A 115,343-nucleotide genomic window follows, 5' to 3' on the forward strand; every position below is an offset into this window, starting at 1 on the left:
GTCCAGAATCCGTTCCCGGCGTTCACATTCTTCCATTTCTGGCGGTCGGCCCGGTCCACGCCTGCGGCTGTCGCAATCGTGCGACGCAGATGCTGGGGCTCCATGTCCATTCTTGCTCATTCGTAATATGCTCCGACCGCTTTTGTGCGGGTATCCTGCTTGACCGGCTTATGGAGACGATATAGTTTTCAATTCATTGAAAACCAAATGGTTTCGTTATTTGGCTTTCTTATGGCGGCCATGTGCGGGAAACGGCACACCCGTGATTCAGAAACATTTTATATATAACGGCCTACAAGCCGGTTGGTGACCATGATGCATTATTCCCGTGTCGTAGCCCCGGCGGCTTTGATACTTGCCCTGGCAGCATGTCAGCGGCATGCGGCTTCCCCCAAGCTTCCGCCACAGCCGGTCAAGGTTGTGACGCTCAGGGCAGAACCGGTGGAAATCCACACGATGTTGCCGGGACGTACCGAAGCTTTTGAAATCGCGCAGGTCCGTCCACAGGTCAGCGGTGTCATCCAGCAGCGCCTGTTTGTCGAGGGCACTGATGTGCAGGCCGGGCAACAGCTGTATCAGATTGATCCCCGTATCTATCAGGCGGCAGTAGACAGCGCGCAGGGCCAGCTGCTGCACGCACAGGGCAGCGAGGTCACCGCCCGCGCCAAGCTGAACCGCTACGGGCCATTGCTCAAGGCCCATGCCGTCAGCCAGCAGGAATATGATGACGCGCTGGCCGCCGAACGTGCGGCGCAGGGTGATGTCCTGACCGCCAGGGGGCAGCTGGAACGCGCCACGGTTGATCTGGGCTATACCCATATGAATGCGCCGATTACCGGACGTATTGGCCGTTCCATCCTGACCGTTGGTGCACTGGTAACCGCCAACCAGACGAACAACGTCGCGATCGTTACCCGGCTTGACCCGATTTATGTGGACGTGAACCTGCCTGCGACCGAACTGCTGCGCTTCAAGCGTGAACTGGCGCAGGGACGGCTGACACGTGCGGGTGACAATGCTGCTGCCATAACCATTTCGCTGGAGGATGGGACCACGTACGAACATTCCGGTCGCATGGAATTTTCGGAAGTGAATGTTGACGAATCCACAGCCACGGTTGTGGTGCGTGCCGTCATGCCCAATCCTGACCGCCTTCTGCTGCCGGGCATGTATGTCCATGCCCAGCTGGCCGAGGGAACGGACCCCACCGCCCTGTTGGTGCCGCAACAGGCGGTGCAGCGCAATTCCCATGGTGACGCGCAGGTATGGGTGGTTGATGCCAATAACAAGGTGAACCTGCGCGCCATCACCGTCAGCCAGGCCATCGGCACGAACTGGCTGGTCACGGACGGGCTGAAGGGGGGGGACCGCGTGGTGGTCGAGGGCCTGCAGAAGATCCATCCCGGCGATACCGTGGCCCCAGCGGATGTGTCCGCCCCGTCCAAGGCAGGATAAGCCCCCATGTCTCTGTCACGCTTTTTTATTGACCGGCCCGTTTTTGCGTGGGTGATCGGGCTGATCATCATGCTGGTGGGCGCGGTTTCGATCTTCCGCCTGCCCATCGCCCAGTATCCCAGCATCGCCCCGCCACAGATCGCGATTTCGGTCACCTATCCCGGTGCGTCCGCCGATACGGTGAACGATACGGTCGTGCGCCCCATCCTGCAGCAGATGTTCGGGCTGGATCACCTGGAATATATTTCCTCGCAGTCCTACGCATCAGGACAGATGGAAATTGACCTGACCTTTGCGCAGGGAACCAATCCCGACATTGCGCAGGTGCAGGTGCAGAACAAGCTGCAGCTTGCACAGCCCAAGCTGCCACAGGAAGTGACGGCGCAGGGGCTGAGCATCACGAAGGCCGTCAAGAACTTCATGATGGTCATCGCCTTTATCTCGACCGATAACAGCATGAGCGGCGCGGATATCGCCGATTACGTGGCGTCCAACATCTCCGATCCGCTCAGCCGGGTGACAGGTGTGGGTGACCATACGCTGTTCGGTGCGGAATATGCCATGCGCATCTGGCTCGACCCGTCCAAGCTGTACAAGTACGGCCTGACGGTGGGTGATGTGCAGGCCGCCATCCAGACGCAGAACATACAGGTCTCGTCCGGTGAGCTTGGTGGCGTGCCCGCGGTCAAGGGCGCACGTCTGGACGCTACCATCATCGGGCCGACGCGCCTGCGCTCGCCTGAGGAATTCGAAAAGATCCTGCTCAAGGTACAGCAGGACGGATCGCAGGTGCGCATCCGTGATGTCGCGCATGTGGAACTGGGACCGCAGACCTACAATACCCATTCCTTCTACAACAACATGCCCGCATCAGGCATGGCGCTGAAACTCGCACCCGGGGCCAATCAGCTCCAGACCGAAACGGCGGTCCGTGAGCAGGTCAAGGAACTGGAACAGTTCTTCCCGCCGGGGCTGAAGACCGTCTATCCGCTGGATACGGAACCCTTCATCATCCTGTCAATCAAGGACGTGATCATCACGCTGATCGAGGCGATCGCGCTGGTGTTCCTGGTGATGCTGGTGTTCCTGCAGAACTTCCGCGCCACCCTGATCCCGACCATCGCGGTGCCGGTAGTGCTGCTGGGCACATTCGGCATCCTTGCCGCCCTTGGGTTTTCCATCAATACGCTGACCATGCTGGCCATGGTGCTGGCTGTCGGCCTGCTGGTGGATGACGCCATCGTGGTGGTGGAAAACGTCGAGCGTGTCATGACGGAAAAGCAGCTTTCGCCCAAGGAAGCCGCCCGCCAGTCGATGGATGAGATTTCGGGCGCGCTGGTCGGCATCGTGCTGGTGCTGACGGCGGTGTTCCTGCCCATGGCGGCCTTCAGCGGGTCAACCGGGGTGATCTACCGGCAGTTCTCCATCACCATCGTCGCGGCCATGTGGCTGTCGGTGCTGGTGGCCATGGTCATGACGCCCGCCCTGTGCGCCACCATGCTCAAGCCCGGCAGTCATGAAAAGACCACCGGTTTCGCTGGGTGGTTCAACCGCCATTTCACGCGCCTGACCAATGGCTACCAGAAAGGTGTGACCCGCGTGCTGGGGCATGCCGGGCTGTCCATGCTGGTGTTCGCCGTGATTACGGTTGGCGTGGCCTGGTTATTCATGCGCCTGCCCGGCGGCTTCCTGCCCGATGAGGATCAGGGCCTGATCTTTGGTCAGGTCACCATGCCCGCCGGTTCCACGCTGGAGGAGACGGCAGCCGTCAACCGCAAGGTGGCCGACTATATCCTCAAGACCGAGGGCAAAAATGTTCAATCCGTCTATTCCATGAACGGGTTCAACTTCGCCGGGCAGGGGCAGAGTGCTGGCGCCTTCTTCATCCGGCTGAAGGACTGGGATGAACGTCCCGCTGCCAGCCAGACATCGGCCGCGATCGCCATGCGCATCATGATGCATTTCTGGATGGACCCGGTGGCGCAGATTTTCGCCATCAACCCACCCGCCGTGCTGGAACTGGGTAACGCCACTGGCTTCGATCTGGAACTGGAAGACCGTGGCCACCTTGGCCATGCCAAGATGCTGGAAGCGCGTAACATGGTACTGGGCATGGCGGCGAAGGATCATCGCCTGACGGCCGTGCGCCCCAATGGCATGGAAGACGCGCCGCAGTTCCACCTGAACATCGACCGTGAAAAGGCCAATGCGCTGGGTATCACCATCGCGGATATCAATACCACGATCGAGGGCGCGCTGGGGTCGATCTACGTCAACCAGTTCCTGCGCGATGACCGTGTAAAGCAGGTCTATATCCAGGGCGAGCCGGATGCCCGCATGATTCCCGACGATCTGAACAAATGGTATATCCGCAACGCAACGGGCGGCATGGTGCCGTTCAACGCCTTCGTTTCCGGTGAGTGGATCATGGGACCGCAGAAGGTGGAGGACTATAACGGCCTCAACGCCTTTGAAATCCTTGGCCAGCCGGCGGCCGGTTACAGTTCGGGTGATTCGATCGCCGCGATGAAGGAAATCCTGACCAGGCTGCCCAAGGGTGTCGGCTATGAATGGACGGGCCTGTCCTTTGAACAGATGGCGTCGGGGTCTTCTACCGGGCCGCTTTATGCGCTGGCCATGATCGTCATCCTGTTCTGCCTTGCCGCCCTGTATGAAAGCTGGGCCATCCCCTTTGCCGTGCTGCTGGTCATTCCGCTGGGTGTGCTCGGTGCGATTGTCGCGACCCTTGGGCGTGGGCTGGCCAACGACGTGTATTTCCAGGTCGGCCTGCTGACCACCGTGGGGCTGGCGGTCAAGAACGCCATCCTGATCGTGGAATTCGCCAAGGCATTTTTCGAAAATGGCGCAACGCTGGAGGAATCCGTGCTGGAAGCCGGGCGTGAGCGCCTGCGTCCCATCCTCATGACTTCCATCGCCTTCGTGGTGGGCGTGTTCCCGCTGGCGATCGCCACGGGGGCCGGGTCGGCGGCGCGTATTGCAATCGGTACGGCGGTGGTGGGTGGCATGGTGACGGCGACGTTGCTGGCCGTTTATTTCGTACCGCTGTTTTTTGTGGTCGTGCTGCGCCTGTTCCGTGTGCAGCGCATGTCCGAACGGGCAAAGGGAGAGTAATGCAGATGACCGTTCTCCCTACGATCCGGCGCGTGGCCACGGCAGGCATGGCGGCAATGCTGCTGGCGGGATGTACCATGATCCCGCATTACAAGCGCCCCACGCCACCCCTGGCCAAGGCATGGCCGACCTATGCCAATACCGGTGATCCGGTGCAGGAAAACCCGCTGGCGGCCAATCTGGGCTGGGCGGAATTCTTTACCGATCCCCGTCTCAGGGCATTGATTGCCATCGCCATCCGCGAAAACCGTGACCTGCGGCAGGCGGCAGCCGATATCCGCCGTGCGCAGGGACAGTATGATATCCAGCACGCCACCCTGTTTCCCGCCATCAGTGGCGGGGGCGAGGCAATGTACCAAGGACCGTCGGATGCCGCCGGTCTGAGCTTCGCGCCGGGCCTGGATACCGGCAACCCGCCCATGTTCAAATATTACCAGATGGGCATTGGCGTCTCATCCTACGAGATTGACCTGTTCGGGCGTATCCGCAGCATGTCGCGCGAGGCCGCGGAACATGCGCTCATGCAGCGCGAAAACGCCCGCGCGATGCTGATCAGCATCATATCGCAGGTGGCCACGGCCTATATCTCCTGGCTGGGCGATCAGGCGCAGCTGAAGCTGTCGGATGAAACCATGGCGTCCCAGCAGCAGACGCTGGATATGGTCAAGACCCGTTTCGCGCATGGTGAGACGGATGAAATGACTGTACGCCAGACCGAAACGCAGGTTGCGCAGAGCGGCGCCTTCCGTGATGAGTCGCGCAGGCATGTGGCGCAGGATGAAAACCTGCTGACCCTGCTGATTGGTGAACCCATTCCCGATAACCTGCCCCCTGCGCACCCGCTGGGGCAGCAGACCATCATGCAGGACCTGCCGCCCGGCCTGCCGGCGGATGTGCTGGAACATCGGCCCGACATCATGTCGGCTGAACATGACCTGCTGGCGGCGAATGCGGATATCGGCGCGGCCAAGGCGGCGTTCTACCCCCGTATTACGCTTACGGCGTCGGACGGGATCAGCAGCCTGCAGCCGCACAAGCTGTTTACATCGGCCGCGACGACATGGGGTGTGTCGCCCCAGTTGCAGGTTCCCCTGCTGAACTGGGGTCAGAACAGCGGCAACCTGAAGGCATCGCGCGCCATGCGGGCGTCCAAGGCGGCGGCATATGAAAAAACGGTGCAGTCCGCCTTCCGTGAAGTGGCGGATGCGTTGGCCGCGCGTGATACCTACCGTGATGAAACCGGGCAGATGGACCGTTATGTCTCCACTACGGGAGATGCCTACCAGCTGGCCATGCTGCGATACAGGGCGGGGACGGATTCCTACCTTACGTCGCTCGTCTCGCAGCGTAATTATCTGCAGGCGCAGCAGTGGCAGATATCCATCGCGGTATCGCGTTACCAGAACCTTGTGACACTGTACCGTGCGCTGGGTGGTGGCTGGACCGAACATACCCCTGTCCCACAGCCGGCCAAAGGGCAGAAGGCCACACACAAGGGATAGGACATAGTATTCAGGATATCTTCATTGCATTACGGCCCGGACATGTTGCATGCATGCCGGGCCGTAATGGTATTCAAGTAAAGTGTGGTAGATTATGGAGTATTATGATTGCATTTCTTGATAGATCCAAATTTATATAATAAATAAATTTAAAAATTAAACAAATAATAAAAATATATCTGTATTGGATTGATTACGAAAAAATGTAAATTTTGTTCTTCCAATATGAAAAATCATCTCATATCCTTAATTTATGGCTTGTGGTGCAATATGGTTTTGTTTCAGTGCACAAGAAGTACATGAAAGGTAGGGTCTGAAATTTGAATTTACATGGCAAATCCGATAATCAACTACCCGCTGCCGTGCGTCCCGATGGGAAGTTGCGCATGGTTATTTTCGATTGTGATGGCGTTCTGGTCGATGGGGAATACCTCTCCACCTGCATCATGGCGCAGGAAGCGCGGAAATACGGCTGGAATATTACGGACGAGCAGGCAAACAAACTGTTTACCGGCGGCGAACTGGCCAAGATCCGTGATCGCATCGCGCAGGAAAGTGGCAGGACATTACCCGATGACTGGGACATGCAGGTGCAGGACCGCATCGTCACCATGATGAAAACCGACGCCCAGACCGTTGATGGTGCGGAAGACATGCTGAAGGCCACACTTGGCCTGGGGCTGCCGGTGCGTATCGGGTCAAATTCATCCATGGCGGAAATGGACGCGAAATTTAGTAGTACGGGTCTGGACAGGATGCTGGATGAAGACCGCATCCATTCGGGACGTGACCTGAACATGCCCAAGCCCCGGCCCGACCTGTACTTGTATGCGGCTGAACAGGACAACATTCCGCCGGGTAACTGTATTGTGCTGGAAGATTCAGATGCCGGTGCCGAAGCCGCCCGCCGCGCGGGCATGGCCTGCGTACTGCTGCGTGACCTGTCGCGGCCTGCGCCGCAATGGCCGGGATTGATCCGTATCGGGCATCTGTCAGAATTCGTGCCGCTGCTCCAGCGCATCAGGGCGGAACAGAAGCAGGCGGTCGCATAAGAAACCGTTTGGGGAATAAATCACGGGTAAGACATAACAAAAATTGTCTGGATGTTCCTTTCCCAAAAACGGGGGCGTTTTTCCCGAAGCTTTTGAAAAGAGGCTTCACGCGAAACGTCTTTATATCTTGTGGCGTGCCTTGTTCTGAAGATGCGGCCTGTCTGTATTCAGTCCGTATAACGGCCGTTGCGGCCCTGCTTGATGCGGCTGCGATGCTGTTTGTTGTCCATCCGCTTCCTGCGCTGCGTGCGTGAGGGACGTGTGGGCACGCGGTATGCCTGCACCATGCTGGCCTGTGTAATCATGTCCTGCAGGCGGGCGACCGCATCTTCGCGGTTGCGGGTCTGGCTGCGGAAACGCCGGGCCGTCAGCACGATCACGCCATCGGCTGTCATCCGGCTGCCTGCAACCTCGATCAGCCGGTGCTTGACCCGGCCCGACAGGGTGGGCGAATTGCGGGCGTCAAAACGCAGCTGGGCCGCGGTTGCGACCTTGTTGACGTTCTGTCCGCCCGGGCCGGATGCCAGTATGTAGGTCACATGTAATTCATCATCGGGTATGATGGGGGATGACATGGCGGTTTACGGTCCTGTTGGGCGGAAGGTATATCGTAAGCTTATGGGCCGCCCTGCATGGGCAGCATTGCTGCGCTGGCCGTTTGCTATCACCATGCCTGCCGCATGATGACAAGAGCGGAGTAGCACAATCATGAATGATGAGGCGGTCACGGACCAGTTGCGCAAGGCCCTTGCGCAGGCAGCAGGCGACGCGGCGCAGGCCAAGGTGATGCCCGTGGTCAAGATGATTGCGGCCCAGCAGCTTGTGGTCATGGACCTTATGCAGATGCTGGTTGATGCCAAGGTGCTGCATGCGGATGAAATTGCAGCACACATGCGTCATCATATCGACCATACGGATGCAAAGGATATGGCGGCGCGGACCCTGTTTGAACAGGTGCGCGCCCGGTTTGCGTCCGGTATCAAACCCTCCTGATATCATAAGGAAGTGTGCAGATGGCTGATCATCCCCCCGCCCTGCGGGCCGAAATCGCGGCGCTGAAGACGGAACTGGCGCGTATGCGTGACGAACTGGCCATGGCGCGCAAGACGATACAGGACCTGAACCTGAAACTGCGGCGTGAACAGACACGTCCCCCCACCGCGCGCTGACACGGTGGCATGACAAGGTATTTTCCATCATGAACGAAGAACGCGATGCAGCCGGTCGGGCTGTGGTCTATCCTACCGTCAGTTGCGGGGCGGAAGCGGTGCAGGATTCCATCGTGGTCATGGACCTGTTCATGGCAACGTCACCCGAACACATGCCCAAGGGCAACAAACGTGTGGTGACCGTACTGCCCCCGGAACTGGCCCTTAACCTTGCCGAACAGCTACGCAGTGCCGCTGAACGTGTGCAGGCGGCGCGTGCGGATAAAAAGGCTGAATGACTGTTTGAGAAACAATAAAAGTTTTTGGGTGCCGCCTTTTTTAAAAAAGGTGGCGTTCTTTGAAGCTTTCTGAAAAAAGCTTCACCCCAAATTTCCTGATGGTAATGGTATGTTCCCAGCCGGACTTTTCAAACGGTTTCTGACCTGTTGCGCCGGAACTGGCGCATGCCGGCATAACGCAGGTTGAGGGCAACCTGCCCACCCTGAACGGTGGGAATGGTCATGGTGTTTTCCAGCGCGCTGCGCATGGCCTTCTGGGATGCCATGTGAACGATGCCCACGGGCGAATGGGGAAAGAACAGGTTGGCCAGTTGCCCGGTGGTTTCATCCATCAGCCATGGGCCAAGGTAGTTGTGACCGTTATCCAGAAAGGTGACGGGCTGGCCATCAATATAGACCGCCAGTGCCATGCATAGCTGGTCCTGTGTAAACGCCATGCCGCGCCGGGGCAGGATCAGCGCCTGCCACCGTCGCAGCACGGGCCAGATCGTGGCATTGCGATGCAGGCAGAACACGCCTGCGTTCAGCAGGGGTTTGGCGCCGATGCGCTTGCGGATATGGAACGGCAGCCGGGCGCGACTGGCATTCTTGTAAAGGAAGGAGCGGATCTGCATCCACCCCGGACAGATCCAGCGCACCCCCAGCAGGTTGGCGATCTTGGCGCCAATTTCCGGCACGATGGCCAGCGTGCCGCTCTCACCCGCAGCGAATACCTGTTCCAGTGCCCGTCCGTCCTGCACCCATGTATCGGCATCCAGCCACGCAATCAGGTCGAATTCCGGCAGCATCTGGTCCAGCCACAGCTTGCTTATGTTGATGGCGAGGCTGGGTCGGTTCCGAATGGTGCGTCTGGGGGCATAATCGGGGATATGGGGTGTGATGGTCCGTATGCCCTGTGCCTGTAGCTGTGCCACCTGTTCCGGCGTCATGCCGCAGTCGATGACCCCGATGGGCGTATCGGCATGATCGCGTATGGAGGCGACCAGTTCACCCACCAGATGGAAATAGGTGTGATCGCAGCCGGTGACGATAATCCGGCGGCGGGTCGCAGGTGGTGTGGCGCAGGGGGGATGCGGTCTCATGCCCGGCATCATAGGGACAAGCGGGAGTGGCGGAAATATCCCTTCGTCATAGGGGATTCCGATACCCGTTTTAAAATATCTGGCTAATCAATGAAAAGTTTCTGGTGGAGCTTTTTCAAAAAGCTTAGGAGAATGCCGCTTTTTTGGAAAAAGGCGGCCCCCGGAAACTTTTATTACTTTTTTTATACTTTCCCGTCAGGCATCAGGTGATAACGCGCGCTGAGTTCGGGATGACGGAAAGCCATGATGGCACGCAGGCTTTCATGGGCGGCCCATGCATCGTTCGTGGTGCGCGAATTGCCATGCATGCGGTAACGGCACAGAATTTCGGGCACGTAAGCGGCCTCGAAGCCATGGTCGATGAATTTCAGCCAGAAATCATAATCTTCCCAGCCCTGGTCAATATGGCTGTAGCCATCCACATCCGCCCATGCCTGTCGGCGGATCAGGGCCATTACATCAACGTAGTTTTCCCGCGCCATCTGGGCGGGATCCCATATGTCGGCTGATCCGATGCGCTGTTCCTTGCCAAAATATTCCAGCTGGCTGTATGTGGCGTCAAACCCGCCATCGCGCGCGGCTTCATGCAGCCGGGCTATGGCGCGGGGGTATATGGTGTTATCCGCGTCCATCACGAACACAAACGCGCCGACGGCATGCTTGAAGGCAGTATTGCGGGCCTCGGATGGTCCCTGGTTACGCGGATGCACGATCAGGGTGCAGCGCCAGAAACGGTCGCGGTTTTCTTCCATCCATGCCGTAATCAGGGCCACGGACGCGTCGCTGTCCGAATGGTCGTCCACCACAACCAGATCAAGGGCCGTATGGGTCTGGGCCGCAATGGAATCGAGGGCTTCGGGAACATACCGGCCATAATTGAAATTGGTAAGGCATATGCTGACAAGGTCCGCCGGTTTCTTGCGACGGCTGCGGAATGTGAACGCGGTCTGGCCAGTGGCCATCCATGGGGCGGTGATGCTCATGCCTCCGGTGTGCTCCATACATGCGAAATGAACCCGCGTATCCGCGCACAGCGCGCACGGTTCTGGGCGGGGGTATCGATGGCCTGCATGGCCGCAAGGCGCACCTCCTCGGCCTTTGCCTGACCATCAGGCGTGTTCAGCAGCCATTCGATCAGGTTGGGAATGTGGCGGCCGCTTTCTTCAAGGAAATGCACATTGGGGCGAAAGACCGGATGCGGCAGGCAGGGTTCGGATACCACCACGCTGCCATTGGCCATCGCGCCCTTGACGATGCGGTGCCATTCGAAAAAACCGTAATCGTCACGGTGGATGTTCAGCGCGATACGGGAATGCCCCGCTACATGCGATGCCAGGCGGGAAAGGGGATTATCCCGCGGGCTGCTATCTATGGGCGTGGTGAATTTGCGATAATAGAAGTAATTGCGAAACTGCGCGAAGAAACCGGCATTGCGGGCAAAGAATTTCTCCCGGTGCGCCGATAGGCCGCCAAAGAAACTGATATCGAGTTGCCGGTCGGCAAAGGGGGTGTTCCGGTCGGGCTGCCTGCGGCATGCAGGCGGCAGGATGCGCACCATGGCATGCTGCATGTCGCCTTTGTGCAGGTAGGTGCGTTCCGTGCCGATATTGGGGGTGAAATGGATGGCTGGCAGCCCGGCCTGCCGGAAGCTTTCCGCCATCTGGTGACAGATATCGATGACACCGGCCGCCATGAGCAGGAAGGGAATGCCGCGTTCAAACCACAGGGTCTGTGGCTGTTCGGTATTGAACATGATGGCGTCACGAATGATGGCGCCAGTGGCCCAGTCCTGACCCTGTCCCAGATGGAAGAATTCATGCGGCGCTACGAAAATGCACAGTTCGGGCCGGTCATCGGGATTGCCGGTTTCATCCAGCAGAACACAGTTCAGCCCGCTCTCACGCAATGTCGTGCACAGGTCCGATGCGATTTCGTGAATGAATACATTGCCGTGGGAATTGTAATAGACCCCGATACTGTCCGGCACCGTGCCATCAGCGACCATGTAGTCCGCATCATCCAGCCCCCTGGCCGCGCACAGCGCGCCCAGTGTGCGTGAAACATGCAGGGCGCCGAAAATGCGTCGCCCTTCCGGCACGCCATACAGCAGGGCATGTTCGGCCATGTCAGTGGTCGCGCGTTCAATGTCGCGGTTGATGTCGTGATAGAGATCGGGGGTGAAAAACGGCAGCTGTTCCAGCGTTCTTGCGCCGATGCTCAGGTCTTCCAGGTGGAAACGGGGCAACAGCCCATGATGGGCGATATGGCAGCCGCCATGTGTTTTGAGGAAATGGATGAAGGGATTGCGGTTGTTGGCATCCGCATCGGGATACTGGCGCAGATATGACGCGGGGCGGAAATTGCGGTTGGGCTGGCGTCCTTCCCGGAAACCGTATTTGACATAGTGGATCAGGGGATCGATTTTCGACCCGGCAACGTCCTGATGCACCAAAAGATAGAAATCAGCATCAAACAGGCCTGATTCCTCTATGGTTTCAAGATCCTGCTGCTCGGTTGGGGTCAATGTCAGGAGCAAGTCCGCGGACAATGTCTTTACCTTGGCTGGGGCGGAATGGAATAACTGGCGGCAGGGCCACCTGTCGGGCGCGCACAGTCATTCTGCTAGGGCAGATCAATTAATAATTGATTATCCAGCCCGCTTATTTTTTACCCGGATTGCCGGTGAAGCGTGGGTTACAGGGCGTATCCTGTACCAGCATTACATAAATCGCACCGTTGGGATGCCGCCATGCAGAGCATGTGGCATGGACCGCCATGGTGCCGTCAGGTAAAGGGCCTGACGGGCAGAATGCTAGATGACAATCAGGCCAAGCGAGATGGCCTTGAGCACGGTTGTGACGCGGTTGGTGCATTCCAGCTTGCGCTGCGCATTCTTGAGATGGAATTTTACGGTATTTTCATTCAGCTTCAGGATATCCGAGATATCCACCGTGGTCCTGCCATTCGCCACCCATGACAGACATTCGCATTCGCGCTGTGTCAGCAGGGGAAGTTCCGGTTCCGGTGCCGCCGTCAGGTAATGGTAATGCTGATAATACTGCATGGTCAGCATTGAAAGGGCCGCCTGAACGCGCCGCGATATCGCCTTGCGTGCAAGTTGTCCGAAATTGACCAGAAAGACCGAAGAATCCGGGCCATGGATCGGCATGACAAAGCCGTCCTGCAGGCCAAGGTCATGCATGTCGGTGACCAGTGCTTTTTCCTGCTTCTGTACCGGGTCGCATGCATGCCACCCGAACCCTGTATGACTGGTCATGGCACGACGCAGAACCGGGTCCACCTGCCCGTAATTGCGGCCCATGTAATGACTGGTCCACTGGACAGGATAGCTGGATGTCGTGGGGCGCAGGCCACCGGGCTGGAATTTTTTGATGATGCCCGCGACACAGTAGAAATCACCGATCTGGCTGACAGCTTTATGAAACTGGGCGGCCAGTTCGTCCACGGTGCGCGTGTTCAGCATCGCTTCCAGCGTATCCATGGCCTTGCTGTTGAAAAGGTCGCGATTCAAAAAACCGTATCCTGTATCAGTCTGGCTGGTTACGAAACTTTTCCCTGAACAGGCCTATCATATCTGCGGGTATGGCACCAATACCTGCGTGATATGCAACCATAAAACCGGAATGGTCCGATCGGGGGCGCAGGGTAGGTCCGCCATGATCCGGGTGACGGTCGTGTGGTCTATGCTGCTGGCGGCCCAACGGGCGCATCGCATACGTGCTGGCGGAACCGATGCAAGTGGCGGGGCGGTAATTCATGTCGTCACGGTCTTGGACGGGATGGCAGAATAAATTTGGGGACCGCATCGGGGATCATCACGGTATGGACGCGGTCGCTGCGCTTGAGTAGCCCGAAAAAGGCGACTTTTTCTGCGATATGTCCGGCAATAATTTCCCGAATCTTGCGGTAGGACAGGGTCGCTGTATTGCGATTGACGCCAGTAATCTCCGGAGTGCCGCGCGTGGACGTGCGCGCAACGCAGTAATCCGGCAGGTGCCAAGCGCGGCTGCGGCGACGTGCCTTCATAAGACATATCAAGCTTTTACTGGCTGACCCATGCTGGTCTGTTTATGATATTATCAATCATAATATATAAAATCATTGGTTAATATATCACTTTCCCATTTGCATACGGAGCAGGAGGTGGTGGAAACTGAAATGGGCAGGCAGGAACGGGAGGGCACGTGGCCACGCTGGAATGGGAGGGCAAGCACGCCGTTGCGACCTGTCTGGAACGGATGCGCGCGGATGTGCTGCGGGTTGATCCCCATCTGTCCTGCGGGGCGGCGGAGGGGGGTGATATGGTTATCCTGGGGGATAATCTTGCGGCACTTGGTGCGCTCATGCCCGATCATGCGGGGCAGGTGGACATGGTGCTGATCGACCCGCCCTATAACACCGGGCGACGCGACTGGCTGTATGATGACAGCGCCAGCACCCCCGCCGCCCTGCGCTGGCTGGAGACAGTCCTTGGACCGGAGAAGGCAGGCAGCCTGTCACGACAGGACCGCTGGCTGTGCCTCATGTATCCACGCCTGCTGCAACTGCGGCAGCTTATGGCGGAAAATGGCGTGATTGCCTGCTGCATTGATGACCGCGAATATCCCCGCCTGCGCCTGTTGATGGAGGAGGTATTCGGGCCCGGAAATTTTCTGGCGACGTTTGTATGGGTCAATACCGGCAATATCGACAACCACAGCCGGATCAAGACCAACCATGAATATGTCGTGGTGTTTGCACGCGACGCCAGGCGCTTCGTGCCCGGCCGCGTGCTGGCCCCGCAGGTGGGCGCGCGCAGCAAGCTGCGGCGGCCGGTCATCCGCAACACCATCATCAAGAATGGACCGCGCAACCCGGTGTCCGACCTTGTGCTGCCGGCGGGCTTTCCCGCCCGCGTTGATGATGGCGTTATACCCGTCCCGACCGATCCCGGCTTCTGGCCGCGGTTTGATGCGCCGGTTGTGGTCCGGGACGGCCGTCTGGCGCAGGGCGTGACCCTGCGCAGCGGGTGGAGTTCCCGCCGTCAGTGCGCGGCCTTCATCGCGGCGGGGTTTCGCGACATCATTGACCGGCAGGGCCTGAAAACGCGCTTTTACCTGACGCCCAGCGGTGCGGTCTTTATGGAAAAGGACCGGCAGGCGCAGCCCAGCCATATCCTGACGGTGCTGGAGGGCATGGGAACGGTGCAGCAGGCCGCGACCGAACTGGCGCAATGCGGCGTGCGCTTTGATTATCCCAAACCGCTTTCACTGGTGACCTACCTGTTGCGCGCGTTATGTCCGGATCCCGCAGCCGTGGTGCTGGATGCCTTTGGCGGTTCAGGCACCACAGCGCAGGCCGTCATGAACCTGAACGCGGAAGATGGCGGCACGCGTCGTTTTATCGTGATGGAAATGGATGAACAGATCGCCACGACCGTGACCCAGCCCCGCCTGGCGCATGTGCTGGCACGTCATGACCGACCGGGGACGGGATTCCGGTTCTGCCGAGTGGGAACGCCCTGAACGGTATCGCCAAGTAATGAATTGATAAAAATAAAAGTTTTTGGGTGCTGCCTTTTTCCAAAAAGACGACGTTTTCCGAAGCTTTAAAAAAAGCTTTCTCCCATAACGCCTCTGATTTTCAGAGCATTTTACTGGCAGGCTTCTGGAATGTTTTTCCGGTTGCTGACAGGTGCCGTCATTTGTACTGGTAGGCATCAAGGCGTTCGGTAAAGGTCCGCGTGAAATCATCCAGTGCGCAACTGCCATCCTGTTCGGGGTGGCAGGCCGGCAGGGGCAGGGTTTCAGGCCGTGCCGTCATGGGCTGTTCCGTACGCAGCGCATCCATTCCCTGATGAAATATCACGGCCCGCACACGGCGCTGGCCATCTGCCATGCGCCATGTCTCGAACCCCAGCGTGGTGTCGGGGCCAGTGGGGTCCGGCAGGTCGGCAAAGGACCAGTCCAGGTCAAAAATCGCCGCCAGCATGTCCAGCGTGCTGTCATGTCCCGCAAACAGGATAACCGGCGTGGTGGCTGCGATCATGCCGCCATCGGGTTCACGCACGGCCCGGCCCGCCACCAGATCCACGATCATGCCCGCCAGGACATGCCCGCGCGGAAAGGCCAGGGCGGGCAGGCGGCGCACCAGCCGGCTGGCATGATTGTGGGCAGGCTGCAGGGTATCAATGACATGGCGCATGTCCGGATATCCCCAGCCAATCGCCGCGCATGGCATGCCCTGCGTGTATTCCAGCAGCATGTTTTCCGCCACATCCGCCGATTGTGACAGGCCACCGGACAGGTGCGGGGCGCCCTTGTGCCATCCAGCCCTGTCCGGCCGGGTGAAACAGGGCATGCCCGAGGTGCATCCGGCAGGCTGGATTACGGCCTGCGCCATCGCCTGCGCGTGGCGCACATCGGCCGGGCGGTTTTCCCGGTCATGCGCCAGCGTGGTGGACAGGTCGGTCATGATGGTGTGTTGCAGCGCGGGACTGGCCTGCATGGGCAGGTCATTGAAAACCGGGTCATGCGTGCCGGGGGGCAGGCTGCCGGGTGTGACCGGGCAGCCAGGTATCAGGGCATGGGCCATGATATCCCCGGTCTGCAGCGTGCGCTCGTCCGTTGCATCGGACCAGACCGCCAGTTCCCCCGTCCTGCATCCCTGTGCGGGCAGGACGCCAGCCTGCCGGTAATGCAGTCCCAGCGCCGTTCCCAACAGCGCAAGGTCACGCTGTCCATGCCCGGTCAGTTCACCCGGGGGGACGGGCCATGCCTGCCATTGCCGGTGGGTATGGGCATCCAGTTCCGCAATGGGGTGGGTAGGACTGCGTATGCCGTGGCGCGCGACCAGCACCACGCGTTCCAGCACGGGTGCAGCGGGCGATGCAGGCGTCGCGGCCCGCGCGTCCGCCCCCTGCAGCCAGATGCAGGACAGGATGGCAAGATTGCGCAACAGACGGGACATGCGGGCACGATCCTGATCGGGGACAGGGAATATATCCCTGCATGACAGCAACATGCCGGTTCTGCTAGTATGTCAGCGCAGAAAAACGGCCCTGTCCGCAAGGGGCAGGAAACTGCCTGACGCATGATGCATTCCTGTCAGGGCGGGGCATACAGTCAGGGAGAACCGGTGGATGATGATCTATCATCCGGTGCAGGCACTGGAGCGCACGGGTCTATGGGCGTTCATGATGCGGCATTGGTGGATATGCATGGCCCTGCCGGTCCTTTTGTGCGTGCTGGCTGGCTTTGGCGGCTATCTGGGCTGGAGCAGCCACAACGATGCCAATTTTGCTAGGCATAATGTCCTGATGAAGCATTCACAGGAAGAAGCCGCCTACGCCCAGCAGCTTGCGCAATATGATGCGACGATCATACGCGACCGCCGTGTGTTCCTTGACATCACGCGTGCCGAGTTCGCCCAGATTGCCCCCCCGGCACAGATGGCCTGGCTTTTGCAGGAATACCGCAAATTCGATATCAGCCGCGTCAAGGTCTATGACGGGCATGAAACACGTCCTTTTGTCCCCGCGCCCTGTTCCGTGCCGCTATGCTTCGTTCCGATCTTTGTCGAGGAACTGCATGATGATCCCGTCAAACACACCAAATACGTACAGGTGGGTGCGCTGGAGGACATGTCGCGCACGTTGATTATGGATGCCGAGCAGTTCTGGCGCCTGCGCAAGCTGGTTATTCATGTCGATGCCATCCTGTTTGCCGCCAAACGGCAGGAAATAGCTGATTTTGAAAAGATAATGCAGTTGCGTGCGTCCCTGGACGTTTTGCGTGCGACGGCACAGACAGTCCATTAAGGGCTTCCGCAGACTTTAACATGCCCCGATTACTGGTTTTTCAGGAGTGAGAATGATCGTTTCCGTCACGCATGCACCATCGCAGTCTCCCTCTACGCCAGTGGTGCCTGTTATCCTGTCTGGCGGCAGTGGCAGCCGGTTGTGGCCCGTCTCACGCAGTTCCTTTCCCAAGCAGTTCTGGCCGCTGGTCTCGCAGCGCACGATGGTGCAGGAAACTGCGCTGCGCAGCCAGGGACCGGGATTTGCCCAGCCCATTATCGTCTGCAACAACGAACACCGCTTCGTCATGGCGGAACAGTTGAAGGAAGTCGGCATTACCGCGCCGCGCATCCTTCTGGAACCGGTTGGCCGTAATTCGGCCCCCGCCATTGCGGCGGCCGCCCTGCTGGCTGCTGAAACCGATCCCGACGCCGTGCTGTGGGTCATGGCGGCCGATGCCGCGATCCAGAAACCTGAAAATGTCGGGCCTGCGCTGGATATTGCGGTAAAGGTGGCGCGTGCGGGCCGGATCGTGACATTCGGCATGACGCCCACCAAGGCGGAAACGGGTTACGGCTATATTGAAAAGGGTGCGCCACTGGCCGGATATGATGGGGCCTACAGCGTTGCACGTTTTGTTGAAAAACCCGATGCCGCGAATGCCGCACGCATGCTGGAAACAGGTCAGTTCCTGTGGAATTCCGGCATGTTCGTGTTCACCGCCCGCACCATGCTGCAGGAAATGGAAAAATATGAACCTGCCATCCTGACCGCCATGCGGCAGGCCGTGCAGGAGCGCAGGTCGGATATTGATTTTGAACGGCTGGATGCGGCAGCCTTCGCCAGTTCGCCCGATATTTCCATTGATTACGCGGTGGCGGAACGCACCGACCTCATGACCGTGATCCCCGGTGATTTCGGCTGGTCCGATGTGGGAAGCTGGGATGCATTGTGGGAACTTGGTCCGAAAGACGACCATGGCAACGTGACCATTGGTGATGTTGCGGTGTTCAACACATCCAACAGCTATGTGCGCACCGATGGTGTCCTGACGGCCGTAACCGGGGTGGAAGACCTGTTGGTGGTGGTCAATGACGATGCAGTGCTGGTGACGCATCGTGACCATGCGCAGGATGTAAAGGCCATCGTGTCGCAACTGAAAAAAGATGGCCGCAAGGAAGCGACCACCCACAGCCGCTGTTACCGCCCGTGGGGTTTTTACGAGACCCTGATCGAAGGCAACCGTTTCCAGGTCAAGCGGATCGTGGTGGAACCGGGGGAAAAGCTGTCACTGCAGAAGCACTATCATCGTGCCGAACACTGGGTGGTGGTGGAAGGGACGGCACAGGTGACGCGGAATGAGGAAATGATCCTTGTACGTGAAAACGAAAGCGTCTACCTGCCGCTTGGTGCCGTGCACCGGCTGGAAAATCCCGGTCGCATTCCCCTGACCCTGATCGAGGTCCAGTCCGGACCCTATCTTGGTGAGGATGACATCGTCCGGCTGGAAGACGTCTACAGTCGTTCCTGACCTGTTTTTTCATTATTGACGTATCGGGGCATGGGGGCTGCGGCCATTCCATGCCCTTTTATTTTGGGGCAGACACAACTGGACAGGAAATTTCATGAATCTTTCATAAAACTGTCATGGACATATCATTGTTATTTGTTCCGGCAGTTTCTTAATGTCCCCACATGTCTGATGGATAGCCAGACACGTCTGTCTTCTTCATGTCGGAGAACATGAGTATTATGTACTTTCCTGCTCGAATGCTTACATGTGCCCTGCTGGCGACCGCATTGCCGGTCATGGCGCATGCTGCGGATATTACCGGTGCCGGCTCCAGTTTTGCCGCGCCCATTTACGGGGCATGGGGGGCTAACGGACGGAGCGCTGCTGGCGTCAACCTGAATTACCAGACTGTGGGGTCCAGCGCCGGACAGAACCAGATTCTGGCCGGCACGGTTGATTTTGGTGCATCCGATGTGCCCATGGATCGCCAGAAGCTGGAAAATGCCCACCTGTTCCAGTTCCCGACCGTCATGGGCGGCATCGTGCCGGTCATCAACCTGCCCGGCATTGCCGCCAACCAGATCCAGCTGGATGGCCCGACACTGGCCGCCATTTACCGTGGTGAGATCGAGCAGTGGAATGATCCCAGGATCGCGGCCCTCAATCCCGGTCTGAAGCTGCCTGATACCGCTGTTGCTACCGTGCATCGTGCGGACGGGTCGGGCACGACGGCAGTTTTCACCGGCTATCTGGCCCGTGTTTCCCCCGAATGGCGTGAAGGGCAGGGGGCGGGTGCTTCCATTTCGTGGCCCGGCGGGATCGGGGCGCGTGGCAATGATGGCGTGGCCGCGTCCGTGCGCAATACGGAAGGGGCGATCGGCTATGTCGAATATGCCTTTGCCGCCAATGCGCACATGACCACCGTGAAGCTGAAGAACCACAGCGGCGCCTATGTCGCCCCCGGCATGGACAGCTTCAGCCGTGCGGCGGAAGCCGCCGACTGGAAGGATGCATCGCATTTCGCCGTTGACCTGCTGGACACCAGCGGGGCGGGGGCGTGGCCGATTGTTTCCCCCACTTACGTGCTGGTGCCGGTGCCGACGGGCAAAACCGAACATGGCCCGGCAGTGCGTAAATTCTTTGGCTATGCGCTGAAGAACGGGGACGCTGCCGCCTACCGTCTGGATTATGTGCCGGTGCCTGCGAATGTAAAAACCGATATCCTGCAGCAGTGGGATGCGGCCAAATAATATAACTTTACAGTAATGACAGTGCGAAGCCGCCCGGATTCCGGGCGGCTTTTCTGTCTTATGGACTGTCATAAATCCTTCATAAAACTGTATCGGAAACATAACACACAGGAATGTGCGGACATTCTAAATGAACTCATCCTTCATTACGGAATAATTAATATGATCCGCCGGTCCGCTGTTTCGCTGTTGCTTGGTTCATCCGCCCTCTGGGGTGCATCCTCCTTCCATCAGGCCCATGCAGCATCCGCGTCGGATGCCCAGCAGATCCAGGCCCTGCAGCGTGAAATGCAGGAAATGCGCCGGGAAATGTCCGGTCAGATCAGTGTGCTGCGCCAGCGCCTGGTCCGGGCCGAAGCCCGCAACACCCCCGCAGCCAACGCGGCACAGGCCCGCCGGGTTGCAGCCAGCAAGGGTGAACCACTGCCCGAAAGCTACGCACGTGATATCCATATCGGTGGTGATAGCGGCATGGGAACCGGAATGGGCAGCCTGATAAAGCGGGCCGATCTGGGCACGCCCCCGTCTGACCGTGGCGTGTCTTCGTCATGGGAATCGTTCCGTGCCGCGACCGAAAAGGACGAAGCCCTGCATCTGGGTGGCATGATGGTGGGCTTCCCCGGTGGGCGCCCGACCATTTCGTCTGATGATGGCATGTATGCCATGTCCATCGGCCTGGCCTTCCATGAAGATATCGGTGGCTTCATGGGTATGTCCCCGCGCGCAGGGGAAAAGAAGGGCGATTATGAGGGGCTGACCGAAAATGCCCGCCGCCTGCGTATTCCCATCTCGTTCCGTTACAAGAACTGGATTGCGAACATCACCCCGGATTTCGGGTCGTCCAATGCCGATGGTTCGGCCACGCTGTATGAAGCGAACCTGAACTATGCCGGTTTCCACAACACCGTCATCACCGCGGGTTACTTCCAGCCGCGCGTGACGGAAGAAGATTCCGAAAGCTCGAACGAATTCGAGATGATGGAACGTCCCGCCATCACCGATATCGTGCGTAACATCGCCGCCGGTGACGCCCGCATGAGTGTCGGCGCCCTGCATTATGGCAAGCGCTGGTGGATCGCGGGTTACCTGACGGGGCAGAGCTATGGCAAGCGGGCCGGTTATGACAGCCAGACGGGTGGCACCTTCCGTGTCGCGGGCCGTCCCTATATGTCCAAGGACATAGACGTGCATGTCGGTGTGTCGGCGATCAGCGCCTTCAAGGTGGCGCAGACGAACGCATCGGACGACCGTTCGGCAACATTTGCCGAACAGCCGGAAGTTGACCTGACCACCACCAAGCTGCTGAGTGCGACCGTCGGCAACGTGGGCAGCATCTGGTCGGCCGGCCCGGAACTGGGCTTCCGCTGGAAGCGGCTGGTGCTGAAGGGCGAGTACTACAATATCGGGGTCACGCGCGGGAACAATTCCAGCGCCAGTGCCGCCGATCAGGGCACGGTCAACTTCACCGGCTACTATGGCGCCGCCAACTACACCATTTTCGGCAAGCCGCGTTCCTATAACATCAAGGAAGGTGCGTTCGCGGCACCCGGCGTGGACCATGCCTTTGATCCCGCGCATGGTTACTGGGGCGCGCTGGAAGTCTCCGCCCGTTACAGCGTGACCGACCTGAACAGCAACCTGAACTCGGCCAACGCCATCCGTGGTGGTCAGCAGACGGTCTGGTCGGCCGGGCTGAACTGGTATCCCAACCGTCATTTCCGCTTCATGCTTGACTTCAACCACTTCATTGTCAGCGATGACAACAAGGCAAGCAGTGGGGCCACCACCTCGCTTTATGACATCATGGGCCGTCACGGCAACTCCGTCGCCGGGCGTATCCAGGCAGCGTTCTAAGGTGCCTTCCCTCATTTCATGACGCGATGCCTGCCAGTGCCATGTGGATACTGGCAGGATGCTTTTTCATGACGACCGGATTACATAGAATAATAAGTAATTGAATAAAAAATCATAATAAAAAGCAATTGATGCGGGGATCTGATTGATGGACATTACCGTACCGGCAGGGCCTTCCTTTCTTGTCATGGGCGACATCGCCCGGAAGGGGCCCGTCATAAGGCCCTCCGATCTGGGGGAATGTCTGTTCGATCTTTTTCATGCGGACCCGGAACTGATGCTGGTCGCGGTTGTGGGGGAGGATGATGTGCCTGTCGGTCTGGTCGAGCGACAGGCTTTTTTTCTGAAAGTATCGGGCAAATTCGGGCATTCGCTTTTCAACCGCCGCCCCGTCGCCCTGCTGATGGATGCCAGCCCGGTCATGATTGACGCACGGGTATCCGCATCCGATTTTACGGCCCAGACATTGATGGGCCAGCCATCCGACCTGATCCGTGGCTATATTGTTACGGAAAACGGATGTTACCGGGGGACGGGATCGGCGCTGGACCTGATCAACGCATCCCATTCCCATGCGGTGGCGTCCGCCGCCAGCCTTGAAGAAGCGGCGGAAGACCTGCGCCGGGCAAATAAAAAGATATTACGCGACAAGCTGTTCATTGATACGATTGTGGAAAATATTCCTTCCGCCCTTGTCGTCCGGTCCGTGCGGCACGGTCATCCCGTTCTGGTCAACCGTGCGGCCGAGGAGATGATGGGATGCAGGCGTGACCTGCTGATTGAAAAGGATACCGCGCAGGCCTTTGGCGCGGAGGAAATCGGTTTCCTGCTGGTCAGCCGCCCGGACGCGGACCGGCAGGGCGTGCGTGAGCAGGTCCTGTGCAACCAGCGCGGCGAACCGCGCGCGATTTCCACCCGCCATGTCACCATTGCGGATGAACGCGGGGGGCCGCGGTGGGAACTGTGCGTGGCCGATGATGTCACGGAACGGCGCAATGCCCAGCACCAGGTCGAACAGCTTGCGCATTATGATCCGCTGACCGGCCTTGCCAACCGTGCGCTGTTCAGTTCCCGGCTGGATGCGCTGTGCGCGGGCGCGCGGGGTGCCACATTGCTGTGTATCGACCTTGATTACTTCAAGACGGTCAATGACGTGTATGGCCACGCGGCGGGGGATGCGCTGCTGCGGCTGGTGTCGGAACGGCTGCTGGCCTGCAGCCGGCCCGAAGACCTGGTGGCCCGGCTGGGCGGGGATGAATTTGCCATTATCTGGCCGCTTGTTCCCGAACCGGTGGAACTGACACGCCGGGCGCGTGAAATCGTCGAGACCGTAAGCAGACCCTATGTCATTGACGGTCATCATATCGTCATTGGGGCCAGCGTGGGTTCGGCGCTGTACCCGCAGGATGCGGATAACGCCGAAACCCTGCTGCAATATGCCGATATCGCCCTGTACCGCGCCAAGTCACAGGGACGTAATGGCTTCCAGTTCTTTGATGCGGCCCTGCGTGATGAAATCCGGACACGCGTGCGGCTGGGCAATGAACTGCGCGCCGCCATTGCCGGCAGCGAGATCAGCCTGCATTTCCAGCCCCTGTATTCAATGCCGGGCAACCGGATCAGCGCATGTGAGGCACTGGTGCGGTGGTACCACCCCACGCATGGCATGATCCCGCCGGACCAGTTTGTGGGACTGGCGGAAGAAAACGGCCTGATCCATGACCTGGGGGAATGGGTCCTGCGGGCGGCCTGCATGGAAGCGGCGGACTGGCCCGCGCAGGTCAAGATCGCGGTGAACGTGTCGCCCATCCAGTTACGTAACCCGCGTTTCCTTGGCATTGTCGAAAATGCGCTGGCGCATTCGGGCCTTGCGCCACACCGGCTGGAAATCGAGATTACGGAAAACATCTTTGTCCAGAACAGCGCCACCAACCGCGATATCCTGCAGCAACTGGGCCGGATCGGATGCAGTATCGTGCTGGATGATTTCGGTACGGGCTATTCCTCGCTGGGATACCTGCGTTCCTTCCAGTTCCAGAAAATCAAGATTGATCGTTCCTTTGTGCAGGAACTGCCCGAACGCAGCGCATCGGGCATCGTACGGGCGATTATCAGCCTGGCACAGAGCATGGATATCCCCATCACGGCGGAAGGGGTGGAAACGCAAGACCAATGGACGCACCTCAATGACCTCGGGTGCAATCAGGTCCAGGGCTTCCTGCTGGGCCGGCCGCAGCCTTCCGATATAATCCGCCAGTCCATCATTTCACATGCCTGAACGGTTTCGGTAGCCTGCCTGCGGAACGCAAGGAAGGTTCTGCCACAGCCTGTTGCCGGAAGCGTCAGACGATGCCGCCTTTTTGGGAAAAGGCGGCATCCCAAAACAATCATTACTTTATTATCAATTTGTTATCCTGAAATTCACAGGGTGGCCATGGGCATGTCCGTGATCATTCCAGCCCGCAGCAGCGTGGACAGCTTGCCCAGTGCTTCCCCCCTGTCCACCGACTTGCCATAGGGCATGTTGGGCCGCAGGCGTTCCTCCAGCCGCGCGACCGATCCGCGCCGGGGCCATGGGCGGCGCAGCAGTTCCTCCACCAGTTCAGGGTAGCGCCACGGGATGTCGATCCAGGCAGCCGTGCTGTCCAGTGTTTCCGGCTCGGTGCGCAGGATCTGTGGGAACAGGGCGATCATGGTGTGTTCGCGCAGTTCCATGGCGGCGGCGGGCATGGCGACCTGTGCCCGGCCACGCACATGCTGCAAAAGGCGGCGGATCAGCGTATTGCCGCCATGGCACAGGTGCCCGATCTGGGTCAGGCGGGGATTCATTTCTATGAAATGATAGGTGCCGGTTTTTGCGCAACGTACAAAATCCAGGCCAAAAAAACCCGACAGTTTCAATGTCGCGCAGGTCACCCGCGTCGCGCGTTCCATATCGGCGGATTGCGTGATCTCGATGACTGTCGCCGCCCCCGTGCGCCCCTGATAGGACACGACATTGACCCCAAGCGTGCCAAGCACTTCCCCCTCCCAGCAGGCCACCATGATATTGGCGGGCATGCCGGTTACATGCGCCTGTGCAATGACGGGCAGCGGGCGACGCGCTGTTGCTTCCATGAAGGAATAGATATCGCGGTCCGCCAGCAGCACACGCAGCGCACAGACCATCCGCACCGGTTGTGACAGGCGGTGGAAGCCACTTTCGGCTTCCTGTTGCGTATCAGCGATCACCACGCCGGACCCGCCCCAGCTACGGTCACGCTTGAACACCCATGGTCCGGGTGTGGTGGCGCACCACTGCCTGACATCGTGCATGGTGGCCATGTTGGCGGCGGCAGGTGTCGGGATGCCCTGTTCGCGCAGGACATCGATCAGCTTGAGCCGCGTCTGTGCATAACCAAAATATTCGTGCCGCCCCAGTGAGCGTTCGATCGTGTCGCGACACAGGCAGCCCATGGCGGTTGTGGGATCGGCCTCATTGTAAACCTGGTGTAGCGTCACGACCACCCGGTCATCTGCCGGGATGATCAGGTCGGGCCGTAGCTGCGCGATGGCGCCAGCCAGTGCCACGGTCGGCGCGACGTACGGATAGGTCCGTATGCTTTCGATCGCCTGCAGGCAGCGCAGGGGATGGCCGGCCGGGCAGATGGCATGGACCGTTACCCCACTTTCGATGAATTCCACCGCAGCGCGTGTAATGGCGGACCACCACACGGACGAGATGATGAGAACTGTAAAATCGTTTTTCATGATTCAGGACTTTCCAGCTCATGTCAGGACGCAAGCCTGGGGGCGTATGGGTGTCACGACGCGAATGCGGGCTGTGGAACAGGCTGTGACACGGATTGCCGTCCCAGCCGGGCGCTGAGGCGGCGCGCGGCAAAGCGCGCGCCCCAGGCAAAGCGTAGAAGGGGGCCAAAACTGCCCGCCGCCATGGGCCCGATGAAGTAAAGTCCCGGCACGCTTGATTCAAAGCTGTGCGACAGGGCGGGCATGTTGTCTTCGGTACGGATGGCGCGCGCCAGCACGCGGTCAAGGAACGGGATGCGTTCCATATCCACCTTGACCCCGGTCCCCAGGAAAACATGATCGACATCCACGACACGCGGGCAGCCTGCCTGTGTATCCCGGAATTCCAGCTGCACGACATTGTCGTGCATCCGTGCGGACTGCAGGTCGACGTTAAGCCAGATCGGTACCTTGTCGCGCACGACATCGCCCGTTACCCATGTTGCCGCCGGTCCCAGATGGCCGCGCGTAATGCGCAGGCGCAGGCGTGCGGGCAGCATGTGAAACACATCCGGCAGGTCACAGGCCATGCGGGAACGCCATCCCGTTCCCAGACCGGAAACGGGTTTCTTGATCCGGGTCCACAGCAGTTTCAGGCCACTGATTTTGCGGGGGGGATGATTGATCCAGATCTTTGGCCTGCGGGTGCAGATGAAGGTCTGCGCGCCCACGTTGTGCAGGAAACATGCCGTATCCACCGCCGATGAACCCGCCCCGATCACGGCGACCCGCTTGCCTGCAAAGCGTTCGAACGTGGTTTCGTCGAATGTATGGCTGACCCGGTCGGGCGGCAGGCCGCGCACGGCCGGGGGGGTATGGGCGAAATGCTGGATCCCCACCGCCATGACCACATTCCGCGCCATGACGGTTTCCCCATTATCCAGATGCACGACAAAGCCTTCCAGCGTGCGCGACAGGTGCGTGACCAGACAGGGTTGCAGTTGCGGTACATGGGTTTTCTGGAACGTTTCGCCGTATTCCGTGAAAACCGCGGTGGGAATGGGTTCGCCGGTGGGGGCGTAGGGATATCCCCGTTCCCTGCAGAACTGCGCAAGGGTAGACCGGCGACCGGGGTCGAACAGGTCCAGCGCGAACCCTTCCGCCTTCAGCCGCAGGCTGGCGGGAACATGTTCGCGCCAGAATCCCATCGGGCGTCCGAAAATACGAAAGTTTACCCCCCTGTCACGCAAATGGGCTGCAAGGGAAAGTCCATAGGGGCCAGCCCCTATAATGGCTACGTCGGTATTCATCAGAAATCCACCAGCCAGTAAGTCCGAGAGCGGAGCGTTATTTAGCGAGGAACAGGAAACGCAGGTTTTTACTTACGGTATGGAACGAAACACGCGCACGTTTCTTGTTTCAGGTCTGTCAGGACCCGAGGATGCTCAAAACGGACATTATGTTCCGCCATATCTTAACCATACATTTACCGTATCTCGGACAACAATCACAAAAAAAACAGTTCAGGCCTACAATGGTGGGGTTGGTACAAATCACACACTTTCAACGGTTTCTCATGCGTGAATCGGGTCGCGAAATATTTTCGTTTATAAATTATTGTAGCGATGGAACTTTTTTCTATTCGCATGATTGTCGAAAACGGGATGTATTTTGTCCTCTATGGATCGGATACTAATGAAATAGAAAGGAAATGTTTTGTTATTTTTTATAATGTCTTGATGATTTTTTATATTTTGTAATATTTATCTGTTATTTTATTTTACCTGAATTAATTAATATTTTCATTAATCATTTCATAATTTATGCAATTCATTGCATGCATATTGGTAAATTCTAGATGATTATCATATAGATCATTAATAAATAAGGACTGGTTTTGTTAGTTCTGCTTTTGAAGGCTGTGCTTCAATAATGCGTGGGGCAGGTCATGGACAGTGTCTCAAGACCACATCAGGCAGGACCATGAACCCGGCACAGGGACGTCATGCGGTCGGATGATCGGGTTCAGGGCAACCTGGCGGCAGGTCCCCCTGCCGGATGCAGCCTGACTGCTACACGGCATTGGCGCGTGTCGAGCCGTGGATTACCTCCGGGCAGGAGAAAACGTACGGCAACCCCGCCTTGATGGCAGCATGTCATGTTCAGCGTGGGTACGGGATGTGATGGGGGCTGGATGTGGTTTTGTTCTGCTGCCGTGTCGGTTGGGGACCGAACGATCTTTCGCATGGCGGCAGGATGCCGCGCGTGAAAACCGTTTTTCAGATTTCAGAAGGCGCCACATGACAATGTGGGATTTGTGGTGTCCGCGGCGGGATTCGAACCCACGGCCCCAGGATTCGTACCACTTCGGCTTTCACCGCCGCCATAGGGGTATGGCGTTCGTGGTCTGGACTGTCCCTTCACCATAAACCGCATGCGGTTGACAGGTGCTGCCCATCCAGTCTCTACACCTTGCCGGAAAACCGGCCTTGGCTCGGGATTGGCACGGCATTTGCCAGAGCGTTCCCCGAATTTGAGCAGATCCGCCACGTGGTTTCCCGTCGTGACGCCCAATTGCAAACCAGGAATCCTGTGCTCTATCCGGCTGAGCTACGCGGACACACTTGGGTTTTCTAAACGAGGCCCCGACGCGCGGCAAGGTGTTTCACGAAAGCGGAGGGAATATTTCGCCTTCAATGGCGTCTGCGCATCTGCTGCGCCTGTGCGCACAGCCGCGCAACATGACGCAGGCAGAGTACGACATCGGGGCTGCCGGTCTGCTTGCAGGCCAGTTCCAGCGCCTGTGTTTCCTCCGCCGCGTGCAGCAGGGCGCTGGCTGACCATATCATCATGGCCTGCCCGAAGCTGTCGGTGCGTTTGAAAAAGACCGGGGGCCGCAGTTGTCGCATGGCGTCCGCCCGGCTTGCCCCCTCATCCACCGCAAGGCGCGCCCGGCGCAGCCGGTGGATATGCGACAGCAGCACGCGCGTCAGGGCGATGGGGCTGCTGCCATCGGTGGTCAGCGCGCGTTCGGCTGCGGCATCTGCCCCCCTGCGGTCGCCCGCCATGGCGGCAAAGGCGGCATCTTCCAGTGATACGCCCGCCGCGTCCCCAACGCAGGCGCGGACATCCTCCAGCCCCAGCCTGCCGCCCTTACCCGCGAACAGGGCCAGTTTTTCCACTTCGCTGCGTGTCGCAGCGCGGTTGGGGCCTGCGCGTTCCACCATCCACCCCAGCGCATCAGGGTCGATGCCGACATCCTGCGCTGACAGCATCTGCCGGATGGCGGCTTCCAGTGTGCGTCCTTCTTCGGGATAACAGCCGATCACCCCGCACTGCCTGTCCTTTTCCGCAAAGGTTCGCAGTTTCGAGCGTGAGGCAAGCCCCGGTGCTTCCATGATGACCAGCGTATCGGATGGCTGGGCCAGACTGTGCTGCAATGCCGCCAGCACGCTGTCGCCCACGTCACGCAGCCAGACCACCCGCCGTCCCCCGGTCAGGGCGAGGGCGGTTGTTTCTTCCTCCAGCCGGTCATGGTCCTCACGGCCCAGGATGGCGACTCGGAATGGATCGTGCAGGTCGGGACAGACTGCTTTCGCCGCTGTCGTGGCCCGTTCACGGATCAGGCCCGCATCTTCCCCATGCAGGATGATGGCCCGCAGCGCACCGGGTGCCTGCAGGGTGGCATTGGTGCTGCGGGCATCAATCTTCACCGGACCTAGTTCCCACCGCCTATGCTGATGCCCGAACCGGGAACGGTATCGTTATCCGGTGCCGTGGCGCCGGACTGCGAACCGCCCTGACCGCTGCCCGAGGTGGAGGGCGGTATGTTGTCCATCGGCCCGCTTTCGGTGGACATGCTGCTGCCTTCGTTATTTTCCTCGTTCAGCTGGGAATCGGTCCGGCCTGTCGCCAGTGCGGGCAGGCCATCCGCGCCCGGCTGCTGGGACGGCATCTGGTTGTTGGGATTGACGATGCTGTTGGGATCGACATAGCGCGGCTGGTTCTGGTCCGCGATCGACCCGTCCACCGCCGGGGTGGCGTGGGTGCGGAACCATGTCGCAACCTGCTGTGTCACCTGATCGGCCATGTTCTTGGCCACACGGGTACGCACGGTTTCCAGGTTCAGCGTCAGGGCAAAATACTGTTCATATGTATTGTTGGTTCCATCCACGACCGAGGCATCACCCCCCGCCAGCAGGCGTGGACTGTCCCCCAGAAGGTAAAGCTGCCAGTGGGCGAAGGCGGTTGTCCGCGTGCGGCCGCTGGTATTGTCCGCATGGATATCCACGGCCTCGTTCATGAGATAGGTGCGGATCTGCAGCGCATAGCGGGTCGGTTTTTCCGGTGATGCCCCGCTCAGGTCCTGCTGCAGGAACTGCCGTAGCTGCTGGCCGTACCGTTCCTTGATGACGGGTACGTACACTTCCTTCAGTTCCGCCAGCACATCGGTCACGGTGGGTTTGCCATCCGCGCCGATATGCTTTCCCGTCGTCTTGTACATGGGCGAAAAACCGCACCCCGCCAGCAGCAGGGCGCCCAGAACGACAGCATGACGGACGGGATGCGCCATGGATTATTTCGCCACCACGAAGTTGACGATCCGGCCCGGCACATGGATGCGCTTGACGATCCGCGCACCGTCCAGCAGGCGCGCGACATTCGGTTCGGCTTCGGCCATGGCGATCACCTTATCCGCTGGCAGGTCGGGCGCCACGGCAATGGTGCCGCGCAGCTTGCCCATGATCTGCACCGCAATGGTCAGTTCATTGGCCTTCAGCAGGTCGGCGATGGCCACCGGCCAGTTGCGTTCCACCACCGGCTGGCCACCGGGTTCAAGCTGCGCCATCATCGTTTCCGCCTGATGGGGCACCATCGGTGCGCACAGCAGCGCCAGCGTGGTGGCGGCTTCGCGCCGGGCGAACGCCATGCCGTCCTCGCCTGCCGTCTTTTCCGCGTCAGCAAGGGCGGAGGTCAGTTCATGCAGGCGCGCGACCGCCACGTTGACACTGAAGGTTTCCAGCGCATCGGTTACCGCCGCGATGGTGCGGTGGGTGGCGCGGCGCAGGGCATCCGCATTGCGTGCCAGTGTCGCGGGGCACGCCGTGCCCGCCGGGACCTGTTCCGCCACGGTGCGAATGATACGGAACAGGCGCTGCAGGAAGCGGGCGGCGGCGGCAACGCCGGATTCCGTCCATTCCATGTCGCGTTCCGGCGGGCTGTCGGACAGCACGAACCACCGCGCCGTATCCGCGCCAAAGCGTTCGATGATGGCGACAGGGGCCACCGTGTTGCGCTTGGACTTGGACATCTTTTCCACGCGCCCGATGGTGACGGGCTGGCCATTGTCGCGGCGTACGGCGCTGTCGCCCCGGCGTTCGACCTCCTCGGGGTAAAGCCAGTTGCCCTGCGCGTCACGGTAGCTTTCATGGTTGACCATCCCCTGCGTGAACAGCCCGTTGAAAGGCTCGTCCACATGCAGGTGCCCGGTCTCATGCATCGCGCGGGTGAAGAAGCGGGCATAGAGCAGGTGAAGGATCGCATGTTCGATCCCGCCGATATACTGGTCCACCGGCAACCAGGCATCAGCCGCGGCGGGCACGGTGGGCGTGGGGGCGTGCGGCGCGGTGAAGCGGGCGAAATACCATGAACTGTCTACAAACGTGTCACAGGTATCGGTTTCGCGCTGGGCGGCCTTGCCACATTTGGGGCAGGCCACGTGCTTCCATGTCGGATGATGTTCCAGCGGGTTGCCGGGACGGTCAAAGGTCACGTCCTCGGGCAGCTTTACCGGAAGCTGGTCATCGGGCACGGGCTGCGCGCCGCAATCGGTGCAGTGGATGACGGGAATGGGGCAGCCCCAGTAACGCTGGCGCGAAATGCCCCAGTCACGCAGCCGCCAGTTGACCACGCCCTGACCGATTCCCATGCCTTCCAGCCGGGTAATCGCTTCCTTCTTCGCCGCCTCGGTATCAAGTCCGTCAAGGAAACCGGAATTGAACAGCGTGCCATGCCCGTCACACGCCTTGTCGGTCATGGTGAAGGTCGCGGCTTCCGTTCCCGCCGGCAGGATGACGGGGGTGACGGGCAGGTTGTACTTGCGCGCGAAATCAAGGTCGCGCTGGTCCCCGCATGGGCAGCCGAACACCGCACCCGTGCCGTAATCCATCAGCACGAAATTCGCGATCCATACCGGAAAGGACTTATCGGGCATGAACGGGTGATTGACCCGCAGGCCGGTATCGAAACCGCGCTTTTCTGCTGTTTCGATCGCTTCTTCTGATGTGCCCAGACGCTGGCATTCAGCAATGAATTCGCCTGCCGCCGCGTTTTTCGCCGCAACCTTGGCCGCCAGCGGATGGTCTGCGGCAATGGCCAGGAAGGACATGCCGAACAGCGTGTCGGGCCGGGTAGTGAAGACCTCGATCGAATCAAGGTCGGTGTCGAAACCGGCGGGGGGTTCATGCAGGCCGAAACGGACCTTTGCGCCCTCGGACCGGCCGATCCAGCGTTCCTGCATGGTGCGCACGCGTTCGGGCCAGCGCGGCAGGGTGGACAGGCCATCAAGCAGTTGCGGGGCGAATTTCGTGATTTTCAGGAACCACTGCGACAGCTTCTTCTGTTCGATCAGCGCGCCCGAACGCCAGCCGCGCCCGTCCACCACCTGCTCGTTCGCCAGCACGGTGTTGTCCACGGGATCCCAGTTGACCCAGCTTTCGCGCCGTTCAACCAGCCCGTCCCTTAGCATGTCGAGGAACAGCTTCTGCTGCTTGCCATAATATTCCGGCAGGCAGGTCGCGATTTCGCGGTCCCAGTTGAATGAAAAGCCCAGCCGCTTGAGCGTTGCGCGCATGGCGGCGATGTTGTCCATCGTCCACTGGCCCGGATGCACGCCACGTTCACGCGCCGCGTTTTCCGCCGGCAGGCCGAAGGCGTCCCAGCCCATCGGGTGCAGCACGCTGAAGCCGCGCGCGCGCTTGTACCGCGCCACCACGTCACCCAGCGTGTAGTTGCGCACATGCCCCATGTGCAACTGCCCCGACGGGTACGGGAACATTTCCAGCACGTAGTATTTGGGCCGGTCGGCGGGGGGGACGTCGGGGACATTGAAGATGCCTGATGAAGCCCAGCGTTCCTGCCACTGTGGTTCGGCCGTGTGGAAATCATAGGCGGGGGTGGCGCTGTCCGGTGGGGTGCTGGTTTCGGTCATCTTCTTCTGGTTCGGTATGCGGTGGGCGGGGCTATTCCCGCCGGAAAGGTACGGGCCATGCGCTGATGCGCCACCCGGTGGATCGGCAACGGGTCAGGCTGGGGTCAGTGCTGTCCGCTATCGGTGCGCAACTGGCGCGCGCGGGTCAGGATACGCGCGGTGATGTCGGATACGGTATTGGCCGCGACCGGGGTATCGACCCACTGGTTGTCCTGGAACACCTGACGGAACACCGATACGCGCACCGCGTCCGAACGCAGGCTGCGTGACAGGATGAAACAGGTGATCTTGAAGCGTTCATCCTTGGTCGCGGGCGGCGTGTACCAGTCCGTCAGGATCACGCCCGCCACCGCATCGGCGGATGCGAACGGCATGAAGGACAGCGTATCCAGCGCACCACGCCACAGGAAGGCGTTGACCCCGTTGCTTTCCAGCGGGGTTGAACCGCCATTGGCGCCCCGATCTTCCTTCAGCAGGCGATTCTGGGGTATGGCCAGCCCGCTTTTGTCGTGCTGTGGCGCGCTGCCGCAGCCAGCCAGAAGGCTTACGGCCAGCAGGGCTGGTACAGCCGCGCGGGGCAGCAGGTGGCGGCCCGTAGGGGCGGCAGGAGGGGCAAAACTGGGCGGACGAAGGGTCATGATGCCTCTATGGACGCCGGGGATGGCCCCCGCATGTGGTAATCCAGCCATGCGCCTGAACTGCCGGCCATGCCGGGCAGGGTGCGTTCTGGCCTGTCGCGTTGTCCGTTCTTCATATCCTGCCCCGCCTGTCCCGCCAAGTCGCACGGCCACTTTACCCGCCGTCGCGTGACAATCCGGGCCTACAGGCGCAAAAATGGGGGCACCTTTCAACAGCAACGGGACATGATGAGACATTCAGCCATATGCTACGTCACCGCCCTGTGCATGGGTGCCGCCTTCCTGCCGCTGTCGGTCATGCCATCCCATGCGGCCGGGGTAGCGGGCGGCGGCACGGGGGCGGCCCACGCGGCGGACATGGCCGCGCGCATGCAACCTGCCGAACAGCAGGCGGTCCTGCAGGCCCGTCCTGCCCCGGCGCCGGGCACGGGCACAAGTACGGGGGCTGCGGGCCTGCTGGCATGGCCGGGCGTGCCCCGGCTTGGCCTGCCGGTGCTGCGCATGCCTGATTTCGCGCGCGCCCCTGCCGATGGCAATGCCCGCCCGCTGCTGCCATGGCTGGCCTTGGCCGCGACATGGGACCCCGACCTGGCCCGCCGTGCGGGTAGCGCGCGGGCACGGGCCGAATGGCAGCAGGCGCGTGCGGTGCTGCGTGTGGGCGGCGTTGACCTGCTGCCATCGGGACGCCTGCAGGCAGGCGAGGACCAGGTCCTTGCCGGAAGCATGGCGGGCATGATCGGCGCGGGGCTACTGGCGGGGCACGTGCTGCCGGTCTTTGGTTCGGTGGTGCGGGAGGAACACGCCCGTGCCGATGGCACCGTGCCCGACCGCATGACGCCGGTGCCTGCGGCCCGGCTGGCGTCACAGGGACTGCTGGGTATCGCGATGGCGCTGGAAACGGCCCATGGGGGTGCCATACTGTGTGGTGGCCTGGCGCCATGCCAGACCGTAACCGGGCTTGGGGCCATGGTGCATGACGCCTGGCATTTTCCCGGCATGGTCATGGCGCTGCCCGGTGGTGCGGGCGCGATCAGGGATACGGATATCGCCCCCACGCTGGCCGCCGTGGCGGCAGGGGTGGACATGGAACAGGTGGCGCCGGGTGAGGACGGCCATGATGTCCTTGGCGTGGCCCTGCGGCAGGCCGTGCGCGACGGAAGCCTGAAACCGGCGCAGGTGCAGGCGATGGTCACGCATATCCTCGCCTCGTTCTACATGTCGGGCAGTCTTGACCATCCGCCCTCTTTCGCCAGCGTGCATGATGGTGCGCAGTCCGCATCCGCCGATACGCTGGTGGCGGATGTGGAGGCGCAGGGTGCGGTCCTGCTGCAGAATGAAAACAGGGTCATACCGTTTGATCCTGCCTGGGGGCCTGTCCTGATGCTGGTCCGTCCCGCATTGCGTCCGGCGGCTGAAAAACTGGCGGACGCAATGCGCCATGCGGGGCTGAATGTGACGCTGTCCGTCACGACGGAGGGCGCGGGCGCCCCCGGCACCCTGCCGCCCGCCACGGCACAGGCCGCCCGTACGCTGGTGCTGAGTAACAGCAATGACGACAACCAGATGATTTCCACGCTGGCGGAAATGGGTGGTCATGTTGCCGTCGTGCTGGTGGCCGATGATCCCGACCGGCAGATGCCATGGCTGGATACGGTGGACAGCGTGGTGCAGGCATGGGCATGGCGTGATGAATATGCCCAGCCTCTGGCGGCCCTTCTGTCGGGACAGCAGGATTTTTCCGGTCATCTGCCGGTCACGCTGACGGGGGGCTTCTATCCACCGGGCATGGCGGATGCGGACTACCGCGCATTCGCGCGCGCCCATGTGGTTCCGCTGTTCCCGTTTGGTTATGGCCTGTCAACGCATGGGCACGTGACGGTCAGTGACCTGCGTGTCGTGCGTGACGGGAACCATGTGACCGCGAATTTCTCTGTCACCAATCCCGATGATACGCCGGTGCGTGCGGTGCCGCAGCTTTATGTGGAAATGCCCGATGACCTGCCGGGTGCGGCGCGCCGCCTTGCCGGCTGGCGCAGCGTCATGGTGGCGCCGGGCCATACGGTACGGCTGAGCGTGCCGTTCAGCCTGCGGCTGGTGGGACAGTGGAACCCGGCGGGTGGCAACTGGAATGTGGCGGCGGGGGATTATACCCTGTCGCTCGGGCTGTCATCCGTCATGATGGTGCGGCATGCGGCGCTGCACCTGCCTGCGCTGCATGTGCCCGGCACGCTGGACGGCACGCCCGCGTCGGCTGTAACGGCTGAATAGGGAACAGGCCGCGATCAGTCCTGTCGGGATGGAAAGCCTGTTTGAAATTCAGAGAAGTTTTTGGTGAAGCTTTTTTCAGAAGGCTTCAAAGAACGCCACCTTTTTGAAAAAAGGCGGCACCCGAAAACTTTTGCCATTTTTTATCAATCTTACTGCCCCGGCCGGATCACGGTGCAGGGCAGGCCCTGGTTTTTCAGCGTGGCGCAGGCCTGCGTGGCCGTCGCCTGTGACAGCCCAGCAAGGCGCGCGCGATAGATCATGCCGCCTGCGGGCCTGTTGACGGGGATGACCATGCTGCGCGCGCCCTGCAGGGCGGCAAAATCCCCCTGTCGGGCCATGGTGGTGGCGAAGCGGGCCTGCCCTTCCGCGGTGAAGGCCCCGACCTGCACCATCCATGCGCCGTAACCGGCCCCGGCGCTGGCCGCCGGTGCGGCTGCCGTGCGGGCATCGGTATGACATGTGGGACTGGTGGGATCATACGCCAGGTTCGCGTCCTGCACGCAGGCGGTGCGGTGCTGTATGGGGGCGGGCGGGTTGAGGGTGGCGTACTGGACATAGGTATGGTCGGGCTGGACTTTGGTATTGACCGGGCCGAGTGCGGGCGGGTTGGCAGCTATGCGCTGGCCTGCGCCCCCATAAACCGCCAGCGGCCCGCTCAGCGCGACTTCGTTGCCAAGGTTGGGCGTGATGATGCGCAGGTAGCGCACTGTCTGGCTGGGCAGGGGCCGGCCGTTTTCAAGGTAGTCGTTCAGCCGCTGCGTGCCCGCGTTATAGGCCGCAAGGAAACCCGGCGCGCCATACAGCCCGTACAGGATACGAATATAGGCCGTGCCCGCAAGGATGTTGTCATGCGGGTTGTAAGGGTCTGAACCAAGGTGGTTGCGGTGCTGCATGTCAGCATAGGTTGGCGGCATGAGCTGCATGAGCCCGATCGCCCCGCTGGCCGAACGGGTCAGGTGACCGTCCATATATTCATGGCCGCCGGATTCCTTCTGGATCACGGCGCGGATCCATTCCTGCGGCACGGAAAAACGGGTGGAGGCATCAGCAATGTAGGGCTGCCACGGGTCCGTCGCGGGGCCGGGCGCGCGATAGGCGGCCTTGCCCTGGTAATAGCTGTTGTAATGGGACGTCTTGCCACTCTCTCCCCCTGAACTGGCGCAGGCGGCAAGGCCAAGGCCGGTCAGGGCCAGCAGGCCAAGGCGCGTCATGCCCCGGAGGGAGGAAAGGGTCATGGGCATGTTCAGATCAGGCACAGTTCCGCCAGTTCGTTGCGTAGGGCTTCGGGCAGCACGTCGCCCGTATGGCTGTTGGCCAGCAGGTCCGGCGGCGCGTCTTCGGGCCGCAGGTAGCGCCATCCCTGGAACGGGCGCATGGCGCGGGGCTGGACGGGAATGATGTCGGGCGCCATGACCACCAGCGCGCAGGGCGTGCCATCTTCGCGCGTGTCGGGCTGGATGGCGGTAATGCGCTGGCGGCACAGGATGCGGCCCGCGATCACGCGGTAGATCGATCCCCCATCGAGTATTTCCGCAGCCCGGCGCGGATACATGCGCGTGCGGAACCACGGCATGCCGGCAGCGCTGGTACCGTCCAGATCGTCAACCGGCGGGGTCTGGTGGGACTGGCGCGCGGCCAGATCCTCGATGGAATGGATGCCAACCGCCAGTTTGACCATGTGCAGCATAGGGTGCGTATCCTCCTCTTCAGTGTCCCTGAACCGGCAGGTCGGCCTGTGCCTGCCGTGCGAAGGTGTCGCGGAAGCGGTCGGCATCAATGCTGCGCACGATATGCATGGTGCGTATCGGGCTGTCATGCGGGGCAAGCGAGTCGGGCACGACAAAGGCATGGCCGTAATGTGGGCCACGGCTGGTGTCGATATCCATGCGGGCATCCACGGCGGATGTCACCAGCGTGGGGTCGGCCGCGATGGCGGTCGTCATTTCATCCCACATGGGCAGGGGATCGTAATATCTCCCGATATAGTCGGTCAGCGGCGTTTTCTTTGCCGTAAGCTGCGCCAGGTACTGTTTCGACAGCATGAGGTCGTTCGACACGCTGCCCACCACGGTAATCTTCTTCCATGGCGCGGTCAGGGTGATATGGGCGGCTTCGGGATCAAAGATCATGTTGAAATCAGAGGCAAAATCCGCATTGCCGGTAATGGACATCATGCTGGTGTCCAGCATGCCGCCCATGAACACAAGCTGCCTGGCCGTCTCGGCAAAGGTCGGGTCCTGACGGATCGCAAGCGCAAGATTGGTCAGCGGGCCCGCGGCGACAATCGTAACCTCATGCGGGTGGGCATGCACCTGCTCGATCAGGAACTGTGCCGCACTCTGCGCCACGGGGGCGAGGTGGGGCGCACCTTCCTTCATGGCCGGAATGGCGGGCTGGATATCGGGCGCCTTATCAATCGAACCCAGCGCGCCCCACGCGCCTTTCCATGGAATGGCGCCATACTGCTGTTCATGCAGTTTCATTTCCGCGCGCGTGTTCACCAGCGGATAGACCGCGCCATCGGCCACGGGCACGTCGGTGCAGCCCATGATTTCCAGCAGGCGGCGCAGATGGGCCGATTCGGCGTTTTCCCATCCATCCCCGGTCACGACCGTAAAGCCCAGCACGCGCACATGCGGGTTGGCCAGCAGGGGAATGATGGAAAGCTGGTCCGATCCGCCCGGCCCCAGGAAATCATTATCCTCGATCACCAGTTCCGGTTCCGTTGTCGCGGGGGCAGGGGCGGCAAAGGCGGTGGTGGTGACCAGCATTATGGCCGTGGCGCATGCGGCAAGCCGCGCAGTCAGCGAAAGGGCGGGTGAAAACACGCGGCGTACTCCATATGGCTTTATTGGCTTTGGGATGGCGGGAAGCCATCGTATTGCCAAAATTCCTAAAGCACCAGCGCGGCCAGCAGGCTTTCCAGCCGCAGCCGGCCCGCTTCCGTGGCCCGCAGGGTGTGGTGGATGGGATCCAGGACCAGATAGTCTTCCACGATTGCGGCCGCCATGATGTCGGCATCGGTTGCATCCTGCACCGCCATGCCGGTGCGGCGGGCAAAGCGGGTGGTGGAAATCCCCTCCGCCAGGCGCAGCCCCATCAGCAGCATTTCACGTGCACGGTCACGGTTGTCCAGCCGTTCTTCTGCATGGGCGCCGGTGCCGGTGCGTTCCACCCGTTCCGCCCACGGTTCGGGCGCGCGGTGGCGGCGCGTGGCACAGGTCACGCCGTTGCGGGTCAGCCGCCCATGCGCCCCCGGACCAATGCCCAGATAGTCGCCATACCGCCAGTAGGTCAGGTTATGGCGGCTTTCAGCGCCGGGGCGGGCGTAATTGGATATTTCATACCCCAGCAGTCCATGGCGGGCGGCCACCTCGGCGGTCAGTTCATACAGCCGTGCCGCGTCATCCCCATCGGGCAGGCGAAAGCGGCCCTGCCGGTACAGGCTTTCGAATTTCGTGCCCGGCTCGATCGTCAGTTGGTACAGCGACAGGTGATCCGACACCAGCGACAGCGCGGCCTCCAGTTCGGCACGCCATGCGGCTGCATCCTGCCCCGGGCGGGCATAGATCAGGTCGAATGATATCCGGTCGAACAGGCTGCGCGCCGTCTCCAGCGCCGCAATGGCCTGTGGCGCGTCATGTTCGCGGCCCAGAAAGCGCAGGGCCTCGGCATCAAGGCTCTGGATACCCACGGAAATGCGGTTGACGCCCGCATCACGGAAGGCGCGCAGCCGACCGGTTTCCACGCTAGTGGGATTGGCTTCCAGCGTGATTTCCACATTATCCGTCAGGCCGAACAGGTCACGGGCACCGTCAATCAGCCCGGCCACCGTATCCGGCGCCATGAGGGACGGCGTACCGCCACCAAAGAAAATGGAGCCTATGGCCGGGCGTTCGCCCCGGCCGTCGCCCATGCGCGCGGCCTCATGCGCCAGTTCGCGCAGCAAGGCCGCGCCAAAGCGGGTGCGGGGGATTTCATCGCGCACATGACTGTTGAAATCGCAGTACGGGCATTTGGACAGGCAGAACGGCCAGTGCACATACAGCGCCAGCGGTTCGGTCATGCCGGATGAGGGAGTGTGTGAAAACCCTGCCAAGGCAACCCCTTGCAAACTATCAGACGTTTTTGGTGAAGCTTTTTTCAGGAAGCTTCAAAAAGAATGCCGCCTTTTTTGGAAAAAGGCGGCACCCAAAAACTTTCATTCTGTTCAGGAACGTCAGATCGCCAGCCGTACGCCCAGTTCCACCACGCGGTCAGGCGGAATACGGAAAAATTCCGTGGCCGGCGTCGCGTTGCGCGCCATGAACAGGAACAGCGACATCCGCCACCGCGACAGCTTGGGCACGGATGAGCGGACAAGCAGTTCGCGGCTGGTGAAATAGGATGCCTGCAACGCATCGAAATCCAGCCCGCTGGCCTTCAGGTCCTCCAGCGCGCGGGGCAGGTTGGGCATTTCCATGAAGCCGTAGCGCAGGATGATGCGGTAGATGTCGGGGGCCAGTTCCTGCAGCGCCACGCGGTGGCCGTGGTCGGCTTCGGGCTGGTCCAGCGTCTGCACGGTCACGAACAGCACGTGGTCATGCAGCACCTTGTTGTGCTTGAGGTTATGCAGCAGGCAGGCGGGCACGAATTCCGGGTTGCCGGTCATGTAAACGGCTGTGCCCGGCACGCGGATGATGCGTGATTGCGGCAGGCGGGCCAGGAACGAGTTCATTGGCATGCTGTCCTGCTTCTGCCGGTTCATGATCAGCTGGCGGCCCTTTTTCCATGTCGTCATCATGAGCGTGAGCACGATGCCCAGCAGCACCGGCACCCAGCCACCCTGCGGGATCTTGAGCGCGTTGGACGCAAAGAACGTCGTATCCAGCAGGAAGAAACCGCCGAATGTCGCGATCGCGGCAGGCCGCGACCAGTGATACAGCCTGCGGAACACCACCATCGCCAGCACGCAGGTGCACATGAACGTGCCCGTCACCGCAATGCCGTAGGCCGAAGCCAGCGCGTCCGAACTGCGGAAGGCCAGCACCAGCAGCAGCGCGCCCACCATCAGGAAACGGTTGAATTCCGGCAGGTAGATCTGGCCTTCCTCCTCCGCATTGGTGTGGGTTACGCGCATGCGCGGCAGGTAGCCCAGCTGGATGATCTGGCGGCACAGCGAAAAACCGCCCGAAATGCCCGCCTGGCTGGCAATGACCGTGGCGAATGTGGACAGGATGATCATCGGCACCTGCAGCCAGTGGGGGCCAAGCAGGAAGAACGGGTTGGCCAGCGCCTTGGGGTCCGAAATGATCAGCGCGCCCTGGCCCAGGTAATTCAGCGCAAGGCACGGCAGCACGCAGAACAGCCACGCATAGCGGATGGGCTGGCGGCCGAAATGCCCCATGTCCGCATACAGCGCCTCCGCCCCCGTGACCGACAGCACGACCGAACCAAGGGCGATGAACGACAGCCACCCGTGATAGACAATGAACTGCACGGCATAGGTGGGCGATATCGCCAGCAGCACCGCAGGGTGATGCAGGATCTGCAATCCGCCCAGTATGCCCAGCAGGCTGAACCACACCAGCATGACCGGCCCGAACACGGTGCCCACCTTGCCCGTGCCATAGCACTGGACCGAAAACAGCCCGACCAGCACCAGCAGCGCTATGGGAATGACCAGGTCACGCGCGGCAGGGAAGCTGACTTCCAGCCCCTCCACCGCCGAAAGCACGGAAATGGCGGGGGTAATCATGCCATCGCCAAAGAACAGGCAGGCCCCGCCAATGCCGACCATGCCCAGTGCGATGCGCATCCGGTTGCTGGGTGCGACACGTTGGGCAAGGGACATGAGCGAGATGATCCCGCCCTCCCCATTATGGTCGGCGCGCATGATCAGGATGACGTATTTCACCGTCACGATCAGCAGCAGCGACCAGATGATCAGGCTCAGGACGCCCAGCACCTCCCACGGCTCGATCCTGTGGTGCTGCGACACGACCATGATGGTCGAACGCAGGGCGTAGATCGGGCTTGTGCCGATATCGCCAAACACCACGCCCAGCACGCCCAGCAGGGCGGCGAAGCCCACGGGGTTGGCCGCGTGTTCGTGCTGGTCCGCGCCGTATTCGGTAATCTTGGGCGTGGTCGTGGCCTTGTTGTCCACGGCAGTTGCGCGATGACCTGCGCCATCCGGCGTCGTCGGGGATCCGGGGGCAGAAGGCCCCGTGGGTTGCGTCATGTCGTGACGGCTCCGCGGCAATGAAGACAGAAAACCGGCGTCACATCGCGACCGGATAGTCTGGCATTACCGCCTTGCCCCATGCGCAGCAAGGGTCGTCTCCGCTCAGGTGCCATTCAGGCACGCTTAGGCATGGGCCGGACGGGCACCGAAAATCGCACTGCCCACCCGTACCAGCGTGGCGCCACAGGCAATCGCGCGTTCGAAATCGGCCGACATGCCCATGGATATCACCGGCAGCCCGTGCCGTGCCGCCATGTCGGCCAGCAGCCGGAAATGCGGTGTCGGGTCCTGATCGTGCGGCGGGATGCACATGAGACCACGCACCCTGTCGCCAAAGCGCATCATGCTGGTGGTGATGAAGGTATCGGCTTCTTCCAGCTTCACGCCCGATTTCTGGGTCTCGTCGCCCGTGTTTACCTGCACCAGCAGGTCGGGCAGGCGGCCTGCCTTCTCCCCCGCGCGTGCAATCGCGTCCGACAGGGAAGGGCGGTCAAGGCTTTCGATCATGTCCGCGATCCTGACGGCCTCCAGCGCCTTGTTGGTCTGCAGGCCACCGATGATGTGCAGCCGCAGGTCGGGCCAGCGTTCGCGCAGGTCAGGGAATTTCGCGGCCGCTTCCTGCACGCGGTTTTCACCGAATATCCGCTGTCCCGCCTCCAGCGCCGCGATGACGCTGGCCTGTGGATGGAACTTGGAAACGGCCACGAGTTCGATGGCGGAAGGGTCGCGGCCCGCCGCCCGCGCGCTGGCGGCGATGCGGGCATGGATGCCCGTCAGGGCATCCGCTATGGATGTGGATGTTGACATGGCTCTAGGCTTGGCCTGAATACCTCCCCGGTCAAGCCCCCGCATGTCGCAGCTTTCAGGTCAGGATTACATGAAGCCTTCCCCGTCCCCGTCACCCCGCCCCACTGGTCGCCGTCCCGGCAAAGGCCGCCCCGACCGGCGCGGTGGCATGGCCGCCCCTGACCCGACGCGCGACATCGCCTTTGATATCGTCGAAGGGGTGATCGTCCATCGCCGCATGCTCGACACATCCCTCGACCACTCGGCCGCCGCCCGCACGGCGGAACCGCGTGACCGTGCGGCAGGCCACAGGCTGGCCGCCACGGTGCTGCGGCACATGGGCACCGCGAACGAAGTGCTGTCCCCGTTCCTCAAGCGCGAGCCGCCCGAGTCCGTGCGCGTGGTGCTGCTGATCGGGGTGGCGCAGCTTCTGTTCCTTGATACACCGGCGCATGCCGCCGTGGCCACGTCCGTCGCCCTTGCGCGCAGGCGCGGGCTGGTGCCGTTCGCGGGGCTGGTCAACGCGGTGCTGCGGCGCGTGGCCGCGGGTGGGGTGCAGGCACTGGACGGGCTGGACCAGGCGCGGCTGGATGTGCCGCCGTGGCTGTGGCAGTCATGGGGAAAGCTTGCGCGTCCCATTGCCCGCGCGCTGGGTCATGAGCCACCGCTGGACCTGACCATTCGCCCCGGCGCAGAAGCCCCGCCGGGGGGCGAGATGATGCCGGGTGGCAGCGTGCGCTTCGCCGCAGGCACGGTAAAGGTCGTGGACCTGCCCGGCTTTGCCGAAGGGGCGTTCTGGGTGCAGGACATGGCGGCCAGCCTGCCCGCGCGGCTGCTGGATGTGAAAGCGGGCGAACGCGTGGCCGATCTGTGCGCGGCGCCAGGTGGCAAGACCGCCCAACTGGCCTTTACGGGGGCGGAGGTGTTCGCCATCGAACGCGAAGGCCGCCGGATCGAGCGCCTGCGCGCGAATCTGGCCCGCCTAGGACTGTCGGGCGTGCATGTCATCCATGAAGACGCGGCGAAGTGGCGGCCCGATACCCCGCTGGACGCGATCCTGCTGGATGCGCCGTGTTCGGCCACCGGCACCATCCGTCGCCATCCTGATGCCATGTGGATCAAGCGCCCGCGCGACATCGCCACCATGACCGAAGGGCAGGACCGGCTGCTGGCCGCCAGCCGTGACATGCTGCGTCCGGGCGGGCGCGTGGTCTATGCCGTCTGTTCCCTCCAGCCTGAGGAAGGCGAGCAGCGCGCGCTGGCAGCGGCCGCGATGGGACTGGTCCCCGATCCCTTCACACCGGAGGAACTGGCCTTCCTGCCGCAGGCCCGCACGCCGGAGGGCTGGCTGCGCACCCATCCCGGCATGCTGGCGGACCTTGGCGGCATGGACGGCTTTTTCGCCGCGCGGTTCCGGCGGCCCTGACATGGGCGCGGGGTGAGGAAAGATTCGCGTTAGTCATTGATTGATGTTAAAAAACAGGCATGGCTGCTCTCGAAACTCCCCTTATCGCGCCCAGCGTCCTGTCAGCTGATTTCTCCCGCATGGCGGACGAAGTCGCCGCTGTCGAACGTGCCGGGGCGGACTGGCTGCATCTGGATGTCATGGACGGGCATTTCGTGCCCAACCTGTCCATGGGGCCGCAACTGATCAAGGCGCTTCGCCCGAAATCAAAGCTGCCGTTTGACGTGCATCTGATGATAGCCCCCGTCGATCCGTATATCGAAGCCTTCGCCAAGGCCGGGGCCGACCATATCCACCTGCATGTGGAGGCCGGTCCCCATACCCATCGCTCGCTGCAGCATGTGCGCGACCATGGTGTGAAACCAGGCATCGCCATCTGCCCCGCCACCCCGCCCGAAGCGGTGGGCGAGGTGCTGGATCTGGTGGACATGATCCTGGTCATGACGGTCAATCCCGGTTTTGGTGGCCAGAAATTCCTGACCAGCCAGCTGCGCAAGATCGAAACCCTGCGCCGGATGGCGGATGCGACGGGACGTGACATCCGCATCGGTGTTGATGGCGGCATCAATACACAGACTGCGCCGCTGGCGGTTGCCGCGGGCGCCGACATGCTGGTCGCCGGCACGGCCGTGTACGGTCAGGATGATTACGCAGCCGCCATCAGGAACCTACGGACCGGGATGCATAACCCGGCGTGAGGGTATGGTCCCTTATGTATCGGAGGGATAAGGCCCCATGGCGCTGAAGCGTCTGGCGCGGGGCGCGCGCCTTTCCTTTGCACGGCTGCCCCTGCTGGGGGGGGGCAGGCGCCTGCCTGTCGCACCCGTCCATAACGTGCGTGACCTGTGGCCGGGTGATCCGGTGGCGGGTGCGCAGCTGGCCCGTGGCAGCCTGACATGGGCGGGCTATACCCATCCCATCGGGCCGGGACAGTGGGATTCACCCGATTTTGAACCCGCGTTCCGTGAAGGACTGCTCAGTTTCCGCTGGTTGCGTGACCTGCGCGCGGTGGGCACCGATGCCGCCCGGCTGAAGGCGCGCGCGCTGGTTGACGACTGGCTGCACCATCCGTCGCAGGATCCGCTGGCGCTGGAATGCGGCGTGATTGGCGCGCGGGTTGCTGCATGGCTGGGGCATTATGATTTCTTTGCCGCGTCGGCCAGCGATTCCTTCCGCCAGCGCCTCATGGCCCGCATCCTGGTGGAAGGGCGCACCATTGCCGCCCTCATGCCACCCGAACGGCATGGCTGGCAGTCATTGACCGCGTTGAAGGGGCTGCTGGCCGTCGCAGTGGCCATGCCGGAATATACCGGCTTCCTGACCCGGTACCGCCGCTATATCGATAATGAGGTGGAAAGCCAGATCCTGCCCGATGGCTGGCATATCGAACGTAGCCCGGAAGTGCAGTTGCGCGCCGTGCGGGAACTGGCGGAAATGCGGGCCATGATGCAGGCGGTGCAGCATGCGCTGCCGCATGCGGTCGCCATCGCGCTGGACAAGATGTGTCCCGTGCTGCGGGCCATGCGACATGGGGATGGCGGGCTTGCCCTGTTCAACGGCAGCCATGAACGCAGCGCAACCTTGATCGAGATGGTGCTGTCACAGGCCACGCGCACCCGCGTCGTGGCCCATTCCATGCCGGATGGCGGTTTCATACGCATGCCGGCCATACGGTCGCTGCTGCTGGTGGATGTCGGGATACCGGCGCCGGCCGAATATGACCGTAACGCGCATGCGGGGACGCTTTCATTCGAATTTTCCTGTGCGCGCCAGCGTCTGATCGTCAATTGCGGCGGCGGCGTGCTGCCCGCGTGGAAAGAGGCCCTGCGCCAGACCGCCGCCCATTCCGTCGTGGTGGTGGAGGACATGTCGTCATCCGAATTCGGGCCGGACGGCACGGTGCGGCGCAGGCCGGCCCATGTGGGCGTGGACCATGCCGTGGCCGAAGGGGCGCACTGGCTGAACCTGTCGCATGATGGCTATCATCCCTCGGCGGGGATTACGTATTACCGCAGGCTGTATCTGGGTGGTGACGGCGAGATCCTGCGCGGGGAGGAAATGCTGGAAGGCGAACGTGAAGTGCCCTTCGTCCTGCGCCTGCACCTGCATCCATCGGTCAACGCGGTTGATGCGCAGGACGGCTCCATCCTGCTCGAGGCAGGTGAGCAGCACTGGCGTTTCCGTGCGGCGGGGGGTGAGGTCGCCATCGAGGACAGCGTCTATTCCGGCGGCCAGGTCCCGCAACCGACCCTGCAACTGGTCGTGCGCGTTGACCCTGCAGGCCGCCAGCAGGACGCGGAAGGCAGTAATGGCACGGCCCTGCTGACACAGGCCGATGGGCCGATGGGCAAGGTGCGGCAGGTGGTGCGCTGGGCGTTCAGGCGTGAAAAGCTGCTGCTGCTGACATGAAGATCCTTGAAATCACCAATGTTGATTTTTCGCTACGCCAGTTCCTGTTTCCCCTCATGCTGGCATTACGCGACGATGGGCATGATGTGGTCGGGGTGTGTGCCGACGGTCCTCTGCTGGCGGACGTCCGGACACAGGGCCTGCGGGTCGAGACCGTGCCCATGTCACGCACCCTGTCCCCCCTTGCGCAGTGGCGGGCGTGGCGTGGGCTGGTGCGCCTGATCCGGGCGGAAAAGCCCGATATGGTCCATGCCCATATGCCCATAAGTGGCCTGCTGGCACGTTTCGCGGCATGGCGTTGTGGCGTGCCCTGCATTGCCTATACCTGCCACGGTTTCCTGTTCAACCAGCCGGGATCGCGGGTGCGGCGCGCCATCGCCCTTGTGCTGGAATGGCTGGCCGGAAGGGTGACCGACATTTACCTGACGGTATCGGCAGGGGAGGCCCGCGATGCCCGCAGGCTGCATATCCATCCCCACGCCACGGCCATTGGCAACGGGCGCGATCCGGCCATTTTTCATCCCATGCCCGAACAGCGCGCGGCCCTGCGTGCGCGGATGGGCGTGGGGGCGGGGCAGGTTGTCATCCTTGCCGTCTCCCGTCTGGTGCGCGGCAAGGGTTATCCCGAACTGCTGGCGGCCATGCGTACCCTGCCTGATAACGCGGTGTTGTGGGTGGTGGGCGAACGCCTGCCCAGCGACCGTGGCGTGGACCTTGGCGCGTGTTTCGCTGCGGCCCGCGCGGCACTTGGTGCGCGTCTGGTCATGTTTGGATACCGTGCGGATGTGGCGCCGATCATGGCGGCCGCGGATATCTTTGTCCTGCCCAGCCATTTCGAGGGCCTGCCGATGAGCGTGATCGAAGCCATGCTGTGCGGCCTGCCCGTAGTTGCAAGTGACATATCCGGCCCGTGCGAGCAGGTCGTGGCGGGCGAGACCGGCCTGCTGGTGCCCCCGGGCAATGTCGGGCGGCTTGCTACGGCGCTGGACCATCTGGTGCGTGATGGCACGCTACGCCAGCGCATGGGCGAAGCTGGACGGATGCGTGCGCTGGCCTGTTACATGCAGGCGGACATCATGGCGCGCACCGTGGCCCTGCTGACGGCGCGACATCCTGCCGCCCACGAAATGCACCGCCAATCATAAAGAAGTTTTTGGTAAAGCTTTTTTCAAAAAGCTTCAGGAAGATGCCGCCTTTTTGAAAAAAGACGGCACCCAGGAACTGTTATTGTTTTTTTATCAACAGATGTCCTGACATCTCCCTTAACGTCCCGGGGCCTGCTGCTGCTGGCTGTCGCCGCCGCCCATGATCTGGATCAGCGCCTGTGTCTGGGCCGCATGGGACTTGAGCAGGCTGACATTGTCCGGGTTCAGCGCGGGCATGGACCGGCTGTCCTGTGCCGGGTGCTGCATCACGGCGGCGGTCATGCCAAAGGTGGTGATGCCCATGACGAATTCACGCGCTGTCATGCCAGCCTGTTTCAGGATCGGCTGAAGCTGGGGCATGGCTTCCGTGCGCTTGATGGTGTCTTCAAGCGACATGTTCGGTGTCTCGGGCGGCGAGATGCGCGAATTGCGGATCTGTTCCATCACCGGCGTCATGCGCGTGAAGAAATCCTTGGGCAGCTTGTACCGCGCCACGGTTTCCATGTCATGCTGGATGGCGGCCTGCTGTGCGGCGCTGGGGGCCTGCTGCGTCATCTGCTGCGTGGGCTGCTGGGCCATGGCGGCGGAAAGGGGGGCCAGGGCAAGGACGCATGTGGTGGCCAAAAGCGCCTTGCGCACGAAGGAAGATATCATGGCTGGTTGCTCCATTCGCCCTGTCTCATCAGGGGTTCGCGGGTGCCATCATGGTTGATGGCGTCCACATCGATCTTGCTGGACCCGATCATCCAGTCAATATGGATAAAGCTGGTATTGGCCCCCTGCTGCGCCAGATGGGCTTCGGTCAGGTTGTCGGTATCCAGCATGCACTTGGCATAGGACTGGCCAAGGGCGATGTGGCTGGCCGCGTTTTCATCAAACAGTGTGTTGCGGAACAGGATGCCGCTTTCGGAAATGGGGGATGACGCGGGCACCAGCGCTACTTCACCCAGCCTGCGCGCGCCGTCATCGGTATCCAGTATGCGTTCAAGCACGTCCTGCCCGGTGCGGGCATGGGCTTCGACAATGCGGCCGTCCTCGAACCGCACGGCAATATCGTCAATCAGCGTGCCCTGGTGGAACAGCGGCTTCGTCGCGCGTACCGTCCCGCTGACCTTGCGGGCGTGGGGGGTGGTGAACACTTCCTCGGTCGGGATGTTGGGGTTGCAGGTAATGCCGTTGCCTGCGGCTTCCGCGCCCCCGGCCCATGCATGCCCGTCAGCCAGTCCCACGGTCAGGTCCGTGTCCGGCCCGCTGAAATGCAGGGCCGCGAAACGCCGGTCGTTCAGCCACGCCGTGCGTTTGTGCAGATGGGCGTTATGGGCTTTCCATTCGGCCACCGGATCATCCACCATGACGCGGGATGCCTTGAAAATCGCATCCCACAACCGGCAGACCGCCGCATCCACCGACAGGTCGGGAAAGACCTGCTGCGCCCATGCGGGGGTGGCGAAGGCCACGATGTTCCAGTTGATGGCGAAACGGGTGATCAGTTCCATGGCCGGACGCCCCGCGCGTGATGCGGCGCGGCCCACGCGGGAGACGCGTTCGGCCTTTTCATTGGCCAGCAGCACAGGATTGGCCCCGGTGATCGCCATGCGCGCGGCCCCCTTGCGGTAGGCATTGGCCATGCCATCGTGCAGCCAGTCGGCAGCGGTATCCAGGGTATCGTCAGCGGCGTAGCGGAAGCGGGCAAGGGTCGTCACGTCATCGGCATAGAATGGTGTGACCAGTGACGCCCCGGCTTTATAGGCATGTTCCGTGATGCGGCGGACCAGTGGCACGGCATCCAGCGGGGCCGTGATCAGCAACTGCTGGCCGTGCGCGATATTGACGCCAACCCGGACGGCGACTTCAGCCAGACGGTCCAGAAGATGTTCATGCTGGGGGGAAAGAACCATGCGTCATCATATCCTGATTAATGTTGGCCGTTGTGCCGCTACACACATGCGCGAAGCGCAGGCACGATAGACGACACACCCCATTCACGTAAAATGGTAACTGCGCAGCAGGGGGAAAGGCATGGAAACAATGAAACAGGCATCACCGGGTTCCCGTCCGCTATGCGCGGTATCCGCCGCGCGTGCGGAACCCCAGCGTGTCATGTGCGATGGCCGTGCACTGGTGGTGTGGATGGTGGAGGACGACCGCCCCGCCGTGCTGGATGACCGCTGCCCCCACGGCAATGCCCGGCTTTCCGCCGGTTACGTGCTGTATGGCCGCATTGTCTGCCCGCTGCATATGTGGACATTCGGCCCCGATGGGCACGCACAGGCCCCCGGTGGGCGAATGGAAGCGGCGGGGCCGATGCCGCAGTCCCATGAATGCTGGATCAGCGGCGATCAGGTCTGGGCGCGGATTGCGCCATAGGGGCTGCCGCATCCCGTCTGATCCATTCCTGTATGACCGACAGGATATAGGCCTGCTGCTGCGCATCCAGCGCCTGCCCTGCGGGCATGGCGTGCCATTTGGCAACACAGCCACGGCAGCACGTACCCGTTGCATGCTGGGCGATGAAGACCGGGTGGCCGCGCCATGGGGTCTGGCGGCCGTCCTTGTCAGGATGGGCAGGGGCGAGTCGGGTGGCGATGAAATCCGCCGCGTGCGCCATGACTTCCGGCAGGCCCCGCGTGACCAGATAGTCCCGTTCCTTCGCCCCAAGGTGGAAACGCGCGCGAAAGCGTGAATAGGCCAGCCGTTCCCACAGTTCCCGTGGCACGGCGGGCAGGGACTGCAGGTCTGGCGTGGCCGGGCGGGGATTTTCCTGCAGGGCGGCAGGGGAGGGTGGCGTAGCAGGCGCAAACAGGTCGGGCTGTTGTGCCTGCGCCCTGTCCCGGCCTGCCCGCCTGCGTGTCATGGCCGTGTCCTTCAGGCCGGCTGGACCAGGATATGGCGCTTGCGGCCCGATGACAGCTTGAGCGACCCGTCAATCAGGTCACTGTCGGACACGACCTGCGCCTCGTCCTTTATCACCACGTCATTCACCCGCGCGCCACCACCACGGATCAGGCGACGGGCTTCCCCGTTGCTTGCGGCAAAACCGGCTTCCACAAACAGGCGGAAGGCGGGTACGCCTTCGGTCAGCAGGGTGGCGGGCAGGTGGACGGTGGGCAGGGCGGCAGCCGTTACGGCCCCTTCCTCAAACGTGCGGCGTGCGGCCTCCGCGGCTTCTTCTGCTGCGGCACGGCCGTGGCACAGGGCCGTGGCCTCGGTGGCGAGGACTTTCTTCGCTTCGTTGATTTCCGCGCCGCCCAGGGCGGCCAGACGGTCGCATTCCGCGATCGGCAGTTCGGTAAACAGCTTGAGGAAACGGCCAACATCCGCATCCTCCACATTGCGCCAGAACTGCCAGTAATCGAATACCGGCAGGCGGGCCGCCGACAGCCAGACCGCACCCTGCGCCGTCTTGCCCATCTTTGCGCCGGAACTTGTGGTCAGCAGTGGCGTTGTCAGGCCGAACACCTGCGCACCATTCATGCGGCGCACCAGGTCAATGCCCGATACGATGTTGCCCCACTGGTCCGATCCCCCCATCTGAAGGGTCACGCCATGACGGCTGTTGAGTTCCCGGAAATCGTAGGACTGCAGGATGGAGTAATTGAACTCCAGGAACGTCAGGCCCTGCTCACGCTCCAGCCGCGACCGGACCGAGTCGAAGGACAGCATGCGGTTGACGGAAAAATGGATGCCCACATCACGCAGCAGGTCGATGTAGGACAGCCGGTCCAGCCAGTCAGCATTATTGGTCAGCAGCGGATCGGACGGTCCCGTGCCCAGCGGCAGGAACTGCCGCAGGCAGCCTTCCACCCCGCGCAGGTTGGTGGCGATGGTTTCCGCCGTCATGAGCTTGCGCGCTTCTTCGCGGAAGGACGGGTCGCCGATCTTCGCCGTGCCGCCGCCCATCAGGGCCACGGCGCGGTGGCCGTGGCGGTGCATCAGGCGCAGCATCATGATCTGGATCAGGCTGCCCACATGCAGGCTGTCCGCCGTGGGGTCGAAACCGATATAGCCCCCTACCGGACCGGCCTGCATGGCCGCGTCAAGTGCGTCCATGTCGGTGCACTGGAAAATGAAGCCGCGTGCTTCGGCTTCCCGGAGGAATTCACTCTTGGGCATGATCTGTTCCGCGCTGTGATGGGCATCGCTGGCCGGGCCGCCCCGGCGCGGACCAGCCTCTAGCATGTTCACGGCCCATCATGGAACAGCCCGGCCCGACCGGGGTGGATTAAGGCTGTCAGTCGGCCGCCAGCGCCAGCGCCTTGCGGTTCATGACCGTGCTGACGTGGTCTTCCAGTGCTTCGGCCACCTGATCGGCATGGTTGGCGAAGACGTGGTCGGCACCCTTGAAGATGCGGTAATCCACGGTCACACCCTTCTGGGTGTTCAGCTTGTCCACCAGCTTGCGCACGGCGGGTTCGGGCACGAGTTCATCGTTTTCCCCCGCGATCATCAGCCCGCCACACGGACACGGCGCAAGGAAGCCGAAATCATAGTGGTTGGCAGGCGGCGCCACGCTGATCCAGCCCGTGATTTCGGGGCGGCGCATGAGCAGCTGCATGCCGACGAACGCACCGAACGAATAGCCCGCGATCCACAGGCCGCTGGCGTTCGGGTTGACCATCTGCATCCAGTCCAGGGCGGCGGCGGCGTCCGAAATTTCGCCAATGCCACCGTCATAGCGCCCCTGCGAGCGGCCAACCCCACGCGAATTGTAGCGCATGACCGAGAAGCCCATTTTCTCGAACGCGCGGTACATCGCATAGGTGATGCGGTTATTCATGGTCCCGCCATGCAGCGGGTGGGGATGAAGTACCAGCGCAAGCGGCGCGTTGGGCGCGCTTGAATGGTGATATCGACCTTCCAGGCGGCCATCAGGGCCGGCAAACATGACCTCAGGCATAGGTATCCCGCATTTGCATTTTCCCGCGCATTCCAGGCATTGCAGCGGGAAAGGTTGCTGTTACAGCCCGCCCGACCGGCGATGCCCCGTCAGGTCGGCAGGCAGAGAAAATGCTGTCCTTCAATGTCATCCGTGCCGGAAGCAGGAATACGCCGTGTATTCATCCGGTGATGGTGGCACGAAAAACAGAATTGATCCGGTCTGGTGCGCCAGGCCGAAAGTATACCCACCCGCCTGATAATGGGCCTGCTGCCTACCGGATATAAAGTGCGTCTTTGGCAGGCGTGCCCTGCGCGGGGGGCAGATATGGTAATACGTCGTGTCCACCCGGCATGGGGAAAAGGCTTTTTCCCCGTCGGGCCGGGTGTGTCGTGTTGGTTCGCTCTCCTTGCCATGGCCCGGATGGCGGGCGGGCGACATTGAGGCAGCGGTATGGGAAAGGTGCGCGCACCCGCCATAACACGTTGCAATAAATATTATGTTGCGCTGCCTTATAGCGGTGTGGATTCACAAAATGCCAGATAAATCGTAATCCACCTCGCAAAACGACTTGGCGTAACCATATGGCTGGACAGCATGAACACCCGACGCGACAGTTTTACCTACCTTGACGCCAACGCGTCCGAACCGCTCCGGCCACAGGCCTTGGCGGCCATGGTGTCGGCGGCGGAAGTGGTGGGTAATCCGTCATCCGTCCACCGTGCGGGACGGGCCGCGCGTGCCGTGCTGGAAACCGCGCGGGAGGGTCTGGCCGCCCTGTTCGGGGTCACTGCTGAAAACTGTGTCCTGACGTCGGGCGGGACGGAGGCGAACGTGCTGGCCATCACCGGTCAGGCACAGGGCAGGCGTGTGCTGGCGGGCGCGACCGAACACGACGCCGTACGCGGTGCCATACGGGCGGAAGTGGTGCCGGTGCGGCCCGATGGCGTGCTGGACCATGGGGCGCTGGAACGCATGCTGGCGGCCGATGGCGCGGCTCCGGCCCTGGTCTGTGTCATGCTGGCCAATAACGAAACCGGCGTTATCAATCCCGTGCGCGATATCGCAGCGCTATGCCACGCCCATGGCGCGCTGGTGCATGTGGATGCGGTGCAGGCGGCGGGTCGTATTCCCTTCACCATCGGGGAACTGGGCGCGGACAGCATCGCGATTTCGGGCCATAAATTCGGCGGGCCGAAGGGGGCGGGGGCACTGCTGCTGGCGGGCGCGCGGTTCCATGCCATCCCCCCGCTTCTGGCCGGGGGCGGGCAGGAGCAGGGACGGCGTGGTGGCACGCCCGCCCTGCCAGCCATTGCCGGAATGGCCGCTGCCGCCACGGTGGCGGTGGCGGAAATGGCGCAACAGACCGACAGGCTTGGCGCATGGCGTGACCGGATCGAGGCGGCGGCGGTGGCCGCGGGCGCGCGGGTCTGCGGTGGCACGGCGCCGCGTCTGGCCAATACGACCAGTCTTGTGCTGTCGGGACGGCGGGCGCAGACGCAGTTGATCGCGCTGGACATGGCGGGATATTGCGTCTCGGCCGGGTCGGCATGTTCATCTGGCAAGGTCACGCGCTCACACGTGCTGGACGCCATGGGGCTTGGGGATGACGCGGGCTGCGCCATCCGGGTATCCCTGCCGTGGTCGGTGACACAGGCGCAGGTGGATGGCTTCATCGCGGCCCATACCGCCATGGCCGCCCGGTTGCCCGCGTTGCAGGCGGGTGCGGCATGAGTGTGCCGTCTGAGCTGATCTACCTCGACTATCAGGCCACCACGCCGTGTGATCCGCGTGTGGTGGCGGAAATGATGCCGTGGTTTACCGAAAGTTTCGCCAATCCCCACAGCCTTGACCATGCGGCGGGACGTGCGGCCCATGACGCGGTGGAACAGGCCCGCGCCGAAGTGGCCGCGATACTGGGCGCGGACGTGCGCGAAATCGTGCTGACATCCGGTGCGACGGAGGCCAACAACATCGCCATCAAGGGCGCGGTCCGTCACCTGCTGGACCGGGGAGATCCGCGCCGGCGGGTCATCACGGTTGCGACCGAACATAAATGCGTGCTGGAATCGGTGCGCGACCTTGCGCGCGAAGGGTGCGAGCCGGTGATCCTGCCGGTCCGGCCCGATGGCACGCTGGACCCTGATGTGCTGGGCGAAGCACTGCGGGTGCCGACCCTGCTGGTCAGCATCATGGCCGCCAATAACGAAACCGGGGTGGTGCAGGATATCGCGGCCCTTGCGCCACTTGTCCGCGGGGCGGGCGCACTGCTGCACAGCGATCTGGCGCAGGCGGTGGGCAAGGTGGATGTGGACGTGCGGGCGTGGGATCTCGATCTGGCGTCCGTGTCGGGGCACAAGCTGTATGGGCCGAAAGGGGTGGGGGCGCTGTTCGTGCGCCGCAGGCCGCGCGTGCGGCTGACACCGCTGTTTTCCGGCGGCGGGCAGGAACGTGGCCTGCGCTCGGGCACGCTGCCAGCGCCGCTGGTGATCGGATTCGGGGCGGCCTGCCGCATCGCGCGTGCCGAAGCGCCAGCGGAACGCGTGCGGGTCGCGGGTCTGCGGGACCGGCTGCTGGCCGCGTTAAGGGCGGGATGTGACGGCGTGCATGTCCATGGGGCCATGGCGGGACGGCTGGCGGGCAACCTCAACCTGCGCTTTGACGGCGTGCGCGCGCTGGACCTTATGGCGGCAGCGCCACAGTTGTGCCTGTCCACCGGATCGGCCTGTTCCTCGGCCGAAGTGACGCCGTCTTACGTGCTGACGGCCATGGGGCTGGATGGGGATCAGGCCGCCGGAGGCTTGCGTCTGGCCGTCGGACGCTATACCTCACCCGCCGATGTGGATCGCGCGGCGGCGATCCTGTGCCTGGCCGTGGCACGGTGCCGCGCGCAAGGCAGTGTTTCGGCCCCATGACGGGCAAACAGCACAGGCAGGATGACAAAGATGGCGCATATAACATTCATCGAGCGTGACGGCAGCCGCCGCGAAGTTGCGGCCCCGCTGGGCCTGTCCGTTCTGGAAATCGCTCACAAGAACGGGATCGACCTTGAGGGTGCGTGCGAAGGCTCGCTGGCCTGCGCCACCTGTCATGTGGTGGTGGACCCCGAATGGGCGCCCAAGCTGACGCCGCCGACCGAGGATGAGGAAGACATGCTCGACCTGGCCTTCGGTCTGGAGAAAACATCCCGTCTGGGCTGCCAGATCGTGATGACCGAGGCACTGGACGGTCTGGTGGTGCGCCTGCCGCGCACGTCCTGACCGGCGACCTGCTACACACCGCGCGTCACGGGACGCGCGCAACATGATGTTTGACGTGCGATGCCCGGGGGCGGATAGTCCTGCGGGCATTGCCTGTCATTGGGAAGTGGAACCAAGCCATGCGCATTCTTGTGGCCATGTCCGGCGGGGTGGACAGTTCCGTCGTTGCTGCCCGTCTGGTGGACGAGGGGCACGAGGTGATCGGCGCGACCCTCCAGCTGTATGATTCGCGCGAAAGCACGAAAAAGGGTGCATGCTGCGCGGGTCGTGACATTCATGACGCCCGCCGCGTGGCCGACCGGCTGGGCATTCCTCATTACGTCATTGATGCCGAACGCCGTTTCCATGACAGCGTGATCGGCATGTTCGCCGATGCGTATGCGGCGGGCGAAACCCCGGTACCCTGTGTTGCGTGCAATCAGGGTGTGAAGTTTACCGACCTGCTGGGCATGGCGCGTGACCTTGGGGTGGACGCCATGGCCACCGGTCATTACGTCCGCCGCGTGGATGGGCCGGATGGCGTGGAAATGCATCGTCCCGTTGACGCCGGGCGTGACCAGTCATGGTTCCTGTTCGCCACAACCCGCGACCAGCTTGATTTTCTGCGCTTTCCGCTGGGTGACATGCCTGACAAGGCCGCCGTGCGGGCACAGGCCGAACGCTTTGGCCTGGCGGTCGCGGCCAAGCCCGACAGCCAGGACCTGTGTTTCGTAACCGATGGTTCATATGCGGGTCTGGTGGAAAAGCTGCGCCCCGATGTAACCGGGGCTGGCGAAATCGTGGACCAGTCCGGCCATGTGGTGGGCCAGCACGAAGGCGTGACCCGTTACACCGTGGGGCAGAGCAAGCGGCTGGGCAACGCCGCCATGCGCGATGGCGCGCGCCAGATGGTGGTGGGAATCGAACCCGCCAGCAAACGTGTGGTGATCGGCCCGCGCGCCCACGCCGTGGCCCGCACGCTGGTGCTGCGTGACATGAACTGGCTCGTGCCCCCGCCGGGGCCTGAAGGCCTGCGGTGCGCGGTGCAGATCCGCGCGCGTGAAGCCGCCCGGCCTGCCACGGTATGGCAGGCGGATGGCAATGGTGCGCGGGTGGAACTGGATGAGGGCGCGGTCCCCGCACCGGGACAGGCCTGCGTGATGTATGATGGCACACGGGTGCTGGGCGGTGGCTTCATCCGTCGGGCGGAAGCTGTTCAGGCCGGAAGCGAAGGGAAGGCAGCGTCATGAGTGATGGTATTCTGGTCATTGGCACGCGGCGGTATTCATCATGGTCGCTGCGCGGGTGGCTGGCGGTACGTCTGGCCGGCCTGGATGTGCGCGAGCAGATGATCCCGCTGGCCGATAACGGGGAAACCCCGGCCATCCGCACCATCTCGCCCAATGGCAAGGTGCCCTATCTGGAACATAAGGGCGTTGCGGTGTGGGAAAGCATCGCGATTTGTGAATACTGCGCCGAACAGGCGCCGGGCCTGTGGCCAGATGATGTCCGCCAGCGTGCCTATGCCCGCAGCATCTCGGCTGAAATGCACGCAGGCTTCCGCGCCGTGCGGCAGGCCATGCCCATGAATATCGGCCGCGACAACCGCCCGCTGGCGGCAGGCACCACGCCGGATATCGATGCGGACATCGCCCGCATTGATGCTATCTGGACCGAGGCCCGGCTGGATTTTGGCAAGGATGGACCCTTTCTGTTTGGCGCGACGTTTGGCATGGCGGATGCCATGTTCGCGCCCATCGTCTCGCGCTTCCTGTCCTATGGCATCAGTCCCTCGCCGGAATCGCGCGCCTACATGACCGCCGTGCGTGCCCATCCGCTGATCGATGACTGGTACCAGAAGGCCGCGCAGGAACCCGCTGAATGGCGGCAGTCCCGTTTCGAGGACATTGCCTGAGAGGGGACCGCCCGTGACCATGCCATGGCGCGTGGCAGTGGTGCTGCCCGCGCGTGAGGGATTTTCCCCCGGCGCCGTGGGGGCGATCGGGTTGCAGGTCGCAGCCCTTGCCGGACCGCAGGATGTGATCGTGGGATCACCGCTGGACGGCCCATCCCTGCTGCCGGACCATGAATACCGTGCCGTGCAGCCCGGCCTGTGGCCACCGGGACGGCGCAGCGTGCGTTATGCCGCGGCCACTGCGCGCGTTGTGGCGGAGACGGGGGCCACCGTGGTGGAAGTCCATAACCGCCCCGATACCGCCCACTACATTGCCCGTCACCGTCCCGGCCAGCGCGTGCTGCTGGTGCTGCATAACGACCCGCAGGGCATGCGCGGGGCCGAAACGCCTGGCCAGCGCCGTGACCTGCTGCGGTTGATGGATGTGGCCTGCGTATCGGGCTGGGTGCGGCAACGCTTCCTTGATGGCCTGCCGGATTCCTGTGCGCGGCAGGTCGGGCTGTCACCCAATGGCGTGGCGTTGCCGGCAAGGATGCCCCCCATGGCCCAGCGCGCGCGCCGGGTGCTGTTTGCCGGGCGCGTGGTGGCGGACAAGGGGGCAGACCTGTTTGTTGCCGCCTGCGCGCTGCTGGCACAAACCCATCCCGACTGGGATTTTTGCATGATCGGCGCCGACCGTTTCCGCACCGATGCGCCGCTGACCCCGTTTGTGTCCGATCTGGCGCCCAAAGCCGCGGCGGCAGGCGTGGACATGACTGGCTACAGGCCACATGCAGCTGTTCTGGCGGCCATGGCGCAGGCGGCCGTCGTGGTCGTGCCCAGCCGGTGGCCCGAACCATTCGGCATGACGGCGCTGGAAGCCATGGCGGCGGGCGCTGCCCTGATTGCATCCCCGGTGGGCGGACTGCCCGAAGTGGTGGGCAATGGCGGCCTGCTGTGCGCGCCCGATCCCGCAACCGGGCTGGCCCGCGCCATGGCCGGGTTGATGGATGATCTGCCCGCGCGTGAGGGCCTGGCCGCACGCGGCCGGGCGCAGGCCGCGTATTTTGGCATCGAACACGCCCGTGCCTGTCGTGATGCGATGCGTGATGCAGCCCTGCACCGGGGCGGGGCCTGACCCTCTTTTCCGTTTTTCTGTGCTGCCGGGTATGGGACACGCCGCCCCATGGCCCTATATCTGGGCACACAAGGCTTACGCCACGCATGATGCAGGCAATTTGAAAAGACCGGAGGCCACATGTCCGATACCGTTCAGGCGTCGCCCGACGCCGCAGCCCAGAACACCCTTGTGCCGGTTACGGTGCTGACGGGTTTCCTTGGCGCGGGCAAGACGACACTGCTCAACCATATCCTGACGGCACAGCACGGCCGCAAATACGCCGTGGTGGTGAACGAGTTCGGTGAACTCGGCGTGGACAACGACCTCGTGGTGGATGCCGATGAGGAAGTGTTCGAGATGAACAACGGCTGCATCTGCTGCACCGTGCGCGGCGACCTGATCCGCATTCTCGGCAACCTCATGAAGCGCCGGGCGAAGTTTGACGGCATCATTGTCGAAACAACCGGCCTGGCCGACCCGGCCCCCGTCGCCCAGACCTTTTTCGTGGATGAGGACGTGCGCGGCAAGACCCGTCTGGATGCCGTGGTCACGGTGGTCGATGCCTACAACGTCATCCAGACGCTTGATGAAAGCCCGGAAGCGGTGAACCAGATCGCGTTTGCCGATGTCATCATCCTCAATAAGACCGACCTTGTGGATGAAGTGGCGCTGGCTACCATCGAATCGCGCATCCGCTCCATCAATGCCGTGGCCCGCATCCACCGTGCGCAGCGCGGTGACGTGCCGCTGTCCGATGTGCTGGACCAGGGCGGGTTCGACCTGCAGCGCGCGTTGGAACACGCGCCGCATTTCCTTGAGGACACCAGCCATTCCCACGAAGCGGACGTGACTTCCCTGTCCTATGAAGTGGAAGAGCCGCTGGATGCCGCCAAGTTCCAGGCATGGATTGGCGCGGTGCTGCAGGAACAGGGGGCCGATATCCTACGCGCCAAAGGCATCCTGAACTATGCTGGCGAGGACCAGCGTTTCGCCTTTCAGGCCGTGCACATGATGGCCGATGGCGGCTTCATCGGCCCGTGGAAGGAAGGTGAGCCGCGCGTTTCCCGCCTGGTCTTCATCGGCCGTAACCTCAACCGTCCGCAGCTTCGCCGCGGTTTTGAAAGCTGCCGTGCGAAATGAGCGATACCGTGAATGATACCATGCCCGCCACCGGCCTGCTTGAACGCCGTGGGGCCATGCGCCAGCTGGAAGGCCAGATCACCGGCTGCACCATCTCACGCGACAGCCAGCAGGTCGCTTTCGCCACGGGTGAGGGCGATATCATGGTGGCGGACCGGGCCGACTGGGGCCAGTCGGATGCATGGAACGTCATGACCGTGCATGATGGCGCGGTCCTTGCCATTGCACCCGATGCCGCTCCCACCGGATTCCTGACCGGTGGCGATGATAACGCCCTGCGCCGCGTGGCGGCCGATGGCAGCGTAAGCGACCTTGCAAAAGGCCGCCGCTGGATCGAACACATCACGACATGGACCAATGGCAAGGGCGGCGTGATCGCCTTTGCATCCGGCAAGCAGGTCGAACTGCGTGATGCTGACGGGCACACGACCCTGAAGGTGCTGGAACATCCGTCCACCGTCAGTGGCATCGTATTTGACGCCAAGGGCAAGCGCATCGCGGCCTCGCACTATAATGGCGCGTCAATGTGGTTTGTGCAGGCGAAGGTGGATACCGTTCGCCCGCTGGAATGGAAGGGCAGCCATATCGGCATTGCCATCCACCCTGCGGGTGAGGCACTGGTGACCTCCATGCAGGAATCGGAACTGCATGGCTGGCGTCTGTCGGACGGACACAACATGCGCATGAGCGGATATCCGTCCAAGGTGCAGTCCATGGCCTTTACCCGCAACGGCAAGTGGCTGGTGACCAGCGGGGCGGACACGATCGTGATGTGGCCGTTCTTTGGTGGTGGCCCGATGGGCAAGCCGCCGGCGGAGGCCGGTGGCCTGCCGGGTGTGATGTGTACCCGCGTGGCCTGCCACCCCGTCCACGATATTGTGGCTGCGGGGTTTGCCGATGGATCGGTGCTGATGGCCGATACCGGGGCACAGCGTATCCTGCCGGTATGTATCGGCGGGTCGGGTGCGGTGACGGCGCTGGAATTCAGCCCCGATGGCTGTTGCCTTGCCTTTGGTTCGGAAGATGGCCGCGCCTGCGTGGTCGACCTGAGCGCCAAATAAAGCCGGATAATAAGTAACAAAAGTTTCCGGGCGCCGCCTTTTTTCAAAAAGGCGGCGTCTCTTTGAAGTTTTTTGAAAAAAGCTTCACCAGAAAACCTTTTCATGAATTGCAGGGCGTTATGCGCGTACTTCATGTCATGGCGGCCCGTGGCAATGGTGGGGCCGAACTGTATTCCACCGATGTCATGCTCAGCCTGCAGGATGCGGGTCTTACGCAATGCGTGGTCATGCATCCTGCGGCCCCCCGCCGGGTGGAACTGCAGCGCGCGGGCATGGCGGTGGAAACAGGTCCGCTGCGCCTGCCGCTGCGTCCGCTCATCCGGTATGCGCTGCATGGCCTGATCGAACGCATGCGGCCCGATCTGATTCATTGCTGGCTACGCCGGGCGGCGGAACTGGTGCCCGCGCATACGGGTATTCCCGTCATTGGCTGGTTCGGCAATTACAAGGACCTGCGTCCGTTTGCGCATTGCGGCTGGTTCGTAGGGTGTACGCCGGATATGGCGCAGTCCATGCGTGAACGGGGCGCGCCAGCGGACCGGGTGGCCTATGTGCCGACCTTTCCTTCCGTCACGGCCCAGCCGCCGGTTTCCCGCCGGTCGCTGGATACACCCGATGATGTGCCGGTGCTGCTGGTGCTGTCGCGGCTGCATCCGGCCAAGGGACTGGAAACGCTGCTGGATGCGCTGCCGCTGCTGCCGCGCTGCCATGTGTGGCTGGCGGGGGATGGCGAACTGAAGGCCGCCCTTGCGGCCCGGGCGGCCCGGTTGGGGATTGCGGAGCGGGTGCATTTCCTTGGCTGGCGGTCTGACCGTGGTGCCTTGCTGGCGGCGGCCGACATATGCGTGCTGCCGTCGCGTTATGAACCTTTCGGCACTGTCATTCTGGATGCCTGGTCGGCGGATGTACCGCTGGTGGCGTGTGCGGCGGCCGGTCCGCGCGCGCATGTGCGCGATGGGGATAACGGCATGCTGGTGCCCATTGATGACGCGCCTGCACTGGCCACCGCCATACAGCGTGTGCTGGATGATCCGGTACTGGCCGCACGGATCGTGGCAGGCGGCAGGCGGGATTACGAAGCGCGTTTTACCCGTCAGGCCGTCACCGCGCAGTGGCTTGCGCTGTATGAACGCGTGCTGTCAGCGCGCGGCCGGTAGTGGCGCTGCGGGTGGGGGCCGGGGCGTCGCCACGGGCGGCCTGGGGGCCGAGGCCATGCCGTCAAGGAACGCTTCGGCCAGGGCCGCGTAAAGCGGCTGCGAACAGATCATGCGTGAAACGCCATAGGCAAGGAAGGACGTGGCCAGCAGCGCCAGCGTCACCTGCTGGTTGTCACACATTTCCATAACGATCACCGATGCGGTCAGCGGCGACTGCACCACGGCGGAAAAATAGGCCACCGTACCCAGTAGCACCACGGCCCCCGGCGTGGTGTGCGGCAGGAACTGCGCCACCCATCCGCCAAATCCCGCCCCGATGGCAAGCGATGGTGCAAACAGCCCCCCCGGAATGCCCGAACAGTAGGAAATGATGGTGGCGATGAACTTCAGGATGAAGAAGGACGCGGGATAATGCGTCTTGCCTTCAATGATTTCGTGCGCCTGTTCATAGCCGGTACCGTAGGTGATGCCGTCCGATGCAATGCCGATAATCGCCAGCAGCAGCCCGCAGGCGGCGGCAAACGCCACCGGCCTGCCACGCGCGAAACGGCCCACACTGCCGGGCAGGCCGCGCGTGGCCCGGATCAGGATGGCTGAAAACACGCCGCCACCGATCCCGCCAAGGATGCCGCAGGTCGGCACCGCGATCCAGCTTATGCCGATTGGCACCACCACGTCGGTATGGCCGAAATAGCTGTAGTTCCCCACCAGGGCGATGGCGGTCACACCCGACAGGATCACCCCCGTCAGCATGGTGCCGCTGGTGCGCTGTTCAAATGAGTGGCTGAGTTCCTCGATCGCGAACACGATACCGGCCAGCGGCGTATTGAACGCCGCCGATACGCCCGATGCCCCACCCGCCAGGATCAGCCCGCGCCGCATGCTGATGGTGGACAGGTTCAGCCACCGCCCGCAGGCATGCATGATGGCGGCGCCGATCTGCACGCTTGGCCCCTCACGCCCGATCGACCCGCCTGCCACCAGCCCCAGCGTGGTCAGCACGATCTTGCCCGCCGCCACCCGCAGCGACAGCAGGCGGTCGATGATGGCGAAGTTTTCAAGGTGCAGGGTGGCGATGGTCTGGGGAATGCCGCTGCCCTGCGCGCCACGGAACCATGTGCGCGTCAGCCACGTGGACAGCGCCAGCCCCCCCGGCGTAAGCGCCAGCATGATCCACGGGCTGATGCCGATGATATGGTTGCGCAGCGTGGCCGCCGCGTCCGCCGCCATGGCGAATCCCACCGCGACCACACCGACCACCACCGCCGCCGCCCAGCACGCCAGTTTGCGCCGCCACTGCTCGGTGGTGATGCGGGCGGAACGACGCAGGTGGCGCATGTGCTTCCTGCGGATTTCAGTAAGGTCGGTTCGCATTACCGGTCATCTACTTTCAGCAACGGCACTGACAGTTAAAACCGGGCGGGGACAGTCCGGTTGCGGTACAAGGGCAGCATTTATCGCAACCCGGACGGCCATTTGCGGCACGTCCGGCCTGCGGTTTTCCGGTCGGGCGCAGGCAACCGGGATCAGATCAGGGCAGGACCAGTACGCCGGTATGCTTGGCCTTGCGTTCGGGTTCGACGTGGATGTTGATCAGCGCGTCGCCCAGACCCGCGCGCAGACCGTTCTCGATCCGGTCGCAGATATGATGGGCGTCCTCTACGCTCATGGTGCCGGGCACCACAAGGTGAAATTCGATGAATGTCATGGCGCCCACGATACGGGCGCGGATATCATGGGCTTCCATCGCGCCGGTGGCGGTATGGGAAATGATGGAGCGGATTTCCGCCAGCGTCCCGGAATCGGGGGCTTCGTCCATAAGACCCGCGATGGAGGTGCGCATCATGTCCCAGCCCGTGCGCAGCACGTTGAGCGAGATCAGCGCGGCCAGCAGCGGGTCCAGCCACAGCCATCCCGTCAGCGGGATCAGGATGAAGCCGCCAATCAGCACGGCAGATGTCCAGACATCGGACAGCACATGGTGCCCGCTGGCCACAAGGGCGGGGGAATGGTGCGCCCGTCCCATGCGCATGAGGAACAGCCCCCACCCGAGATTGAGCAGCCCCGCCCCGCCATTGAGGGAAATGCCCAGCAGCGAATCCTCGGGCGGGTGCATGTGCATGAACCCGACCCATGCCTCATGCGCGATGGTGATGGCGGTAATGACCACCAGCACCCCTTCCGCCACGGCGGACAGGTACTCGGCCTTGTAATGTCCATAGGTATGGTTGTGGTCGGGCGGCAGGCTGGCCACCCGCAGCGCCCACAGCCCCGCCACGGCGGATACCACGTTGATGATTGTCTCGATCGCATCGGAATACAGTGCGATGCTGCCCGTTACCCGCCATGCGGCGTATTTCATGCCCAGCGCGATAATGCTGACCACAACGCTGCACCAGGCCGCGCGTATCTTGGTGTTGGTATTGGAAAACATGTCGGGCAGGGGACTCGTTGGGCCTATACGGTATGGGCGTCGGCAAGGACGCAGTGATCGGCGTCGTTCAGCGTTTCGATCTGGAATGTGGGGTGGACAATGCCAAAGCGTTCACGCAGTTCACGCGCTGCGCGGTTCAGCAGCCCGTCGGGGGCATGGCCATTTTCACTGGCGCTGCGTACCAGGTGGACCGTCAGCGCGGTTTCGGTGGTGCTGATCGGCCAGATATGCAGGTCATGCAGATCGCATACGCCGGGCAGGGTGCGCAAAAAGGCATCCACCTGTGCCGTGTTGATGCCACGCGGCACGCGATCCAGCGCCATGTCCAGCGAATCCCGCAAAAGCGACCATGTCGCCACGATAATGGACACCGACACGACAAGGCAGATGATGGGGTCGATTCGCAGCCACCCCGTCATCAGGATCAGCCCGCCACCGGCCACCACCGCCAGCGACATGAGCGCATCCGACGCCATGTGCAGGAACGCGCCATGCAGGTTCAGGTCCGTCTTGCCACCGCTTGCAAACAGCATGGCCGTCACCCCGTTGACCGCAATGCCGATGCCGGCGACCACCATGACCGCGACACCGGCTACCGGGTGCGGGTGGATCAGGCGCAGCACGGCTTCCCACATGATGCCGCCGGTCACGACCAGCAGGGCCACCGCGTTGCCCAGCGCCGCAAGGATGGACGACCGGCGCAGCCCGTACGTGAAATCGCGGCTGGGTGAACGCCGCGAGAGGATTTCCGCCAGCCACGCAGCGCCCAGCGCCAGAACGTCCGACAGATTGTGTCCCGCATCCGCCAGCAGCGACAGCGCATGGCTGCGCACGCCCCATGCCGCTTCCCCGATGACATAGACAAGGTTGAGCGCGATCCCGATGGCAAACGCCCGGCCATAGGATGCAGGCGTATGGACATGATGATGGCCAAACAGCCCGCCACCATGGTCATGCCCGCAGTCATGGTCCGCATGGTCATGTCCGCCATGGTCGTGAGCGCCGTGATCGTGCCCTGCATGACCGTCGGGGCTGTGGGTATCATGGTCATGATCGTGGTTGTGCCCATGGCTGTCATGGTCGCCATGGTTATGCTGGCACTCACCCATGGGGCAGCATCCATTCAGCAGTGGGATTGAAAGCGTGCCGCCTTCCTAGCAGAAGGTTGCCGCACGTCACCAGCACTTAGCGCATTTTGTGCATGGGGCCGCCGTGATATGGCATCGCCACGGCCCCACTGCCATGGAAACGCGACCCGATGATCCGACTGACCGAACTGCGCCTGCCCATCGATCATGATGACGCTGCCCTGACGCAGGCCGTGGCCGACCGGCTGGGCGTGCCTGTCACGGATATCAGTGACGTGACCATATTCCGCCGCGGGCATGACGCCCGCCGCAGGCACCGTATCATGCTGGTCTATACAGTGGACTGTGCCGTGCGGGACGAAGCCCGCGTCCTTGCGGCGCATGACGGCGCGCGCGACATCATGCCCGCCCCCGATACGTCCTATCATTTCGTGGTGGATGATGGTCCGGCCATGGCGCGGGCGGCCGGATTCGTGCGCCCGGTGGTGATCGGGGCGGGGCCATGCGGGCTGATGGCGGCCCTGGTGCTGGCGCAGATGGGGCTGCGCCCGCTGGTGCTGGAACGTGGCAAGGTGGTGCGCGAGCGCACCGTCGATACCTTCGCCCTGTGGCGCAAATCCATCCTGAACCCCGAAAGCAACGTGCAGTTTGGCGAAGGGGGTGCGGGAACGTTCTCGGACGGCAAGCTGTACAGCCAGGTCAGCGACCCCCGGCATTACGGGCGCAAGGTGCTGTCGGAATTCGTGCGTGCGGGCGCGCCGGAGGAAATCCTGTATCTCTCCCGCCCCCATATCGGCACCTTCCGCCTTGTCTCGATGGTGGAGCATATCCGTGCCGAAATCGAGGCGCTGGGCGGTGAATACCGTTTTGGCGCGCATGTGACCGATTTCGTGACACGCGACGATGGTGCGGGCGGGCAGCGCATTGCCGCCCTGCGGCTGGCGGATGGAGATGAAATCGTGGCAAACCATGTCGTGCTGGCCATTGGTCACAGTGCGCGTGATACATTTGAATCGCTGCACGCGGCAGGTGTGGACATGGTGGCCAAGCCGTTTTCGATCGGCGTGCGGATCGAACATCCGCAATCCATCATCAACACCGCCCGCTATGGCCAGCCGGAAACCGTGCCGCTGCTGGGGGCGGCGGATTACAAGCTGGTGCACCATGCGACCAACGGGCGCGGGGTCTATTCGTTCTGCATGTGTCCCGGTGGCACGGTGGTCGCGGCCACGTCGGAAGCAGGACAGGTGGTGACCAATGGCATGAGCCAGTATTCCCGCGCCGAACGCAACGCCAATGCGGGTATCGTGGTGGGTGTTACGCCGGAACGCGATTATCCCGGCGGCCCACTGGCCGGTATCGCGTTCCAGCGTGAGTGGGAACGCAGGGCGTTCGAAGCCGGTGGCGGCGCGTATTTCGCCCCGGCCCAGACGGTGGGGGATTTCCTTGATGGCAGGCCGTCCACCACGTTGGGCGATGTCGTGCCGTCCTATAAACCCGGCGTCACCCCCACCGACCTTGCACGCTGCCTGCCGGAATTCGCGGTGACCGCCATGCGGGAGGCGCTGCCTGCATTCGAGCGCAGGATACCGGGCTTTTCCATGCGTGACGCAATCATGACCGGGGTGGAGACGCGTACGTCCTCCCCCCTGCGCATCCCGCGTGGGGTCGATGGGCAGGGTGTCAACACGTGCGGCCTGTTTCCGGCGGGCGAAGGGGCGGGTTATGCCGGTGGCATCCTGTCGGCGGGGATTGACGGCATCCGCATTGCCGAGGCCGTGGCCCTGTCGCTGGCCGGTCGCCCGGTTGAAGTGGCCATGCAGCGCGGCATGACGCACGCGACCGACGCGCAGTAAATAAAAACGGATAAAGGTTTTTTTGGCGAAGCTTTTTGCAAAAAGCTTCAAGGAACACCGCCTTTTTGAAAAAAGGCGGCACCCAAAGACTTTTGTTTTTTTATCAGTGATCTATAAAAACGAGACCGGATCGATATCCACATCGATCCGTGACCCGCGTTCGGGTTTTACGCGCGACAGCCATTCGCGCACGATCGGCTGCACCGCGATATTGCGCCGCGCGCGCAGCAGCAGGCGGAAACGGTGCCGTCCGCGCAAAATGGCCAGTGGCGCCGGTGCCGGACCCAGTACCTGCACGCCATCCATCCGGGGCGCGTTCTGGCCCAGTGCGCGTGCGGTCAGGTCTGCCGCATCAGGCATTTCGGCACTGACGATCAGGGCAGCCAGCCGCCCGTAAGGGGGCCAGAAGCCAGGACGGCGCTGCTCGGCTTCCTGTTCCATGAAGCTTGCGAAATCGCCCGATACCAGCGCCTGCATGACCGGGTGGTCGGGCACGTAGCTTTGCAGCAGCACGCGGCCCGGTGCTTCGGCACGGCCCGCGCGGCCTGCGACCTGGTGCAATAGCTGCACCGTGCGCTCGGATGCGCGCAGGTCGCCTCCTCCCAGGCCCAGGTCGGCATCCACGATTCCCACCAGCGTCAGGTGCGGGAAATGCCAGCCCTTGGCCACGATCTGCGTGCCGATCACAAGGTCGATCTCGCGCCGTGCTATGCGCTCGACGGCAGCGGCGGTGGCGGCAGGGCCATTCAGCGTATCGCTGGCCATGACCAGTATCCGCGCATCGGGGAAGGTGGCGCGGGCTTCTTCGGTTATCCGCTCCACGCCGGGGCCGATGGGGGTCAGGCTGTCGGCATCGGCGCATTTGGGGCAGGTCTGGGGAATGGGTTCGTCATACCCGCAATGGTGGCAGGTCAGGATATGGCGCGCACGGTGTTCCACCAGCCACGCGGTGCAGTTGGGGCACTGCATGCGGTGGCCACAGGTGCGGCACAGCGTCAGCGGCGCGTAGCCCCGGCGGTTGAGGAACAGCATCGCCTGTTCCCCGCGCCCGATCGCATCATTGATCGCGCCGGTCAGGGTGGGTGACAGGAACAGCCCGCGTTCGGGCGGGGCCGCGCGCATGTCCAGCGTTTCCACATCCGGCATGCTGGCGTTGCCGTGGCGTGCCCCCAGCTTCAGGTGCCGGTACCGGCCCGCGCCCACATTGGCCAGACTTTCAAGGCTGGGCGTGGCGGAAACCAGAACCACGGGCGCCCCACTCATGCGCGCGCGGACCACCGCCATGTCGCGGGCGTGGTAGGTCACGCCGTCTTCCTGCTTGAAGGCGGTTTCGTGTTCCTCATCGACAATGATCAGGCCAAGCTGGTCAAATGGCAGGAACAGCGCCGACCGCGCGCCGACCACGACCCGTGTCGTGCCATCGGCCACTGCCCGCCATGTCACCCGGCGCAGGCGCGATCCAAGGTCGGAATGCCACAGGGCGGGTTCCGCGCCAAAGCGGCGGGCAAACCGCCCGGTCCACTGGGCCGACAGCGCGATTTCGGGCAGCAGCACCAGCGCCTGCCGCCCCGCTGCGATACAGGCGGCTATGGCTTCCATGTAAATCTCGGTCTTGCCGGATCCGGTTACCCCTTCCAGCAGGGTGATGGAAAAGCCGTTTTCCGCCACGCGGGCGCGCAATTCGGTGGCGACCGTCGCCTGATCGCCCTCCAGCACCGGGGGACAATGCGCGGGATCGGGATTGCTGAAGGGCGGCGGCGGGGCGATTTCAACCGCCTGCAATGCGCCCGCCTGTGCCAGGCCGCGTATCACGGCGGCCCCCACGCCGGCGCGGCGGGCCAGTTCCGTCGTGGTCAGGGGCGCGCCACTGGCTGCGATATCCAGCACTTTTTGCCGTGCTGGTGTCAGGCGCAGGTCCGTGGGCCGCGCCGGGGCCACGGTCCACCCGGTAGCGGGACGCGGCAGCGGGGCCAGCGCGTTGGCGCGCAACGCCATGGCCAGCACCATGCCCGGCGGAGAAAGGGTATAGGCCGCCACCCAGTCCACGAACTGCCGCAACTGCGCGGGCAGCGGTGGCAGGTCAAGACGGCTCGCTACGGGTTTCAGGCGGGATGTCGCCACTTCCTTTGGCGCAGGCGGGGTGAATTCGGGGGGCAGGTGCGATGTCACGTCCCAGACCACGCCCGTTTCGGTGCGGCGGCCCAGTGGCACGCTGACGATATCACCGGGCCGCACATTGGCCAGCCGTGGCGGCAGCAGGTAGTCCAGCGGCCCGGCAAAGGGCAGGGTCAGCATGACCCGCACCCGACCATCAGCAGGGGTAGGCAGCAGGTCCGGTTGTGAAGCATTGCGATGCGGCATGTGTTTTTCTACCGTCAGGCATCGCCCGTGTCTTGTCCATCATTTGCGCATGGCGCACACCATCATAAGGAACTGTCTGAAAAGCCTGCCTGTGAGACAGCCAGCAATCATAAAGAAGTTTTTGGTGAAGCTTTTTTCAAAAAGCTGCGCAGAACGTCGCCTTTTTGGAAAAAGGCGACACTCAAAAACTTTTATTATTTTTTATCAAAGCGTTATTTCCAGAAAATCTTTAAGGCTACGTGGCGGCAAGATGAAAGGGCGCAGGACATGATGGCAACCGAAGCACGTGACGCCTTCCTGCAATGGATGGAAACCGAACGCCGTGCCGCAACCCTGACGCTTACGGCCTATCGGGGGGATCTGGACCGGTTCCTTGCATTCCTGACCACGCATCTGGGGGGCGCGCCGGATCTGGGGTCGCTGGCAGGCCTGTCGCTGGCCGACCTGCGGGCATGGCTGGCCCATGAACATGCCGCGGCCCTGAGCGGCCGTCGCCCCACGACACAGGACCGCGCCGCGCGTACGCGCGCGCGCCGGGTTTCGGCGCTACGGTCCTTTTACCGTTATCTGGCGCGCTATCATGGTGTTGACAATCCCGCACCGGGCCTGCTGACCACGCCGCGCACGCGCCGCCCGCTGCCCCGCCCGCTGCCACAGGCACAGGCGCTGGAGGTGCCCGAAGGGATATCCGACATTGCCCATACCCCCATGGCACGGGTGCGCGACGGGGCATTGTTCATGCTGCTGTACGGCTGTGGCCTGCGTATTTCCGAAGCCCTGACGCTGGATGTGCGTGATCTGGATCAGGCCCGCACCCTTGGCGATGGCGCGAAGGGTGATGGCGTGCTGCGCATACGGGGCAAGGGCGGGAAGGAACGCATGGTGCCGGTACTGCCACAGGTCATGCAGGCGCTGTTGCGCTGGCGGGGCGTGCATCCGCTGCCGCAGCCCGATGCGCCATTGTTCGTGGGCGTGCGCGGCGGTCGCCTGCAGGCGGGCATTGCCCAGCGCGCCATGCGCACGTGGCGGCACATGGCGAGCCTGCCGGACCATGCCACCCCGCATGCCCTGCGACATTCCTTCGCCACCCACCTTATGGAGGGGGGAGCCGACCTGCGCGTGATACAGGATCTGCTGGGTCATGCCAGCCTGTCCACCACGCAGCGTTATACGCTGGCGGACGAAGCCAGGCTGATGGATGTCTGGACACAGGCCCATCCCCATGCCACCGATACCCCGCCCGATACTGCACGATGAACAGGATTGCCCATGTCCCAGCGGTTTCCCTATCCCCCGATCGCCCCTTACGATCACGGCTGGCTTGATACGGGCGAGGGGCATCGCATTTACTGGGAACTGTGCGGCAATCCCGACGGCATCCCGGTGGTTTTCCTGCATGGCGGTCCCGGTGGCGGCTGTTCGGCCTTCCAGCGCCAGATGTTCGATCCCGACCGCTACCGCATCCTGCTGTTTGACCAGCGTGGCTGCGGGCGATCGACCCCGCATGCCGCCCTTGTCAACAATACGACATGGCACCTTGTGGCGGATATCGAGCGGCTGCGTGTCATGACGGGTGCGCAGGAATGGATGGTGTTTGGCGGGTCGTGGGGGTCAACGCTGGCGCTGGCCTATGCACAGGCGCATCCCGACCATGTCAGCGCGCTGGTGCTGCGCGGTATCTTCACCCTGCGCCGGGCGGAACTGCTGTGGTATTACCAGGATGGCGCGTCATGGCTGTTTCCCGACCTGTGGGAACAGTTTGTCGCCCCCATTCCGCCCGATGAGCGCGATGACCTGATGGCGGCCTATCACCGACAGCTGACCGGCCCGGACCCGGATGTGCAGATGAACGCCGCCATTGCGTGGAGCATGTGGGAAGGGCGCACCATTACCCTGCTGCCCGCGTCGGACACCATTATCCAGCATGCCGACCCACGTTACGCGCTGGCGTTTTCGCGTATCGAAAACCATTACTTCATCAATGCCGGATGGCTGGACGAAGGGCAGCTGATCCGTGATGTCGGCCGTATCCGTGATATCCCCGCCATTATCGTGCAGGGGCGCTATGACGTCACTACGCCAATGCGCACCGCGTGGGATCTGCACCGCGCATGGCCCGAGGCGGATTTCCGGATCATTGACACCGCGGCCCACGCCATGACCGAGCCGGGTATCCTGTCTGCCCTGCTGGATGCAACCGACACCATGGCCGGACGACTGGCGTAGTGGCGGGAATTCGTAACTGGCTTGCGGCGTGGGGGCTTGCTGCCGCCGTGGGGGCTGGCCTGCCGGTCACATCGGCTGTGGCGGCACAGGATACGGTGCCGCGCCTGTGCAACCATGAACGCGTGGCGCAGGTGCCGCTGCGTGATGACGGGGGGTACCTGTCCATTGTCGTCAGCATTGCGGGCCATGACCTCAGCGCGCTGGTGGATACGGGATCGGATGGCGGCCTGCTGACCCCTGACATGGTTGGCTACCTGCGGCTGCGGCTTGATCCCGACCATGAAACTGTCATCCACGGCACGGGTGGCACGGCACAGGCGACACCGAACGCCCTGGTGCCGGACCTGCGGGTGGGCGGCGTTGATTTCGGCGCGCGTTCGGTGCCGGTGGGTGAACTGCCGGGCCAGCCGATGATCCATCCCCCGGTGGCGGGGCTGCTGGGGGGCGATATCCTGTCGCGATTCGATCTGGATATGAATGTGTCTGGCGGCATGCTGACATTGTGGAACATCCAGCATCGATCCATGGCCTGTGCGCCACCACCGGCATGGGACGGGCCGTATGAAACCGTGCCGCTGCACAGGCAGGACAACCGTTTCCTGCTGGAAGTGAAGCTGGATGGCAGGCCGGTCACGGCCCTGCTGGACAGTGGCGCGCGCTCACGCATTGTCTCGCCAGAGGTCGCGCATCGCGCCGGTGTCAGCCAGTCACAGCTTGACCGCGATCCCGGTGGCGTGACCGCCAGCGTGGACGGGCACAAGGATATCTATCACTGGCACCGCTTCGACAGCCTGCAGGTTGGTCATGAGCTGGAACGTAATGTCACGCTGACGGTGGCGCCGTTACGCGAACATCTGGAAATGCTGCTGGGGTCGGACTGGTTCGCCACCCATCAGGTGTGGATATCCTATGCCACCAACCAGATCTTCATCCGGCCCGCGCCACGGCAGCCCACCAGATAAGGGATTACTTGGGAAACAGAGGTTTCTGGACGCGGACTTTATTTTAAAGAGACTGTTTGAAAAACCAGATCATGACAGCTTGGGATTAAAAGAAGTTTTTGAAAAAAGGGGGCACCCCAAAACTTTTGTTTTTTGACCAGTCAATTGTTTTTAAACAGTCTTTTAAAAAATCAGGCCCGGCATGGTCCGCCGGGCCTGGGATAACCGCCGTGGTGATCGGGGTGGATCAGCCCTTCAGCTTGGCGTTGCACACGCTGTAATATCCACCGCCCTTCTGGATCCAGCGCAGGCCGCCATTGGCGTTGGCGGCCTTGTTGGTGTTGTACTGGTCAAGGCAGGTGTGCATGCGGGCCTTGCCTGCGGCTTCCTTGCTGTATTTTGCGGAAATGGCGTCGGGCAGCGTCGCACTGGTGGATACGGGGGCGGGGGCTGCTGCCGGGGTTGCCTTGGGTGCCGCTGGTGCCGCGACAGGGCTGGCCGCAGGGGCTGCCGTTTCGGTGGTCTTGGTATCCGGTGTTGCAGCATCACCGCACTGGGCGGTCTTGAAATCCTTGTAGCTCTGTCCGTTCAGCGTGCCCGCGGTGCGGGCGGTGGTGAACTTCTGGTGGCACGACTTGGAGGTTTCGCGCGCGTGTGCGGCACCGGTGGACAGGGCAAGGGCGAGTACGGACGCGGTCGCGATCTTGAAACGGAATGATGTGGCCATTGAGTGGGTCGGTCCTGAAATGACGGTTGTAAAAAACACGCGGTTTACAGCGCGCTGTCGCCGGTTTCGCGCGTGCGGATGCGGATGACGCTGTCGAGGGGGGAAATGAAGATCTTGCCATCGCCGATCTTGCCGGTATGGGCGGCTTCCAGGATCGTTTCCACCGCCTGTTCCACCAGGTCGTCGGTCACGGCGACCTCGATCTTGATCTTGGGCAGGAAGCTGACGTGGTATTCCGCCCCGCGATAGATTTCGGTCTGGCCCTTCTGCCGGCCAAAGCCCTTGACTTCCGATACGGTCAGCCCCTGTATCCCCAGCGGGGTCAGGGCTTCACGCACATCGTCGAGCTTGAAAGGCTTGATGATGGCTGTGACAAGCTTCATCTCACCGCGTCTCCATTCTGCTGTCCGGCCGGGATGACCGTGTGTGAAAGGCAAGGTAACGTTCCGTCTATACCCTGATCGGGTGATGCATGTCATCCGCCTTGGCGCACCCGATGTGTTAAGCGCGCTTGTGTCGTCCCCGTGGAGGGGCGTAAATCCGGCAGGCTTGCCGTCCCTGCCCGCAACGGGCCAGAACAGGAAACGAAATGACCGCGAACATGTCATCCCACACCGTGCCCGGACCTCTTGAGGTCGATGTCTGCATTGTGGGGGCTGGGCCGGTGGGTGCGACCCTTGCCTGCCGTCTGGCCGCTGATGGCATGCAGGTTGCGATCATTGACCGCGCGGCCCTGCCGCCGATGGAACATCCCGCCTTCGATGGCCGCGCCTATGCCATCGCCGCAGGATCGCGCCGCCTGCTGGAGGAAGCGGGCGTGTGGCAGCGCCTGCCCATGGAATCGTGCGACATTCGTGAAATCCGCGTGACCGATGGCCGTCCGGGTCGGCCGCCGTCGCCCCTGTTCCTTGAATTCGGGCGCGGCGATGCCGACCAGCCCTTTGGCGCGATGATCGAGGCGCGTGCCCTGCGCGTGGCGCTGAACGCAAGCCTGCATGCGACGCCCGGCCTGCATGTTTTCGCCCCCGATGAAGGGGTCGTGACCCGCAGCCCCGATGGCGCGGTCATCCGCACCAGCAGCGGGCGGGTAATCCATGCGCGCCTGGTGGTCGCGGCCGAAGGGCGGCGCAGCCCGCTGCGCGAACAGGCCCGCATTGCGGTTACGCGCCTGCCCTACAACCAGTGCGGCATCGTCTGCGCCGTGGCCCATGAACGCCCGCATGGGGGCCGCGCGCTGGAACATTTCCTGCCGGCCGGCCCGTTTGCGCAACTGCCCATGGCAGGCACGGCCGAACACCCCAACCTGTCCGCCCTTGTCTGGACCGAAAGCGAGAAGGTCGCCCACCGTCTGGCCGACCTGCCGCATGATGCCTTCGCGCACGAAATCCGCCGCCGCATGGGTGATGACTGGCTGGGCGCGGTCAACCCGGTGGGGCGGCGGTGGGTCTATCCGCTTTCCGCGCAGTACGCACAGCGTTATGTTGATACGCGCCTCGTCCTGGTGGGGGATGCGGCGCATGGCATCCACCCTATTGCGGGACAGGGGCTGAACCTTGGTTTCCGTGACGTGATTGCCATGGCCGATATCCTTGGCCGCGTGCATGCCGGTGGCGGGGATGTGGGGGCGGCGGATGTGCTGCGCCGGTACCAGGCCCGCTGCCGTCCCGCCAACATGCTCATGCTGGTGGCGACCGATGCGCTGGAACGGCTGTTTGGCAATGATAACCCGGTCCTGCGGCTGGCGCGTGACGTGGGGCTTGCGACCGTCAACCGCATCACCCCGCTGCGCCGCAGCTTTGCCCGGCACGCGATGGGCCTGTAAAACGGGATCGCGACGACTAACAGGCCCCAAGGGGCCGGAACGGATGGCTTATGTCTGAAAAGCAGCCTGCTGGCATTCCCATGGATACACGCACGCGTCCCGTCATGCCGCCAACGCTGGGGCATGTGGACCCCATCGCGCTGTGGCAGGAAATCGTGAACGGCGCGTGCGGGTGCAATGATCCGCTGGTCAAGGGCCTGCTGGCCACCGGCATCCGCAACCATGCGTCCTTCCGCTGTGCGCTGGCCGCCCTGATCGGACGCAAGCTGGGGGACCGGTCGGTGGCGGATGACGCGCTGGCCGAACTGGTGAGCGAGGTGTTCGACGCCGATCCCGATATTGTCAGTGCGGCGGCGGCCGACCTTGTCGCCATCCGTGAACGCGATCCGGCCACGGCCAATTACGTGACCCCCTTCCTGTTCTTCAAGGGCTATCACGCGGTGCAGAGCTACCGCGTGGCGCACTGGCTGTGGCACAACAATCGCAGCTACCTTGCCCTGCACCTGCAAAGCCGGTGTTCCGAACTGTTTGCCGTTGATATCCACCCCGCGGCAAGGCTGGGGCGGCGTATCCTGCTGGACCATGGCACGGGCATCGTCATTGGTGAGACATCGGTGCTGGAGGACGACGTGTCCCTGCTGCAGGGCGTGACCCTTGGGGGGACGGGCAAGAACGTTGGCGACCGCCACCCCAAGGTGCGCCGTGGCGTGCTGATCGGGGCGGGGGCCAAGATCCTGGGCAATATCGAAATTGGCGAGGGGGCGAAGGTCGGCGCTGGCTCCATCGTACTGGAATCCGTGCCCGCCTACACGACCGTGGTGGGCAATCCCGCCCGTATCGTGGGCACGCGGCATTCCAGCCTGCCGGCCTTTACCATGGACCAGATGCTGCCGCCGATCGATTATATCATCTGATGACCGAATTCGTTTTCAGGCCGCACATCGCGGTTATTGGCGGTGGGCCTGCGGGTCTTGCCGCGGCCGAAATCCTGTCCGCCCACGGGTGTGGCGTCAGCGTGGTGGAACAGATGCCCACCATGGGGCGCAAGCTGCTCATGGCCGGGCGGGGGGGCCTCAACCTGACCCATTCCGAACCGGCCGACGCCTTTGCCGCCCGTTATGGCGCCGCACGCCCGATGATGGAACGCGCCCTGCGGGCCTTTACCCCGCAGGACATGGTGCAGTGGGCCGAAGGGCTGGGCCAGCCCTGCTTTACCGGCAGCAGCGGACGTATCTTTCCCCGTGCCATGAAGGCGTCGCCGCTGTTGCGGGCATGGCTGGCGCGGCTGGCGGCAGGCGGCGTGCGGCTGCTGACGCGCCACCGCTGGGACGGGTGGGATGCGGATGGCAGGCTGCGGGTTACGGGTCCCGGTGGCCCGGCATCGTGGCGGGTCAACGCTACGGTGCTGGCGCTGGGTGGCGCAAGCTGGGCACGGCTGGGATCGGATGGCGCATGGCGGGCGCGCCTTCTGGACCATGATGTGGATGTAAAACCCTTTGCCCCGGCCAATTGTGGCTTCGTGACCGGCTGGGGTGCGCCGTTTACCAGCCGTTTCGCTGGCACGCCGCTGCGGGGCATCGCACTTACGCTGGATGGGGCCGACACGGTGCGGGGCGAGGCGGTGGTGACCGGTACGGGGATTGAAGGCGGGGCGGTCTATGCCCTGTCGGCCGCGATTCGGGGCCGGATTGCCCGTGATGGCCATGCGCTGGTCCATATCGACCTGCGTCCCGCGCTGGATGTGGCGGAAATCGCTACCCGCATTGCCCGCGTACGTTCGCGTGAAAGCCTGTCCAATACATTGCGCAAGGCGCTGCGGTTGCCCCCCGTGGCCATTGCCCTGCTGCGCGAAGGTGACGGGGGACCGCCCCCGCGCGATCCCGCGGCCCTTGCCCGTCTGGTCAAGGCCGTGCCGGTGGTGCTGCGTGCGCCTGCGGCACTGGACCGCGCCATTTCGGTCGCGGGGGGAATCGCGTGGCCCGCGCTGGATGAACATTTCATGCTGCGTGCGTTGCCTGGTGTTTTTGCTGCCGGTGAAATGCTGGACTGGGAGGCCCCGACCGGCGGTTATCTGCTGCAGGGCTGCATCGCGACCGGGCACATGGCGGGGCAGGGGGCATGGGAGTGGTTGCGGGACTCGCAGCGCGGGCGGTATCCGTCAGCGCCATGAGTGTTGCGATCACGATTGGTGAACGGCGCGGGGCCATGGCGACGGATGCCCCCGTGACGATGGACCTGGCGGAACTGCTGTCCACCCGCCTGCTGGTGCAGGGCAATTCCGGGTCGGGCAAGTCACACCTGCTGCGCCGCCTGCTGGAACAGTCCGCGCGTATGGTGCAGCAGGCGATCATCGACCCCGAAGGCGATTTCGTCAGCCTTGCCGAACGTTACGGCCATCTGGTCATTGACGCCGCCGAACATACCGAGGCCGCATTGCAGGCGGCGGGGGAGCGGATGCGCGTGCACCGGGCCTCCGTCGTGCTGAACCTTGAGGGCGTGGATGCGGAGGTGCAGATACGCCGCGCCGCAGCCTTCCTCGGTGGCATGTTCGAGGTGCCGCGTGACTACTGGTACCCCGTGCTGGTCGTGGTGGATGAAGCCCAGCTTTTTGCGCCTGCGGCGGCGGGCGAGGTGTCGGACGAAGCGCGTCGGGCCTCACTTGGCGCCATGACCAACCTTATGTGCCGTGGGCGCAAGCGTGGGCTGGCGGGTGTGATCGCGACCCAGCGCCTGGCCAAGCTGGCGAAGAATGTCGCGGCCGAGGCCTCGAACTTCCTCATGGGCCGCACCTTCCTTGATATCGACATGATGCGGGCGGCTGACCTGCTGGGTATGGAGCGGCGGCAGGCCGAGAGTTTCCGTGACCTTGAACGCGGTTATTTCGTAGCCCTCGGCCCCGCCATATCCCGCAGGCCGCTTGCGGTGAAGATCGGGCCGGTGGAAACCGAAAGTCGTTCGGCCGGTCCCACGCTCATGCCGTTTGATCCGGTGCCTGCGGGGGACGAGATCCGTGAACTGATCCTGACCCCCGTGCCCGAACGTGAGGTTCCGGCCCGTCAGCCACGCAGTTTCAGCCCGCCACCCGATATCCTGTCCCAGCTTGCCGCCCATGCCGAAACCGCGACGGTGGACGCAGCGGAAGAGGAACCGGACGCAGCACCGGTGGATGCGGCAGCCCAGCGGCTGCGCTTTATCGAGATCCTGAGCGATATCCTGCGTGACGAGGACGCGGGCTTCCGTCCCGTGCATGTACTGTATCAGGACTTCCTTGTCCGCTGCCGGATCGAGGGTATGGGACGTGATGCGCTGGACATGCCGCGCTTCCGCCGCCTGCTGGCGGTCGCCAAGGCCGGTGTGGATGCCCAGACGGCGGAAAGCGGCCAGTGGCGGCAGGCCGAACAGATGGCAGGCGTGCTACCCGATGACGTGCAGGGCATTTTCCTGCTGATCGCACGCGCCGCCCTGCATGGCGAACCCTGCCCATCCGACAGTCTGATTGCCCGCACATACGGCACCCATTCCCTGGGGCGCGCCCGGCGGCAGCTGGCCTATCTGGAGGAGCAGAACATGATTGTCCTGCGCAATGACGGGCTGGGCCGCCGTAGTGCCGCCATTATCGGCCCCGGGTGGGAAACCGCGCCCGCCCTGCCGGATGGCGGTCAATCGTAAAGATGTTTTTGGTGAAGCTTTTTTCAAAAAGCTTCGGAAAATGCCTTCTGTTTGAAAACAGAAGGCTCCCGGGAGCTTTGATTTCTGGTCGTGCGCGTCAGTAAAACTGGCACGAGCAGTGCCATTCCCCACCGGGTGTACGGAAAAAATAGGCGATTTGGTCATCAACCCAGACCAGATGGACTTTTTCTTCCGAGCCGATCTGGAACACGAAATCCTCCAGCCCGACCCCATACCGCACTGCGGTCGGGTAGACGCCCACCTTGGTCCGGTCATGGCGTTACAGGTCATTGAAGACGGCATCGCGTCCCGCGTCATCATCTGGCAGGGTGTGTATGTCGATTGGCAGGCCCCCGGCATCTTCCTGACCGGTGGTCACCTTCGACATGTGTCCAGCGTATCGGGAAGGGCCTGAAGAAATGGATGGTTGCGGTCAGCGGTACCAGCCTGTCGGTCGTGGTGTATTGGCGGATCAGACAGCCTTTGCCATGGGGGCGGTCAAAGGGCGGATTCTCCATGTCGAAGAAAACGACAATCAGGGCCGGATGGGCAAGCGGCTTCGGCACGCAAGGCAGTTCATCAATGCGGTTCTGCAGGATCAGGGCCATGGGACTGTCGTTCCATGTGGTCAGGTCTTTAACCTGGATGGCCCACGCCACGGCAGAACCATGACCGGATTGGTCGGGGGCCGGACGCAGCAGGTTGCTGAGTTGACTGAAGCTTTCGCGGCCGACCAGGGTTATGGTTATGACGGTTCTCTGACTGTAAAGTTTTTACATGATCAGGTCATGCATAATATATGTATGGTCATGATACATTGACGGGAAAAAATAAAAGTTTCTACGCAACGGTTTTTAAGAAAATCAGTATCCGGAACTTTTAATCCAGGTGGGTATCAAGCGCTGACCGGGCATAAAAAAACCTGCCTTCTTGCGAAGGCAGGTTTTTTACCGGTCAGTCAGTCACGCTGTTATCAGCGCTTCCACCATCCCGTGCGACGGCGCGGGGCCGGAGTGGCGTCCACATCGATCGGGGGCGGCGCGGCGTCCGCCGTGGTGCCCGTGGCTTCAGCCTCCTCATCGGCCTTCTTGCGGCGGCGACGGGTTGCCGGCGTGGTCGTGGCCGCCTTGCGGGTTGTGGTCCGCTTTTTCGGGGCGGGCTTTTCTGCCTTTTCCGGTGCGGCGTCCGCTGTGTCGGCTACGGTTTGTGCAGCTTCCGCTTCCGGCGCGGGTTCTGCCTTCTTGCGGCGCGTGGTGGTGCGGCGACGCTTGGGGGCTTCTTCCGTGGCCGTGGCTTCGGCTTTGGTCGGGGCGGCAGGCGTTTCCGCCGCCGGTTCCCCGGCCTTGTCCTCAACCTTTGCCGCCGCGCGGGTGGTGCGGCGGCGTGTGGTCGCCGTCGTGCCCGTGCTGCGGCTGGCCGCACGCTTGCGCGCGGGTTTGGCCGGGGCTGCTTCCTCGGTTGCCTTTTCTTCCACCGGTTTCGCCTCGGCTTCCGTTGCCGAGGTTTCCGCTTCTACGGCCTCATCAGCGACCTTGCGGCGGGTGCCGGTGCGGCGCGTGGTGGTCGTGCTGGCACGACGACGGCGCGGCTTGGGCGCTTCTTCCGCTGCCGGTTCCGCAGGTGCGGGGACGGCTGCGGGTTCGGCTTCCACGGCAGGCGGGGTGGCTTCGGCGGCCGGGGCGGGGGATGCCTCGGCTTCCTGTGCAACCGGTGTCGCCCCGTTTTCCACCGGGGTGGTGCGACGGCGCGTACGGCGACGCGTGCGGCGTGGCTTGGTGGTTTCTTCCTCGGCCACCGGGGCCGGGGCTGCCTCTTCCACTTCGACCACCACCGGATCGGCTTCCACAACCACTTCGCTGGGGGCGGTCGTCTGTTCGATCACGTCAAAGATGTCGATGATCGCATCGCCATACGGATCAGCCGGGGTGGGACCACGATAGGCTTCGGGTGCAGGAGCCGGTGCGGGCGTGGAAGGTGCGACCGGTGCGGGTGCTTCCTGTGCCGTATCCTCGGTCGCTGGCGTCTGGGCGCCCTGCGCTGCGGTACCATTGCCACGACGGCGACGGCGACGGCGGCGACGGCGATGGTCGGTGCCCGATGCGATATCCTCGTCCTCTTCCGTGGTGGCCACGGTTTCGGCCGGGGTTTCCGCTGCTGGCGGCTCGGCCTGGATCTGGATTTCACGCACATGGCCGGTTTCAGCCGGTGCCTGTTCGATCACCGGCGCGTCGAAGCGGGCCGTCTGCTGGCGCACGCGCTCGATCTTGCAGTCCTGCGGCTGCAGGGCGGCATCGGGGGCGAAGGTGACCTGCATCTTGTGCCGGGTTTCGATTTCCGACAGCCAGTTGCGCTTGTGGTTGAGGATGTAGAAGGCGATTTCCGGCGTGACGCCAACGGAAATTTCCGCCGCCTTGCGCTGCATGCCCTCTTCCTCGATCGCGCGCAGCACATGCAGCGCCGAGCTTTCGATCCCACGCACGATGCCGGTGCCCTGACAGTGCGGGCAGGGCATGAAGGCGGATTCGGCAATGGAGGGGCGCAGGCGCTGGCGTGACATTTCCAGCAGGCCGAAATGCGAGATCTGGCCAACCTGAATGCGTGCGCGGTCGGTGCGCAGCGCGTCCTTCAGCTTGCGCTCGACCATGCCGTTATGCTTGCGGCTTTCCATGTCGATGAAGTCGATGACGATCAGCCCGGCCAGGTCACGCAGGCGCAGCTGGCGGGCGACTTCCTCCGCCGCTTCGAGGTTGGTGCGCAGCGCCGTTTCCTCGATATTGCGCTCACGCGTGGCGCGGCCCGAGTTCACGTCGATCGCGACCAGCGCCTCGGTCTGGTTGATGACCAGATAGCCACCCGATTTCAGCTGCACGGACGGTGACAGCATGGAATCCAGCAGCCCCTCCACCTTGTAGTGGGAGAACAGGCTCTGTTCATGGTCCTGCCACAGCCGCACCTTCTGCGCGTTCTGCGGCATGAGCATGCGCATGAACTCACGCGCGGACTTCCAGCCCGGTTCGCCATCGATCAGGATTTCGCTGACCTCACGCGTGTAGATGTCGCGGATGGCACGCTTGATCAGGCTGGCTTCTTCATAGATCAGCGCGGGGGCAACCGATTCCAGCGTGTGCTGGCGGATATCGTCCCACAGGCGCAGCAGGTATTCGCAGTCGCGCATGATTTCGGTGCGCGGGCGCTGGGCGCCTGCGGTGCGCACGATCATGGCCATGCCGCGCGGGATCTGCAGTTCGGTAATGATGTCACGCAGGCGGCGGCGGTCGGCTACCGAGGTGATCTTGCGTGATACGCCCCCGCCACGCAGCGAGTTGGGCATGAGCACGCAGTAACGGCCCGCCAGCGAGACATAGGTGGTCAGCGCCGCACCCTTGTTGCCGCGTTCTTCCTTGACCACCTGCACCAGCAGGATCTGGCGGCGGCGGATGACTTCCTGAATCTTGTAGTTGCGCAGGAAGCGGGCGATGCGGCGCTGGGCCTGGGCTTCGTCGCCGGTGTCGTTTTCACCGCCCACGGTTTCGGGCTCGTCGTCCTCACCGGGTTCCTCGCCTTCCTCGGTGGTGGCGGGGGCATCTTCTTCCTCGTCGTCACGCGCGCGGCGTTCTTCTTCCGCGCGGCGTTCCTCCTCCTGCAGCGCCAGCAGCTTTTCGCGGTCGGCTACGGGGATCTGGTAATAGTCGGGGTGGATTTCACTGAAGGCCAGGAACCCGTGGCGGTTACCGCCGTAATCCACGAACGCAGCCTGCAGGCTGGGTTCCACGCGGATAACCTTGGCCAGATAGATGTTGCCCTTGAGCTGCTTCTTGGATGCAGCTTCAACATCGTAATCTTCCAGGTGGTTACCATCCATCACGACCACGCGGGTTTCTTCCGCGTGGGTCGTGTCGATCAGCATGCGTTTGCTCATAAATAGGCGCACTCCGGTATGTCACGTTCCGGCATCCGGGCTGCACGCGTGGTCCGTGGCGGCAGGGGGAGGCAGGGGGAACGGACAGAAACATGAAAAAACAGGCGACCGGACCCGGACGGAACACCACCGCGCGGCGCGCGGGCGGACAGGCCATGCCTGCCGCGTTGATGCGGCGCATTCGCGCCGCCCGCGGTGGGGCATGGTGTCATCGCATGTGCGGCAGAAACCCGCGTGGTGTTCAATCCATCCTCGGTCATGACTGGGGGAGGGCGCGGCCCGGCCTGATTGCCGGGGCGGGACCTTCCGTATCGACTGGTATGCCATCCGGTTTCCTGTCGATGGGGAACACCGGCGCGGCAGCGTCAGGTCGTGCGTGGCATGTGCCCCCACGCCGTGGCGTGGCCGGTATGTAAGACCGGTAAGCGTATGCCGCGCATGCATGATGCATGCCGGATGGAGAAAGTCATGCCTGCTGGCATCGGGCCGTTTCGGACATGCCCGCAGGGCAGCCGGACTTGGCGTGGTCCATCACGGCTGGGCAGCATGACGCAATGAAACCATTCCTGCAAGGGGGCCTTGCGTTTATCCCGCTGACGACCGACCCGTACGGTGATAAGGAAAGCAGACAGACCCCTAACTGTTTTGACCGGAACAAGATGCATGCCCAAAGGCCGGCCGGATGGAAATGATGCCCCGCAGTCCCCGTTATGGCACGATGGCGCGGGCAGGCGTATGCCCGACCTGACGCGGCGCCTGCTGGTGGGGGGGCTGGCCGGGCTTGCGCCCACGACGGCACTGGCGCGGGTGGCAGCCCACGCCCCGGCCCATGGTGTGACCACCCATCATGCTGCCCACCCGTCCCATGCGCCATTGCACGCCCCGGCCATTATCGGCCGCGCCGCGCCGCCAAAGCCGCTGGTCATGCTGGATCCCGGCCATGGCGGCAAGGATCCCGGCGCGATCGGCATTTCCGGTACGTATGAAAAGCATGTGGCGGAAGCCGCCGCCAGCGAACTGCAGCGCCAGCTTGAAGCCAGCGGGCGGTACCGTGTCGCGATGACCCGCGCCGATGACCGCTTCATTCCGCTGGAAGGCCGGGTGGACATCGCCCATACTCACAAGGCGTCGCTGTTCATATCCATGCATGCGGATGCCCTGACCAACCGCGCCGTGCGCGGGGCCAGTGTCTATACCCTGTCGTCAAAGGCGTCGGACCGGCAGACGGCCATGCTGGCGCGGACGGAAAACAGCGCTGACCGCTATGGCGGCCCGCAGGTACATGCGGATTCGCCCGAGGTGCAGGAAATCCTTGCCAGCCTGGTGACCGAGGAAACGCGCCACGGCGCGGCCCACATGGCCAGCAGCATCGTCACCGCCTTCCGCCCGCGCATCGGCCTGCTGCAGCACCCGTCGCGCCATGCCTCGTTCGTGGTGCTGAAATCGGCTGATATCCCTTCCGTCCTGGTGGAGATGGGGTTCATGTCCAACCACATGGATGAAGCCGCCCTGCGGCAGGCTGCCCACCGCATGGTGGTGGCGGGGGCGATGGTGCAGGCGATCGACCGCTATTTCGCAACCGACAGCATGGTGACCCATGCCACGGGCTGACGTGGTGCGCGGGGGGGGGGCATGGCAGCCTGTCCGCGTGATGGGAAGGGGCGTGCTTTTACGGTTGCAATCGGGGGTCGGGCCTGTATTGTGCGCGCCATGGTAACGATAGCGCACATTGCTGGGGCTGGAACGGGCGCATACGCGCACCTGTCCGCGCGCGCATGTGCCGGTGCCGGGCTTCTTCGTCTTCGACTTATCCGCCCCTGAGCGATCAGGGCCGGCTGCGTGCCGGCGCGCCCAGGGGATTAATCAGGCCGTCCTAACGCCGGTTTGCGAACACGAATTGACAGGGGCACGCGACAACCGTGTCCCCTCCCGTCACACAACAGGACCAAGTCCGAGGTTATTACCATGAGCATCGACCATCCTTCCTTTGGCCGTATCGACCCCAATCGCGTCATCATTTTTGACACCACCCTGCGTGATGGGGAGCAGTCGCCCGGTTTTTCCATGAACCTCGCGGAAAAGCTGCGCATGGCCGAAGCGCTGGAGGAACTGGGCGTGGACGTGATGGAGGCGGGCTTTCCCGTGGCGTCCAGGGGGGATTTCGACAGCGTTTACCAGATCGCGCAGAAGGTGAAGAACACCGTCGTATGCGCACTGGCGCGCAGCGGTGGCAAGAACGACATCGCCAGTGCGGGCGAGGCGATCAAACCGGCGAAACGCGGGCGTATCCACAACTTCATCTCCACCTCGCCGCTGCACATGAAATACAAGCTGCGCATGGAGCCTGAAACGGTTCTGGAGGTGATCGAGGCCGGCAACCGCGCCGCCCGCCAGTTTACCGACGATGTGGAATGGTCAGCGGAAGACGGCTCGCGCACCGATCCCGACTTCCTGTGCCGCTGCGTGGAAACCGCCATCCGCGCGGGTGCCACCACCATCAACATTCCCGATACCGTCGGCTATTCCACGCCCGAGGACATGGCCCGCATCTTTGCCGACCTGCGCGCCCGCGTGCCCGGTGCCGATGGGGTCATCTTCTCCACCCACAACCACAATGATCTGGGTCTGGGCGTGGCCAACACGGTTGCGGCGCTGAAGGCGGGCGCGCGGCAGGTGGAATGCACCATCAACGGCATTGGCGAACGTGCGGGCAATGCGGCGCTGGAAGAAATCATCATGGTGCTGCGTACGCGTCATGACGTGCTGCCGTTTACCACCGGCATCCATACCGAACGCCTGCTGCGCACCTCGCGCATGCTGGCCACCATCACCGGCTTTGACGTGCAGCCCAACAAGGCCATCGTGGGCCGCAACGCGTTTGCGCATGAAAGCGGCATCCATCAGGACGGTATCCTGAAAAATGCCGCGACCTATGAAATCATGACGCCCGAGAGCGTGGGCTGGACCCGTTCCTCCCTGGTGCTGGGCAAGCATTCGGGCCGTGCGGCCTTCCGCGACAAGCTGAAGGCAATGGGCTACGACAACCTGGCAGAAGCACAGTTCAACGAGGCGTTTTCACGCTTCAAGGATCTGGCTGACCGCAAGAAGGTCATTTACGACGAGGACCTGGTGGCGCTGGTCGATGATGAAGTGCGCGATCATGCCCGCATCCGTTTCGTTTCGCTGGATGTGACCGCCGGTTCGCGCCGCCCCGCCACCGCCGACCTGGTGCTGGACGTTGATGGGAAGCGCGAAGAAGGCCATGCCGAAGGGCAGGGGCCGGTTGACGCCGCGTTCAACGCCATCCGCGCCATTGTCGCCCATGACGCCACCCTGCAGCTGTATTCCGTCGGCGCCGTGACCGAAGGCAGCGATGCGCAGGCCCGCACTTCGGTCCGTCTGGAAGAAGGCGGCAAGCTGGTTGATGGTCAGGGGGCGGATGCCGATACGCTGGTTTCCGCCGTGCGGGCCTATGTCCATGCGCTGAACAAGCTGCTGGTCAAGCGTGACCGTGCCGAACCCGCGGCACTGGATGCCTGATCCCCTGCGGTGCGGGCAACGCCCTGCCGCCACTGATGCAACACCCCGCCACGGGCTATCCCGTGGCGGGGTGTCTGCTTTCCGGAAATGGCTGGCGGGTCAATACCCGCCATAACCTTCCGGATAGGCGCCTTCCTGCGGGTAGGCGCCCTGCTGTGGGTAGCCTTCCTGACCGTATCCGCCGGACTGGCCGTAATAGCCATTCTGCTGGCCGTAATACCCGCCCTGCTGCCCATATCCGCTCTGTTGGGGATAGCCCTGCTGGGGATAGCTGGGCTGGGCATAACCATAACCCGCCTGCGGCTGCGCGGGATAGGCGGCGCGCTGGGGAACGCCCTGCGGGCAGGATTGGGGTGAATAGCCCGGCGGCAGTACGCGCCCGTCGGGGCAGATGGTGGAAGGGGCTTCGGCACGCGGACGGCGCGGCGGTGTCGTTGCGGCCCCGATCGCGGCCCCGCCCGCACCGCCCGCCAGCGCGCCAATGGCAGCCCCCCGTCCGCCACCGGCCAGGCCGCCGATCAGTGCCCCGCCCCCTGCGCCCAGCAGGCCGCCGCCAATGGCGCGCTGGCCAGGATCACGGGTGTCCTCGCACGCACCAAGACCAAGGCACAGCCCGGCGGCAAGCAGTATTGCCGGGCGGAAGGTCATGCGGGGAAATATGGTTTTCATGTATGTCTTTTTCCGGTATTGCGGACATGGATGGCACGATGACATCCCAGCCGCTGTCACTACAAAATGGTATGGCGCGGATGGTTTGGCCATGACCAAAGCGGGGCATTTTGTAACAATCATCAAAAGTGTGAAGATTTTAACAAATTAAAATTGTCTGGCCCCTTGCCCCTCCCTGCGCGCGCCGGTAATCCCTCAACCTGATCCAGACGGTTTTCGACAGTAAGGCAGGCATGCCATCAGGGTATGCCTTGCTGGTCGGGATGTAGGACAGTCCTGTCTGGTTGTTGATGTCGGGAGTTCTGGATGTTTGCTCGTGTACTGGGTCTGCTTTCCGCTGACATGGCGATCGACCTCGGCACGGCGAATACGCTGGTTTACGTCAAGGGGCGTGGTATCGTCCTGAATGAACCGTCGGTCGTCGCGCTGGCAGAGGTACGGGGCAAGAAGCAGGTTCTTGCGGTCGGTGAGGAAGCCAAGCAGATGGTTGGCCGTACCCCCGGCAACATCACGGCCATCCGGCCCCTGCGTGATGGCGTGATCGCGGATTTTGAAGTCGCGGAAGAAATGATCAAGCATTTCATCCGCAAGGTGCATAACCGCCGCATGTTTGCCAGCCCGCTGATCATCGTGTGCGTGCCATCCGGTTCGACTGCGGTGGAACGTCGCGCCATTCAGGAAAGTGCGGAAAGCGCCGGCGCGCGCAAGGTCTTCCTGATCGAGGAACCCATGGCCGCCGCCATCGGCGCGGGCCTGCCGGTGACCGAGCCTTCGGGCAGCATGATCGTGGATATCGGTGGCGGCACGACGGAAGTGGCCGTGATCTCGCTTGGCGGTATCGTGTACGCCCGCTCCGTGCGGGTGGGTGGCGACAAGATGGATGAGGCGATCATTTCCTACATCCGCCGCAACCATAACCTGCTGATTGGTGAAAGCTCGGCCGAGCAGATCAAGATCCACCTCGGCTCCGCCATGCCGCCCGATGACCCGGATGACCCGGGTCCGTGGCGTGAGGTCAAGGGGCGCGACCTGATCAACGGCGTCCCGCGCGAAGTCGTGGTGTCGCAGGCGCAGATCGCCGACAGCCTGGCCGAACCGGTCAGCCAGATCCTTGATGCGGTGACCACCGCGCTGGAAAACACGCCGCCGGAACTGGCGGCGGATATCGTGGACAAGGGCATTGTCCTGACTGGCGGTGGGGCGCTGCTCTATCGTCTGGACGAAGTGCTGCGGCGTGAGACCGGCCTGCCGGTTACGGTAGGTGAGGACGCGCTGTCCTGTGTGGCGATGGGCACCGGCCGCGCGCTTGAGGAAATGAAGCGCCTGCGCAATGTACTGACAAGTATGTACTGACGAACGGGACAGGTGCGCTGCCTGCTGCGTAGGGAGGGCAGCGTGCGCATGGGGGAGACGCAGGACGATGCAGGTCCGGCGACCAGGCAGTATTGGACGACCCGGCAGGCGTGACGTAACCGTTGCGCATGGAAGGCTGGGCTGATGCCTGTTTCCATCCAGTTCCGTCAGGCGCTTGGCAAGCTGGTGCTGCCTGCGCTGATCCTTGTGGCCTGCGGTGTGATCCTGCTGGGCAAGGCGGATCGCCCGCTGATTGAAAAACTGCGTATGCAGACCGCTGACCTGCTGGCCCCTGCCTACGGTCTGGTGGCGTGGCCGCAGGCGAAGCTGCGCTGGCTGTCGGGCAACCTGCAGGACATCCGTAACCTCGAAGCCGAAAATATCCGCCTGCGTGCCGAAAACGTGTCGCTGCGCCACTGGTATGACGTGGCGGCGGCGCTGGCGGATGAAAACGCCGCGCTGAAATCGAACCTGCACTGGATTCCCGATAACGCGCCCGCCTTTGTCACCGGGCGCGTGGTGCGTGATACCAGCGGTCTGTATGCCCGTGCCGTGCTGCTGGCGATCAATCCCGACACGGCGGTCCGCAAGGGGGGAATCGCGCTGGATGGATCGGGGCTGGTGGGCCGGGTGACCGAGGTGGGCAAGCGTTCGGTCCGCGTGCTGCTGATTACCGATTCGTCCAGCCGCCTGCCGGTCACGCTGGAATCCAGCCATGCGGCGGCCATCATGGCGGGGGATAACACCGCCCTGCCGCGCATCATCTTCTATCCGCAGGATAACGTCCCGATCGAGGGGGAACGTGTCGTGACCAATGGGGAAATCGAAAGCCTGCCGGCGGGCCTGCCCGTGGGGCATGTGCATTACCTGCGGCCGGGGCAGCCTGTCGTGGTGCCGGCGGCGGCGCTGGACCATATCGATATCCTGCGCATATTCGATTACGAGGACAGCGTGTCCCCGCCCGATGCCCCGGGCCGCGTGCCGCTGCCCAATGTCGGGCGGACCATGTCCCTGCCATCACAGTTTCAATCCCATCCCGATCAGGGGCTGCATGGATGAAAACCTTCACGCCGCCCCCGATCCGGCCCGGCATCCACCCGCGTTCGGGGCTGGGTTACCGCATTGACCATGGCATGCGCAGCAGCGTGCCATGTCTGTTCGTGTTTTTCGTGGCACTGGTGCTGTCCGCACCGCTGAACCTGCCGGGGCAGGTGGAACTGATGCCCGCCGTCATCATGGCCACCGTTTTCCTGTGGTCGGTGTTCGTGCCGGTGTTCATGCCCTCGATTGCCGTGTTCATGCTGGGCATATGGGTGGATATCCTCAGCTTCGGGCCGGTGGGGGTCATGCTGTTGATGATGCTGATCGTGCATGGCATCGCGCTGTCGGGACGTTACACGCTGGCACGGGTTAATTTTTTTGTACTCTGGTTTGTGTTTGGCGTGGTGATGGTGGGCATTACGGCGCTACAATGGGTGCTGTGTTCCGCACTGGCCTTGCATATTGTGGAGTTTCTACCCTTTGTTTTCGAGACAGTCCTGGCCTTCGGCAGTTTTCCTGTCCTGTATACGGGGTTTGTCTGGACCTATCGTTTTGTCGTCAACAACGCGGACCCTTCCTGAAGCGGATGCGATCGTGCGCCCGCGCCGGATAAATGAATGAAGTTTCGTAAGAAGAAATCCGGCAACCGGCTCATGTCCCGTCCCGAGGAAGGCAAGAATCCTTCCCGTGGCGTCTTCACCCGCCGTGCGCTCGTGCTTATGGCGGCACAGGGCGCCGTGCTGGGGGCATTGGGGGAACGTCTGTACGGGCTTCAGGTTCTCAACGGCAGCCATTATGCGAAGCTTGCGGAAAACAACCGCCTGAGCAAACGCTTCTTCGCGCCGCCACGCGGGCGGATCACGGACCGTTTCGGCATTTCAGTCGCATCCAACCGCATTAACTGGCGCGCGCTGCTGCTGGCGGAAGAAACCACCGACATTGCCGGGACGCTGGAACGGTTTGGCCAGCTTGTGCCGCTGGAGCCGCGTGACCTGACGCGTATCGAACATGAACTGAAGCACAAGCGGCGGTTTATCCCGATCATGCTGCGTGATTTCCTGTCATGGGATGACATGGCGCGGCTGGAACTGAACATGCCCTCGCTGCCCGGCGTGCTGATTGATGTGGGCACCACGCGCGTCTATCCCTTTGGCCCGTTACTGGCGCATGTGGTGGGCTATGTCGCCCCGCCCGCGGAAAAGGACGTGGTGCATAATGCCGAACTGGCGCTGCCGGGCATGCGCGTCGGCCGTTCGGGGATCGAGCAGACACAGGACAGCAACCTGCGCGGGCAGGTCGGCTCGGTCGAGATGGAGGTCAACGCCGTTGGTCGCGTCATGGCTGAACTGGACCGTGACGAGGGACTGGCGGGGGACGAGATCGCCCTGACCATCGACAGCGGCCTGCAGCAGCAGGTGCTGGGCCGCATTGCCGACCAGTCGGCCAGCGCCGTGGTGATGGACTGCCGCAATGGCGAAGTGCTGGCCATGGTCAGCAACCCGTCATTTGATCCCTCCCTGTTCGATAGTGGCGTAAGCCAGGCCCAGTGGATCGAATGGACCAACAACAGCCAGACCCCGCTGATCAACAAGGCGGTGTCGGGACTGTACCCGCCCGGTTCCACCTTCAAGCCCGCCGTGGCCATGGCGGCGCTGCGTGCGGGCACGCTGTCGCCATCTGACCGGATTTCCTGCCCCGGTTACATTGATGTGGGCGGCACGCGCTTCCACTGCTGGTCGCGCTATGGGCATGGGTCGATCAACCTGCGCCAGGGGCTCAAATATTCCTGTGACGTCTTCTTTTACGAAGTCGCGCGCCGTACCGGCATGGACGCGATCGCGGCCACGTCCGAACTGTTCGGGCTGGGTGCGAAGCTGCCTGAAATCGAGCTGCCCCATGTGCGCCAGGGCCTGATCCCCACGCCGACATGGCGGCGCAAGCACGGGCACCACTGGAATGGCGGCGATACCATTGTCAGCGGCATCGGGCAGGGATTCGTGCAGGTCACGCCGCTGCAACTCGCGACCTATGCGTCCCGCATCGCCACGGGGCGTGACGTGCAGCCGCACCTGATCCGTTCCATCGCAGGCCGCACGGCGGCGTTGACCGACCTTGGCCATGCATCGGGTATGGACATGCCCGACCAGTTCTTTCAGGACATCCGCGCGGGCATGTTCGCCGTGGTGAATGAGGAAGGGGGTACGGCCCCCAAGGCCCGGCTGGATATTCCGGGCGTGCAGATGGCGGGCAAGACCGGGTCGGCGCAGGTGCGTCGCGTCTCGCGCGCGATGCGTGAAAGCGGGCACTTCAATTCCGCCAACCTGCCATGGGAATACCGGCCGCATGCGCTGTTCATCTGCTATGCCCCGTATGACGCGCCGCGTTATGCCACGGCGGTCGTGATCGAGCATGGCAATGCGGGTGCGGATGTCGCCGCCCCCCTTGCGCGTGATATCATGACCGATACCCTGCGCCGCGATCCGGTCAACCACCGTGAACCGCCGGGGCAGGAAGTGGCACAGGCCGAGGTGGACTGAACCACCCGGCAGTGATCCCGTCCGGGGCCACGCCATTGCCGTGCCTGTTGTGGAGAATGGAATGAAATTCCAGAAACGCCTGCTGCGCGCCGAACCCAATTTCCAGATCCTGACCAAGCTATGGCAGGTCAACTGGCTGTATGTGCTGCTGATCTGCGCGCTGGCGGTGGTGGGGTATGGGGCACTGTATTCGGCAGGTGGCGGCACGTCGCGCCCGTTTGCGGGGCCGCAATCCATCCGCTTCTGCTTTGGCGTGGTCATGATGCTGGGTATTTCACTGATGAGTCCGGGCATACTGGTACGCATGGCGTGGCCGCTTTACATCTTCTCGCTCATCCTGCTCGTCGCCGTGCTGCGTATGGGGCATGTGGGCAAGGGGGCGGAGCGATGGCTCATGCTGGGTGGGATGCAGGTGCAGCCATCGGAACTGGCCAAGATCGCCCTCGTCCTCATGCTGGCGGCATGGTTTCACAAGATCAGTTACCGCCGCATGGGCAATCCGCTGTTTCTGGTGCCGCCTGCCCTGATGGTGCTTGTGCCGGTCGCCCTTGTACTCAAGGAACCCAACCTTGGCACCGCCGTCATCATCGGCACGGTGGGGGCCTGCATGTTCTTTGCCGCGGGCATGCGGCTATGGCAGATCGCGCTGCTGATCCTGCCCATGCCGTTTCTGGCAAAGATTGCCTATGGCCACCTGCATGATTACCAGAAGGCGCGGGTCACCACCTTCCTGCATCCCGAAAGTGACCCGCTGGGGGCGGGCTACAACATCATCCAGTCCAAGATCGCGCTGGGGTCAGGCGGCATGTGGGGGCAGGGTTACCTGCACGGCACGCAGGGACAGCTGAACTTCCTGCCTGAAAAACAGACCGACTTCATCTTCACCATGATTGCCGAGGAATGGGGGTATGTCGGTGGCGTTACCGTCATTGGCATGCTGCTGCTGCTGGTTTTTGGCGGCATGCTGATTGCCATGCGCAGCCGTAACCAGTTCGGGCGACTGCTGGGGCTGGGCATTTCGGTCAACTTCTTCCTGTACTGCGCGGTCAACCTGTCCATGGTGATGGGGGCGATTCCAGTGGGGGGCGTGCCGCTGCCGCTGATTTCCTATGGCGGGTCGGCCATGCTGATGGTCATGTTCGGTTTCGGGCTGCTCATGTCCGCATGGGTGCATCGCAATGATACCTTTGGCGAAACGCTGGAGAACCGGGACTGATGGCGGGCATTGTCCCGCCCACGGCTGCTGTTCACCGTGCCTATCGCCTGAGTACCTATCACGCGCGTGGCCTGCCGGTTATCCGCATTGGCCAGCCGCCGCGCTGGCGGGGCAGGGTGCCAGAAGGCGATATCGTGCTGCTGAGCGCATGCAATCCCGGTGGTCGGCTGCATGCGGATGGCTGGAACCGGCGGATGATGCGCGCACTGGCGCGGTATCTACATGACGTGCCGCATGCATTGGGTGAAGGACGGCTGGGCCGGTGGTCCGAACCGCTTTATGCGGTGCGGGTGCCGCTGGCGCGCGGGCTGTGGCTGGCGCGGCTGTTTCGGCAGAATGCGGTGGTCGTGCTGCATGGCGCGCGGCCCGCGCGGCTGGTGTATCTGGCGTAAGGAAAGAAGTTTCTGGTTAAGCTTTTTTCAGGGCCTGTTGGGAATTATGCTTTTTTGAAGTCTCTGAATATGATTCAAAGGCCATATGGATCGCTTCATACTGACAGATGCCCAATGGGCGCAAATGGAACCGCTGTGCCTTGGCAAGAAAACAGATCGCGGGCGCAGCGGGCAGGACAACCGTCTTTTCATTGAGGCGGTCCTCTGGATTGCCCGGACCGGCAGTCCATGGCGGGACCTTCCGACGTATTTCGGACATTGGAACTCTGTCTATTCCCGTTACAGCGACTGGATGAAAGCCGGTGTTTTCAAACGGCTTTTTGAAGCGGTCTCTGACGATGCCGACATGGAATATGCGATGATCGACGGCACGGTGGTCCGGGTTCACCGCCATGGCCAAGGCGCAAAAGGGGGACCCGAAGTCAGGCGATAGGACGCAGTGTGACGGGATGGTCCACCAAGATCATCGCCATGACTGACGCCCTGGGCAATCTGGTCCGCTTCACGCTTATCCCCGGCCAGCATTACGATACGGTCGGCATGGCGCCTCTTCTCGAAGCAGCCGATTTTGGGGCACTCCTTGCCGACAAGGCTTTCGACGTCCACTGGATTGTGGACGCCATACGCGCGCAAGGCGCCTGCGTGGTCATTCCCCAGCGCAGGAACCGTATCAACAGATGCCCGTTCGATGGAGCCCTGTTCAAGACGCGCCATCTTGTCGAGAACTTCTTCTGCAAACTCAAGGAGTTCAAGCGTATCGCCATGCGGAGCGACAAGACGGACAGATCATTCGCAGCGATGATTTATCTCACCGCTGCAATCATCAATTCACGTTAATTCCCAACAGGCCCCAAAAAGCTTAAAAAGAATGCCGCCTTTTTGGAAAAAAGGCGACACCCAAAACGTCTATCAGTAGTCTGTTCAGCCCTCGATCTGGCTGAAATCAGCAATCAGTACCGTCATGCGGCACAGTTCCGACAGCAGGCGCAGGCGGTTGGCGCGCACGGCGGGATCGGTGTCATTCACCGTGACCTTGTCAAAGAACTGGTCAAGGGTCGGGCGCAGGGCCGCCACGTCACGCATCGCGTCCGCGTAGCGTTCCTGTGCGATGGCCTGCTCGACAGCCGGTATGGTCTTCTGCAACTGTTCGGCCAGCGCCTTTTCCTCTGGCTGGGTGTACAGCGCCGGGTTGGGCGTGCCCTCATGCGGGCCATCCTTGCGGTCCTCGATGCGCAGGATGTTGGCCGCGCGCTTGGTCGCCGCCAGCATGTTGCGCCCGTCCTCGGTCTCCAGCATGTCGGCAATGGCCTTGGCACGCGCCAGCAGGCGCACGATGTCGGTATCCGTATTGCCAACCGATACGGCCGCCAGGATGTCATGCCGCGCGCCTTCGCCACGCAGTTGCACGCGCAGGCGGTCGGCCACGAATTCCGGCAGAACGTCCAGATCGGGGGCAAGGCGCAGGGATTCGGGCAGCCCCTGTGCCGCTTCCCAGAACACCTTGGCCAGATCCAGACGCAGCCCGTTTTCACGGATGATGCGGATGACCCCCAGTGCTGCGCGGCGCAGGGCATACGGGTCGCCCGACCCACCCGGCTTTTCACCCACGGCAAAGAAGGCGACCAGCATGTCGATCTTGTCCGCCAGCGCGACCGTGACCGAAACCGGGGCATGGGGCACGTCGTCCTGCGGGCCACGCGGCATGTAATGCGCGCCAATGGCATCAGCCACTGCATCCGCTTCCCCATCATGACGGGCGTAATAGGCCCCCATGACGCCCTGCAGTTCGGGGAATTCCCCTACCATGCCGGTGGTCAGGTCCGCCTTGCACAGCAGGGCCGCGCGTTCGGCCTGTGCCCGGTCCGCCCCCGTCAGCGGGGCCAGCAGCCCGGCAAGGCGGACAATGCGCTGCACACGTGCGCCCTGGCTGCCAAGCGCGGCATGGAACACGATCTGGTCCAGCGCGGGCACGCGGCTTTCCAGCGTGCGGGCGCGGTCAAGGTCCCAGAAATGGCGGGCGTCGGCAAAGCGCGCGCGCAGCACGCGTTCGTTGCCTGCAATGGTCAGCGCACCGCCATCACGGGGCAGCAGGTTGGCGACGAAGGCAAAGCGGGGGGCGGCCGAGCCATCGGCGTTGCGCAGCGCGAAGTAACGCTGGTTCACGCGCATGGATACCTGCATCACCTCGGGCGGCAGGGTCATGAATTCGTCGTCGATCTGGCCCAGGAACGGCACCGGCCATTCGGTCAGGCCCGCGACTTCGTCAATCAGGCCGGGATCGGCCACGACGCTCAGCCCTTCCTCGGCGGCAAGGCTGGCCACACCCTCGGCAATGGTGGTGCGGCGCGCGGCTGCGTCAGGTTCGACCTGGTGGGCGCGCAGGCCATCCAGCCATTCCTTCGTGCTGCCGACCGCAAACGCGCCCGGGGCGGTGAAGCGGTGGCCTTCGGTCAGGTTGCCGGATTTCAGGCCATGGCCGTTATCCTCGCCTTCCGCCAGGGTGAAGTCCACGACCACGCCATCAAGGATGCACACGATCCGGCGCAGCGGTCGCACCCATGTAAAGGCGCTGCCCACACCCCAGCGCATGGATTTGGGCCATGGGAAGCGGCGCAGCAGGCCGGGCATGACATTGGCCACCTGCCGGGCGGCGGGGATGGGTGCGATCTCACGGTGCAGCACCCAGAAGCCGTTTTCCGCCACCAGCGCGTCACGGTCCACCCCATGCTTGCGCATGAAGCCCGCCAGCGCCTTGTCCGGCGCACTTTCACGCGGGCCGCGTTCGTTCACCGTGCCACCGGGCACGGTTGTATCGACCGTCAGCGACAGCGCGATGCGGCGGGGACCGGCAAATGCCGCAGCATTACGCGGGTTGAGCGGGCTGAGTGCCTCGCACACCAGGCGTTCAAGGTCAGCCGCCGCGCGTGTCTGCATGCGGGCGGGGATTTCCTCGGAAAAGAGTTCGATAAGAAGTTCGGGCATGATCTCTTATTCCTCGCCCGCCAGCCACGCTTCGCAGCAGCGTTTGGCCAGCGCGCGTACGCGGCCGATATAGGATGCACGCTCGCTGACGCTGATCACGCCGCGTGCATCAAGCAGGTTGAACAGGTGACTGGCCTTCAGGCACTGGTCATAGGCTGGCTGGGCCAGCCCCGCTTCGGCCAGGGCGGTCGATTCGCGTTCGGCGTCGATGAAGTGGCGATGCAGCATCTCCACATCCGCCACCTCGAAGTTGTGGCGGGAATAATCCTGCTCCGCGCGCAGGAAGACATCGCCGTATTTCAGGCCCTGCCCGTTGAAATCGAGGTCATAGACATTCTCGATTCCCTGCACGTACATCGCCAGCCGTTCCAGCCCATAGGTCAGTTCGGTCGAGGGCATGACGGTGGGAATGCCGCCAACCTGCTGGAAATAGGTGAACTGCGTCACCTCCATCCCGTCGCACCAGACTTCCCACCCCAGGCCCCATGCGCCGATGGTGGGATTTTCCCAGTCATCTTCCACAAAGCGGATGTCGTGTTCCAGCGGGTCGATGCCGATGGCGCGGTAGCTGTCCAGCAGCAGTTTCTGGCTGTCTTCCGGCGTGGGCTTGAGCAGTACCTGATACTGGTAATAGTGCTGCAGCCGATTCGGGTTTTCGCCATAGCGGCCGTCGGATGGACGGCGGCAGGGCTGGACATAGGCTGCCTTCCACGGTTTCGGGCCCAGTGCGCGCAGCGTGGTGTGCGGCGACAGCGTGCCCGCGCCCACTTCGGTATCGTAGGGCTGGAGGATGGCGCAGCCCTGATCGGACCAGAACTGGTGCAGTTTCAGGATCAGCCCCTGAAACGACAGCGGGCGGGAAGACGTGGGTGATCGGGGCACGGGGGCCGGGTCCATGAACAAGATGCTCCGCAAAACGGGGACAGGTATGCACCATCTGGCGCAAAATCGCCGAACAGCATACCGTTATGCGGCCCCGACCGGAAGGTAGGGCGTGCCCTGAGCCGGGATCGGCCCTGCATGGCAGGATCCGCCCTTGCTTATTGCGCCCGCACGAACCACATCGGCAGGGGAACGATATCCCCAGCCCAAGGCAGGACAGACAGGATGAATGACCAGGAACGCCAACTGATCACACAGTTTTTTGCCCGCGTCGGGGGCAATGCCCCCGGCAGCGTGCCCCAGACGGCAAACGCCCTTCCGCCGATCGACCCGCAGGCCGACCAGTATATCGGGGAGATGTTCCAGAAATATCCTGAAGCCCGTTACCGCATTACCCAGACCGCCGTGGTGCAGGAAGCCGCCCTGGCAGAGGCCCAGAACCAGATCCGCCAGCTTCAGTGGCAGGTGCAGCAGGCGCAGCAGCAGATCCAGCAGCTGCAGCAGCAGGCCCAGTCCCGGCCCGCGTCGGGTGGTGGCGGGTTCCTCAGCGGCATGTTCGGCGGTGGTCAGCAGCGCGCGCAGCAGGCGGCACCCCCGCCGGGCTGGGGAGGTAACGCGCCATCCGCCCCGCCGCCGCAGCCGGTCTATCCGCCGGGCATGCAGCCGGGCATGTTCCCCTCCCGCGGGTCGGGTTTCCTTGGCTCGGCCCTGACAACGGCGGCGGGTGTCGCCGGGGGCATGATGATGGGCAATGCGCTGACGGGCCTGTTCAGCGGGCACCATGACGCGGGTGGATTTGCCAGCGGGATGCCGCAGCCGGGTGGTGAGACGATCATCAACAACAACTACGGTGACAGCACGGCGGGCACCGGTGGTGCCGATCCGTTCGCCGGTGGCGGCACCAGTGCCGATTCCGGCTTTGACGCCGGTGGTGGGGATGATGGTGGCGGATTCGACGGCGGCGGTTTCGACGCGGGCGACGACAACAGCTTCTGACCGGCCCATGGCGCGGCAGGGAAGGGGCATCCACTATGGGTGCCCCTTTTTTTTCCAAGTGGCGTTTCCTGAAGCTTCCTGAAAAATGCTTCGTCAGAAATTTTCATGTTTATCAGTGATTTGTTTTCAAATCGCAGCAGGGGAAAGGGCAGGGCATGACACAGCGGGAATTCATGCTCGACCTGCCGCCTTCCCCTGTTCCGAAGCATGAGGTGCTTGATACGGGGGCCGCTGTGCTGCGTGGCCATGCCGCCATGCAGGCGGCGGACATGCTGGCGGGCATAAAGCAGATTGCGCGGCTTTCCCCCTTCCGGCGCATGACGACGGCGGGCGGCGGCACGATGTCGGTTGCCATGACCTGCTGCGGGGCTGCTGGCTGGTGCAGTGATGCGCGTGGGCACCGTTATGAAACTCGTGATCCCCTGACCGGCCGGTCGTGGCCCGCTTTGCCGCCTGCGTGGCGGGCATGGGCCACCGACGCCGCGCGGCTGGCGGGGCATGACGGTTTCGTGCCTGATACCTGCCTGATCAACGGATATCGCCCGGGTGCGCGCATGGGGCTGCATCAGGATGATGATGAACGGACGGATGCGCCGGTTGTGTCCGTCTCCTTCGGCCTGCCCGCCATGTTCCAGTGGGGCGGGTTGCAGCGTACTGACCCGGTCCGGCGCATTCCCCTGCTGCATGGGGATGTCGTGGTTTGGGGCGGCCCGTCACGGCTGGTGTTCCATGGTATCGTAGCATTGCGGGCGGGCCAGCACCCGGTGACGGGGCCGTGCCGTTACAACCTGACCTTCCGGCGGGTGTGGTAAGGTCGTGCGGCCTCAGGGCTGGCGAAACGGCCGGCTTCCCAGAAAAATGCTGGACAAAGTCTGCACCTCTTCGCGCCGTGTCCAGAACTGTCCGATATCCATGTTGGTGATCCGGAACAGGTCATCGGGATTACAGTGGCCCATCAATGCGCCAGATATGAGCTAGCTGAAAATATCAAACGCCTGCGCGCATATGACGGGGTCCGCGCATTTATGCTGGGTCAGGCAGGTGATGGCCTGCTTCAGTTGCCGGAATTCCCTGTTATCCCACACGCATTCTTCATGCAGCCTGCCGATGAATGCATGGTCGCTGAAATATGGGTTGAAGGGGGTAGTGCGGGCGATGGTCCGTTCTGCCCTGGTCATGATCCATGACTGGCCCGTTCCTTTATCGGACCATCATGGCGCTATTGCACCCTGTCAGGAAAGGCGGAAGGGGAAGGCGACACCAGCAACCGTCGGGCATGTAGATGGAATGGAAGTTTTTGGTGACGCTTTTTTCAAAAAAGCTTCGGAAAGAATACCGCCTTTTTAAAAAAAGGCGGTACCCGAAAACTTTTATTTTTATCAACTGATTATGGGATATCAGGCCTTGAGCGCCGCAGCCTGTTTCGCGCGTGCCGTAATTGCCGCGACATCGGGCGTGCCCGGGGGTACCAGCCATGATCCACCCACGCACAGAACGGAGGGCAGGCCCAGCCAGTCTGCTGCCGTATCGGCCTTGATGCCGCCGGTGGGGCAGAAACGCGCCTGACCGAACGGGGCGGACAGGGCCTTCAGCGCCGGGATGCCACCTGCCGCAACGGCGGGGAAGAACTTGAAATGCGTAAGCCCCAGGTCCAGCCCGCGCATGATGTCGCTGGCATTGGCCGTGCCGGGCAGCAGCGGGACTTCGCACGCGTTTGCGGCATGGGCGACATTGGCGGTCAGGCCTGGGCTGACGATAAAGCGGGCACCCGCGTCAACCGAACTTTTCAGGTCATCGCCATTCAGCACGGTGCCAGCGCCCACAACGGCGCCTTCCACCTTCGCCATCTCGGCAATGACATCCAGTGCGCATTCGGTGCGCAGGGTGACTTCCAGCGCGCGCAGGCCACCGGCCACCAGGGCCTCGGCCACCGGGCGGGCATGGGCGGGATCGTGAATGACCAGCACCGGGATAACCGGGGCAAGGGTCATGATGTCTTCAATGCGGGCCATGTCGGCTTCCCTTTTTTACAACGGTTCGCGGCGTATGCGCCGGGGTTCAGGCGTCTTCTTGTGCCGCCATGTGGTCCATGGAGGCAAGGATGGCCGAGGCCCCCTGCTCCGGCATGTCCACATTTGCGCGCATGAGTGCGAACAGTTCGCGCCCCGTGCCAAACTGCGGCGCGGGCGGACGTGATGGCGTGCGGTTCGCCAGTTCCGTGGCCGAAACCAGCGCATCAATCTGGCCCGTCTGCGCGCACACACGCACCATGTCCCCGTCGCGCAGCAGCGACAGCGGGCCGCCGACATAGGCTTCGGGGCCGATATGGATGGCGGCGGGCACCTTGCCGCTTGCGCCCGACATGCGGCCATCGGTCACCAGCGCCACCTTGTGCCCGCGGTCCTGCAGTACGGCCAGTGTTGGCGTCAGCTTGTGCAGTTCGGGCATGCCATTGGCGGCGGGACCCTGAAAGCGCACGACGACAACCACGTCACGGTCCAGCTTTCCATCACGGAAGGCCGTCAGCACGTCCTCCTGATGGTCGAACACGGCGGCCGGGGCCTCGATCGTCCAGCGTTCGGGGGCGACGGAACTGGTCTTGTAAATGCCACGGCCCAGATTGCCGTCCATGACCTTCATGCCGCCATCGGCACGAAACGGGTTGGCGGGTGCGCGCAGGATGGTGTCATCGGTGGAGGGACCGGCTTCTTCCCACGCCAGTGCATCGTCCTTCATGCACGGCTTCGTGCGGTATTCGGCAAAGCCGCCACGGGCCACGGTCATGATGTCGGGATGCAGCAGCCCCGCATCCAGCAGGGAACCGATCAGGCTGGGCATGCCGCCCACCGTGTGGAAGGCGTTTACGTCTGCCGACCCGTTGGGATAGACGCGGGTCAGTTGCGGTACGATGGAGGATAGTTGGTCCAGATCGTCCCAGTCGATCACGATACCCGCTGCCCGCGCCATGGCGGGCAGGTGGATGGCCAGGTTGGTGGACCCGCCCGTGGCCAGCAGGCCGACGGCCGCGTTGACAATGGCGCGTTCATCCACGCACAGGCCCAGCGGACGATAGTCGTCGCCGCGTGCGCCGATTTCGCTCAGGCGGTGGATGGCGGCCCGCGTCAGTTCCTGCCGCAGCTTCGTATTGGGCGGCACGAAGGAGGAACCGGGCAGATGCAGCCCCATTACCTCCATCAGCATCTGGTTGGTGTTGGCCGTGCCATAGAACGTACAGGTGCCCGCCGCGTGGTAGGAATCGGATTCCGCATCCATCAGCCGCTCCTTGTCCACCTTGCCTTCGGCGTAAAGCTGGCGGATGCGCTGCTTTTCGCTGTTGGGCAGCCCCGATGGCATCGGGCCAGAGGGGATCAGGATGGTGGGCAGGTGGCCAAAGCGCAGCGCGCCGATCAGCAGGCCGGGCACGATCTTGTCACAGATGCCCAGCATCGCCACGCCTTCGTACATGCCGTGGCTCAGCCCCACCGCCGTGGACATGGCGATCACGTCGCGGCTGAACAGGGAAATTTCCATGCCCGGCTGCCCCTGCGTCACGCCATCACACATGGCGGGTGTTGCCCCCGCCACCTGCGCCGTGCCGCCCACTTCGCGCGCGAACAGCTTGATCTGGTCGGGATAGCGGCCATAGGGCTGATGGGCGGACAGCATGTCGTTGTAAGACGTTATGATTCCGATATTCATGCCACGCGCCGACCGCAGCCCCGTCTTGTCATCACCCGATGCCGCGATGGCGTGCGCAAGGTTGCCGCAGGCCAGGCGGGGACGGCTTATGCCGTTTTCACGTTCACGCGCAATCAGGTCCAGATAGGCGCGGCGGGTACGGGCCGAACGGGAAATGACCCGTTCGGTCACGGCGGTCAGGACGGGGTGCAGGGTCATGGAATCTCACAGACATTGATAGACCTGCCCGCAGGCGGGGCGGGCGGATGCGCCATCCATTGCACCGGCAACGACAGCGGGTTTAAAAGCGGCCGGAATGTGCGAATATCCTGTGACCGCATGGCGAATGGTGATTTATTGGAAAAAATAAGCACAGATCAAGACATAAAATTATAAAAATAATCACAAATACATAACTTAATTATTAAATCGAACATTCATATGCCTGTGGCCGCACATGCTCGTCCCACCTGTCCCGTCCTGATGGGCCGGATACAGGTGACGGTTTTCCCGGATGCGAGAGGGGAAATGGCATATGAAAAGGTGTATTTCGGTGAACCGGACCATGAACCCGGCAGGTTCGCATTGCTGTGCGCGAACGTATCCGGCAACGGGTTTGAACGCCCGGAAATGGCGTATGGCCCGAAGGGAAGGGTCTGCATGGCAATGGAAAAGGGAAGACAGGAAATGGTGAGCCGGGTGGGGCTCGAACCCACGACCATTCGATTAAAAGTCGAATGCTCTACCGACTGAGCTACCGGCTCACATCACCTGTATGAAGGCGCTGTCCATGGTCAGAAACCGTGGCGTCACACCTTGGGCAGGTCTCTAAACATCCCCGGCGGGGGTGTCAACCTGTGCATGAGTGCATAAGGCTGGCAAAAACAGGCTGTGGTACCGGTGACGCGCCATGGGCGTCAGGCCACCGGTCACAGCCCGGGCTGGCCGGACGGCCACGCCGCAATGGGGCGCGTCGTCCGGTCGTCTACTGAAAAATCAGGCTTCGGCGTCAGCCGGGCGCATCTTGATGATGCGGTCGGGATCCTGAACCATGCCGCTCTGGCCCGCGCCACGCTTGACCTTGTCAATGTGGTCCATGCCTTCGATCACCTGGCCCACGATGGTGTACTGGCCATCAAGGTGTGGGGAGGGTTCGAACATGATGAAGAACTGGCTGTTCGCGCTGTCGGGGTTCATGGTGCGGGCCATGCCGACCGTACCGCGTTCGAACTTGGCCTTGTTGGTGAACTCGGCCTTCAGGTCCGGCAGCTTGCTGCCTGACGTGCCGGTGCCCGTCGGGTCGCCGCCCTGCGCCATGAAGCCGTGGATCACGCGGTGGAAGGGGGTGTTGTCATAAAATCCTTCCGCCGCCAGCGTGCGGATACGTTCGGCCGCCAGCGGTGCGATGTCGGGACGCAGGCGGATCACCACCCGTCCTGTCTTGAGATCCATGTTGATCAGGTCGGACTTGTTTTCTGTAGCAGACATCGTGATCCGTTTCGTAAAATGAAGGGTTGGAGGAACGGGACCAGACATATGGCCCCGGTCCATCAGCCACGCAGGCGGCTGAGAATGTGCCTGCGGGTAAAGGGCGGGACAAAACCGGAAATGTCCCCATCCAGCCGGGCGATTTCCTTGACCAGCCGGGAGGAGATGTACTGGTGCCCCTCCCGCGCCATCAGGAACAGCGCGTCAATGTCCGGTGCCATATGCTGGTTCATACCAAACATCTGGTTCTCATACTCGAAATCCGCAACCGCCCGCAGCCCGCGAATGATTGCATGCGCCCCATGCGTACGCGCAGCATGCACCACCAGCCCGGTAAAACCGACCACGGTAATGGGAATGGTGCGCCCGGCATTCAGCGGTTCGATATCGGTGCGCAGGCACAAAAGCCGTTCTTCCAGCGGGAGGAGGGGATGCTTGTCGCGGTTTTCCGCAACCCCGATCACCAGCCGGTCAACCAGCCCGGCCGCACGTTCGATGATATCCATGTGCCCGCTGGTCACGGGATCGAACGTGCCGGGGTAGAACCCCGTCCGGATGGTCGTAGCCTCAGTCATCCTGCCCTGCATCGCGGGTGGGGGCGTCATCGGTGGTGGGTTCGCTCACGTCCCCTTCGCCGTCCTCGCCTTCCTCCCCGTCATCCATGACCGGGAAAACGCTGGTGACTTCTTCGGTGTCATTCAGGCGGAACAGCGTTACGCCACTGGCCTGACGCGACATGATGCGCACCTGGTTGATGGGCAGGCGGATCAGGCGGCCGGCATCGGTCACCAGCATGATATCCGTGCCCGCCAGCACCGGCAGCGTCGCCACCACGGCATTGCCACGCTTGTTGGCGGAGAAGGTCATGTTGTTGATGCCCTGCCCACCACGGCCGCTGACACGGTAATCATAGGCCGAGGACCGGCGGCCATAACCCGCATTGCTGACGATCAGCAGCACTTCCTCCGCCGCTTCCAGTTCGGCAAAGCGTTCGGGCGTCAGGGGCAGGTCATCGGCCGGGGTCTCACCGTCATCGGCGGGTGTGACCTCATCCGTATCCTCGCCTTCAAGGGCAGCTTCCGCGCGGCGGCGGGTATTGGCCATGCGCAGGTAGGCGGCGCGTTCCTCCACCGTGGCCTCGACATGGTTGAGCACGCACAGGCTGTTCACGCTGTCGCCCTCGGCCAGTCTTATGCCACGCACGCCCGAACTGCCGCGCCCGGCGAACACGCGCAGCGTATCATCGGTGATCTGGAAGCGGATGCAGCGTGCATTGCGGGTGCCCAGGAACACGTCCTGCCCTTCGCGGCAGGTGGCGACGCCGATCAGGCGGTCGTCCTCGTCCAGCTTCATGGCGATCAGGCCCGACGAGCGGATGTTGCGGAAATCGCTCAGCCGGTTGCGCCGCACGCTGCCCGATGCGGTGGCGAAGACAAGGTGCAGGTTTTCCCACAGTTCCTCATCCTGCGGCAGGGGCAGGACAGCGGTGATCGTGTCGCTGCCAAGGTCGGGCAGCAGGTTGACCAGCGCGCGGCCCTTTGCGGTCGGGCTGGCTTCAGGCAGGCGCCAGACCTTTTCCCGATAGGCCTTGCCGCCGGAGGAGAAGAACAGCACCCACTGGTGCGTATGCGCGTTGAACGAACGGACAATGATGTCATCGCCCCGCCGTCCCGCCGCCGTGCGGCCACGCCCACCCCGGTTCTGCGCGCGGAATACATCCAGCGGGGTGCGCTTGATGAAGCCTTCGCGCGTGATGGTGACAACCATCTGCCCCGGCTCGATCAGGCTTTCATCAGTCTGGTCACCGGCATAATCGGCAATGTCGGTCGCGCGCGGCGTGGCCAGTTCGGCGCGGATGGTGGTCAGTTCGTTGCGCATGACCTCCATGCGGCGCGGGCGGCTGGCGATGATGTCCAGCAAGTCGTTGATCTTGACCGCCACTTCGGACAGTTCCTGCTGGATCTTGTCACGTTCCAGCCCGGTCAGGCGCTGCAGGCGCAGTTCAAGGATGCCGCGGGCCTGTGCTTCCGTCAGGTGGACCTTGCCATCAATGATGACATTGCCCTCGTCATGGATCAGTTCCAGCAGCGGCGCCACATCAGCCGCATCCCATGCGCGCGCCATCAGCGCCGCACGGGCGGATGCGGTGTCGGGGGCCGCGCGGATCAGCGCGATCACCGCGTCGATATTGGCCACCGCGATGACAAGGCCCACCAGCAGGTGGCCACGGTCACGCGCCTTGTTCAGGTCAAAGCGCGCGCGGCGCAGGATCACGTCCTCGCGGAAGCGGATGAACGCTTCCAGCACGTCCTTCAGGCCCATCAGGCGCGGCTGCCCGCCATCAAGGGCCAGCATGTTTACGCCGAACGAGGTCTGGAGCTGAGTGAAGCGGTAGAGCTGGTTCAGCACCACCTCCGGCGTCGCCTCGCGCTTGATCTCGATGACGATGCGCATGCCCGAACGGTCGCTTTCGTCACGGATGTCGGAAATGCCCTCGACCTGCTTGGCGCGCACCAGGTCGGCAATGCGTTCCTGCAGCGTGGCCTTGTTCACCTGATACGGGATCTCGGTCACGATGATCGCGCGGCGGTCCTTGCGGATTTCCTCGATCTCGGCCTTCGCACGGATGATGACCGACCCGCGACCCGTTTCGAACGCGCTGCGGATGCCGGCGCGCCCCAGGATGGTGCCCCCGGTGGGGAAGTCCGGTCCCGGCACGTATTCCAGCAGGTCATCCAGCGTCATGTCGGGACGCGCGATCAGTGCAAGGGTCGCGTCAATGATTTCTGTGGGGTTGTGCGGCGGGATGTTGGTCGCCATGCCCACCGCAATGCCGGACGCGCCATTGACCAGCAGGTTGGGGAAGGCGGCGGGCAGGATTGTCGGTTCCTGCTCGCTTTCGTCATAGTTGGGCTGGAAATCGACGGTATCGCGGTCGATGTCATCCAGCAGGAAGGACGCGGCCTTGGCCAGGCGTGCTTCGGTATAACGCATGGCGGCGGGCGAATCCCCGTCGACAGACCCGAAATTGCCCTGCCCGTCGATCAGCTTCACCCGCATCGACCATGACTGTGCCATGCGCACCATGGCGTCATAGATCGAGGAGTCGCCATGCGGATGGTATTTACCCATCACGTCACCGACCGCGCGGGCCGATTTGCGATAGGGCTTGTCGTGGGTGAACCCGCTTTCGCGCATGGAATACAGGATGCGGCGATGCACCGGCTTCAGTCCGTCGCGCACGTCCGGCAGGGCGCGGCTGACAATGACGGACATCGCGTAAGCGAGGTAGGAGGAGCGCATTTCCTCCTCGATCGTGACCGGCAGCATGTCGGACGGGGGCAGGGGATCGTCGGGTATCTCGGTCAAGGCAGTTCCGTCATGTCAGGGTTATCCACCCCCGTGGCCGTGCAGGCACGCGGGTGGAACGGAAGGCAAGGCTATGGCCGGGGCGCGGCCATCATGTCCCTGCATATGTATAGCATGTCTTGTCCCCCGGCGCGAAGCGCCACGCGAGGGGGGGAAGGCGGGCCTAGAACGGGATTTCGTCGTCCAGGTCGCTGCCGCCGGCAGGCGCGTCCCAGCCACCACCGCCACCGCCGCCCGTGGCGGGACGTTCGTTACGCTGGGGCTGCTGGCGCGCGGGCGCGCTGTAGCCGCCACCACCACCACCACCACCGCCGCCGCCATAGCCACCGCTCATGTCATCGCCGCCACCGGCGTCACCACCACGGTTGCTGTCCAGCAGCACAAGGTCGCCACGGAAGCGGTCCACCACCACTTCGGTGGTGTAGCGGTCCTGGCCGCTCTGGTCGGTCCATTTGCGGGTCTGGAGCGAACCTTCAAGATAGACCTTGCGGCCCTTGCGCAGAAAACGCTCGGCCACGTCGCCAATGCGTTCGTTGAAGATGACGACACGGTGCCATTCCGTCCGCTCGCGCCGCTCACCCGATGAGCGGTCATTCCATGTATCGCTTGTGGCCAATGTCAGCGAGACGATCTTCGCCCCGCTCTGGCTGTTGCGGACTTCGGGGTCCTTGCCCAGGTTACCGACCAGAATGACCTTGTTGACGCTGCCCGCCATATGCTGTCCTGCTGCAGTTCGAGTATGGGACCGGCAGCGGGCCTGCCCCCTGCCGGATGCCACCACGGGCCGCCGGATGGCGACCGTGGCGAATAGATGCGGTGATCTTACCGGAATGTCCCCAAGAATGCGAGGGCAAGGACGATGCCGCTCTTGCCGTCCGGACAACTCGCCGGGACGGGCGGATGGACAGCGTTGTCGTGGCCTGCCCATCATGACCCTTGTCGTAATGGACCGTCAGGACCAGATATGGTGTGGCCCGAAATGGCGGCCGGTATCCGCTTTCCCGTACGGGAACGGAACAGGGAGAGTTCATGAGCGTTTCTTCGCGTCCGGAACAGGTTCCGGCGGCACAGCATGTCAGCCCGCAATCCATCCGTGTACGCGGGGCACGGGCACATAACCTGAAAAATGTCGATATCGACATACCCCGTGACGCACTGACGGTCATGACCGGGCTGTCCGGGTCGGGCAAGTCGTCGCTTGCGTTCGACACCATCTATGCCGAAGGGCAGCGGCGGTACGTGGAAAGCCTTTCGGCCTACGCACGGCAGTTCCTGGAGCTTATGGGCAAGCCGGACGTCGATTCGATCGAGGGGCTGTCACCCGCGATCTCCATCGAACAGAAGACGACGTCAAAGAATCCCCGCTCCACAGTCGGTACCGTAACCGAAGTGCATGACTATATGCGCCTTTTGTGGGCGCGCGCGGGCGTGCCGTATTCCCCCGCCACCGGCCTGCCGATCGAGGCACAGACGATCAGCCAGATGGTCGATCGCGTCATGGCCATGCCAGAAGGCACGCGGTTGATGCTGCTGGCCCCGGTGCTGCGCGACCGCAAGGGCGAATGCAAGAAGGAACTGGCCGAACTGCAGCGCAAGGGTTTCACCCGCGTGAAGGTAGACGGTACGCTGTACACCATTGACGAGGTGCCCGAACTCAACCGCCGCCTGCGCCACACGGTTGAAGCCGTGGTGGACCGCATCGTGGTCAAGGAAGGCATCGAAAGCCGCCTTGCCGACAGTTTTGAGACAGCACTCGGCCTGTCCGACGGTCTGGTCTATGCGGAAGAGGTGGTGAAGAACACACCGGAGGGCGCGGAAGCCCCGCGTACGGTGTTCTCATCACGTTTCGCCTGCCCGGTCAGCGGCTTTACATTGGAAGAGGTCGAACCCCGACTGTTTTCCTTCAACGCGCCGCAGGGTGCGTGCCCGGCCTGTGATGGCATCGGGCAGGAAACCTTTTTCGATCCGCGCCTGATCGTGCCCGACGAATCGCTTTCGCTGGGTGCAGGGGCGATCGCGCCGTGGCGCAACAGCCAAAGCCCGTATTACACCCAGACGCTGGCCTCCATCGCAAAGCATTATGGCGTGTCGATGGATACGCCATGGGAAGACCTGCCCGAAGGCGTGCGCGACGTGATCCTTGAAGGCGGGAAAGACCCGATCGAGTTCACGTATCGCGATGACCGCCGCGCCTACAGCCTGACCAAACCGTTCGAGGGCGTGGTCAGGAACCTGCGCCGCCGCATGGCGGAAACCGACAGCGTATGGGTGCGTGAGGAACTGTCGCGCTACCAGTCCGAAAAGCCATGCCATGTCTGCGATGGCGCACGCCTGCGGCCCGAAGCCCTGTCGGTCAGGGTCGCTGGGCTGAACATCGCGCAGGCATCCGATATGCCCATCCGCAAGGCGCTGGACTGGTTCGGCACGGTGGAAGCGACGCTGACGCCGCAGCGGGCCGAGATCGCGCACCGCATATTGCGTGAAATTCTCGACCGCCTGCGTTTCCTTGATGATGTGGGGCTGGATTACCTGACCCTGTCACGTGGATCGGCCACCCTGTCGGGGGGCGAAAGCCAGCGCATCCGGCTGGCCAGCCAGATCGGGTCAGGGCTGACGGGCGTGCTGTATGTGCTTGATGAACCCTCCATCGGGCTGCACCAGCGTGACAATGAACGCCTGCTGGGCACGCTCGACCGGCTCAAGAAACTGGGTAACACCCTGATCGTGGTCGAGCATGACGAGGACGCGATCCGCGCCGCCGACTGGCTGATCGACATGGGGCCGGGCGCGGGCGTGAATGGCGGCACGGTCGTGGCCGCCGGCACGCCGCAGGAAGTGGCCGAAAACCCCAACAGTCTGACCGGAGCGTACCTGTCAGGCCGCAAATGCATTCCCGTGCCCGCAAAACGCCGGAAAATCGACCCGAAGCGCGAACTGGTGCTGCACGGGGCCACGGGTAACAACCTGAAGGATGTGACGGCGAAGTTCCCGCTGGGCACCTTTACCTGTGTGACCGGGGTTTCGGGCGGTGGCAAGTCCACGCTGGTGATCGACACGCTGTACAAGGCGCTGTCGCGCAGGTTGATGGGATCGGGGCAGAATCCGGCGCCCTATACGGCCATCGACGGGCTGGACCAGCTGGACAAGATCATCGACATCGACCAGTCGCCCATCGGTCGCACGCCACGTTCCAACCCGGCGACCTATACCGACCTGTTCGGTCCCATCCGTGACTGGTTTGCCGAACTGCCGGAAAGCAAGGCGCGGGGATACAAGCCCGGGCGCTTCTCCTTCAACGTCAAGGGCGGGCGGTGTGAGGCCTGTCAGGGCGATGGGGTGCTGAAGATCGAGATGCACTTCCTGCCCGACGTGTTTGTCACCTGCGATACCTGCAAGGGGGCGCGCTACAACCGCGAAACGCTGGACGTAAAGTTCCGGGGCAAGTCGATTGCCGATGTGCTGGCCATGTCGGTGGATGAGGCGCTGCCCTATTTCTCCGCCGTGCCGCGTATCCGTGACCGGCTGGCCATATTGCAGAAGGTGGGCCTGGGCTACGTCGCCCTGGGCCAGCAGGCGACCACGCTGTCAGGGGGCGAGGCACAGCGCGTCAAGCTGTCCAAGGAACTGGCACGCCGGGCCACGGGCCGGACGCTGTACATCCTCGATGAACCCACTACCGGCCTGCATACCGAAGACGTGCGCAAGCTGCTGGAGGTGCTGCACGCGCTGGTGGACCAGGGCAACACGGTCGTGGTGATCGAACACAATCTGGAGGTCATCAAGACCGCGGACTGGGTGATCGACATGGGGCCGGAAGGGGGGGATGGCGGCGGACGGATCGTGGCCTGCGGCACGCCCGAACAGGTTGCGGCCAGCCCCGACAGCCATACGGGGCGATTCCTGCGTCCGCTGCTGGAACACAGGCCGCTGGTGCCGGTTCCCGAACCGGACGGGAAGCCGGTGGGCAAGAGAGGGGCACGCGGCAAAAAAGCCACAGCGGCCAAAGCGTCCGATCCCGTCAAAAAGAAGGGGAAACCGGTAAAAACCGGTCGTAAATCTGTAAAATAGACGTCTATTTTCGTGGGCGCTGATGACTGGGCTAAAAAAAACTTTGGCGGGGGTGCGAAAAACACTTGCGCCACAAGGCCCGCAGGCCCTATCAGCGCCTCTCTTGGCCCAAGGGGGCAATCTTGCCCAACAGGCTGTCTACTGGTTTGGGGGTACGTGATGAACGCACTTGCTCAACTGGGGATGGTCTCGGAACACCCGAGCGATAACCAGATCTCTTCAGCGCCGTTTTCGTCCGAGGACGACCGGAAGGATTATTTCGTCGAGAAAGACGGAATGAAGTTTGCGGGAACGCACCTTCTTGTCGATCTTTGGGATGCCCGGAATCTTGATGATCCCGAGCAGATCGACCGTACCCTGTGCGAAGCCGCCGTGACGGCCGGGGCTACGATTTTGCACAGTCATTTCCATCACTTCACGCCCAATGGTGGCGTGTCGGGCGTGGTCGTGCTGGCGGAAAGCCATATCTCGATCCACACATGGCCCGAGCGGAATTTCGCTGCCGTGGATATTTTCATGTGTGGGGCATGCGATCCGCATCTTGCGATCCCGGTCATGCAGCGCCTGTTCCAGGCCGGCCGGATCGAAGTGGATGAACAGCGCCGCGGGCGCGTGCAGCTTTAACCGGCTGTGGTCGGGACGGGGTTTACCCCCTGTTCCGATGTGACTTTCACGACAAAACAGAAGTGCCGGGCCGGATTGATTTCCGGCCCGTGCTTTTTCATGTGCATTGATTAGGACGGAAAGGGGGATCGCAATGTCCCGTGAGTGGATCAGCGAAGGCCTGTACGAAGGCTGGCGGCAGGAACTGCGTGTGGACCGGATGCTGGCGCGCAAAAAAAGCGCGTTTCAGGATATCGCCGTGTTCGAGAACGTCGATCTCGGTCGTGTGCTGATGCTGGATGGCGTGGTCCAGATCACGGAACGTGACGAATTCGTCTATCAGGAAATGCTGACCCACGTGCCCCTGCTGGAACATGGCGATGCGAAGCGCGTGCTGATCATCGGCGCGGGCGATGGCGGCGTGCTGCGCCGCGTGCTGGAACACGGCACCGTGGAAAAGGCCGTGATGGTCGAGATCGATGGTGACGTGATCGCATTGTCCAAGGAATTCCTGCCCTCCATCGCCGGGAATGCATGGAACGACCCGCGTGCCGAGGTGATCGTGGGTGACGGAATCGAATACGTGACCAATGCGGCGGATGGGTCGTTTGATGTCATCATCGTGGACAGCACTGACCCGATCGGTGTGGGCGAAGTGCTGTTTACCGATTCGTTCTACAAACACTGCGCCCGCATCCTGACAGCCAACGGCATTATCGTGAACCAGTGCGGCGTGCCGTTCATGCAGGCGGATGAACTGCGTGACACCAGCGCGCGGCGGGCACAGTTCTTCGATCATGTGTCGGCCTATGTCGCGGCGGTTCCCACCTATGTCGGTGGGTTCATGACGCTCGGTGTCGCAGCCAAGGGCAGCGTGCCGGGCCAACAGCCGGTCGATGTGATCCGAGCGCGCGCGCAGAAGGCAGGTATTGCGGACACCCGGTACTGGACGCCGGAAATGCACGTCGCATCCTTCACCCTGCCGCCCTATATCGCGCGGAACCTGCCGCGCTGACCCTGTGGTACGGATGAAATGAAAAAAAGGCCGGAGGGAAGTCCCCCCGGCCTTTTTTTATTGCGACGTCAGCAGGCCGTCAGGACCTGGGCGCAATGCGCGCGGTCTTGCGCAGGCTGACCAGTTCCACGCCCAGTTCCTTCACGCCCACTTCAAAGACCTTGAAATGGGGGGTGGCGAGATGGGTCTCGAACGCATCTTCGTCATCATAGACTTCCACCAGGATGACGGTCTGCGGGTCATCCATCGGGCTTACGGCCTCAAAGCGCTGGCAGCCGTTTTCATCGGCCACGGAATGCGCGCTGTCATAGGCGCACAGTTCGAGGAAATGGTCACGGTTTTCGGCAGGAACGCGGAATTCGGCCACGATGGTCAACGGGCTTGTGGTCATGGCGATGTATCCTTTTTTATATTACGACACCAGAACGTAGTGCCTGAATGCCGTGGTGTCACGGTGTCCGGAAGACGGGATGGTTTTCATGGATTGACTTGGCGCATCCGGTCATGTCAAGTCAGCTTTGTCGACACGGGAGAGACTGGCCCCGCGCCAGCGCCGAAGGAGCAACCGCCCCGGAAACTCTCAGGCCAAAGGACCGGTCGGCCGAGAATTCTGGAAAGAGGTGCCCCGATCCGGGCACCCGCCGACGGGATAGCGATCTCAGGCACATGCGACAGAAGGGGCACTTTTGAATCCATCCGGATTCGACAGGAGTGCCGCATGTCCACGCCGTTGTCCGCCCGTGTTTTCCCCTTCTCCCTGCTTCCTGTTTCCCGTTCCGCTGGCGCGTATCGTGCCATGTCACCCGCATGCCGTGCATGCGGGACGGCCTGCGCGCATGCGGACCTGCACAAGGCCCAGCCCGCATGACCCAGTCGCTGCTGCATACCCCGCTTTATGACCTTCATCTTGAACTTGGTGCCCGCATGGTACCGTTCGCGGGCTACGACATGCCGGTGCAGTATCCTGCCGGGGTCATGGCCGAACACCTGCATACCCGGGCAAAGGCGGGGCTGTTTGATGTCTCGCACATGGGGCAGGTGCGCATCCGCCCGAAATCCGGTCAGGTCGTGGACGCCGCCCATGCGCTGGAGGCACTGGTGCCAGCCGATATCGTCGGCCTGAAACCCGGTCGCCAGCGTTATGCCGTGTTCACCACGGCCGATGGCGGCATAAGCGACGACCTGATGGTCACCAACATGGGGGACTGGCTGCTGCTGGTGGTCAATGCCGCGTGCAAGGATGCCGATTTCGCGCATGTGCGTGCCGCGCTGGGGGCGACCTGTGATGTGGACATGCTGGCCGATCGCGCCTTGATCGCAGTGCAGGGACCGGCGGCCGAGGCTGCCCTTGTGGCCCTCAACCCAAAAGCCGCCGGGATGCGCTTCATGGATGTGGTGGAAATGGCGCTGGCGGGCGTGCCCTGCATCGTCTCGCGTTCCGGCTATACGGGTGAGGACGGATTTGAAATCGGCATGGCGAATGACGGCGCCCTTACCGTGGCCCGCGCCCTGCTGGCCCATCCCGATGTGGCACCCGTGGGCCTTGGCGCACGGGACAGCCTGCGGCTGGAAGCGGGGCTGTGCCTGTATGGTTCCGACATTGACCTGACCACGACCCCGGTTGAGGCCGCCCTTGAATGGTCCATCCAGAAAAGCCGCAGGCCCGGCGGTGCGCGGGCCGGTGGCTATCCGGGGGCTGCAATCGTGGCCGACCAGCTAGTCGATGGCACGACGCGCCGCCGCGTGGGCCTGCGCGCACAGGGGCGGGCACCGGTGCGTGGCGGGGCCGAACTGTTTGCCGATGAAGCGGGCACGCAGCCCGCGGGCCGCGTGACGTCGGGCGCGTTTGGTCCCAGCGTGGGTGGCCCCGTCGCCATGGGCTACGTGGCGGCTGACCACGCGGCCATCGGCACGGCACTGTTCGCCAGCGTGCGGGGCCGGTTGCTGCCGGTGGTGGTAACCGCGCAGCCTTTCGTGGCGGCGACGTTCAAACGCTAGGTTTCCCCCCTGTTTTTCAAACATA

Annotated in this window: 98 protein-coding genes, 1 tRNA gene and 1 riboswitch (1 of these 100 running past the window's edge); of the genes, 55 read left to right on the forward strand and 44 right to left on the reverse strand. The window is 62.9% G+C overall.

From position 1 onward, the window contains the following. Positions 1-120 carry the start of a TetR/AcrR family transcriptional regulator gene (locus AC1RQ9_RS00305; RefSeq protein ID WP_485985152.1) on the reverse strand. Its footprint begins 588 nt before the window's first position, so only the first 120 of its 708 coding nucleotides appear in the window; the start codon lies at positions 118-120; its stop codon lies beyond the left edge, outside the window. 192 nt (positions 121-312) lie between these two features. Here AC1RQ9_RS00305 and AC1RQ9_RS00310 point away from each other — a divergent pair, with 192 nt between their 5' ends. From AC1RQ9_RS00310 to AC1RQ9_RS00325, 4 genes are all read left to right on the forward strand, one after another. Next, entirely contained in the window at positions 313-1,455 is a 1,143-nt protein-coding gene (locus AC1RQ9_RS00310) for an efflux RND transporter periplasmic adaptor subunit (RefSeq protein WP_485985153.1), read from the forward strand. A 6-nt stretch (positions 1,456-1,461) separates the two neighbouring features. Then, positions 1,462-4,587, forward strand: coding sequence for an efflux RND transporter permease subunit (locus AC1RQ9_RS00315; RefSeq protein WP_485985154.1), 3,126 nt, complete (start codon positions 1,462-1,464; stop codon positions 4,585-4,587). Next, positions 4,587-6,089, forward strand: a complete 1,503-nt coding sequence (locus AC1RQ9_RS00320; RefSeq protein WP_485985155.1) for an efflux transporter outer membrane subunit — start codon at positions 4,587-4,589, stop codon at positions 6,087-6,089. The genes AC1RQ9_RS00315 and AC1RQ9_RS00320 overlap by 1 nt, the downstream gene beginning before the upstream one ends. A gap of 386 nt (positions 6,090-6,475) precedes the next feature. Next, a complete protein-coding gene (locus AC1RQ9_RS00325) occupies positions 6,476-7,141 on the forward strand; it encodes an HAD family hydrolase (protein ID WP_193732865.1) in 666 nt (221 codons plus the stop codon). 167 nt (positions 7,142-7,308) lie between these two features. Here AC1RQ9_RS00325 and arfB read toward each other — a convergent pair whose 3' ends face one another. Then, complete coding sequence (gene arfB, locus AC1RQ9_RS00330) at positions 7,309-7,716, reverse strand: alternative ribosome rescue aminoacyl-tRNA hydrolase ArfB (RefSeq protein ID WP_485985156.1); 408 nt, start codon at positions 7,714-7,716, stop codon at positions 7,309-7,311. Between the two features lie 133 nt (positions 7,717-7,849). On the opposite strand from arfB, the gene AC1RQ9_RS00335 reads away from it, so the two are divergent. The 3 genes from AC1RQ9_RS00335 to AC1RQ9_RS00345 are packed head-to-tail and all read left to right on the forward strand — an operon-like array spanning position 7,850 to position 8,588. Further along, positions 7,850-8,134 carry a hypothetical protein gene (locus AC1RQ9_RS00335; protein ID WP_485985157.1) on the forward strand — a complete coding sequence of 95 codons (285 nt, stop codon included), beginning with the start codon at positions 7,850-7,852 and terminating at the stop codon, positions 8,132-8,134. A 20-nt stretch (positions 8,135-8,154) separates the two neighbouring features. Next, positions 8,155-8,310 (forward strand): hypothetical protein, encoded by a 156-nt coding sequence (locus tag AC1RQ9_RS00340; RefSeq protein WP_167331474.1) that lies wholly within the window; start codon positions 8,155-8,157, stop codon positions 8,308-8,310. 29 nt (positions 8,311-8,339) lie between these two features. After that, entirely contained in the window at positions 8,340-8,588 is a 249-nt protein-coding gene (locus AC1RQ9_RS00345) for a hypothetical protein (protein WP_193732863.1), read from the forward strand. Between the two features lie 128 nt (positions 8,589-8,716). Here the strand turns inward: AC1RQ9_RS00345 and AC1RQ9_RS00350 are convergent, their stop codons facing one another. The 5 genes from AC1RQ9_RS00350 to AC1RQ9_RS00370 all read right to left on the reverse strand — a co-directional run bounded on the left by AC1RQ9_RS00350 (position 8,717) and on the right by AC1RQ9_RS00370 (position 13,717). Then, the gene (locus AC1RQ9_RS00350; protein ID WP_485985158.1) at positions 8,717-9,682 is read right to left on the reverse strand and encodes a glycosyl transferase; all 966 of its coding nucleotides are present in this window, start codon (positions 9,680-9,682) and stop codon (positions 8,717-8,719) included. A gap of 170 nt (positions 9,683-9,852) precedes the next feature. Next, positions 9,853-10,653, reverse strand: coding sequence for a glycosyltransferase family 2 protein (locus AC1RQ9_RS00355; RefSeq protein ID WP_485985159.1), 801 nt, complete (start codon positions 10,651-10,653; stop codon positions 9,853-9,855). Beyond that, entirely contained in the window at positions 10,650-12,194 is a 1,545-nt protein-coding gene (locus AC1RQ9_RS00360; RefSeq protein ID WP_485985160.1) for a hypothetical protein, read from the reverse strand. The genes AC1RQ9_RS00355 and AC1RQ9_RS00360 overlap by 4 nt, the downstream gene beginning before the upstream one ends. 288 nt (positions 12,195-12,482) lie before the next feature. Beyond that, entirely contained in the window at positions 12,483-13,202 is a 720-nt protein-coding gene (locus tag AC1RQ9_RS00365) for an autoinducer binding domain-containing protein (protein WP_485985161.1), read from the reverse strand. 251 nt (positions 13,203-13,453) lie between these two features. Continuing rightward, positions 13,454-13,717: a hypothetical protein gene (locus AC1RQ9_RS00370; RefSeq protein WP_485985162.1), complete on the reverse strand. Its 264-nt coding sequence runs from the start codon at positions 13,715-13,717 to the stop codon at positions 13,454-13,456. 158 nt (positions 13,718-13,875) lie between these two features. On the opposite strand from AC1RQ9_RS00370, the gene AC1RQ9_RS00375 reads away from it, so the two are divergent. Further along, positions 13,876-15,195, forward strand: a complete 1,320-nt coding sequence (locus tag AC1RQ9_RS00375; RefSeq protein ID WP_485985163.1) for a site-specific DNA-methyltransferase — start codon at positions 13,876-13,878, stop codon at positions 15,193-15,195. Between the two features lie 175 nt (positions 15,196-15,370). On the opposite strand, the gene AC1RQ9_RS00380 is transcribed toward AC1RQ9_RS00375, so the two are convergent. After that, positions 15,371-16,639 (reverse strand): histidine-type phosphatase, encoded by a 1,269-nt coding sequence (locus AC1RQ9_RS00380; RefSeq protein ID WP_485985164.1) that lies wholly within the window; start codon positions 16,637-16,639, stop codon positions 15,371-15,373. A 172-nt stretch (positions 16,640-16,811) separates the two neighbouring features. On the opposite strand from AC1RQ9_RS00380, the gene AC1RQ9_RS00385 reads away from it, so the two are divergent. The 5 genes from AC1RQ9_RS00385 (at position 16,812) to AC1RQ9_RS00405 (ending at position 24,363) form a co-directional block, all read left to right on the forward strand. Continuing rightward, the gene (locus AC1RQ9_RS00385; protein WP_485985165.1) at positions 16,812-17,489 is read left to right on the forward strand and encodes a hypothetical protein; all 678 of its coding nucleotides are present in this window, start codon (positions 16,812-16,814) and stop codon (positions 17,487-17,489) included. A 52-nt stretch (positions 17,490-17,541) separates the two neighbouring features. After that, the gene (locus AC1RQ9_RS00390) at positions 17,542-18,999 is read left to right on the forward strand and encodes a mannose-1-phosphate guanylyltransferase/mannose-6-phosphate isomerase (RefSeq protein WP_193733472.1); all 1,458 of its coding nucleotides are present in this window, start codon (positions 17,542-17,544) and stop codon (positions 18,997-18,999) included. A 239-nt stretch (positions 19,000-19,238) separates the two neighbouring features. After that, positions 19,239-20,231 (forward strand): phosphate ABC transporter substrate-binding protein PstS, encoded by a 993-nt coding sequence (gene pstS / locus AC1RQ9_RS00395; protein ID WP_485985397.1) that lies wholly within the window; start codon positions 19,239-19,241, stop codon positions 20,229-20,231. 162 nt (positions 20,232-20,393) lie between these two features. Then, positions 20,394-22,085, forward strand: a complete 1,692-nt coding sequence (locus AC1RQ9_RS00400; RefSeq protein WP_485985166.1) for an OprO/OprP family phosphate-selective porin — start codon at positions 20,394-20,396, stop codon at positions 22,083-22,085. A 148-nt stretch (positions 22,086-22,233) separates the two neighbouring features. Beyond that, positions 22,234-24,363 (forward strand): EAL domain-containing protein, encoded by a 2,130-nt coding sequence (locus tag AC1RQ9_RS00405; RefSeq protein ID WP_485985167.1) that lies wholly within the window; start codon positions 22,234-22,236, stop codon positions 24,361-24,363. Between the two features lie 143 nt (positions 24,364-24,506). On the opposite strand, the gene AC1RQ9_RS00410 is transcribed toward AC1RQ9_RS00405, so the two are convergent. From AC1RQ9_RS00410 to AC1RQ9_RS00435, 6 genes are all read right to left on the reverse strand, one after another. Continuing rightward, entirely contained in the window at positions 24,507-25,835 is a 1,329-nt protein-coding gene (locus AC1RQ9_RS00410; protein ID WP_485985168.1) for an ATP-grasp domain-containing protein, read from the reverse strand. Positions 25,836-25,888: 53 nt separating this feature from the next. Continuing rightward, positions 25,889-27,124 (reverse strand): NAD(P)-binding domain-containing protein, encoded by a 1,236-nt coding sequence (locus AC1RQ9_RS00415; RefSeq protein WP_193733476.1) that lies wholly within the window; start codon positions 27,122-27,124, stop codon positions 25,889-25,891. 1,383 nt (positions 27,125-28,507) lie between these two features. Further along, positions 28,508-29,527, reverse strand: a complete 1,020-nt coding sequence (gene holA, locus AC1RQ9_RS00420) for a DNA polymerase III subunit delta (protein WP_485985169.1) — start codon at positions 29,525-29,527, stop codon at positions 28,508-28,510. A gap of 5 nt (positions 29,528-29,532) precedes the next feature. Continuing rightward, entirely contained in the window at positions 29,533-30,387 is an 855-nt protein-coding gene (locus tag AC1RQ9_RS00425; RefSeq protein WP_193733478.1) for a hypothetical protein, read from the reverse strand. Between the two features lie 3 nt (positions 30,388-30,390). Then, positions 30,391-33,024, reverse strand: a complete 2,634-nt coding sequence (gene leuS / locus AC1RQ9_RS00430) for a leucine--tRNA ligase (RefSeq protein ID WP_485985170.1) — start codon at positions 33,022-33,024, stop codon at positions 30,391-30,393. Positions 33,025-33,128: 104 nt separating this feature from the next. After that, complete coding sequence (locus AC1RQ9_RS00435; RefSeq protein ID WP_193733480.1) at positions 33,129-33,662, reverse strand: DUF3576 domain-containing protein; 534 nt, start codon at positions 33,660-33,662, stop codon at positions 33,129-33,131. Between the two features lie 225 nt (positions 33,663-33,887). Between AC1RQ9_RS00435 and AC1RQ9_RS00440 the strand changes: the two genes are divergently transcribed. Continuing rightward, positions 33,888-35,930, forward strand: coding sequence for a glycoside hydrolase family 3 C-terminal domain-containing protein (locus tag AC1RQ9_RS00440; protein WP_485985171.1), 2,043 nt, complete (start codon positions 33,888-33,890; stop codon positions 35,928-35,930). A gap of 149 nt (positions 35,931-36,079) precedes the next feature. Here AC1RQ9_RS00440 and AC1RQ9_RS00445 read toward each other — a convergent pair whose 3' ends face one another. The 6 genes from AC1RQ9_RS00445 to AC1RQ9_RS00470 form a co-directional block, all read right to left on the reverse strand. Next, entirely contained in the window at positions 36,080-37,141 is a 1,062-nt protein-coding gene (locus AC1RQ9_RS00445) for a transglycosylase SLT domain-containing protein (RefSeq protein WP_485985398.1), read from the reverse strand. A 32-nt stretch (positions 37,142-37,173) separates the two neighbouring features. Beyond that, entirely contained in the window at positions 37,174-37,617 is a 444-nt protein-coding gene (locus AC1RQ9_RS00450; protein ID WP_485985172.1) for a DUF1489 family protein, read from the reverse strand. A 19-nt stretch (positions 37,618-37,636) separates the two neighbouring features. Next, the gene (locus tag AC1RQ9_RS00455) at positions 37,637-38,701 is read right to left on the reverse strand and encodes a nucleoside hydrolase (RefSeq protein ID WP_485985399.1); all 1,065 of its coding nucleotides are present in this window, start codon (positions 38,699-38,701) and stop codon (positions 37,637-37,639) included. Positions 38,702-38,823: 122 nt separating this feature from the next. Next, positions 38,824-39,996, reverse strand: coding sequence for a radical SAM family heme chaperone HemW (hemW, locus tag AC1RQ9_RS00460; protein ID WP_485985400.1), 1,173 nt, complete (start codon positions 39,994-39,996; stop codon positions 38,824-38,826). Positions 39,997-40,149: 153 nt separating this feature from the next. Then, the gene (locus tag AC1RQ9_RS00465; RefSeq protein ID WP_193733487.1) at positions 40,150-42,153 is read right to left on the reverse strand and encodes a potassium transporter Kup; all 2,004 of its coding nucleotides are present in this window, start codon (positions 42,151-42,153) and stop codon (positions 40,150-40,152) included. Positions 42,154-42,279: 126 nt separating this feature from the next. Then, positions 42,280-42,963, reverse strand: a complete 684-nt coding sequence (locus tag AC1RQ9_RS00470) for a YggS family pyridoxal phosphate-dependent enzyme (protein ID WP_485985173.1) — start codon at positions 42,961-42,963, stop codon at positions 42,280-42,282. 70 nt (positions 42,964-43,033) lie between these two features. Between AC1RQ9_RS00470 and AC1RQ9_RS00475 the strand changes: the two genes are divergently transcribed. From AC1RQ9_RS00475 to AC1RQ9_RS00490, 4 genes are read left to right on the forward strand one after another with little or no spacing between them, the layout of a single operon-like run. Further along, positions 43,034-44,368 (forward strand): RsmB/NOP family class I SAM-dependent RNA methyltransferase, encoded by a 1,335-nt coding sequence (locus AC1RQ9_RS00475; protein WP_485985174.1) that lies wholly within the window; start codon positions 43,034-43,036, stop codon positions 44,366-44,368. Positions 44,369-44,427: 59 nt separating this feature from the next. Continuing rightward, a complete protein-coding gene (gene rpe / locus AC1RQ9_RS00480) occupies positions 44,428-45,105 on the forward strand; it encodes a ribulose-phosphate 3-epimerase (protein ID WP_485985175.1) in 678 nt (225 codons plus the stop codon). Positions 45,106-45,142: 37 nt separating this feature from the next. Further along, positions 45,143-46,816 carry a heparinase II/III family protein gene (locus AC1RQ9_RS00485; RefSeq protein ID WP_485985176.1) on the forward strand — a complete coding sequence of 558 codons (1,674 nt, stop codon included), beginning with the start codon at positions 45,143-45,145 and terminating at the stop codon, positions 46,814-46,816. Beyond that, positions 46,813-47,961: a glycosyltransferase family 4 protein gene (locus tag AC1RQ9_RS00490; protein ID WP_485985177.1), complete on the forward strand. Its 1,149-nt coding sequence runs from the start codon at positions 46,813-46,815 to the stop codon at positions 47,959-47,961. Before AC1RQ9_RS00485 ends, AC1RQ9_RS00490 begins: the two co-directional genes overlap by 4 nt. 117 nt (positions 47,962-48,078) lie before the next feature. Here AC1RQ9_RS00490 and AC1RQ9_RS00495 read toward each other — a convergent pair whose 3' ends face one another. Together AC1RQ9_RS00495 and AC1RQ9_RS00500 are read right to left on the reverse strand one after the other, a co-directional pair. After that, complete coding sequence (locus AC1RQ9_RS00495) at positions 48,079-48,615, reverse strand: hypothetical protein (RefSeq protein WP_485985178.1); 537 nt, start codon at positions 48,613-48,615, stop codon at positions 48,079-48,081. Further along, positions 48,612-49,859, reverse strand: a complete 1,248-nt coding sequence (locus AC1RQ9_RS00500; RefSeq protein WP_485985179.1) for an aminopeptidase — start codon at positions 49,857-49,859, stop codon at positions 48,612-48,614. Before AC1RQ9_RS00500 ends, AC1RQ9_RS00495 begins: the two co-directional genes overlap by 4 nt. A 121-nt stretch (positions 49,860-49,980) precedes the next feature. On the opposite strand from AC1RQ9_RS00500, the gene AC1RQ9_RS00505 reads away from it, so the two are divergent. Next, complete coding sequence (locus AC1RQ9_RS00505) at positions 49,981-50,328, forward strand: Rieske (2Fe-2S) protein (protein WP_227672744.1); 348 nt, start codon at positions 49,981-49,983, stop codon at positions 50,326-50,328. Here the strand turns inward: AC1RQ9_RS00505 and AC1RQ9_RS00510 are convergent. The 3 genes from AC1RQ9_RS00510 to AC1RQ9_RS00520 all read right to left on the reverse strand — a co-directional run bounded on the left by AC1RQ9_RS00510 (position 50,291) and on the right by AC1RQ9_RS00520 (position 52,858). Further along, on the reverse strand, positions 50,291-50,815 hold the full coding sequence (locus tag AC1RQ9_RS00510; RefSeq protein WP_485985180.1) for a DUF4186 domain-containing protein: 525 nt from the start codon (positions 50,813-50,815) through the stop codon (positions 50,291-50,293). The genes AC1RQ9_RS00505 and AC1RQ9_RS00510 overlap by 38 nt on opposite strands. Positions 50,816-50,826: 11 nt before the next feature. After that, complete coding sequence (tyrS, locus tag AC1RQ9_RS00515; RefSeq protein WP_485985401.1) at positions 50,827-52,074, reverse strand: tyrosine--tRNA ligase; 1,248 nt, start codon at positions 52,072-52,074, stop codon at positions 50,827-50,829. Positions 52,075-52,192: 118 nt separating this feature from the next. Then, on the reverse strand, positions 52,193-52,858 hold the full coding sequence (locus AC1RQ9_RS00520) for an alpha/beta hydrolase (protein WP_010507247.1): 666 nt from the start codon (positions 52,856-52,858) through the stop codon (positions 52,193-52,195). A 576-nt stretch (positions 52,859-53,434) separates the two neighbouring features. On the opposite strand from AC1RQ9_RS00520, the gene AC1RQ9_RS00525 reads away from it, so the two are divergent. The 9 genes from AC1RQ9_RS00525 (at position 53,435) to AC1RQ9_RS00565 (ending at position 62,448) form a co-directional block, all read left to right on the forward strand. Continuing rightward, positions 53,435-54,571 (forward strand): cysteine desulfurase family protein, encoded by a 1,137-nt coding sequence (locus AC1RQ9_RS00525; RefSeq protein ID WP_485985181.1) that lies wholly within the window; start codon positions 53,435-53,437, stop codon positions 54,569-54,571. After that, a complete protein-coding gene (locus tag AC1RQ9_RS00530) occupies positions 54,568-55,752 on the forward strand; it encodes a cysteine desulfurase family protein (RefSeq protein WP_485985182.1) in 1,185 nt (394 codons plus the stop codon). The genes AC1RQ9_RS00525 and AC1RQ9_RS00530 overlap by 4 nt, the downstream gene beginning before the upstream one ends. A gap of 30 nt (positions 55,753-55,782) precedes the next feature. Then, positions 55,783-56,097, forward strand: a complete 315-nt coding sequence (locus AC1RQ9_RS00535; RefSeq protein WP_193733501.1) for a ferredoxin family 2Fe-2S iron-sulfur cluster binding protein — start codon at positions 55,783-55,785, stop codon at positions 56,095-56,097. Between the two features lie 119 nt (positions 56,098-56,216). Further along, positions 56,217-57,326 (forward strand): tRNA 2-thiouridine(34) synthase MnmA, encoded by a 1,110-nt coding sequence (mnmA, locus tag AC1RQ9_RS00540; protein WP_485985183.1) that lies wholly within the window; start codon positions 56,217-56,219, stop codon positions 57,324-57,326. Beyond that, complete coding sequence (locus AC1RQ9_RS00545; RefSeq protein ID WP_485985184.1) at positions 57,323-57,991, forward strand: glutathione S-transferase family protein; 669 nt, start codon at positions 57,323-57,325, stop codon at positions 57,989-57,991. Before mnmA ends, AC1RQ9_RS00545 begins: the two co-directional genes overlap by 4 nt. Positions 57,992-58,010: 19 nt before the next feature. Next, positions 58,011-59,108 carry a glycosyltransferase family 4 protein gene (locus tag AC1RQ9_RS00550; RefSeq protein ID WP_485985402.1) on the forward strand — a complete coding sequence of 366 codons (1,098 nt, stop codon included), beginning with the start codon at positions 58,011-58,013 and terminating at the stop codon, positions 59,106-59,108. Between the two features lie 120 nt (positions 59,109-59,228). Next, a complete protein-coding gene (locus tag AC1RQ9_RS00555) occupies positions 59,229-60,230 on the forward strand; it encodes a CobW family GTP-binding protein (protein WP_485985185.1) in 1,002 nt (333 codons plus the stop codon). Further along, a complete protein-coding gene (locus tag AC1RQ9_RS00560) occupies positions 60,227-61,291 on the forward strand; it encodes a WD40 repeat domain-containing protein (RefSeq protein WP_193733505.1) in 1,065 nt (354 codons plus the stop codon). The genes AC1RQ9_RS00555 and AC1RQ9_RS00560 overlap by 4 nt, the downstream gene beginning before the upstream one ends. A gap of 119 nt (positions 61,292-61,410) precedes the next feature. Further along, entirely contained in the window at positions 61,411-62,448 is a 1,038-nt protein-coding gene (locus AC1RQ9_RS00565) for a glycosyltransferase family 4 protein (protein ID WP_485985186.1), read from the forward strand. On the opposite strand, the gene AC1RQ9_RS00570 is transcribed toward AC1RQ9_RS00565, so the two are convergent. The 3 genes from AC1RQ9_RS00570 to AC1RQ9_RS00580 form a co-directional block, all read right to left on the reverse strand. Beyond that, positions 62,431-63,786 carry a chloride channel protein gene (locus AC1RQ9_RS00570; RefSeq protein ID WP_485985187.1) on the reverse strand — a complete coding sequence of 452 codons (1,356 nt, stop codon included), beginning with the start codon at positions 63,784-63,786 and terminating at the stop codon, positions 62,431-62,433. The genes AC1RQ9_RS00565 and AC1RQ9_RS00570 overlap by 18 nt on opposite strands. Positions 63,787-63,979: 193 nt before the next feature. Next, positions 63,980-64,882, reverse strand: a complete 903-nt coding sequence (locus AC1RQ9_RS00575) for a cation diffusion facilitator family transporter (protein WP_193733510.1) — start codon at positions 64,880-64,882, stop codon at positions 63,980-63,982. Between the two features lie 23 nt (positions 64,883-64,905). Next, positions 64,906-65,991: a cation diffusion facilitator family transporter gene (locus AC1RQ9_RS00580; protein WP_485985188.1), complete on the reverse strand. Its 1,086-nt coding sequence runs from the start codon at positions 65,989-65,991 to the stop codon at positions 64,906-64,908. A 149-nt stretch (positions 65,992-66,140) separates the two neighbouring features. Between AC1RQ9_RS00580 and AC1RQ9_RS00585 the strand changes: the two genes are divergently transcribed. After that, a complete protein-coding gene (locus tag AC1RQ9_RS00585) occupies positions 66,141-67,826 on the forward strand; it encodes an NAD(P)/FAD-dependent oxidoreductase (protein WP_485985189.1) in 1,686 nt (561 codons plus the stop codon). A gap of 111 nt (positions 67,827-67,937) precedes the next feature. On the opposite strand, the gene AC1RQ9_RS00590 is transcribed toward AC1RQ9_RS00585, so the two are convergent. Beyond that, the gene (locus tag AC1RQ9_RS00590) at positions 67,938-70,187 is read right to left on the reverse strand and encodes a primosomal protein N' (RefSeq protein WP_485985190.1); all 2,250 of its coding nucleotides are present in this window, start codon (positions 70,185-70,187) and stop codon (positions 67,938-67,940) included. A gap of 267 nt (positions 70,188-70,454) precedes the next feature. On the opposite strand from AC1RQ9_RS00590, the gene AC1RQ9_RS00595 reads away from it, so the two are divergent. From AC1RQ9_RS00595 to AC1RQ9_RS00605, 3 genes are read left to right on the forward strand one after another with little or no spacing between them, the layout of a single operon-like run. After that, positions 70,455-71,444 carry a tyrosine recombinase XerC gene (locus AC1RQ9_RS00595; RefSeq protein ID WP_485985191.1) on the forward strand — a complete coding sequence of 330 codons (990 nt, stop codon included), beginning with the start codon at positions 70,455-70,457 and terminating at the stop codon, positions 71,442-71,444. Positions 71,445-71,456: 12 nt separating this feature from the next. Continuing rightward, a complete protein-coding gene (gene pip / locus AC1RQ9_RS00600; RefSeq protein WP_485985192.1) occupies positions 71,457-72,413 on the forward strand; it encodes a prolyl aminopeptidase in 957 nt (318 codons plus the stop codon). An 8-nt stretch (positions 72,414-72,421) separates the two neighbouring features. Next, the gene (locus tag AC1RQ9_RS00605) at positions 72,422-73,375 is read left to right on the forward strand and encodes an aspartyl protease family protein (RefSeq protein WP_485985403.1); all 954 of its coding nucleotides are present in this window, start codon (positions 72,422-72,424) and stop codon (positions 73,373-73,375) included. 226 nt (positions 73,376-73,601) lie between these two features. Here the strand turns inward: AC1RQ9_RS00605 and AC1RQ9_RS00610 are convergent, their stop codons facing one another. Next, a complete protein-coding gene (locus AC1RQ9_RS00610) occupies positions 73,602-74,081 on the reverse strand; it encodes a hypothetical protein (protein WP_485985193.1) in 480 nt (159 codons plus the stop codon). Between the two features lie 44 nt (positions 74,082-74,125). Beyond that, entirely contained in the window at positions 74,126-74,464 is a 339-nt protein-coding gene (locus AC1RQ9_RS00615; protein ID WP_010507216.1) for a P-II family nitrogen regulator, read from the reverse strand. Between the two features lie 206 nt (positions 74,465-74,670). Between AC1RQ9_RS00615 and AC1RQ9_RS00620 the strand changes: the two genes are divergently transcribed. The 6 genes from AC1RQ9_RS00620 to AC1RQ9_RS00645 all read left to right on the forward strand — a co-directional run bounded on the left by AC1RQ9_RS00620 (position 74,671) and on the right by AC1RQ9_RS00645 (position 80,393). Beyond that, a complete protein-coding gene (locus tag AC1RQ9_RS00620; protein ID WP_485985194.1) occupies positions 74,671-75,903 on the forward strand; it encodes a UbiH/UbiF/VisC/COQ6 family ubiquinone biosynthesis hydroxylase in 1,233 nt (410 codons plus the stop codon). Positions 75,904-76,007: 104 nt separating this feature from the next. Next, complete coding sequence (cysE, locus tag AC1RQ9_RS00625) at positions 76,008-76,817, forward strand: serine O-acetyltransferase (protein WP_227002512.1); 810 nt, start codon at positions 76,008-76,010, stop codon at positions 76,815-76,817. Further along, on the forward strand, positions 76,817-78,073 hold the full coding sequence (locus tag AC1RQ9_RS00630) for a TIGR03862 family flavoprotein (RefSeq protein ID WP_485985195.1): 1,257 nt from the start codon (positions 76,817-76,819) through the stop codon (positions 78,071-78,073). Before cysE ends, AC1RQ9_RS00630 begins: the two co-directional genes overlap by 1 nt. Further along, the gene (locus AC1RQ9_RS00635) at positions 78,070-79,572 is read left to right on the forward strand and encodes a helicase HerA domain-containing protein (protein WP_485985404.1); all 1,503 of its coding nucleotides are present in this window, start codon (positions 78,070-78,072) and stop codon (positions 79,570-79,572) included. The genes AC1RQ9_RS00630 and AC1RQ9_RS00635 overlap by 4 nt, the downstream gene beginning before the upstream one ends. Positions 79,573-79,729: 157 nt before the next feature. Then, positions 79,730-79,987 (forward strand): hypothetical protein, encoded by a 258-nt coding sequence (locus tag AC1RQ9_RS00640; RefSeq protein WP_485985196.1) that lies wholly within the window; start codon positions 79,730-79,732, stop codon positions 79,985-79,987. Then, positions 79,944-80,393: a hypothetical protein gene (locus tag AC1RQ9_RS00645; RefSeq protein ID WP_485985197.1), complete on the forward strand. Its 450-nt coding sequence runs from the start codon at positions 79,944-79,946 to the stop codon at positions 80,391-80,393. The genes AC1RQ9_RS00640 and AC1RQ9_RS00645 overlap by 44 nt, the downstream gene beginning before the upstream one ends. 152 nt (positions 80,394-80,545) lie before the next feature. Here the strand turns inward: AC1RQ9_RS00645 and AC1RQ9_RS00650 are convergent, their stop codons facing one another. Next, positions 80,546-83,491, reverse strand: coding sequence for an Rne/Rng family ribonuclease (locus AC1RQ9_RS00650; protein WP_485985198.1), 2,946 nt, complete (start codon positions 83,489-83,491; stop codon positions 80,546-80,548). A 92-nt stretch (positions 83,492-83,583) separates the two neighbouring features. Here AC1RQ9_RS00650 and AC1RQ9_RS00655 point away from each other — a divergent pair, with 92 nt between their 5' ends. The 3 genes from AC1RQ9_RS00655 (at position 83,584) to AC1RQ9_RS00665 (ending at position 87,031) form a co-directional block, all read left to right on the forward strand. Further along, positions 83,584-83,907 (forward strand): hypothetical protein, encoded by a 324-nt coding sequence (locus AC1RQ9_RS00655; protein WP_187293615.1) that lies wholly within the window; start codon positions 83,584-83,586, stop codon positions 83,905-83,907. A 247-nt stretch (positions 83,908-84,154) separates the two neighbouring features. Next, entirely contained in the window at positions 84,155-85,102 is a 948-nt protein-coding gene (locus AC1RQ9_RS00660) for an N-acetylmuramoyl-L-alanine amidase family protein (protein WP_485985199.1), read from the forward strand. A gap of 354 nt (positions 85,103-85,456) precedes the next feature. Further along, positions 85,457-87,031: a 2-isopropylmalate synthase gene (locus AC1RQ9_RS00665; RefSeq protein ID WP_485985200.1), complete on the forward strand. Its 1,575-nt coding sequence runs from the start codon at positions 85,457-85,459 to the stop codon at positions 87,029-87,031. A gap of 99 nt (positions 87,032-87,130) precedes the next feature. Here the strand turns inward: AC1RQ9_RS00665 and AC1RQ9_RS00670 are convergent, their stop codons facing one another. Beyond that, positions 87,131-87,700, reverse strand: a complete 570-nt coding sequence (locus AC1RQ9_RS00670; RefSeq protein WP_485985201.1) for a hypothetical protein — start codon at positions 87,698-87,700, stop codon at positions 87,131-87,133. A 306-nt stretch (positions 87,701-88,006) separates the two neighbouring features. Here AC1RQ9_RS00670 and AC1RQ9_RS00675 point away from each other — a divergent pair, with 306 nt between their 5' ends. The 7 genes from AC1RQ9_RS00675 to AC1RQ9_RS00705 all read left to right on the forward strand — a co-directional run bounded on the left by AC1RQ9_RS00675 (position 88,007) and on the right by AC1RQ9_RS00705 (position 95,076). Beyond that, complete coding sequence (locus tag AC1RQ9_RS00675; RefSeq protein ID WP_010515049.1) at positions 88,007-89,053, forward strand: rod shape-determining protein; 1,047 nt, start codon at positions 88,007-88,009, stop codon at positions 89,051-89,053. Positions 89,054-89,197: 144 nt separating this feature from the next. Continuing rightward, positions 89,198-90,112 carry a rod shape-determining protein MreC gene (gene mreC / locus AC1RQ9_RS00680; RefSeq protein ID WP_019091016.1) on the forward strand — a complete coding sequence of 305 codons (915 nt, stop codon included), beginning with the start codon at positions 89,198-89,200 and terminating at the stop codon, positions 90,110-90,112. Beyond that, positions 90,109-90,675 carry a rod shape-determining protein gene (locus tag AC1RQ9_RS00685; RefSeq protein ID WP_193733526.1) on the forward strand — a complete coding sequence of 189 codons (567 nt, stop codon included), beginning with the start codon at positions 90,109-90,111 and terminating at the stop codon, positions 90,673-90,675. Before mreC ends, AC1RQ9_RS00685 begins: the two co-directional genes overlap by 4 nt. A gap of 36 nt (positions 90,676-90,711) precedes the next feature. After that, complete coding sequence (gene mrdA / locus AC1RQ9_RS00690; protein ID WP_485985202.1) at positions 90,712-92,631, forward strand: penicillin-binding protein 2; 1,920 nt, start codon at positions 90,712-90,714, stop codon at positions 92,629-92,631. Between the two features lie 61 nt (positions 92,632-92,692). Next, positions 92,693-93,847, forward strand: coding sequence for a rod shape-determining protein RodA (gene rodA, locus AC1RQ9_RS00695; protein WP_485985203.1), 1,155 nt, complete (start codon positions 92,693-92,695; stop codon positions 93,845-93,847). Continuing rightward, complete coding sequence (locus AC1RQ9_RS00700; RefSeq protein ID WP_485985204.1) at positions 93,847-94,239, forward strand: DUF3293 domain-containing protein; 393 nt, start codon at positions 93,847-93,849, stop codon at positions 94,237-94,239. The genes rodA and AC1RQ9_RS00700 overlap by 1 nt, the downstream gene beginning before the upstream one ends. An 85-nt stretch (positions 94,240-94,324) precedes the next feature. Then, positions 94,325-95,076 (forward strand): IS5 family transposase gene (locus AC1RQ9_RS00705; RefSeq protein WP_485985205.1). Its coding sequence is split into 2 segments (ribosomal slippage): positions 94,325-94,655 and positions 94,655-95,076, totalling 753 coding nucleotides; the frame shifts between segments, so codons are not numbered across the junction. Positions 95,077-95,160: 84 nt separating this feature from the next. On the opposite strand, the gene glyS is transcribed toward AC1RQ9_RS00705, so the two are convergent. After that, entirely contained in the window at positions 95,161-97,221 is a 2,061-nt protein-coding gene (gene glyS / locus AC1RQ9_RS00710; RefSeq protein WP_485985206.1) for a glycine--tRNA ligase subunit beta, read from the reverse strand. A 6-nt stretch (positions 97,222-97,227) separates the two neighbouring features. Next, positions 97,228-98,118: a glycine--tRNA ligase subunit alpha gene (locus AC1RQ9_RS00715; protein WP_010507187.1), complete on the reverse strand. Its 891-nt coding sequence runs from the start codon at positions 98,116-98,118 to the stop codon at positions 97,228-97,230. A gap of 210 nt (positions 98,119-98,328) precedes the next feature. Between AC1RQ9_RS00715 and AC1RQ9_RS00720 the strand changes: the two genes are divergently transcribed. After that, complete coding sequence (locus AC1RQ9_RS00720) at positions 98,329-99,099, forward strand: DUF2076 domain-containing protein (protein WP_193733531.1); 771 nt, start codon at positions 98,329-98,331, stop codon at positions 99,097-99,099. 155 nt (positions 99,100-99,254) lie between these two features. Next, positions 99,255-99,911: a DNA oxidative demethylase AlkB gene (alkB, locus tag AC1RQ9_RS00725; protein ID WP_485985207.1), complete on the forward strand. Its 657-nt coding sequence runs from the start codon at positions 99,255-99,257 to the stop codon at positions 99,909-99,911. Between the two features lie 162 nt (positions 99,912-100,073). On the opposite strand, the gene AC1RQ9_RS00730 is transcribed toward alkB, so the two are convergent. From AC1RQ9_RS00730 to ssb, 8 genes are all read right to left on the reverse strand, one after another. Continuing rightward, a complete protein-coding gene (locus tag AC1RQ9_RS00730; protein ID WP_485985208.1) occupies positions 100,074-100,277 on the reverse strand; it encodes a hypothetical protein in 204 nt (67 codons plus the stop codon). A 219-nt stretch (positions 100,278-100,496) separates the two neighbouring features. Further along, entirely contained in the window at positions 100,497-101,111 is a 615-nt protein-coding gene (gene eda / locus AC1RQ9_RS00735; RefSeq protein ID WP_485985209.1) for a bifunctional 4-hydroxy-2-oxoglutarate aldolase/2-dehydro-3-deoxy-phosphogluconate aldolase, read from the reverse strand. A 46-nt stretch (positions 101,112-101,157) separates the two neighbouring features. Next, positions 101,158-102,996: a phosphogluconate dehydratase gene (edd, locus tag AC1RQ9_RS00740; RefSeq protein WP_485985210.1), complete on the reverse strand. Its 1,839-nt coding sequence runs from the start codon at positions 102,994-102,996 to the stop codon at positions 101,158-101,160. A 469-nt stretch (positions 102,997-103,465) separates the two neighbouring features. Further along, positions 103,466-103,541 (reverse strand) — tRNA-Lys (locus AC1RQ9_RS00745). A gap of 232 nt (positions 103,542-103,773) precedes the next feature. Continuing rightward, a complete protein-coding gene (locus AC1RQ9_RS00750; RefSeq protein WP_141262055.1) occupies positions 103,774-104,265 on the reverse strand; it encodes a peptidylprolyl isomerase in 492 nt (163 codons plus the stop codon). Positions 104,266-104,327: 62 nt separating this feature from the next. After that, complete coding sequence (coaD, locus tag AC1RQ9_RS00755; protein WP_485985211.1) at positions 104,328-104,840, reverse strand: pantetheine-phosphate adenylyltransferase; 513 nt, start codon at positions 104,838-104,840, stop codon at positions 104,328-104,330. Then, positions 104,833-107,634: a DNA gyrase subunit A gene (gene gyrA / locus AC1RQ9_RS00760; RefSeq protein WP_485985212.1), complete on the reverse strand. Its 2,802-nt coding sequence runs from the start codon at positions 107,632-107,634 to the stop codon at positions 104,833-104,835. The genes coaD and gyrA overlap by 8 nt, the downstream gene beginning before the upstream one ends. A gap of 163 nt (positions 107,635-107,797) precedes the next feature. Beyond that, positions 107,798-108,349, reverse strand: coding sequence for a single-stranded DNA-binding protein (ssb, locus tag AC1RQ9_RS00765; protein WP_485985213.1), 552 nt, complete (start codon positions 108,347-108,349; stop codon positions 107,798-107,800). A 314-nt stretch (positions 108,350-108,663) separates the two neighbouring features. Here ssb and uvrA point away from each other — a divergent pair, with 314 nt between their 5' ends. From uvrA to speE, 3 genes are all read left to right on the forward strand, one after another. After that, positions 108,664-111,702, forward strand: a complete 3,039-nt coding sequence (gene uvrA, locus AC1RQ9_RS00770) for an excinuclease ABC subunit UvrA (RefSeq protein ID WP_485985214.1) — start codon at positions 108,664-108,666, stop codon at positions 111,700-111,702. Positions 111,703-111,861: 159 nt separating this feature from the next. Continuing rightward, entirely contained in the window at positions 111,862-112,326 is a 465-nt protein-coding gene (gene speD, locus AC1RQ9_RS00775) for an adenosylmethionine decarboxylase (protein WP_025437442.1), read from the forward strand. A 133-nt stretch (positions 112,327-112,459) separates the two neighbouring features. Then, on the forward strand, positions 112,460-113,320 hold the full coding sequence (speE, locus tag AC1RQ9_RS00780; RefSeq protein ID WP_193733537.1) for a polyamine aminopropyltransferase: 861 nt from the start codon (positions 112,460-112,462) through the stop codon (positions 113,318-113,320). Positions 113,321-113,399: 79 nt separating this feature from the next. Here the strand turns inward: speE and AC1RQ9_RS00785 are convergent, their stop codons facing one another. Beyond that, the gene (locus AC1RQ9_RS00785; RefSeq protein WP_193733538.1) at positions 113,400-113,711 is read right to left on the reverse strand and encodes an antibiotic biosynthesis monooxygenase family protein; all 312 of its coding nucleotides are present in this window, start codon (positions 113,709-113,711) and stop codon (positions 113,400-113,402) included. Between the two features lie 126 nt (positions 113,712-113,837). Next, a riboswitch (glycine riboswitch) is annotated at positions 113,838-113,925 on the forward strand. 113 nt (positions 113,926-114,038) lie between these two features. On the opposite strand from AC1RQ9_RS00785, the gene AC1RQ9_RS00790 reads away from it, so the two are divergent. Both AC1RQ9_RS00790 and gcvT read left to right on the forward strand, forming a co-directional pair. Then, complete coding sequence (locus AC1RQ9_RS00790) at positions 114,039-114,188, forward strand: hypothetical protein (protein ID WP_485985215.1); 150 nt, start codon at positions 114,039-114,041, stop codon at positions 114,186-114,188. Beyond that, positions 114,185-115,318, forward strand: a complete 1,134-nt coding sequence (gene gcvT, locus AC1RQ9_RS00795) for a glycine cleavage system aminomethyltransferase GcvT (RefSeq protein ID WP_485985216.1) — start codon at positions 114,185-114,187, stop codon at positions 115,316-115,318. The genes AC1RQ9_RS00790 and gcvT overlap by 4 nt, the downstream gene beginning before the upstream one ends. Positions 115,319-115,343 lie beyond the last annotated feature (25 nt).

Source organism: Komagataeibacter ossonobensis, assembly GCF_057359305.1.

Excerpts from the sequence above, each read along its gene's own strand:
- AC1RQ9_RS00355 (WP_485985159.1), bottom strand. The coding sequence starts at position 10,653 with ATGAGCATCACCGCCCCATGGATGGCCACTGGCCAGACCGCGTTCACA.
- AC1RQ9_RS00465 (WP_193733487.1), bottom strand. The coding sequence starts at position 42,153 with ATGACGCAACCCACGGGGCCTTCTGCCCCCGGATCCCCGACGACGCCG.
- tyrS (WP_485985401.1), bottom strand. The coding sequence starts at position 52,074 with ATGCCCAAGAGTGAATTCCTCCGGGAAGCCGAAGCACGCGGCTTCATT.
- AC1RQ9_RS00555 (WP_485985185.1), top strand. The coding sequence starts at position 59,229 with ATGTCCGATACCGTTCAGGCGTCGCCCGACGCCGCAGCCCAGAACACC.
- AC1RQ9_RS00385 (WP_485985165.1), top strand. The coding sequence starts at position 16,812 with ATGATGATCTATCATCCGGTGCAGGCACTGGAGCGCACGGGTCTATGG.
- AC1RQ9_RS00320 (WP_485985155.1), top strand. The coding sequence starts at position 4,587 with ATGCAGATGACCGTTCTCCCTACGATCCGGCGCGTGGCCACGGCAGGC.
- leuS (WP_485985170.1), bottom strand. The coding sequence starts at position 33,024 with ATGACCGAAACCAGCACCCCACCGGACAGCGCCACCCCCGCCTATGAT.
- AC1RQ9_RS00580 (WP_485985188.1), bottom strand. The coding sequence starts at position 65,991 with ATGGGTGAGTGCCAGCATAACCATGGCGACCATGACAGCCATGGGCAC.
- speD (WP_025437442.1), top strand. The coding sequence starts at position 111,862 with ATGAACGCACTTGCTCAACTGGGGATGGTCTCGGAACACCCGAGCGAT.
- AC1RQ9_RS00660 (WP_485985199.1), top strand. The coding sequence starts at position 84,155 with ATGCCCAAAGGCCGGCCGGATGGAAATGATGCCCCGCAGTCCCCGTTA.
- AC1RQ9_RS00700 (WP_485985204.1), top strand. The coding sequence starts at position 93,847 with ATGGCGGGCATTGTCCCGCCCACGGCTGCTGTTCACCGTGCCTATCGC.
- AC1RQ9_RS00455 (WP_485985399.1), bottom strand. The coding sequence starts at position 38,701 with ATGCTGGTCACCACCACCGCCTTTGCCGCCCCTGCCCCCGCGACAACG.
- AC1RQ9_RS00405 (WP_485985167.1), top strand. The coding sequence starts at position 22,234 with ATGGACATTACCGTACCGGCAGGGCCTTCCTTTCTTGTCATGGGCGAC.
- gcvT (WP_485985216.1), top strand. The coding sequence starts at position 114,185 with ATGACCCAGTCGCTGCTGCATACCCCGCTTTATGACCTTCATCTTGAA.
- AC1RQ9_RS00400 (WP_485985166.1), top strand. The coding sequence starts at position 20,394 with ATGATCCGCCGGTCCGCTGTTTCGCTGTTGCTTGGTTCATCCGCCCTC.
- AC1RQ9_RS00440 (WP_485985171.1), top strand. The coding sequence starts at position 33,888 with ATGATGAGACATTCAGCCATATGCTACGTCACCGCCCTGTGCATGGGT.
- AC1RQ9_RS00565 (WP_485985186.1), top strand. The coding sequence starts at position 61,411 with ATGCGCGTACTTCATGTCATGGCGGCCCGTGGCAATGGTGGGGCCGAA.
- AC1RQ9_RS00530 (WP_485985182.1), top strand. The coding sequence starts at position 54,568 with ATGAGTGTGCCGTCTGAGCTGATCTACCTCGACTATCAGGCCACCACG.
- AC1RQ9_RS00675 (WP_010515049.1), top strand. The coding sequence starts at position 88,007 with ATGTTTGCTCGTGTACTGGGTCTGCTTTCCGCTGACATGGCGATCGAC.
- AC1RQ9_RS00615 (WP_010507216.1), bottom strand. The coding sequence starts at position 74,464 with ATGAAGCTTGTCACAGCCATCATCAAGCCTTTCAAGCTCGACGATGTG.
- arfB (WP_485985156.1), bottom strand. The coding sequence starts at position 7,716 with ATGTCATCCCCCATCATACCCGATGATGAATTACATGTGACCTACATA.
- AC1RQ9_RS00785 (WP_193733538.1), bottom strand. The coding sequence starts at position 113,711 with ATGACCACAAGCCCGTTGACCATCGTGGCCGAATTCCGCGTTCCTGCC.
- hemW (WP_485985400.1), bottom strand. The coding sequence starts at position 39,996 with ATGACCGAACCGCTGGCGCTGTATGTGCACTGGCCGTTCTGCCTGTCC.
- mrdA (WP_485985202.1), top strand. The coding sequence starts at position 90,712 with ATGAAGTTTCGTAAGAAGAAATCCGGCAACCGGCTCATGTCCCGTCCC.
- rpe (WP_485985175.1), top strand. The coding sequence starts at position 44,428 with ATGGCTGCTCTCGAAACTCCCCTTATCGCGCCCAGCGTCCTGTCAGCT.
- AC1RQ9_RS00505 (WP_227672744.1), top strand. The coding sequence starts at position 49,981 with ATGGAAACAATGAAACAGGCATCACCGGGTTCCCGTCCGCTATGCGCG.
- AC1RQ9_RS00575 (WP_193733510.1), bottom strand. The coding sequence starts at position 64,882 with ATGTTTTCCAATACCAACACCAAGATACGCGCGGCCTGGTGCAGCGTT.
- cysE (WP_227002512.1), top strand. The coding sequence starts at position 76,008 with ATGCCGCCAACGCTGGGGCATGTGGACCCCATCGCGCTGTGGCAGGAA.
- AC1RQ9_RS00490 (WP_485985177.1), top strand. The coding sequence starts at position 46,813 with ATGAAGATCCTTGAAATCACCAATGTTGATTTTTCGCTACGCCAGTTC.
- glyS (WP_485985206.1), bottom strand. The coding sequence starts at position 97,221 with ATGCCCGAACTTCTTATCGAACTCTTTTCCGAGGAAATCCCCGCCCGC.
- AC1RQ9_RS00635 (WP_485985404.1), top strand. The coding sequence starts at position 78,070 with ATGAGTGTTGCGATCACGATTGGTGAACGGCGCGGGGCCATGGCGACG.
- AC1RQ9_RS00350 (WP_485985158.1), bottom strand. The coding sequence starts at position 9,682 with ATGATGCCGGGCATGAGACCGCATCCCCCCTGCGCCACACCACCTGCG.
- AC1RQ9_RS00560 (WP_193733505.1), top strand. The coding sequence starts at position 60,227 with ATGAGCGATACCGTGAATGATACCATGCCCGCCACCGGCCTGCTTGAA.
- AC1RQ9_RS00535 (WP_193733501.1), top strand. The coding sequence starts at position 55,783 with ATGGCGCATATAACATTCATCGAGCGTGACGGCAGCCGCCGCGAAGTT.
- AC1RQ9_RS00550 (WP_485985402.1), top strand. The coding sequence starts at position 58,011 with ATGCCATGGCGCGTGGCAGTGGTGCTGCCCGCGCGTGAGGGATTTTCC.
- AC1RQ9_RS00610 (WP_485985193.1), bottom strand. The coding sequence starts at position 74,081 with ATGGCCACATCATTCCGTTTCAAGATCGCGACCGCGTCCGTACTCGCC.
- AC1RQ9_RS00345 (WP_193732863.1), top strand. The coding sequence starts at position 8,340 with ATGAACGAAGAACGCGATGCAGCCGGTCGGGCTGTGGTCTATCCTACC.
- AC1RQ9_RS00520 (WP_010507247.1), bottom strand. The coding sequence starts at position 52,858 with ATGCCTGAGGTCATGTTTGCCGGCCCTGATGGCCGCCTGGAAGGTCGA.
- AC1RQ9_RS00750 (WP_141262055.1), bottom strand. The coding sequence starts at position 104,265 with ATGTCTGCTACAGAAAACAAGTCCGACCTGATCAACATGGATCTCAAG.
- AC1RQ9_RS00655 (WP_187293615.1), top strand. The coding sequence starts at position 83,584 with ATGAAAAAACAGGCGACCGGACCCGGACGGAACACCACCGCGCGGCGC.
- AC1RQ9_RS00470 (WP_485985173.1), bottom strand. The coding sequence starts at position 42,963 with ATGTCAACATCCACATCCATAGCGGATGCCCTGACGGGCATCCATGCC.
- AC1RQ9_RS00380 (WP_485985164.1), bottom strand. The coding sequence starts at position 16,639 with ATGTCCCGTCTGTTGCGCAATCTTGCCATCCTGTCCTGCATCTGGCTG.
- AC1RQ9_RS00685 (WP_193733526.1), top strand. The coding sequence starts at position 90,109 with ATGAAAACCTTCACGCCGCCCCCGATCCGGCCCGGCATCCACCCGCGT.
- AC1RQ9_RS00415 (WP_193733476.1), bottom strand. The coding sequence starts at position 27,124 with ATGAATACCGACGTAGCCATTATAGGGGCTGGCCCCTATGGACTTTCC.
- AC1RQ9_RS00325 (WP_193732865.1), top strand. The coding sequence starts at position 6,476 with ATGGTTATTTTCGATTGTGATGGCGTTCTGGTCGATGGGGAATACCTC.
- AC1RQ9_RS00315 (WP_485985154.1), top strand. The coding sequence starts at position 1,462 with ATGTCTCTGTCACGCTTTTTTATTGACCGGCCCGTTTTTGCGTGGGTG.
- AC1RQ9_RS00425 (WP_193733478.1), bottom strand. The coding sequence starts at position 30,387 with ATGGCGCATCCCGTCCGTCATGCTGTCGTTCTGGGCGCCCTGCTGCTG.
- AC1RQ9_RS00650 (WP_485985198.1), bottom strand. The coding sequence starts at position 83,491 with ATGAGCAAACGCATGCTGATCGACACGACCCACGCGGAAGAAACCCGC.
- AC1RQ9_RS00670 (WP_485985201.1), bottom strand. The coding sequence starts at position 87,700 with ATGAAAACCATATTTCCCCGCATGACCTTCCGCCCGGCAATACTGCTT.
- AC1RQ9_RS00585 (WP_485985189.1), top strand. The coding sequence starts at position 66,141 with ATGATCCGACTGACCGAACTGCGCCTGCCCATCGATCATGATGACGCT.
- AC1RQ9_RS00715 (WP_010507187.1), bottom strand. The coding sequence starts at position 98,118 with ATGGACCCGGCCCCCGTGCCCCGATCACCCACGTCTTCCCGCCCGCTG.
- speE (WP_193733537.1), top strand. The coding sequence starts at position 112,460 with ATGTCCCGTGAGTGGATCAGCGAAGGCCTGTACGAAGGCTGGCGGCAG.
- AC1RQ9_RS00445 (WP_485985398.1), bottom strand. The coding sequence starts at position 37,141 with ATGACGCGCCTTGGCCTGCTGGCCCTGACCGGCCTTGGCCTTGCCGCC.
- pstS (WP_485985397.1), top strand. The coding sequence starts at position 19,239 with ATGCTTACATGTGCCCTGCTGGCGACCGCATTGCCGGTCATGGCGCAT.
- AC1RQ9_RS00335 (WP_485985157.1), top strand. The coding sequence starts at position 7,850 with ATGAATGATGAGGCGGTCACGGACCAGTTGCGCAAGGCCCTTGCGCAG.
- AC1RQ9_RS00310 (WP_485985153.1), top strand. The coding sequence starts at position 313 with ATGATGCATTATTCCCGTGTCGTAGCCCCGGCGGCTTTGATACTTGCC.
- alkB (WP_485985207.1), top strand. The coding sequence starts at position 99,255 with ATGACACAGCGGGAATTCATGCTCGACCTGCCGCCTTCCCCTGTTCCG.
- AC1RQ9_RS00495 (WP_485985178.1), bottom strand. The coding sequence starts at position 48,615 with ATGATATCTTCCTTCGTGCGCAAGGCGCTTTTGGCCACCACATGCGTC.
- AC1RQ9_RS00570 (WP_485985187.1), bottom strand. The coding sequence starts at position 63,786 with ATGCGCCACCTGCGTCGTTCCGCCCGCATCACCACCGAGCAGTGGCGG.
- AC1RQ9_RS00620 (WP_485985194.1), top strand. The coding sequence starts at position 74,671 with ATGACCGCGAACATGTCATCCCACACCGTGCCCGGACCTCTTGAGGTC.
- ssb (WP_485985213.1), bottom strand. The coding sequence starts at position 108,349 with ATGGCGGGCAGCGTCAACAAGGTCATTCTGGTCGGTAACCTGGGCAAG.
- AC1RQ9_RS00485 (WP_485985176.1), top strand. The coding sequence starts at position 45,143 with ATGGCGCTGAAGCGTCTGGCGCGGGGCGCGCGCCTTTCCTTTGCACGG.
- mnmA (WP_485985183.1), top strand. The coding sequence starts at position 56,217 with ATGCGCATTCTTGTGGCCATGTCCGGCGGGGTGGACAGTTCCGTCGTT.
- AC1RQ9_RS00475 (WP_485985174.1), top strand. The coding sequence starts at position 43,034 with ATGAAGCCTTCCCCGTCCCCGTCACCCCGCCCCACTGGTCGCCGTCCC.
- AC1RQ9_RS00665 (WP_485985200.1), top strand. The coding sequence starts at position 85,457 with ATGAGCATCGACCATCCTTCCTTTGGCCGTATCGACCCCAATCGCGTC.
- AC1RQ9_RS00370 (WP_485985162.1), bottom strand. The coding sequence starts at position 13,717 with ATGAAGGCACGTCGCCGCAGCCGCGCTTGGCACCTGCCGGATTACTGC.
- mreC (WP_019091016.1), top strand. The coding sequence starts at position 89,198 with ATGCCTGTTTCCATCCAGTTCCGTCAGGCGCTTGGCAAGCTGGTGCTG.
- AC1RQ9_RS00525 (WP_485985181.1), top strand. The coding sequence starts at position 53,435 with ATGAACACCCGACGCGACAGTTTTACCTACCTTGACGCCAACGCGTCC.
- AC1RQ9_RS00730 (WP_485985208.1), bottom strand. The coding sequence starts at position 100,277 with ATGACCAGGGCAGAACGGACCATCGCCCGCACTACCCCCTTCAACCCA.
- AC1RQ9_RS00630 (WP_485985195.1), top strand. The coding sequence starts at position 76,817 with ATGACCGAATTCGTTTTCAGGCCGCACATCGCGGTTATTGGCGGTGGG.
- coaD (WP_485985211.1), bottom strand. The coding sequence starts at position 104,840 with ATGACTGAGGCTACGACCATCCGGACGGGGTTCTACCCCGGCACGTTC.
- eda (WP_485985209.1), bottom strand. The coding sequence starts at position 101,111 with ATGGCCCGCATTGAAGACATCATGACCCTTGCCCCGGTTATCCCGGTG.
- AC1RQ9_RS00545 (WP_485985184.1), top strand. The coding sequence starts at position 57,323 with ATGAGTGATGGTATTCTGGTCATTGGCACGCGGCGGTATTCATCATGG.
- rodA (WP_485985203.1), top strand. The coding sequence starts at position 92,693 with ATGAAATTCCAGAAACGCCTGCTGCGCGCCGAACCCAATTTCCAGATC.
- AC1RQ9_RS00720 (WP_193733531.1), top strand. The coding sequence starts at position 98,329 with ATGAATGACCAGGAACGCCAACTGATCACACAGTTTTTTGCCCGCGTC.
- AC1RQ9_RS00595 (WP_485985191.1), top strand. The coding sequence starts at position 70,455 with ATGATGGCAACCGAAGCACGTGACGCCTTCCTGCAATGGATGGAAACC.
- AC1RQ9_RS00340 (WP_167331474.1), top strand. The coding sequence starts at position 8,155 with ATGGCTGATCATCCCCCCGCCCTGCGGGCCGAAATCGCGGCGCTGAAG.
- AC1RQ9_RS00500 (WP_485985179.1), bottom strand. The coding sequence starts at position 49,859 with ATGGTTCTTTCCCCCCAGCATGAACATCTTCTGGACCGTCTGGCTGAA.
- AC1RQ9_RS00590 (WP_485985190.1), bottom strand. The coding sequence starts at position 70,187 with ATGCCGCATCGCAATGCTTCACAACCGGACCTGCTGCCTACCCCTGCT.
- AC1RQ9_RS00790 (WP_485985215.1), top strand. The coding sequence starts at position 114,039 with ATGTCCACGCCGTTGTCCGCCCGTGTTTTCCCCTTCTCCCTGCTTCCT.
- AC1RQ9_RS00410 (WP_485985168.1), bottom strand. The coding sequence starts at position 25,835 with ATGAAAAACGATTTTACAGTTCTCATCATCTCGTCCGTGTGGTGGTCC.
- uvrA (WP_485985214.1), top strand. The coding sequence starts at position 108,664 with ATGAGCGTTTCTTCGCGTCCGGAACAGGTTCCGGCGGCACAGCATGTC.
- edd (WP_485985210.1), bottom strand. The coding sequence starts at position 102,996 with ATGACCCTGCACCCCGTCCTGACCGCCGTGACCGAACGGGTCATTTCC.
- AC1RQ9_RS00435 (WP_193733480.1), bottom strand. The coding sequence starts at position 33,662 with ATGACCCTTCGTCCGCCCAGTTTTGCCCCTCCTGCCGCCCCTACGGGC.
- pip (WP_485985192.1), top strand. The coding sequence starts at position 71,457 with ATGTCCCAGCGGTTTCCCTATCCCCCGATCGCCCCTTACGATCACGGC.
- AC1RQ9_RS00450 (WP_485985172.1), bottom strand. The coding sequence starts at position 37,617 with ATGCTGCACATGGTCAAACTGGCGGTTGGCATCCATTCCATCGAGGAT.
- AC1RQ9_RS00390 (WP_193733472.1), top strand. The coding sequence starts at position 17,542 with ATGATCGTTTCCGTCACGCATGCACCATCGCAGTCTCCCTCTACGCCA.
- AC1RQ9_RS00510 (WP_485985180.1), bottom strand. The coding sequence starts at position 50,815 with ATGACACGCAGGCGGGCAGGCCGGGACAGGGCGCAGGCACAACAGCCC.